At 73.2% G+C, this 111,092-nt stretch carries 105 protein-coding genes and 1 pseudogene (1 of these 106 running past the window's edge); 62 read left to right on the forward strand and 44 right to left on the reverse strand.

Annotated elements, in window-relative coordinates; genetic code table 11:
• Positions 1 to 47: 47 nt before the first annotated feature.
• Both ABZ318_RS01710 and ABZ318_RS01715 read right to left on the reverse strand, forming a co-directional pair.
• Positions 48 to 449: a VOC family protein gene (locus ABZ318_RS01710; protein ID WP_356900488.1), complete on the reverse strand. Its 402-nt coding sequence runs from the start codon at positions 447 to 449 to the stop codon at positions 48 to 50.
• The gene (locus ABZ318_RS01715) at positions 446 to 2,497 is read right to left on the reverse strand and encodes a UvrD-helicase domain-containing protein (protein ID WP_356900489.1); all 2,052 of its coding nucleotides are present in this window, start codon (positions 2,495 to 2,497) and stop codon (positions 446 to 448) included. The genes ABZ318_RS01710 and ABZ318_RS01715 overlap by 4 nt, the downstream gene beginning before the upstream one ends.
• Before the next feature lie 247 nt (positions 2,498 to 2,744).
• Between ABZ318_RS01715 and ABZ318_RS01720 the strand changes: the two genes are divergently transcribed.
• Together ABZ318_RS01720 and ABZ318_RS01725 are read left to right on the forward strand one after the other, a co-directional pair.
• Positions 2,745 to 2,927 carry a hypothetical protein gene (locus ABZ318_RS01720; protein ID WP_356900490.1) on the forward strand — a complete coding sequence of 61 codons (183 nt, stop codon included), beginning with the start codon at positions 2,745 to 2,747 and terminating at the stop codon, positions 2,925 to 2,927.
• A gap of 48 nt (positions 2,928 to 2,975) precedes the next feature.
• Positions 2,976 to 3,320, forward strand: coding sequence for a hypothetical protein (locus ABZ318_RS01725; RefSeq protein ID WP_356900491.1), 345 nt, complete (start codon positions 2,976 to 2,978; stop codon positions 3,318 to 3,320).
• 4 nt (positions 3,321 to 3,324) lie between these two features.
• On the opposite strand, the gene ABZ318_RS01730 is transcribed toward ABZ318_RS01725, so the two are convergent.
• A complete protein-coding gene (locus ABZ318_RS01730) occupies positions 3,325 to 4,965 on the reverse strand; it encodes a DNA repair helicase XPB (RefSeq protein WP_356900492.1) in 1,641 nt (546 codons plus the stop codon).
• Positions 4,966 to 5,156: 191 nt separating this feature from the next.
• Here ABZ318_RS01730 and ABZ318_RS01735 point away from each other — a divergent pair, with 191 nt between their 5' ends.
• A complete protein-coding gene (locus tag ABZ318_RS01735) occupies positions 5,157 to 5,480 on the forward strand; it encodes a hypothetical protein (protein WP_356900493.1) in 324 nt (107 codons plus the stop codon).
• Between the two features lie 9 nt (positions 5,481 to 5,489).
• On the opposite strand, the gene ABZ318_RS01740 is transcribed toward ABZ318_RS01735, so the two are convergent.
• Entirely contained in the window at positions 5,490 to 8,069 is a 2,580-nt protein-coding gene (locus ABZ318_RS01740) for a helicase C-terminal domain-containing protein (RefSeq protein ID WP_356900494.1), read from the reverse strand.
• A 72-nt stretch (positions 8,070 to 8,141) separates the two neighbouring features.
• On the opposite strand from ABZ318_RS01740, the gene ABZ318_RS01745 reads away from it, so the two are divergent.
• Positions 8,142 to 9,167 carry a hypothetical protein gene (locus tag ABZ318_RS01745; protein ID WP_356900495.1) on the forward strand — a complete coding sequence of 342 codons (1,026 nt, stop codon included), beginning with the start codon at positions 8,142 to 8,144 and terminating at the stop codon, positions 9,165 to 9,167.
• Between the two features lie 373 nt (positions 9,168 to 9,540).
• On the opposite strand, the gene ABZ318_RS01750 is transcribed toward ABZ318_RS01745, so the two are convergent.
• The 3 genes from ABZ318_RS01750 to ABZ318_RS01760 form a co-directional block, all read right to left on the reverse strand.
• The gene (locus tag ABZ318_RS01750) at positions 9,541 to 10,347 is read right to left on the reverse strand and encodes an ABC transporter ATP-binding protein (RefSeq protein WP_356900496.1); all 807 of its coding nucleotides are present in this window, start codon (positions 10,345 to 10,347) and stop codon (positions 9,541 to 9,543) included.
• Entirely contained in the window at positions 10,344 to 11,435 is a 1,092-nt protein-coding gene (locus tag ABZ318_RS01755) for an iron chelate uptake ABC transporter family permease subunit (protein WP_356900497.1), read from the reverse strand. The genes ABZ318_RS01750 and ABZ318_RS01755 overlap by 4 nt, the downstream gene beginning before the upstream one ends.
• A gap of 61 nt (positions 11,436 to 11,496) precedes the next feature.
• A complete protein-coding gene (locus ABZ318_RS01760; protein WP_356900498.1) occupies positions 11,497 to 12,501 on the reverse strand; it encodes an iron ABC transporter permease in 1,005 nt (334 codons plus the stop codon).
• 100 nt (positions 12,502 to 12,601) lie between these two features.
• On the opposite strand from ABZ318_RS01760, the gene ABZ318_RS01765 reads away from it, so the two are divergent.
• Complete coding sequence (locus ABZ318_RS01765) at positions 12,602 to 13,225, forward strand: HAD family hydrolase (RefSeq protein ID WP_356900499.1); 624 nt, start codon at positions 12,602 to 12,604, stop codon at positions 13,223 to 13,225.
• On the opposite strand, the gene ABZ318_RS01770 is transcribed toward ABZ318_RS01765, so the two are convergent.
• Positions 13,213 to 13,491 carry a hypothetical protein gene (locus ABZ318_RS01770; protein WP_356900500.1) on the reverse strand — a complete coding sequence of 93 codons (279 nt, stop codon included), beginning with the start codon at positions 13,489 to 13,491 and terminating at the stop codon, positions 13,213 to 13,215. The two genes, ABZ318_RS01765 and ABZ318_RS01770, sit on opposite strands and share 13 nt — an antisense overlap.
• 143 nt (positions 13,492 to 13,634) lie before the next feature.
• Between ABZ318_RS01770 and ABZ318_RS01775 the strand changes: the two genes are divergently transcribed.
• Positions 13,635 to 14,018: a cold-shock protein gene (locus ABZ318_RS01775; RefSeq protein ID WP_062753125.1), complete on the forward strand. Its 384-nt coding sequence runs from the start codon at positions 13,635 to 13,637 to the stop codon at positions 14,016 to 14,018.
• A 7-nt stretch (positions 14,019 to 14,025) separates the two neighbouring features.
• Here the strand turns inward: ABZ318_RS01775 and ABZ318_RS01780 are convergent, their stop codons facing one another.
• The 4 genes from ABZ318_RS01780 to ABZ318_RS01795 form a co-directional block, all read right to left on the reverse strand.
• Positions 14,026 to 14,874 (reverse strand): 1,4-dihydroxy-6-naphthoate synthase, encoded by an 849-nt coding sequence (locus ABZ318_RS01780; protein WP_356900501.1) that lies wholly within the window; start codon positions 14,872 to 14,874, stop codon positions 14,026 to 14,028.
• Positions 14,871 to 15,602 (reverse strand): futalosine hydrolase, encoded by a 732-nt coding sequence (locus ABZ318_RS01785; RefSeq protein ID WP_356900502.1) that lies wholly within the window; start codon positions 15,600 to 15,602, stop codon positions 14,871 to 14,873. The genes ABZ318_RS01780 and ABZ318_RS01785 overlap by 4 nt, the downstream gene beginning before the upstream one ends.
• Positions 15,603 to 15,609: 7 nt before the next feature.
• Positions 15,610 to 16,089: a DUF2771 domain-containing protein gene (locus tag ABZ318_RS01790; RefSeq protein ID WP_356900503.1), complete on the reverse strand. Its 480-nt coding sequence runs from the start codon at positions 16,087 to 16,089 to the stop codon at positions 15,610 to 15,612.
• A 168-nt stretch (positions 16,090 to 16,257) separates the two neighbouring features.
• Positions 16,258 to 17,637 carry an MFS transporter gene (locus ABZ318_RS01795; RefSeq protein ID WP_356900504.1) on the reverse strand — a complete coding sequence of 460 codons (1,380 nt, stop codon included), beginning with the start codon at positions 17,635 to 17,637 and terminating at the stop codon, positions 16,258 to 16,260.
• A 399-nt stretch (positions 17,638 to 18,036) separates the two neighbouring features.
• Here ABZ318_RS01795 and ABZ318_RS01800 point away from each other — a divergent pair, with 399 nt between their 5' ends.
• On the forward strand, positions 18,037 to 18,966 hold the full coding sequence (locus ABZ318_RS01800; RefSeq protein WP_356900505.1) for a DUF3027 domain-containing protein: 930 nt from the start codon (positions 18,037 to 18,039) through the stop codon (positions 18,964 to 18,966).
• 126 nt (positions 18,967 to 19,092) lie between these two features.
• Positions 19,093 to 22,263: a molecular chaperone Hsp90 gene (locus ABZ318_RS01805; protein WP_356900506.1), complete on the forward strand. Its 3,171-nt coding sequence runs from the start codon at positions 19,093 to 19,095 to the stop codon at positions 22,261 to 22,263.
• Positions 22,264 to 22,299: 36 nt separating this feature from the next.
• Here the strand turns inward: ABZ318_RS01805 and ABZ318_RS01810 are convergent, their stop codons facing one another.
• From ABZ318_RS01810 to ABZ318_RS01820, 3 genes are all read right to left on the reverse strand, one after another.
• A complete protein-coding gene (locus tag ABZ318_RS01810) occupies positions 22,300 to 22,713 on the reverse strand; it encodes a hypothetical protein (protein ID WP_356900507.1) in 414 nt (137 codons plus the stop codon).
• A gap of 117 nt (positions 22,714 to 22,830) precedes the next feature.
• Positions 22,831 to 25,257: a cation-translocating P-type ATPase gene (locus tag ABZ318_RS01815; protein WP_356900508.1), complete on the reverse strand. Its 2,427-nt coding sequence runs from the start codon at positions 25,255 to 25,257 to the stop codon at positions 22,831 to 22,833.
• A 57-nt stretch (positions 25,258 to 25,314) separates the two neighbouring features.
• Positions 25,315 to 25,623, reverse strand: a complete 309-nt coding sequence (locus tag ABZ318_RS01820) for a DUF2530 domain-containing protein (protein ID WP_356900509.1) — start codon at positions 25,621 to 25,623, stop codon at positions 25,315 to 25,317.
• Between the two features lie 163 nt (positions 25,624 to 25,786).
• Here ABZ318_RS01820 and ABZ318_RS01825 point away from each other — a divergent pair, with 163 nt between their 5' ends.
• On the forward strand, positions 25,787 to 27,232 hold the full coding sequence (locus ABZ318_RS01825; RefSeq protein WP_356900510.1) for an NCS2 family permease: 1,446 nt from the start codon (positions 25,787 to 25,789) through the stop codon (positions 27,230 to 27,232).
• On the opposite strand, the gene ABZ318_RS01830 is transcribed toward ABZ318_RS01825, so the two are convergent.
• Positions 27,202 to 27,429, reverse strand: a complete 228-nt coding sequence (locus ABZ318_RS01830) for a hypothetical protein (RefSeq protein WP_030693585.1) — start codon at positions 27,427 to 27,429, stop codon at positions 27,202 to 27,204. The genes ABZ318_RS01825 and ABZ318_RS01830 overlap by 31 nt on opposite strands.
• Before the next feature lie 198 nt (positions 27,430 to 27,627).
• Here ABZ318_RS01830 and ABZ318_RS01835 point away from each other — a divergent pair, with 198 nt between their 5' ends.
• Together ABZ318_RS01835 and ABZ318_RS01840 are read left to right on the forward strand one after the other, a co-directional pair.
• Positions 27,628 to 28,071, forward strand: coding sequence for a MarR family transcriptional regulator (locus ABZ318_RS01835; protein WP_030693586.1), 444 nt, complete (start codon positions 27,628 to 27,630; stop codon positions 28,069 to 28,071).
• Positions 28,072 to 28,097: 26 nt separating this feature from the next.
• Positions 28,098 to 29,450: an MFS transporter gene (locus ABZ318_RS01840; RefSeq protein ID WP_356900511.1), complete on the forward strand. Its 1,353-nt coding sequence runs from the start codon at positions 28,098 to 28,100 to the stop codon at positions 29,448 to 29,450.
• Positions 29,451 to 29,655: 205 nt separating this feature from the next.
• Here the strand turns inward: ABZ318_RS01840 and ABZ318_RS01845 are convergent, their stop codons facing one another.
• Entirely contained in the window at positions 29,656 to 30,156 is a 501-nt protein-coding gene (locus tag ABZ318_RS01845) for a GNAT family N-acetyltransferase (RefSeq protein ID WP_356900512.1), read from the reverse strand.
• A 167-nt stretch (positions 30,157 to 30,323) separates the two neighbouring features.
• On the opposite strand from ABZ318_RS01845, the gene thpR reads away from it, so the two are divergent.
• Positions 30,324 to 30,914, forward strand: a complete 591-nt coding sequence (gene thpR, locus ABZ318_RS01850; RefSeq protein WP_356900513.1) for an RNA 2',3'-cyclic phosphodiesterase — start codon at positions 30,324 to 30,326, stop codon at positions 30,912 to 30,914.
• A gap of 149 nt (positions 30,915 to 31,063) precedes the next feature.
• Positions 31,064 to 32,053, forward strand: coding sequence for an aldo/keto reductase (locus ABZ318_RS01855; RefSeq protein WP_356900596.1), 990 nt, complete (start codon positions 31,064 to 31,066; stop codon positions 32,051 to 32,053).
• 11 nt (positions 32,054 to 32,064) lie between these two features.
• Here the strand turns inward: ABZ318_RS01855 and ABZ318_RS01860 are convergent, their stop codons facing one another.
• Positions 32,065 to 32,619 (reverse strand): MarR family winged helix-turn-helix transcriptional regulator, encoded by a 555-nt coding sequence (locus tag ABZ318_RS01860; RefSeq protein ID WP_356900514.1) that lies wholly within the window; start codon positions 32,617 to 32,619, stop codon positions 32,065 to 32,067.
• Between the two features lie 38 nt (positions 32,620 to 32,657).
• Here ABZ318_RS01860 and ABZ318_RS01865 point away from each other — a divergent pair, with 38 nt between their 5' ends.
• Positions 32,658 to 33,059, forward strand: a complete 402-nt coding sequence (locus ABZ318_RS01865; protein WP_356900597.1) for a carboxymuconolactone decarboxylase — start codon at positions 32,658 to 32,660, stop codon at positions 33,057 to 33,059.
• Positions 33,060 to 33,063: 4 nt separating this feature from the next.
• Here ABZ318_RS01865 and ABZ318_RS01870 read toward each other — a convergent pair whose 3' ends face one another.
• Positions 33,064 to 33,744, reverse strand: a complete 681-nt coding sequence (locus ABZ318_RS01870) for a GDSL-type esterase/lipase family protein (protein ID WP_356900515.1) — start codon at positions 33,742 to 33,744, stop codon at positions 33,064 to 33,066.
• Positions 33,745 to 34,000: 256 nt separating this feature from the next.
• Entirely contained in the window at positions 34,001 to 34,846 is an 846-nt protein-coding gene (locus tag ABZ318_RS01875; protein WP_356900516.1) for an alpha/beta hydrolase, read from the reverse strand.
• Positions 34,847 to 34,917: 71 nt separating this feature from the next.
• Between ABZ318_RS01875 and ABZ318_RS01880 the strand changes: the two genes are divergently transcribed.
• Both ABZ318_RS01880 and ABZ318_RS01885 read left to right on the forward strand, forming a co-directional pair.
• Positions 34,918 to 35,916 (forward strand): WD40 repeat domain-containing protein, encoded by a 999-nt coding sequence (locus ABZ318_RS01880; RefSeq protein WP_356900517.1) that lies wholly within the window; start codon positions 34,918 to 34,920, stop codon positions 35,914 to 35,916.
• A 75-nt stretch (positions 35,917 to 35,991) separates the two neighbouring features.
• Entirely contained in the window at positions 35,992 to 36,357 is a 366-nt protein-coding gene (locus tag ABZ318_RS01885; protein WP_356900518.1) for a hypothetical protein, read from the forward strand.
• A gap of 70 nt (positions 36,358 to 36,427) precedes the next feature.
• Here the strand turns inward: ABZ318_RS01885 and serC are convergent, their stop codons facing one another.
• Positions 36,428 to 37,546, reverse strand: coding sequence for a phosphoserine transaminase (gene serC, locus ABZ318_RS01890; protein ID WP_356900519.1), 1,119 nt, complete (start codon positions 37,544 to 37,546; stop codon positions 36,428 to 36,430).
• Between the two features lie 51 nt (positions 37,547 to 37,597).
• Here serC and ABZ318_RS01895 point away from each other — a divergent pair, with 51 nt between their 5' ends.
• Entirely contained in the window at positions 37,598 to 40,474 is a 2,877-nt protein-coding gene (locus ABZ318_RS01895; protein ID WP_356900520.1) for an FAD-binding and (Fe-S)-binding domain-containing protein, read from the forward strand.
• A 387-nt stretch (positions 40,475 to 40,861) separates the two neighbouring features.
• A complete protein-coding gene (locus tag ABZ318_RS01900; RefSeq protein ID WP_356900521.1) occupies positions 40,862 to 41,188 on the forward strand; it encodes a hypothetical protein in 327 nt (108 codons plus the stop codon).
• Here ABZ318_RS01900 and ABZ318_RS01905 read toward each other — a convergent pair.
• Positions 41,175 to 42,032 (reverse strand): LysR family transcriptional regulator, encoded by an 858-nt coding sequence (locus ABZ318_RS01905; RefSeq protein WP_356900522.1) that lies wholly within the window; start codon positions 42,030 to 42,032, stop codon positions 41,175 to 41,177. The two genes, ABZ318_RS01900 and ABZ318_RS01905, sit on opposite strands and share 14 nt — an antisense overlap.
• Before the next feature lie 248 nt (positions 42,033 to 42,280).
• On the opposite strand from ABZ318_RS01905, the gene ABZ318_RS01910 reads away from it, so the two are divergent.
• The 6 genes from ABZ318_RS01910 to ABZ318_RS01935 all read left to right on the forward strand — a co-directional run bounded on the left by ABZ318_RS01910 (position 42,281) and on the right by ABZ318_RS01935 (position 48,648).
• On the forward strand, positions 42,281 to 43,141 hold the full coding sequence (locus ABZ318_RS01910; RefSeq protein ID WP_356900598.1) for an EamA family transporter: 861 nt from the start codon (positions 42,281 to 42,283) through the stop codon (positions 43,139 to 43,141).
• A 215-nt stretch (positions 43,142 to 43,356) separates the two neighbouring features.
• Complete coding sequence (locus ABZ318_RS01915) at positions 43,357 to 43,539, forward strand: DUF1272 domain-containing protein (protein WP_356900523.1); 183 nt, start codon at positions 43,357 to 43,359, stop codon at positions 43,537 to 43,539.
• 28 nt (positions 43,540 to 43,567) lie between these two features.
• Complete coding sequence (locus tag ABZ318_RS01920; protein ID WP_356900524.1) at positions 43,568 to 43,918, forward strand: hypothetical protein; 351 nt, start codon at positions 43,568 to 43,570, stop codon at positions 43,916 to 43,918.
• A gap of 148 nt (positions 43,919 to 44,066) precedes the next feature.
• A complete protein-coding gene (locus ABZ318_RS01925) occupies positions 44,067 to 45,755 on the forward strand; it encodes an arginine decarboxylase (RefSeq protein ID WP_356900525.1) in 1,689 nt (562 codons plus the stop codon).
• 33 nt (positions 45,756 to 45,788) lie between these two features.
• Positions 45,789 to 47,387 carry a class I adenylate-forming enzyme family protein gene (locus ABZ318_RS01930; RefSeq protein ID WP_356900526.1) on the forward strand — a complete coding sequence of 533 codons (1,599 nt, stop codon included), beginning with the start codon at positions 45,789 to 45,791 and terminating at the stop codon, positions 47,385 to 47,387.
• A 175-nt stretch (positions 47,388 to 47,562) separates the two neighbouring features.
• On the forward strand, positions 47,563 to 48,648 hold the full coding sequence (locus tag ABZ318_RS01935; RefSeq protein ID WP_356900527.1) for a DMT family transporter: 1,086 nt from the start codon (positions 47,563 to 47,565) through the stop codon (positions 48,646 to 48,648).
• 94 nt (positions 48,649 to 48,742) lie between these two features.
• Here ABZ318_RS01935 and ABZ318_RS01940 read toward each other — a convergent pair whose 3' ends face one another.
• On the reverse strand, positions 48,743 to 49,447 hold the full coding sequence (locus tag ABZ318_RS01940; RefSeq protein ID WP_356900528.1) for a ScbR family autoregulator-binding transcription factor: 705 nt from the start codon (positions 49,445 to 49,447) through the stop codon (positions 48,743 to 48,745).
• 146 nt (positions 49,448 to 49,593) lie between these two features.
• On the opposite strand from ABZ318_RS01940, the gene ABZ318_RS01945 reads away from it, so the two are divergent.
• From ABZ318_RS01945 to ABZ318_RS01955, 3 genes are all read left to right on the forward strand, one after another.
• Positions 49,594 to 50,556, forward strand: coding sequence for a ScbA/BarX family gamma-butyrolactone biosynthesis protein (locus tag ABZ318_RS01945; RefSeq protein ID WP_356900529.1), 963 nt, complete (start codon positions 49,594 to 49,596; stop codon positions 50,554 to 50,556).
• Positions 50,557 to 50,633: 77 nt separating this feature from the next.
• The gene (locus ABZ318_RS01950) at positions 50,634 to 51,032 is read left to right on the forward strand and encodes a LysR family transcriptional regulator (protein WP_356900530.1); all 399 of its coding nucleotides are present in this window, start codon (positions 50,634 to 50,636) and stop codon (positions 51,030 to 51,032) included.
• A complete protein-coding gene (locus ABZ318_RS01955; protein ID WP_356900531.1) occupies positions 51,029 to 51,793 on the forward strand; it encodes an HAD family hydrolase in 765 nt (254 codons plus the stop codon). The genes ABZ318_RS01950 and ABZ318_RS01955 overlap by 4 nt, the downstream gene beginning before the upstream one ends.
• 415 nt (positions 51,794 to 52,208) lie before the next feature.
• Here ABZ318_RS01955 and ABZ318_RS01960 read toward each other — a convergent pair whose 3' ends face one another.
• Positions 52,209 to 52,787 (reverse strand): TetR family transcriptional regulator, encoded by a 579-nt coding sequence (locus ABZ318_RS01960; protein WP_356900532.1) that lies wholly within the window; start codon positions 52,785 to 52,787, stop codon positions 52,209 to 52,211.
• A gap of 159 nt (positions 52,788 to 52,946) precedes the next feature.
• Between ABZ318_RS01960 and ABZ318_RS01965 the strand changes: the two genes are divergently transcribed.
• The 11 genes from ABZ318_RS01965 (at position 52,947) to ABZ318_RS02015 (ending at position 65,794) form a co-directional block, all read left to right on the forward strand.
• Entirely contained in the window at positions 52,947 to 54,113 is a 1,167-nt protein-coding gene (locus ABZ318_RS01965; RefSeq protein ID WP_356900533.1) for an acyl-CoA dehydrogenase family protein, read from the forward strand.
• 136 nt (positions 54,114 to 54,249) lie between these two features.
• Positions 54,250 to 55,068: a TIGR03084 family metal-binding protein gene (locus ABZ318_RS01970; protein ID WP_356900534.1), complete on the forward strand. Its 819-nt coding sequence runs from the start codon at positions 54,250 to 54,252 to the stop codon at positions 55,066 to 55,068.
• Positions 55,065 to 56,825: an acyclic terpene utilization AtuA family protein gene (locus ABZ318_RS01975; protein ID WP_356900535.1), complete on the forward strand. Its 1,761-nt coding sequence runs from the start codon at positions 55,065 to 55,067 to the stop codon at positions 56,823 to 56,825. The genes ABZ318_RS01970 and ABZ318_RS01975 overlap by 4 nt, the downstream gene beginning before the upstream one ends.
• On the forward strand, positions 56,822 to 58,420 hold the full coding sequence (locus ABZ318_RS01980) for a carboxyl transferase domain-containing protein (protein ID WP_356900536.1): 1,599 nt from the start codon (positions 56,822 to 56,824) through the stop codon (positions 58,418 to 58,420). Before ABZ318_RS01975 ends, ABZ318_RS01980 begins: the two co-directional genes overlap by 4 nt.
• A 7-nt stretch (positions 58,421 to 58,427) precedes the next feature.
• Entirely contained in the window at positions 58,428 to 60,362 is a 1,935-nt protein-coding gene (locus tag ABZ318_RS01985; protein WP_356900537.1) for a biotin carboxylase N-terminal domain-containing protein, read from the forward strand.
• On the forward strand, positions 60,359 to 61,492 hold the full coding sequence (locus ABZ318_RS01990; protein ID WP_356900538.1) for an acyl-CoA dehydrogenase family protein: 1,134 nt from the start codon (positions 60,359 to 60,361) through the stop codon (positions 61,490 to 61,492). Before ABZ318_RS01985 ends, ABZ318_RS01990 begins: the two co-directional genes overlap by 4 nt.
• 126 nt (positions 61,493 to 61,618) lie before the next feature.
• Complete coding sequence (locus ABZ318_RS01995) at positions 61,619 to 62,068, forward strand: hypothetical protein (protein ID WP_356900539.1); 450 nt, start codon at positions 61,619 to 61,621, stop codon at positions 62,066 to 62,068.
• A gap of 85 nt (positions 62,069 to 62,153) precedes the next feature.
• Positions 62,154 to 62,765, forward strand: a complete 612-nt coding sequence (locus ABZ318_RS02000; RefSeq protein ID WP_356900540.1) for an excalibur calcium-binding domain-containing protein — start codon at positions 62,154 to 62,156, stop codon at positions 62,763 to 62,765.
• A 124-nt stretch (positions 62,766 to 62,889) separates the two neighbouring features.
• Positions 62,890 to 64,467, forward strand: coding sequence for a 4-coumarate--CoA ligase family protein (locus tag ABZ318_RS02005; protein ID WP_356900541.1), 1,578 nt, complete (start codon positions 62,890 to 62,892; stop codon positions 64,465 to 64,467).
• Positions 64,464 to 65,198, forward strand: a complete 735-nt coding sequence (locus tag ABZ318_RS02010) for an enoyl-CoA hydratase family protein (RefSeq protein ID WP_356900542.1) — start codon at positions 64,464 to 64,466, stop codon at positions 65,196 to 65,198. The genes ABZ318_RS02005 and ABZ318_RS02010 overlap by 4 nt, the downstream gene beginning before the upstream one ends.
• Positions 65,186 to 65,794, forward strand: coding sequence for a TetR/AcrR family transcriptional regulator (locus ABZ318_RS02015; protein WP_356900543.1), 609 nt, complete (start codon positions 65,186 to 65,188; stop codon positions 65,792 to 65,794). The genes ABZ318_RS02010 and ABZ318_RS02015 overlap by 13 nt, the downstream gene beginning before the upstream one ends.
• 37 nt (positions 65,795 to 65,831) lie before the next feature.
• Here the strand turns inward: ABZ318_RS02015 and ABZ318_RS02020 are convergent, their stop codons facing one another.
• Positions 65,832 to 66,872: a M4 family metallopeptidase gene (locus tag ABZ318_RS02020; protein ID WP_356900544.1), complete on the reverse strand. Its 1,041-nt coding sequence runs from the start codon at positions 66,870 to 66,872 to the stop codon at positions 65,832 to 65,834.
• Positions 66,873 to 67,245: 373 nt separating this feature from the next.
• Here ABZ318_RS02020 and ABZ318_RS02025 point away from each other — a divergent pair, with 373 nt between their 5' ends.
• On the forward strand, positions 67,246 to 68,286 hold the full coding sequence (locus ABZ318_RS02025) for a 2-oxoglutarate and iron-dependent oxygenase domain-containing protein (RefSeq protein ID WP_356900545.1): 1,041 nt from the start codon (positions 67,246 to 67,248) through the stop codon (positions 68,284 to 68,286).
• Between the two features lie 53 nt (positions 68,287 to 68,339).
• Here the strand turns inward: ABZ318_RS02025 and ABZ318_RS02030 are convergent, their stop codons facing one another.
• Positions 68,340 to 69,440, reverse strand: coding sequence for a citrate synthase 2 (locus ABZ318_RS02030; RefSeq protein WP_356900546.1), 1,101 nt, complete (start codon positions 69,438 to 69,440; stop codon positions 68,340 to 68,342).
• A 234-nt stretch (positions 69,441 to 69,674) separates the two neighbouring features.
• On the opposite strand from ABZ318_RS02030, the gene pdxH reads away from it, so the two are divergent.
• The 3 genes from pdxH to ABZ318_RS02045 all read left to right on the forward strand — a co-directional run bounded on the left by pdxH (position 69,675) and on the right by ABZ318_RS02045 (position 73,406).
• Positions 69,675 to 70,304, forward strand: a complete 630-nt coding sequence (gene pdxH, locus ABZ318_RS02035; RefSeq protein WP_356900599.1) for a pyridoxamine 5'-phosphate oxidase — start codon at positions 69,675 to 69,677, stop codon at positions 70,302 to 70,304.
• Between the two features lie 77 nt (positions 70,305 to 70,381).
• A complete protein-coding gene (locus ABZ318_RS02040) occupies positions 70,382 to 71,629 on the forward strand; it encodes an RNA-guided endonuclease TnpB family protein (protein WP_356900547.1) in 1,248 nt (415 codons plus the stop codon).
• 403 nt (positions 71,630 to 72,032) lie between these two features.
• Positions 72,033 to 73,406: a PAS domain-containing protein gene (locus tag ABZ318_RS02045; protein WP_356900548.1), complete on the forward strand. Its 1,374-nt coding sequence runs from the start codon at positions 72,033 to 72,035 to the stop codon at positions 73,404 to 73,406.
• 94 nt (positions 73,407 to 73,500) lie between these two features.
• Here the strand turns inward: ABZ318_RS02045 and ABZ318_RS02050 are convergent, their stop codons facing one another.
• A complete protein-coding gene (locus tag ABZ318_RS02050; protein ID WP_356900549.1) occupies positions 73,501 to 73,851 on the reverse strand; it encodes a helix-turn-helix domain-containing protein in 351 nt (116 codons plus the stop codon).
• A 60-nt stretch (positions 73,852 to 73,911) separates the two neighbouring features.
• Here ABZ318_RS02050 and ABZ318_RS02055 point away from each other — a divergent pair, with 60 nt between their 5' ends.
• The gene (locus ABZ318_RS02055) at positions 73,912 to 74,799 is read left to right on the forward strand and encodes an NAD(P)-binding domain-containing protein (protein WP_356900550.1); all 888 of its coding nucleotides are present in this window, start codon (positions 73,912 to 73,914) and stop codon (positions 74,797 to 74,799) included.
• 102 nt (positions 74,800 to 74,901) lie between these two features.
• The gene (locus ABZ318_RS02060; protein ID WP_356900551.1) at positions 74,902 to 75,234 is read left to right on the forward strand and encodes a hypothetical protein; all 333 of its coding nucleotides are present in this window, start codon (positions 74,902 to 74,904) and stop codon (positions 75,232 to 75,234) included.
• A 75-nt stretch (positions 75,235 to 75,309) separates the two neighbouring features.
• Here the strand turns inward: ABZ318_RS02060 and ABZ318_RS02065 are convergent, their stop codons facing one another.
• A complete protein-coding gene (locus tag ABZ318_RS02065) occupies positions 75,310 to 76,065 on the reverse strand; it encodes an SIS domain-containing protein (protein WP_356900552.1) in 756 nt (251 codons plus the stop codon).
• A gap of 184 nt (positions 76,066 to 76,249) precedes the next feature.
• Here ABZ318_RS02065 and ABZ318_RS02070 point away from each other — a divergent pair, with 184 nt between their 5' ends.
• The 3 genes from ABZ318_RS02070 (at position 76,250) to ABZ318_RS02080 (ending at position 79,713) form a co-directional block, all read left to right on the forward strand.
• Complete coding sequence (locus ABZ318_RS02070) at positions 76,250 to 76,939, forward strand: metal-dependent transcriptional regulator (RefSeq protein ID WP_356900553.1); 690 nt, start codon at positions 76,250 to 76,252, stop codon at positions 76,937 to 76,939.
• 512 nt (positions 76,940 to 77,451) lie between these two features.
• The gene (locus ABZ318_RS02075) at positions 77,452 to 78,408 is read left to right on the forward strand and encodes an alpha/beta hydrolase (RefSeq protein ID WP_356900554.1); all 957 of its coding nucleotides are present in this window, start codon (positions 77,452 to 77,454) and stop codon (positions 78,406 to 78,408) included.
• Positions 78,409 to 78,492: 84 nt separating this feature from the next.
• The gene (locus tag ABZ318_RS02080; RefSeq protein WP_356900555.1) at positions 78,493 to 79,713 is read left to right on the forward strand and encodes an FG-GAP-like repeat-containing protein; all 1,221 of its coding nucleotides are present in this window, start codon (positions 78,493 to 78,495) and stop codon (positions 79,711 to 79,713) included.
• A gap of 125 nt (positions 79,714 to 79,838) precedes the next feature.
• Here the strand turns inward: ABZ318_RS02080 and ABZ318_RS02085 are convergent, their stop codons facing one another.
• The 4 genes from ABZ318_RS02085 to ABZ318_RS02100 are packed head-to-tail and all read right to left on the reverse strand — an operon-like array spanning position 79,839 to position 81,950.
• The gene (locus tag ABZ318_RS02085) at positions 79,839 to 80,102 is read right to left on the reverse strand and encodes a hypothetical protein (protein WP_356900556.1); all 264 of its coding nucleotides are present in this window, start codon (positions 80,100 to 80,102) and stop codon (positions 79,839 to 79,841) included.
• A 13-nt stretch (positions 80,103 to 80,115) separates the two neighbouring features.
• Positions 80,116 to 80,652, reverse strand: coding sequence for a hypothetical protein (locus tag ABZ318_RS02090; protein WP_356900557.1), 537 nt, complete (start codon positions 80,650 to 80,652; stop codon positions 80,116 to 80,118).
• Between the two features lie 8 nt (positions 80,653 to 80,660).
• Positions 80,661 to 80,927: a hypothetical protein gene (locus ABZ318_RS02095; RefSeq protein WP_356900558.1), complete on the reverse strand. Its 267-nt coding sequence runs from the start codon at positions 80,925 to 80,927 to the stop codon at positions 80,661 to 80,663.
• A 9-nt stretch (positions 80,928 to 80,936) separates the two neighbouring features.
• Positions 80,937 to 81,950 carry a hypothetical protein gene (locus ABZ318_RS02100; protein ID WP_356900559.1) on the reverse strand — a complete coding sequence of 338 codons (1,014 nt, stop codon included), beginning with the start codon at positions 81,948 to 81,950 and terminating at the stop codon, positions 80,937 to 80,939.
• A 42-nt stretch (positions 81,951 to 81,992) separates the two neighbouring features.
• Here ABZ318_RS02100 and ABZ318_RS02105 point away from each other — a divergent pair.
• Positions 81,993 to 82,561 (forward strand): annotated as a pseudogene (locus tag ABZ318_RS02105) (phosphotransferase).
• A gap of 68 nt (positions 82,562 to 82,629) precedes the next feature.
• On the opposite strand, the gene ABZ318_RS02110 reads toward ABZ318_RS02105, so the two are convergent.
• The 3 genes from ABZ318_RS02110 to ABZ318_RS02120 form a co-directional block, all read right to left on the reverse strand.
• Positions 82,630 to 84,249, reverse strand: coding sequence for a transporter (locus ABZ318_RS02110; protein WP_356900560.1), 1,620 nt, complete (start codon positions 84,247 to 84,249; stop codon positions 82,630 to 82,632).
• Positions 84,249 to 85,106 carry an ABC transporter ATP-binding protein gene (locus ABZ318_RS02115; RefSeq protein WP_356900561.1) on the reverse strand — a complete coding sequence of 286 codons (858 nt, stop codon included), beginning with the start codon at positions 85,104 to 85,106 and terminating at the stop codon, positions 84,249 to 84,251. Before ABZ318_RS02115 ends, ABZ318_RS02110 begins: the two co-directional genes overlap by 1 nt.
• 76 nt (positions 85,107 to 85,182) lie before the next feature.
• Entirely contained in the window at positions 85,183 to 85,869 is a 687-nt protein-coding gene (locus tag ABZ318_RS02120; RefSeq protein ID WP_356900562.1) for a bifunctional DNA primase/polymerase, read from the reverse strand.
• Between the two features lie 269 nt (positions 85,870 to 86,138).
• On the opposite strand from ABZ318_RS02120, the gene ABZ318_RS02125 reads away from it, so the two are divergent.
• A complete protein-coding gene (locus ABZ318_RS02125; protein WP_356900563.1) occupies positions 86,139 to 87,521 on the forward strand; it encodes a transcriptional regulator in 1,383 nt (460 codons plus the stop codon).
• A 101-nt stretch (positions 87,522 to 87,622) separates the two neighbouring features.
• A complete protein-coding gene (locus tag ABZ318_RS02130; protein WP_356900564.1) occupies positions 87,623 to 88,990 on the forward strand; it encodes a hypothetical protein in 1,368 nt (455 codons plus the stop codon).
• Between the two features lie 15 nt (positions 88,991 to 89,005).
• Here the strand turns inward: ABZ318_RS02130 and ABZ318_RS02135 are convergent, their stop codons facing one another.
• A complete protein-coding gene (locus ABZ318_RS02135; protein ID WP_356900565.1) occupies positions 89,006 to 90,286 on the reverse strand; it encodes an ABC transporter substrate-binding protein in 1,281 nt (426 codons plus the stop codon).
• A 205-nt stretch (positions 90,287 to 90,491) separates the two neighbouring features.
• Between ABZ318_RS02135 and ABZ318_RS02140 the strand changes: the two genes are divergently transcribed.
• Positions 90,492 to 90,935 carry a hypothetical protein gene (locus tag ABZ318_RS02140; protein ID WP_356900600.1) on the forward strand — a complete coding sequence of 148 codons (444 nt, stop codon included), beginning with the start codon at positions 90,492 to 90,494 and terminating at the stop codon, positions 90,933 to 90,935.
• Positions 90,936 to 90,994: 59 nt separating this feature from the next.
• On the forward strand, positions 90,995 to 91,846 hold the full coding sequence (gene purU, locus ABZ318_RS02145) for a formyltetrahydrofolate deformylase (protein ID WP_356900566.1): 852 nt from the start codon (positions 90,995 to 90,997) through the stop codon (positions 91,844 to 91,846).
• A 30-nt stretch (positions 91,847 to 91,876) separates the two neighbouring features.
• On the opposite strand, the gene ABZ318_RS02150 is transcribed toward purU, so the two are convergent.
• Positions 91,877 to 93,145: an MDMPI N domain containing protein gene (locus ABZ318_RS02150; protein ID WP_356900567.1), complete on the reverse strand. Its 1,269-nt coding sequence runs from the start codon at positions 93,143 to 93,145 to the stop codon at positions 91,877 to 91,879.
• A complete protein-coding gene (locus ABZ318_RS02155; RefSeq protein WP_356900568.1) occupies positions 93,142 to 93,723 on the reverse strand; it encodes a sigma-70 family RNA polymerase sigma factor in 582 nt (193 codons plus the stop codon). The genes ABZ318_RS02150 and ABZ318_RS02155 overlap by 4 nt, the downstream gene beginning before the upstream one ends.
• A gap of 159 nt (positions 93,724 to 93,882) precedes the next feature.
• Between ABZ318_RS02155 and ABZ318_RS02160 the strand changes: the two genes are divergently transcribed.
• On the forward strand, positions 93,883 to 94,260 hold the full coding sequence (locus ABZ318_RS02160) for an STAS domain-containing protein (RefSeq protein WP_356900569.1): 378 nt from the start codon (positions 93,883 to 93,885) through the stop codon (positions 94,258 to 94,260).
• Here the strand turns inward: ABZ318_RS02160 and ABZ318_RS02165 are convergent.
• Complete coding sequence (locus tag ABZ318_RS02165; protein WP_356900570.1) at positions 94,232 to 95,740, reverse strand: AMP-binding protein; 1,509 nt, start codon at positions 95,738 to 95,740, stop codon at positions 94,232 to 94,234. The two genes, ABZ318_RS02160 and ABZ318_RS02165, sit on opposite strands and share 29 nt — an antisense overlap.
• Before the next feature lie 131 nt (positions 95,741 to 95,871).
• Here ABZ318_RS02165 and ABZ318_RS02170 point away from each other — a divergent pair, with 131 nt between their 5' ends.
• From ABZ318_RS02170 to ABZ318_RS02185, 4 genes are all read left to right on the forward strand, one after another.
• Complete coding sequence (locus tag ABZ318_RS02170) at positions 95,872 to 97,071, forward strand: amidohydrolase family protein (protein WP_356900571.1); 1,200 nt, start codon at positions 95,872 to 95,874, stop codon at positions 97,069 to 97,071.
• Positions 97,071 to 98,204, forward strand: coding sequence for an acyl-CoA dehydrogenase family protein (locus tag ABZ318_RS02175; protein WP_356900572.1), 1,134 nt, complete (start codon positions 97,071 to 97,073; stop codon positions 98,202 to 98,204). The genes ABZ318_RS02170 and ABZ318_RS02175 overlap by 1 nt, the downstream gene beginning before the upstream one ends.
• Before the next feature lie 5 nt (positions 98,205 to 98,209).
• Complete coding sequence (locus ABZ318_RS02180) at positions 98,210 to 99,106, forward strand: acyl-CoA dehydrogenase family protein (RefSeq protein ID WP_356900601.1); 897 nt, start codon at positions 98,210 to 98,212, stop codon at positions 99,104 to 99,106.
• Positions 99,107 to 99,461: 355 nt separating this feature from the next.
• On the forward strand, positions 99,462 to 99,899 hold the full coding sequence (locus ABZ318_RS02185; protein ID WP_356900573.1) for an ATP-binding protein: 438 nt from the start codon (positions 99,462 to 99,464) through the stop codon (positions 99,897 to 99,899).
• A gap of 162 nt (positions 99,900 to 100,061) precedes the next feature.
• On the opposite strand, the gene ABZ318_RS02190 is transcribed toward ABZ318_RS02185, so the two are convergent.
• Complete coding sequence (locus ABZ318_RS02190; RefSeq protein WP_356900574.1) at positions 100,062 to 100,988, reverse strand: cyclase family protein; 927 nt, start codon at positions 100,986 to 100,988, stop codon at positions 100,062 to 100,064.
• A gap of 101 nt (positions 100,989 to 101,089) precedes the next feature.
• On the opposite strand from ABZ318_RS02190, the gene ABZ318_RS02195 reads away from it, so the two are divergent.
• The gene (locus ABZ318_RS02195; RefSeq protein ID WP_356900575.1) at positions 101,090 to 102,040 is read left to right on the forward strand and encodes an SDR family oxidoreductase; all 951 of its coding nucleotides are present in this window, start codon (positions 101,090 to 101,092) and stop codon (positions 102,038 to 102,040) included.
• Positions 102,037 to 103,086 carry a Zn-dependent alcohol dehydrogenase gene (locus ABZ318_RS02200; RefSeq protein ID WP_356900576.1) on the forward strand — a complete coding sequence of 350 codons (1,050 nt, stop codon included), beginning with the start codon at positions 102,037 to 102,039 and terminating at the stop codon, positions 103,084 to 103,086. Before ABZ318_RS02195 ends, ABZ318_RS02200 begins: the two co-directional genes overlap by 4 nt.
• Before the next feature lie 47 nt (positions 103,087 to 103,133).
• On the opposite strand, the gene ABZ318_RS02205 is transcribed toward ABZ318_RS02200, so the two are convergent.
• Positions 103,134 to 104,114: a helix-turn-helix domain-containing protein gene (locus tag ABZ318_RS02205; RefSeq protein ID WP_356900577.1), complete on the reverse strand. Its 981-nt coding sequence runs from the start codon at positions 104,112 to 104,114 to the stop codon at positions 103,134 to 103,136.
• A gap of 57 nt (positions 104,115 to 104,171) precedes the next feature.
• Here ABZ318_RS02205 and ABZ318_RS02210 point away from each other — a divergent pair, with 57 nt between their 5' ends.
• From ABZ318_RS02210 to ABZ318_RS02220, 3 genes are all read left to right on the forward strand, one after another.
• Complete coding sequence (locus ABZ318_RS02210; protein ID WP_356900578.1) at positions 104,172 to 104,363, forward strand: hypothetical protein; 192 nt, start codon at positions 104,172 to 104,174, stop codon at positions 104,361 to 104,363.
• A gap of 79 nt (positions 104,364 to 104,442) precedes the next feature.
• The gene (locus ABZ318_RS02215; RefSeq protein WP_356900579.1) at positions 104,443 to 105,750 is read left to right on the forward strand and encodes an MFS transporter; all 1,308 of its coding nucleotides are present in this window, start codon (positions 104,443 to 104,445) and stop codon (positions 105,748 to 105,750) included.
• 23 nt (positions 105,751 to 105,773) lie between these two features.
• A complete protein-coding gene (locus ABZ318_RS02220; RefSeq protein WP_356900580.1) occupies positions 105,774 to 105,980 on the forward strand; it encodes a hypothetical protein in 207 nt (68 codons plus the stop codon).
• Positions 105,981 to 106,001: 21 nt separating this feature from the next.
• On the opposite strand, the gene ABZ318_RS02225 is transcribed toward ABZ318_RS02220, so the two are convergent.
• The 3 genes from ABZ318_RS02225 to ABZ318_RS02235 form a co-directional block, all read right to left on the reverse strand.
• The gene (locus ABZ318_RS02225; RefSeq protein ID WP_356900602.1) at positions 106,002 to 106,583 is read right to left on the reverse strand and encodes a flavin reductase family protein; all 582 of its coding nucleotides are present in this window, start codon (positions 106,581 to 106,583) and stop codon (positions 106,002 to 106,004) included.
• 84 nt (positions 106,584 to 106,667) lie between these two features.
• Entirely contained in the window at positions 106,668 to 110,267 is a 3,600-nt protein-coding gene (locus tag ABZ318_RS02230) for a hypothetical protein (RefSeq protein WP_356900581.1), read from the reverse strand.
• A 72-nt stretch (positions 110,268 to 110,339) separates the two neighbouring features.
• A protein-coding gene (locus ABZ318_RS02235) for an enoyl-CoA hydratase-related protein (RefSeq protein ID WP_356900582.1) crosses the window boundary here: on the reverse strand, positions 110,340 to 111,092 show its 3' portion. Its footprint extends 36 nt past the window's final position; the window shows 753 of its 789 coding nt (coding positions 37-789); the start codon falls outside the window, past its right edge; its stop codon occupies positions 110,340 to 110,342.

The following is a 111,092-nucleotide window of genomic DNA, read 5'->3' on the forward strand; positions in this document are numbered from 1 at the left end:
CGATCAGGCCGGGCGTCGCGAGCCCGGCCTGATCGGCAAGACACCCCCTAGGACGCCACCAGCTCCACCTCGAACCCGTCCTCGTCCTCCAGGTACGCCGCGTAGTGCCCCGCCCCGCCCGCGTACGGATGCCGGTCGGCGAACAGCAGGCGCCAGCCGTGCGTCGGTGCGTCGGCGGCGAGCCGGTCGACGGCGGACCGGTCGCCCGCGTGGAAGGCCAGGTGGTTCAGGCCCGGGCGGAGGCGGTCGTGGTGGTCCGACGTACGGGCCGGGGACTGCTCCACGACCACGTAACAGGAGCCGAGCGCCCAGCTGCGGCCGCCCTCCCAGGACTGGAAGGGCGCGTACCCGAGCGCCCCGAGCAGCCAGCCGAGGCTCCGCTCGGCCCGAGCCAGGTCGCCCACCCACAGCTCGACGTGGTGGAGCGACCCGACCCGCGCCGCCGTCACAGCTCGCCCAACTGCTCGGGAATCGGCGCCGAGTGGACGACCGTCAGGCCCGACACCGCACGCGTCAGCGCCACGTACAGCCGGCGCAGGCCCGTCCGCTCGTCCGGTTCGCCGTCGACGACGGCCGCCGGCTCGTCCAGGACCACGTAGTCGTACTCCAGACCCTTCGCGAGCGAGGCCGGGACCAGCGTGAGGCGCGACTCGGCCGTCGTCTCCTCACCGGGGGAGAGGTACGCCAGACCGGCGGCCGCCAGCGCCTCCGCGAGCGGCGCGATCCGCGCGTCCGCGGCGATCAGGCCGATCGAGCCCTCGTGGGTCAGGGCCTCCACGCAGGCCGCGACCACCTCCGTGTCCAGCTCTTCGGCCGACCGGACGGAGAGGGACCCCGGGTTCTCCCGGACCGACTCCACCGCCGCGAGCCCCGGCGACATGTGCGGAAGGAGCCGCGAGGCGTACGCGATCACCTCGCGCGGCACGCGGAAACCGGCCGTCAGCTCCTCCACCACCGCCTCCGGCTTCCCCAGGTGCCCGAGCGCCTGCGCCCAGCTCTCCGTCGCCCACGGCGTCGTGCCCTGCGCCAGGTCGCCCAGGACCGTCGCCGAGCCGGTCGTGCAGCGGCGGCCCACCGCCCGGTACTGCATGGGGGACAGGTCCTGCGCCTCGTCGAGGACCACGTGCCCGAGCGAGTGCGTCCGCTCCACCAGGTCCTTCGCCTCGTCGATGAGGACGGCGTCCGCCGCCGACCACTTCGCCGTCTTCACGCTCCGCGCCGGCTTCGCCCACAGCAGCAGCTTCTGCTCGTCCTCGGTGAGCAGCCCCTCGGCGTGCTCGGCGAGGAAGTCGGCGTCGCCCAGCAGTCGCAGGACCAGCTTCGCGGGCTCGACGAGCGGCCAGCACTCCTTCACGACGGCCTTCACCGCCGTGTTCCGCGCGACCGCGTTCTGCACGCGGTCGTCGGGCGCCTCGCCGGCCTCCTCCATCCGGACCAGGACGGCGTGCGCGATGCGCTGCGGGAGGGCCTCGCGGGCGGCGCCGTACCGGATGTCACGGTCGAGCAACTCCCTTACGATCTCCTCAAGTTCGTACGCGGGGACCCGCCAGCGCCGCGAACCGCGCACCACCATCAGGGGCTCCTTCGGCAGCGTCACGTGCGAGCGGACCGCCCGCCGCAGCACCTCCGCCATCCGGGCGTCGCCCTTCACGACCGCCGTCGCCGCCTCGTCCGCGCCCCGCACCTCGACGTGCGCGACGAGGTCGTCGACCGTCGCCTGCTGGACCTCCAACTCGCCGAGCGCGGGCAGGACCTGCTCGATGTAGTGGAGGAAGGAACGGTTCGGCCCGATGACCAGGGTGCCGGTGCGGGCGAGCCGCTCCCGGTGCGCGTACAGCAGATAGGCGACACGGTGCAGACCGACGGCCGTCTTTCCCGTCCCCGGGCCTCCCTGCACGCACACCGTCCCCGACAGGTCGGAGCGGACGATCCCGTCCTGCTCCGGCTGGATGGTGGCGACGATGTCGCGCATGGGGCCGACGCGGGGCCGCTCGATCTCGGCCTGGAGCAGCCGGCTCGTCCGCTCCAGCTCGCCCGGGTCGGAGAGGTGCTCGTCCTCGTACGCGGTGAGCTCGCCGCCCGTGTAGCCGAAGCGGCGCCGCAGGCCCACGTCCTGCGGGTCCTTCTTCGACGCCTGGTAGTACGGCTGCGAGACCGGCGCGCGCCAGTCGATCACCATCGGGTCGCCGTCGGCGTCGTGGACGTGCCGCCGCCCGATGTAGAAGCGCTGCCCCTCCTGCGTGGTGTGCAGGTAGTCGAGCCGCCCGAAGAAGAGCGGGGTGTCGGCGAGGTCCGCGAGTGCCTTGATCCGGTCCTCGATCTGCCGCCCGAGCACCAGGGAGTTGACCCAGTTCGCGGTGACGTCCTTGATGTCGAGCGCCTCGACGTCCTCGCGCATCGCGCGCAGCGCGGCGCGGGACGAGGTCAGATGGGCGCGCTCGCGCGCGAGCGGGTCGTCGAGCGCACCGGGAACGTCGGATGCGGCGGATGCGGACACGGTGAAGCCTCCGGGCAGGTGGATACGCGGACACGACAGAGTGGCCGCCGGTTTCCGACCGGGCGGCGGCGCTCCACGGGGGGAGGCGGGGGAAGCGGGCAAGTGTAGCTCCGGGCACGCGGCGGGGCGAACCGTTTTCACCCCTAGGGGGCGTCTCGCCCCCTAGGGGCGTCATCCGACGCGAGGCGGACCCGGATTCCGTCCCCAGGCCGATGTATCCGCAATGTCCGGATTCCATCATGGAGGCATGACCGCGACGACCTTCCCCCTCATGACCACCGTCCCCCGCCCCCGCCGCCTCACCACCGCCCTCCGCGCGATACGCGCCTTCGGCGGCGCGGCGGCCGCGGTAGCCCTCCTGGGCGACTACGGCCCGCCGGAGGCGGGGGTCCGCAACCCCCGGCCCGAGTACGCGTCAGGCCCCGACTGAGTACGGGAACGCCTGGGCGGGCCGGCCGCGCCCTGATGGGATCGAGCCATGACGACAACGCCCGCGACGTCCGCCACGCCGGCGCCCCCCGTGGCCGACGACATCGCCCGCACCACCCGGCGCCTGCGCCTCACGGCCCTCGGTGGCTTCGCCGTCCTCCTCGCGCTCTTCGCCTTCACCGTGGTGCTGGTGCTCGGCGACGCCATCGACGGGGACGGCGCCGCCGGAGCCTTCACCGACGCCGCGTTCTGGACGTTCCGCGTCGCCGCCGTGAGCGGCCTGGTCGCCCTCGCCGCCCCTCGGAACCTGCTGGCGACCACGCCTCGCCGGGCCTTCGTCATCGCCCAGTACGCCCTCGGGCTCGTCGGAGTCGTCCTCCAGCTCGTGGACTGAGCCCCTACGGCGCCAGCAGCTCGTCCGCGTCCACGATCCGGTACGCGTAGCCCTGCTCCGCCAGGAACCGCTGCCGGTGCGCCGCGAAGTCCTGGTCGATCGTGTCCCGCGCCACCACCGAGTAGAAGTGCGCCTGGTGACCGTCCGCCTTCGGCCGCAGCACCCGGCCCAGGCGCTGCGCCTCCTCCTGGCGGGACCCGAAGGTGCCCGACACCTGGATCGCGACCGTCGCCTCCGGCAGGTCGATCGAGAAGTTCGCGACCTTCGACACGACGAGCACGTTGATCTCGCCGTTGCGGAACGCGTCGAAGAGCTTCTCCCGCTGCGCGTTCGACGTCTCGCCCTTGATCACCGGCGCGTCCAGGTGCTCGCCGAGCTCGTCCAGCTGGTCGATGTACTGCCCGATGACGAGGATCTGCTGCCCGGCGAACTTCTTCACCAGGGCCTCCGTCACCTTCCGCTTCGTCGCCGTCGTCGCACAGAAGCGGTACTTCTCCTCCGCCTCGGCCGTCGCGTACGCGAGCCGCTCCGCGTCGGTCAGGTTCACCCGCACCTCGACGCAGTCGGCGGGCGCGATGTACCCCTGCGCCTCGATCTCCTTCCACGGCGCGTCGAACCGCTTCGGCCCGATCAGCGAGAACACGTCGGACTCCCGCCCGTCCTCCCGCACGAGCGTCGCGGTCAGCCCGAGCCGCCGCCGCGCCTGCAGGTCGGCGGTGAACTTGAAGACCGGCGCGGGCAGCAGGTGCACCTCGTCGTAGACGATGAGGCCCCAGTCCCGGGAGTCGAAGAGCTCCAGGTGCGGGTAGATCCCCTTCCGCTTGGTCGTGAGCACCTGGTACGTGGCGATGGTGACCGGCCGGATCTCCTTGCGCGTGCCGCTGTACTCGCCGATCTCGTCCTCGGTCAGCGAGGTCCGCTTCACCAGCTCGTGCTTCCACTGCCGCGCGGAGACCGTGTTCGTGACGAGGATCAGCGTCGTCGCCTTCGCCTGGGCCATCGCCCCGGCCCCGACCAGCGTCTTGCCCGCCCCGCAGGGCAGCACGACGACGCCGGAGCCGCCGTGCCAGAAACCGTCGACGGCCTGCTTCTGGTACGGGCGCAGTGACCAGCCGTCCTCGGCGAGGTCGATCCGGTGCGCCTCCCCGTCGACGTACCCGGCGAGGTCCTCGGCCGGCCAGCCCAGCTTCAGCAGCGTCTGCTTGATCTGCCCGCGCTCGGAGGGGTGCACGACCACGGTGTCCGCGTCGATCCGCTCCCCGACCAGCGGCTGCACCTTCCTCGACCGGAGGATCTCCTCCAGTACGGGCCGGTCGGTCGTGGTCAGCACGAGCCCGTGCGTGGGGTGCTTGGAGAGCGTGAGCCGCCCGTACCGGGCCATGGTCTCGGCGATGTCGACGAGCAGGGCGTGCGGCACGGGATACCGCGAGTGCTCGACGAGCGCGTCGACGACCTGCTCGGCGTCGTGCCCGGCGGCCCGCGCGTTCCACAGCCCCAGCGGCGTCACCCGGTAGGTGTGGATGTGCTCCGGCGCCCGCTCCAGCTCCGCGAACGGCGCGATGGCCCGACGGCAGGCCTCGGCGAGCTCGTGGTCGACCTCCAGGAGCAGCGTCTTGTCGCTCTGGACGATGAGTGGCCCATTCACGTGAGAATCAGGTCCTTCCCGGGCCGCTCCGACGACGGCCAATCCTCCAGTCTGCCCGATCCGGGGCCGGTACGGGACGGTCGTCGACGCGGTGTGCGCCGCCACGGCCTCCCGGCATGAGCATCCGGCACATGCCGGATGAGTAGGTGTACGGATGGACGGGCCCGGCCGGCGGCGGTGGGATGAGGGGCATGCCACCGATCCCCGGGGCCGGGGACCGGTCCGCGTCCGCCTCCTCCGCGCACGACCCCAACTGGTGGGCGGCGATGCTGACCGGGGCCTTGGGCGGACCGCTGCTCGCGCTGCTCGTCGGGAGCAGGCTCGGCCTGCTGCCGGCGCACCCGGTCGTGATCGCCGCCTGTCTGCTGCTGCCGGTGACGGTGGCGGTCCCCATCTGGTTCCTCGCGCGCACCCTGCGCCGGCGGCCGCTCAGGCGGGTCCTCGCCGGGCTCGCGTGCGCCGTCGGCCTCGCCTGTCCCGCGCTGGCCCGCCTCGTCGAGGGCGTGCTCCCCTGAGGAGCGGGATCACACCTGGTCGTCCGCCAGTTCCGCCACGCCCGTGATCCGGTGCAGGGGGTACGTGCGGACCTCGTCGGCCGTGTGGTCGTAGCCCGTCACGAAGCCGCCCTCCACGCGGACCGGGGCGATGACGCGCTGGCTCGCCGCGCCCTCCGCGTTGACGTAGCCGATCCAGACGGCCGAACCCGTCATCGCCGCCGCCTGGACCGTCGCCAGGGTCTCGGCGGCCGAGGTGCGGGGGAGGCCGCCCGCCGACGCCACGGGCGCCGCCGGTTCCTTCCGCACCGCCGTCGCCGCCCGGTCGCCCGCCCGGATCGCCTTCACCGCCGCGCCGAGGAGCGTCGTGTCGGGGACCGGCGGGCCGTCCGGGACGGGCACCGGGGCCGTACGGGCGGGCGTGCGGTACGCGTCGGCGCGGGTGACCAGGACGTCGCCCTCGGCGGACTCGGCGGCCGGGGCGTACCCCATCGACCGCAGCCCGTCCAGCAGCGACGCCGGGTCCGTCTGCGCGGCGAGCACCGTCGGCGCGAGGCGGCGCAGGCCCAGGGCGGCGGAGCGCCGGTCGGCCAGGATCTCGCCGAGCACGGTGTCGTCGTCGCAGCGCACGTACGCGGAGGCCGCGCCGATCCGCAGATGGCCGTGCCTCCTGGCCACGTCGTCGATCAGATACGCCAGCGGCTGAGGCACCGGCGTCCGGGAGTGCGCGGCCAGGAAGTCGTGCAGGTCGGAGGCCGACCGCCCGGAGTCGAGGGCGCGCCGCACGGAACCGGGCGTGAACCGGTACACCGTCGCGCCACCCTTCGATTCCACGTCCGCCAGGACCGCGAGCGCGTCGGCCAGCGGCCGCCGCAGCGGCCCGGGCGCGACGGCCGTCAGGTCGGCCTGGAGCAGCACGTGGTCGACGGCCTCGGGAAGCAGTGGCGCGAGCAGGGTCGCCGCCCGCCCGGCGGCCACCGACAGCTCGACCCGGCCCCCGTGGTCGGTGGGCGTCGCCGCCTCCGCGAGCGGCAGGTTGAGCAGCGCCCGGGCGGGGGACGCGAGCGCGCCCCGGCCCGTGATCCCCAGCAGCTCGGCCTCGGCGAGCGTCCACCGCGCGAGCCGGGACCGCAGGTCGTCGTGGACCTCGGGACCGGTGGCCCCGTCGGTGTCGGCCGTCGCCTGCGGCGCGCGCGGCGGCGCCGGCTGCGCGGCGCCCCGCGGCGGCCGCTCCCAGCGCAGCCGGGCGAACACCGTCCCGGGGTCGGCCGCCGCGCCCGGCGGCAGGGTCGCGAGGAGCTCCAGGACCCGGTGGCGGACCTCCGGCGCGGCCGCGCGGTCCAGGTCCGGGCCGAGGACGGCGAGCGTGCGGCCCTTCGCGTCCTGGCCGCCCACCAGGCCCGGGGTGCGGGTCGCCGTGAGCCAGGGCGCGACGAGCCGCGCCCAGCGCTCGGCGGGCGGCAGGTCGAGCCAGTCGTCGTACGCGGGCGTCGGCGCGTACCGCTCGTCCGCCTCCCCGTCCGAGGCGAGCAGCCCCGCCCCGAAGCACAGCTCCAGCCAGAACGCGGCGACCTGCTCCGTCACGTCCAGCGCCACCGCCGTCCGCTTGAGGTCCCGCACGGACATCCCGCCCGCCCGCAGCACCTGGGGGCCGCCCTGGTCCCAGGACTTCAGCAGCTCCTCGACGGTCGCGAGCGTCGCGTACGCCTGCCCGGCGGCGGCGCTGTCCACCACCTGGGGACGGTAGTCGCGCACCGCCTCCACCACCGGCGCCACCGGCTCCGGCGCCCGGTGCGCCCGCCCGCCCCGCAGATGCAGCGCCACCTCGCGGGGCAGCACCATCGTCCGCGCCGACACCGGCAGCAGCAGCCCCCGGTCGCGCAGCCAGCGCACCGGAGGCGCCGGATTCGCCGTCACCTCGCCGTACGGCGGACCCCACACCAGCCGGTCCAGGACGGAGAGGGCCTCCGGGGACGCCTCGTCGAGCAGCGCGCCCATCCGCGCCCGGTCGGTGAACAGCTCCGTGAGGGCCGCCACCGCCGACACCGGATCGTGCGTCGCGGGTAGCCCGGCCGTCGCGATGATCTCCTGCACCCGGCCCGGCGACATCCCCGCCGTCGCCTCCGCGACCGTCGGCCCGAGCCCGGTCGGCGACGGATGCTGCGGCGAGGGCGCGAGCAGCTCCCGCGCGGTCCGCACCAGCCGCAGCCGGTCGTCCTCGCCCCACACGAGGGCCTGCTCGCGCAGCAGCGCCACCGCGCCCGGCAGCGCCGCCTCGATCGCCGGATCGCCCTCGTCACCGGTGAGCAGCGCGAGCAGCACGGGGTACGGGGCGGGGTCCGGGGCGACGGCCAGCGCTTCGGCCGTCTGGAGGGCGAACCGGTCGAGCCGGTCGAGCGCCCGCACCACCGAACCCCGCGTGCCCGCGCGGGTCGCCAGCTGCGTCAGGTCGTTCGGTACGGGGTTCAGCAGGTCCGGCCGGGCGCGCAGCAGCGCGGCGAGCCCTTCGTCGCCCCGCGCGCGAAGCGCCTCCGCGAGCGTGCGCGGCGCCGCGCCGACGCTGGTTACCTCGGGCACGTGCGCCTCCCGGTCGAGCTCACCGATCCCCATCCGGACCACGTTAGCCGCTGTCCAGGCGCTAACGTCGGGCCGTACCGGGTGGACCGGCCGTGGAGGGGCGCCGTGGGGATCGAGAGCGACCAGTTGGTCTACGACTATCTGAGCCGGGTCGGCGATCTGGCCCAGCAGCGACAACTGCCCGCGAGCGACCGGATGAAGCTCGTGTCCGGGCTGCGCAGCGAGATCGACCGCCGCCGCGCCACGCACGGCGAGGAGAGCCCGGCGGCGGTACGGGGCATCCTCGGCGCCCTGGGCACCCCGGACGAGGTCGTGGACCGGGCGGGGCCCTCGGGTGGGCGGCCGAAGCCGGTGCCGAAGCCGCGGGCGGGGACGGGGACGGGGTCGGGGTCGGGGCCGGAGTCGGGGTCGGGGTCGGGGTCGGCGGAGGACGGCGGGGGCGCGCCCGAGGCCCCCGGAAACCCGCGCGCGGCTTCCGGCGCGTCGGGCCCCGCGATCCCCGCCCAGGACCGCCAGGGCCCCGACGGGGCGGTGGACTGGTGGCGTACGGACGACGCCACCGACCTCGCCGACGCCGACGGCGGGTTCCTGGGCTTCGTCGGCGGCATCGAGCGCCCCGACCTCTTCGCGCCGCCCGCGCCGGCGGAGGACGAGGACGACGGGGCCGAGGAGCCCGCACCGGGGAAGGGCCGCCGCCTGGCGCGTCTCCTCCGGCTCCGCAAGGCCCCGGCACCGGCCGCGGTCGCTGAGGGGCCGGCGGCCGGGGCGGAACCGGCGGTGGCGTCCCGCGCCCGCCTCGCGAACCCCTTCGTCCTGCTCGCCGCGCTGCTCCTGCTCGGCGGCGCCGTCTTCGGCTCGCTGATCGCCCTCGCGGCGGGCTGGCTCCTCGCGTACGCCTCCCGCCGGCTGACCCCGGTCGAGATCAAGATCGCCGTCCTGGTGATCCCCGGCCTCGCCGCCGCCGGCGGGATCGCCTGGATCTGGGGCCGCGTCCAGGGCCGCTGGGGCGAGGCGGTGGCGCCGGGCGGGGAGGCGATGGGGGCGGCGATCTCCGAGACCTGGCCCTGGACCCTCCGGGGCGCGGCGATCGCCTCGTCCCTGTTCCTCCTCTGGCGATCCCGCCGCCACTGAACCCCGCGCCCCCGTTGTGGGCAATCGTTCCGCCGGGGCGGAACGGGTGGGCACAACGGAACGGCGCCCTTGCCGGCGCCAGAGGCTCCCGAGCCTGGACCCGCACCGGATGCGCGCCGCACTGTCGGTGCGGGTCCAGGCCCGGAAGGCGGAGCGCGCCCGCAGAGGCGCCGTCCCGTGTGCCCACCCGTCCCGCCCAGCGGGACGATTGCCCACACGGGGGTGGGCGGGGGCACCGCCCCGCAGACGCGCGCCCACACGGGGGTGGGCGGGGGCACCGTCCCGCAGGCGCGCGCCCGCACGGGCGTGGGCGCGGACCCACACGGGGGTGGGCGGGGGCTCGGAAGCGTGTCCCGGGCCCCGCCGTTCCGGCTCAGCCGAGGGCGGGGTCCTCCTCGTGCCACGGCGCCCCCGGCACCACCAGGGGTGACCCCGTCACCGGGTCGGGGACGACGACCGACGCGAGCCCGAAGACGTCCCGTACGAGGGACTCCGTGACGACCTCCGACGGCGGCCCCGAAGCCACCACCCGCCCCGCCTTCATGGCGACGAGGTGGTCGGCGTACCGGGCGGCCTGGTTCAGGTCGTGGAGGACGAGGACGACGGTCCGGCCGCGCAGCCGGTTGAGGCGGCGGACCAGGTCGAGGACCTCCACCTGGTGGGAGATGTCCAGGTAGGTGGTGGGTTCGTCGAGGAGGAGCAGGTCGGTCTCCTGGGCGAGGGCCATCGCGATCCACACCCGCTGCCGCTGCCCGCCCGACAGCGCGTCGACGGAGCGGTCGGCGAGCGCGGCGACGTCCGTGCGTTCCATGGCGTCGGCGACGGCCCGCTCGTCCTCCTCCGACCACTGCTTCCACCAGGCCTGGTGCGGCTGGCGGCCCCGGGAGACCAGGTCGGCGACGGTGATGGCCTCGGGCGCGACGGGGGTCTGCGGCAGCAGGCCGATCGAGCGGGCGATCCGCTTGGTCGGCAGCTTCGCCAGCGACTCGCCGTCGAGGAGGACGGCGCCGCCCGCCGGCTTCAGCAGCCGCCCGAGCGCCCGCAGCGTCGTGGACTTGCCGCAGGCGTTGGGGCCGACGATCACGGTCACCTTGCCGTCGGGGACGGCGAGGTCGAGTTCCTCGACGACGGTCCGGTCCTCGTAGGCGAGCGTCAGCTCACGGGCCTGCAGTCTGGTCACGAAGCACCTCCAACGGCTCGGCTCCGGACGATGAGCCAGATCAGGTACGGGGCGCCGACCGCCGCCGTGAGGACACCCACGGGCAGCTCGACGGGGGAGAACAGCCGTCGGCCGAGCAGGTCGGCGACGACCACGATCACCGCGCCCGTGAGCGCGGAGCAGAGCAGCGGGATCTGCGCCGTCCGGGTGGTGCGGCGGGCGATCTGCGGGGCGAGCAGGGCGACGAAGTCGACCGGTCCGGCGACGCCCGTCGCCACCGACGCGAGGACGACGCCGACGGCGACGAGCCCGAGCCGGACCCCGCCGAGCCGGGCGCCGAGCGCGGTCGCCGTGTCGTCGTCGAGGGAGACGGTCCGCTGGGCGCGGGCCGCCCACAGCACGGCGGGCAGCAGGAGGAGCAGCGTCCAGCGGATCGGCGCGGACTCGTCCCAGCCGCGGCCGTTGAGGGAGCCGGTCATCCAGATCTGGGCCTGCTGGGCGACGAGGTAGTCGCCCTTCGTCATGAAGAGCGTGATGAGGGACCGCAGGGCGATCGCGATGCCGATGCCGATGAGCACGAAGCGGGTCGCGTGCAGTCCGCCGCGCCAGGCGAAGGCGTACACGAGGGCGGCGGCGAGGATGCCGCCCCCGATGGAGACGTACGGCAGGACGGTGTACGAGGTGAGGCCGAAGGTCATCGCGGCGACGGTGACGGCTCCGGCGCCCTGGCTGATGCCGATGACGTCGGGGCTGGCGAGCGGGTTGCGGGCGACGGTCTGGACGAGGCCGCCCGCGATGCCGAAGGCGGCGCCGACGGCGAGGGCGACGACGAGCCGCGGCTCGCGCAGCTCCTCGACGACGAACGCGGACGGCGACGGCCGGCCGAGGAGGATCCGTACGACCTCGCCGGGGGCGACGAACCGCTCGCCGACGCAGAGGTACGCGACGCAGGCGGCGGCCAGGAGGACCAGGAGGCCCGTGGCGACGAGGGCGGAGCGGCGGTGGACGAGGAAGGACGCCCGCCCGGCGCGCAGAAGCCCGTATCCGGCGGGCCGGGCTCCGGCGGGGGCCGCGCCCTTCGCCGGCCGGTCCCGGAGTGTCGTGCTCACGCGGGCACCGCCTTCCGGCGTACGGAGGGAGCCGGGGACGGTACGCCGATCGGGGTCGGGTTCACGCCGCCACCGCCTTCCGTCGTACCAGCGTCACCAGGAACGGCACTCCGATCAGGGCGGTCATCACCCCGGCGGGGACCTCGCCCGGCGGGAAGACGATCCGGCCGGCGACGTCGGCGACGAGCAGCATCACCGGGCCGACGAGCGCGGCCATCGGCAGGACCCAGCGGTGGTCGGAGCCGACGATCGCGCGGGCGATGTGGGGGACGGCGAGGCCGACGAAGGCGACGGGTCCTGCGGCGGCGACGGCCGCGCCGGTGAGGACGGTCGCGCCGAGGCCGCCCACGATCCGTACGGTCGCGACGCGCTGCCCGAGCCCCCTGGCGACGTCCTCGCCGAGGGCGAGCGCGTCGAGCCCGCGGGCCACGGAGACGACGAGGACGGCGCCGAGCAGCAGGAAGGGCCAGATGCGGGCGACGATCTCGGTGTCGCGTCCGTCGAGGGAGCCGATCTGCCAGAACCGGAACTCGTCGAGGGCGGAGGCCCTGGTCGTGAGGACGCCGGTGGTGACGGAGAGCAGCAGCGCGTTGATCGCGGCCCCGCCGAGCGCCAGCTTCACGGGTGTGGCGCCGCCGCGCCCGCCGGAGGCGATCGCATGGACGGCGACGGAGGCGAGGGCGGCGCCGGCGAAGGCGAACCACACGTACCCGCTGAGCTCGTGCACGCCGAGGAAGGCGATGGCGAGGACGACGGCGACGGAGGAGCCCTGGCTGATGCCGAGGATGCCGGGGTCGGCGATCGGGTTGCGGGTGATGCCCTGGAGGGCGGTGCCGGCGAGGGCGAGGGCGGCGCCGACCATCAGCCCGATGAGGGTGCGGGGGACGCGGAGCTGCCGGACGACCTCGGCGTCGTCGCCCGTGGCGCCGTGCAGCAGGGCGTCGAGGACGGTGGAGGGCGCGACGGGGCGGGCGCCGACGGCGAGGCTGAGGAGGACGGCGAGGAGCAGGGCGACGAGGGCCGCCGAGGTCGCGAGGACCCGTCTGGTTCGGAAAGCGGCTGGCATCGGGCCCCATCGGCGGAGTGCAGGTTTGGTTAGGCTCACCTCAGTGTAAGCAGCACTCATATTCGAACACCCGGCCCCCGGGGCCAGCGAGAATGAGCCCATGACGACCCCGCCCACGAACCCGCTCACCGTCGGCTTCGACCTCGACCTGACCCTGCTCGACACCCGCCCGGGCATCAAGGCGGCCTTCGTCGCCTTCTCCGTCGAGACGGGCGTCCCGATCGACGCCGACCTCGTCGTGAGCCGCCTCGGGCCGCCGCTGGAGCAGGAGATGGCGCACTGGTTCCCGGCGGAGCACGTCACGGAGATGACCGCCCGCTACCGGGCGCTCTACCCCTCGTACGCTATCGAGCCCACCGTCCCGATGCCGGGCGCCCGGGACGCGATCGAGGCCGTGCGCGAGGCGGGCGGCCGCACGATCGTCGTCACCGCGAAGAACGGCCCGCACGCCGAGCTGCACCTCGCCCACCTCGGCATCGAGCCCGACGCGGTCGCCGGCGGCCTGTGGGCCGAGGGCAAGGCGGAGGCCCTGCGCGCGCACGGCGCCGGGGTGTACGTCGGCGACCACGTGGGCGACGTCCGGGGCGCCGCCACCGCGGGCGCGTACTCGGTGGCCGTCGCGACCGGCCCCTGCCCCGCCGAGGAGCTGGCCGCGGCCGGCGCGGACGTGGTCCTGCCGGACCTGACGGACTTCCGCCCCTGGTGGGAGGGCTACCGCGGCTGAGCCGAAACGGCCGAAGTCCGCCGGGCCTGCCGCCGCTGGGCCGCGACCGACCGCAGGAGCCCGGCGGCGGCGACGAGGAATCCGACCCCCATCAGCATCGACACGAGGTACGCGGCGGTGGGGAACGGGTCCGTCCCGAGGAACAGCGGGGCCACGGTGACCAGCGTCGCGATCGCGCCGACCGCGAACAGGATCACACCGGCCTTGACCAGGCCGTCACCCGGGGCACTGTCGTCCACCGGCACGGCGGGGGTTTCACTGCGCATTCGGTCAGGGTAGTTCCCAGGCCGGAGGAACACGTCGGCGGCGTCTTGTCACCGGCCCTCCGACCATTAGCCTGGTGCCGGCGGGTCGGTCGACGACCCGCCGTTTGCCATCCCCATCGACGAGGACGAGGACGAGGACAGACGTGCCTACCGGCAAGGTCAAATGGTTCAACAGCGAGAAGGGCTTCGGCTTTCTCTCCCGCGACGACGGCGGCGACGTCTTCGTGCACTCGTCGGTGCTCCCCGCCGGAGTCGAGGCGCTGAAGCCGGGACAGAGGGTGGAGTTCGGGGTCGTCGCCGGTCAGCGCGGCGACCAGGCGCTGTCCGTCACGATCCTCGACCCGACCCCGTCCGTCGCCGCGGCGCAGCGCCGCAAGCCCGACGAGCTGGCGTCCATCGTGCAGGACCTGACGACGCTCCTGGAGAACATCACGCCGATGCTGGAGCGCGGCCGCTACCCGGAGAAGGCGGCGGGCAAGAAGATCGCCGGCCTGCTGCGGGCGGTCGCCGACCAGCTGGACGTGTAAGCCCCTTCTACGGGAACCGCAGCGCGTCCGGGCCGAGGGGCGGTACGAGCCCCTCGGCCGCGGCGCGCGTGAGCAGCCCGCGGACCGCCGCGTAGCCGTGCTCGCCGAGGTCGGCCGTGAACTCGTTGACGTAGAGACCGATGTGCTGGTCGGCGACCTTCGGGTCCATCTCCTGGGCGTGCTCCAGGACGTACGGCCGGGAGGCCACGGGATCGTCCCAGGCCATCCGCACCGACGCGCGGGCGGACTCGGCGAGCAGCCGAAGGGTCTCGGCGCCCAGCGAGCGGCGGGCGACGATCGCGCCCAGCGGGATCGGGAGCCCGGTCGTGGACTCCCAGTGCTCGCCCATGTCGGCGAGGCAGTGCAGCCCGTAGTTCTTGTACGTGAAGCGGGCCTCGTGGATGACGAGCCCCGCGTCGACCTTCCCGTCCCGGACGGCGGGCATGATCTCGTGGAACGGCATCACGACGACCTCGCCGACGCCGCCGGGCACCGTCTCGGCCGCCCACAGCCGGAACAGCAGGTACGCGGTGGAGCGCTCGCTCGGCACCGCGACGGTCCTCCCCGTGAGGTCCGTGTCCGCGTCCCGCGTCAGGACCAGCGGGCCGCAGCCGCGGCCCAGGGCGCCGCCGCAGGGCAGCAGGGCGTACTCGTCGAGGATCCACGGCAGGACGGCGTACGACACCTTCAGGACGTCGTGCGCGTCGGTGCCGCCCTCCGCCCAGCCGTTGGTGACGTCGATGTCCGCGAACGTCACGTCGAGCCGGGGCGCGCCCGGGACCCGGCCGTGCGCCCAGGCGTCGAAGACGAAGGTGTCGTTCGGGCAGGGCGAGTAGGCGATCTTCAGCTTGGTCACGACGGCTCCCACGACTCCACGAAGACGGTTCTGCTGAGCAGCTCGAAGGTGTCCCTGAGGGCGCCCAGGGCCTCGCCGATGCGCCAGGCGGCGCGGTCGCGCGGACCGACGGCGTTCGACACGGCCCGGATCTCGACGACCGGCACGCCGTGTGCGGCGGCGGCCTCGGCGACGCCGAAGCCCTCCATGGCCTCGGCGGCGGCCTCCGGGTGGCGCTCCGCGAGCTCTGCGGCGCGCTGGGCGGTGCCGGTGACGGTGGAGACGGTGAGGACGGGCGCGAGGGCGTGCGGCGGGCCGCCGGCGTCCAGGGCGGCGGCGATCCGCTGGGTGAGCGCCTCGGGCGCGGGGTGGACGGAGCGGCCGAAGCCGAGCTCCTCGACGGCGAGGTATCCGTCCGGGGTCTCGGCCCCGAGGTCGGCGGCGACGATCGCCGAGGACACGACGACGGACCCGACCGGCGCCGCGGGCAGGAACCCGCCGGCGATCCCGGCGGAGACGACGAGGCCGTAGCCGCCCCCGGCCAGGGTCTCGCACGCGAGGGCCGTCCCCGTCGCGGCGGCGACGGCCGCGGGGCCGACCCCGCCGACGAGGACGTCGACGCGGTCGTGGCGGCGCAGGGTGAAGCCCCCCGGCAGCGGGAGGAGGCCGTCACCGCCGGGGCCGAGGCCGGCGGTGACGGAGTCCGCCTCCGCCGCCACGGCCGTCACGATCAGGATCCGGTGGACCACCGGAGGATCAGGAGTCCTTCTTCAGCTGGAAGTGCCAGATGCCGGTCAGCTTCTTGCCGGTGTTCTCGACGATGGTCACCTGGGTCTTGTCGGTGGCCTCGCCGGGCTGGCTGGAGAAGAAGGCGCTGGCCGGGATGGTCCGGTACGTCTTCTTGTACGGCTCGGGCTCGGCCTGCTGGCCGCCGAGGAAGATCGTCCAGCCGTGGTCCGCGATCTCCGGGTCCACGCCGAAGCGGATCTTGTCGTCCGTGGAGACCGTGATGGTCTTCTCGGCCTTCTTGTTGAGGCACTGCTGGATCTGCGACTCCTTGATGGCGTCGCCGTCGTTGTAGCAGGCGGCCTCGGAGTTCACCGAGTCGGTCCCGACCGTCAGGGTCGCGAGCGGAGTCGGCTTGTCGCAGGCGGAGAGTACGAGGAGCCCGGCGGAGACGGCCCCGAGGGCGACGGCGGCCCGGCGGCGCGAGCCGGAGAAGAACGCAACGGTCATGAGCCGAAGGCTATCGGGCCGCCGCGCCCGCGCCACGCGGGGGTACGGCGTGCCGCCACGGCGTACCACTTCGTACGGAGTGTCCCGGGCCTGTACGGGGTGCCTCCGGGCCTGTACGGGGTGCCCCCGGGCTTCGTGCGGGGCGCCCCCGGGCCCGTACGGGCCGTCTTAGGGCACTTTCGCCCTGGGGCGGCCCTTGGGGCCCAGGCGGCGGCGGGCCTCCGCCAGGAGGCCGCGGACGGCGAGGAGCGCGCCCAGGCCCAGGATCCCGGCGGCGACGGACATGCCGAGCGTGCCGTTCAGGGGCAGGGCGATGCCGATCCCGCCGCCCACCACCCACGCCATCTGCAGGGCCGTCTCGGAACGGGCGAACGCCGAGGTCCGCACCAGCTCCGGCACGTCCCGCTGGATCAGCGCGTCCAGCGACAGCTTCGACAGGGCCTGGGTGAGCCCCGCGACCGCGCCGAGGACGGCGACCATGAGGCCGCCGAAGAAGACGGCCGTACAGACCGCCGTACCGAACACCACCGTGATCATCGTGGCGATGATCACCTCGGGCCCGTGGCCCCGGTCCCGCAGCAGCGAGCCGACGGCCGTACCGCAGGCGTTCCCGACGCCCGCCGCCACGCCCACGATCCCCAGGGAGACGGCGGCGCTCTGCCCCGACAGCGGGTGCTCGCGCAGCAGGAACGCCAGGAAGAAGATCAGGAAACCGGAGAGCATGCGCTGCGCCGCGTTCGCCTCCAGGCCGTGCAGCACCGACGGGCCCACCGTCCGCAGGCTCGGCTTCTTCTCGCCGTGGGTCAGCAGGTGCGCCCGCCGCTCGCCCTTCGCGGAGTCCACCTTGTGGGGCATCCGCAGCGCCCAGAACGTCCCGAGCAGGAACAGGGCGCACGCCCCGTACAGCGGCCAGCCCGAACCGATCATCTGCAGCCCCGCCCCCACGGGCGCGGCGATGCCGGTGGCGAGCAGCCCGGCGAGGGTGACCCGGGAGTTCGCCTTCACGAGCGAGAAGCCCGGTGGGAGGAGCCGGGGCACGACGGCGCTGCGGACCACCCCGTACGCCTTGGAGGCCACGAGGACGCCGAGCGCCGCGGGGTACAGCTCCAGACCGCCCGTCGCCACCGCCCCCGACATCATGATCGCGAGGACCGCGCGGGTCAGCATCGCGCCCGCCATCGCCGCGCGCCGCCCGTGCGGGATCCGGTCCAGCAGGGGACCGATCACGGGGGCGAGGAGGGTGAAGGGGGCCATCGTGACGGCCAGGTAGAGCGCGACGCGGCCGCGGGCCTCGTCGGTCGGCACGGAGAAGAAGACCGTGGAGGCGAGGGCGACGGTGATCATGACGTCGCCGGCGCCGTTCACGGCGTGCAGCTCGATCAGCTTCCCGAGCCCCGACTCGCCCGCGCCGTGCGCGTGAGTGGCCTTCCGGATGCCCTTCGCGGTCCCGGTGAACGGCAGGTGCAGGGCACGCCCGACCTTCCGGCCCGCTCGGCGGAGCGGCCCGGCGGGATCATGCGATCGTACGGGGGACCGTGCGGCTGCCACTCCGTCATAGTGCCCCACGGGCGCGCCCGACGAACCGTGGCGCGGCGGGGACCGCCGCGAGAGGGCCTGTCGCGGGCGGTCGTTCCGCGGGACGACCGCCCGCACGGCGGCGCCCCGGGCACTTCCGGCGCCCGCGATCCCGGCCACTTGGGACGGGCAGGTGGGCGGAGGCCCGCGAACGGGGTAGCGTGCATAGCGCGTCACCGGCGGAAGCTCTCGGCCGCGCGCCTCTTCGGCATCCCGCAGAATGGATGGCGATAGGTGTGCCCGAGACGCACGAGACAAGTCGGGTGCGGACGTCGATGCGGCCCCCTGGTCCGCTCCGCCCGCCGCCCGTGGCTTCGCTCCCGCCCCTCGGCCGGCGCACCCGTGAGACGGCGTAGGAGAGAAGCGAGACCTGTGAGTGCTGCGACGACGCGAAGCGGTACCCCGCGTACCCCGCGAGCCACGCGTACCCCCGACCGCCTGTGCGCGGAGGCCGTAGACCTCGCGCGGGAGGCCGCCGAGGAGGCGGCCGCGCCAGGGATCGTGGGCGCGCACGTCGAGGTCGTCGCGGAGGGCGACCGGGTCGTCACGCACTTCTTCGAGTCCAAGGAGCCCGGCTACCGGGGCTGGCGCTGGGCGGTGACCGTCACCCGCGCCTCCCGCGCCAAGAACGTCACGCTTGACGAAACCGTCCTGCTGCCCGGCGCCGACGCGCTCCTCGCCCCCGAATGGGTGCCGTGGAGCGAGCGGCTGCGGCCCGGCGACATGGGCCCCGGCGACCTCCTCCCCACGGAGCAGGACGACCTGCGCCTGGAGCCCGGCTACTCCGGCGAGGACACGCCGCCGCCGAACTCCGTCGTCTCGGAGGAGATGGAGGAGCACCTCGACGAGGAGGACGCGGAGCTGACGTCGCGCACCCCGTCGCGGGGCGCCATCGCCGCGGTCGCGGAGGAGCTCGGCATGCGCCGGGCGAGGGTCCTCTCCCGCTACGGCCTGCACGTGGCCGCGGACCGGTGGGACGAGGCGTTCGGCGCGAAGACGCCGATGGCCCAGGCGGCGCCCGCCTCCTGCGAGTCCTGCGCGTTCCTGGTGCCGCTGGCCGGCTCCCTGAAGCAGGCCTTCGGCATCTGCGCCAACGAGTTCTCCCCGGCGGACGGCCGGGTCGTGTCCCTCGCGTACGGCTGCGGGGGGCACTCGGAGGCCGCCGTCATGCCGAAGCCGCCGCGGCCGGCGCTGCCGGTCCTGGACTCCATGGCCGCGGACGAGTTCCCCCTCCGCCCGGCGAAGGACTCGGGCTCCACGACGGAACCGGACGCGGCGTCGGAGGACCTGGGCCACTCGTAAGGCCCGGGCCGCTCGTCCACCCGCGCCCCACGAGCCCCAGGAGTGCGCCCCCCGCGCGCCCCTGGGCCGTACGCGCCCCGTCGGCCGGGGTGGGGCGAGGCGCGGTACCTTCGGGCCCCGGACCCAATGGTCCGGGACCGACCGCCCCGCAGAGTGGAGTCAGACGTGAGCGTCAGCGTCCGGACGACGACCGACGGAACCGACCCCTTCGGCACCGCACGGCTGCGGCGGGGCGTGCTCGACGCCTGGGGAGCCAGTCCCGCCCGGTTCCGCGAGGACGCCAACGCCGAGGAGGACCTCGCGCTCGGCGGCTACCGCGACCGCCTCGTCGTCGAGCTGGCCCAGAACGCCGCCGACGCCGCCCACCGCGCCGGCGTCACGGGCCGCCTCCGGCTGACCCTGCACCCCGCGGACCACGAGGGCCCCGCCGTCCTCGCCGCGGCGAACACCGGCGCCCCGCTGGACGCCGCCGGCACCGAGTCGCTGTCCACCCTCCGCGCCTCCGCCAAGCGCGAGCAGGCCCACGGCGCCGTCGGCCGCTTCGGCGTCGGCTTCGCCGCCGTCCTCGCCGTCACCGACGAGCCCGCCGTCCTGGGCCGTCACGGCGGCGTCCGCTGGTCCCTCGCCGAGGCGCGGGAACTGGCCGCCGAGGCCGCCCGCTACAGCCCGGGCCTCGGCGACGAACTGCGCCGCCGCGACGGCCACGTACCGCTGCTGCGCCTGCCGCTGCCCGCCGAGGGCACCGCTCCCGAGGGCTACGACACCGTCGTCGTCCTCCCGATGCGCGACACCGCCGCCGAGGACCTGGCCGAGCGCCTCCTCGCCTCCGTCGACGACGCCCTGCTGCTCACCCTTCCGGGTCTCGCGGAGATCGTCGTGGAGACGGCCGAAGGGGTACGGACCCTCCGCCGCTCCGAGGACGACGGCTACGTCCGCGTCGACGACTCCTCGACCGGCGGTCACCGCTGGCGGACCGTCACCCACGGCGGCCCGATCGAGCCCGAGCTCCTCAGGGACCGGCCGGTCGAGGAGCGCCTGCGCCCGCACTGGTCCGTCACCTGGGCCGTGCCCGTGGACGCCGAGGGCGCCCCGAAGTACCCCCGCACCACGCCCGTCGTGCACGCCCCCACCCCCACCGACGAGCCGCTCGGCATCCCGGCGCTCCTCATCGCGTCCCTCCCGCTGGACACCGCCCGCCGGCACCCGGCGCCCGGGCCGCTCACCGACTTCCTGGTGCAGCGCGCGGCCGACGCGTACGCCGAACTGCTCTCCGACTGGCAGCCGGTGACGACCGCGGCCCTCGACCTCGTGCCCGGACCGCTCGGCAAGGGCCCGCTCGACGGGGCACTGCGCGAGGCGATCCTGGACCGGCTGCCGAGGGTGGCGTTCCTGGCGCCCGCCGCGCCGTCCGAGGAGCTGCCCGCGCTCCGCCCGATCGAGGCGGAGGTCGTGGAGGGCGCGGGCGCGGAGACCGTCGAGGTCCTCGCCGAGGTGTTCCCGACGCTCCTCCCGGCCGGCCTGGAGCGGCGTCCCGAGCTCCGCACCCTCGGCATCGGCCGCGTGCCGCTCACGGAGGCGATCGACCGCCTGGCGGGCGTGGACCGGGCGCCGACGTGGTGGTGGCGGCTGTACGACTCGCTCGCCGGCGTCGACCCGGACCGTCTGACGGGCCTCCCGGTGCCGCTGGCGTCCGGCTCCGACGAGGAACGCGTCCGCACGACGATCGGCCCCCGCCAGGTCCTCCTCCCGCAGGACCGCACCCCCGCCGAGCTGACCCGGCTCGGTCTGAAGGTGGCGCACCCGGAGGCGGCGCACCCGCTCCTGGAGAAGCTGGGCGCCCTGCCCGCCACGCCCCGCGCGGTCCTGACGACCCCGCAGGTGCGGGCGGCGGTCGCGGCCTCCCTCGACGCGGGGGAGATCTGGGACGAGGACGCCGACGCCCTCGACGCGGAGGAACTGGCCGAGACGGTCCTCGCCCTCGTCAGGGACGCGGAGCTCGACCCGGGCGACGAGCCCTGGCTCGGCGCGCTCGCCCTCCCCGACGAGGACGGCGAACTCTCCCCGGCGGGCGAGCTCGTCCTGCCGGGCTCGCCCTTCGCGGCCGTGATGCGCGAGGACGAACTCGCCTTCGTCGACGGCGACCTGGCCGCCCGCTGGGGCGAGCAGCCGCTCGCCGCGTGCGGGGTGCTCGCGAACTTCGCCCTGATCCGCGCGACCGACCTGGTCCTCGACCCGGACGAGGTCGAGCCGCGCGAGGGCGACTATCCGGAGCCGGACGACGCGGGCCTCCTCGACGCGGTCGACGTCTGGTGCGAGGACGTCCTGGACCGCCTCCCGGCGACCCCCGTGCCCCCGGTGGCGACGGAGATCGTGGCCGTACGGGACCTGGACCTGGTCGACGACGACTGCTGGCCGCAGGCGCTCGCCCTCCTCGCGCAGCCGCCGCTCCGGGACGCCCTGACCCAGCCCGTACGGGTCCTCCTCCCGGACGGCACGACGGAGACCGTCCGCTCGTACACCGCCTGGTGGCTGCGCGACCACCCGGTCCTGGACGGCCGCCACCCGGCGGGCCTCCGCGCGGAGGGTTCGGACCCGCTCCTCGCCGGGTTGTACGACTCCGCCGACGCGACCGGCTTCGAGGACGAGCAGGTCCTCCGCGCCCTGGGCGTCCGCACCTCGGTCGCGGCCCTCCTCGACGAGCCGGGCGGCGCGGCGGAGCTCCTGGCCCGCCTCGCGGACCCGACGAGGGAGGTGACGACGGTCCAGCTCCACGCCCTCTACACGGCCCTGGCGGACCTGGACCCCGACCAGGTGACGCTCCCCGACGAGCTGCGGGCGGTCGTGGACGGCAGCCTGGTCGTGGTCGACGCGTCGGAGGCGCTGGTGGCGGACGCCCCCGACCTGCTCCCGCTGGCCGGCGACCTCCCCCTCCTCCCGGTCTCCCCGTCCCGCGCCGCGGACCTGGCCGACCTGTTCCAGGTCCGCCGTCTGAGCGAGGCCGTCGAGGCCGAGGTGACGACGGTCGGCGAGGAGCACGAGGTCCCGCCCTCGGTCCACGCCCTCCTGGGCCCGGCCACCCCCGCCTCGTACATCGAGCATGAGGAACTCCACGCCGGCGGCACCGAACTCGACTGGCGCCGCACCCCCGACGGCGTCGTCCACGCCGCCACCCTGGAGGGCGTGGCCGCCGGCCTCGCCTGGGCGGCCGGCCAGTGGCCCCGCCGCTTCGAGGTGGCGGCCCTCCTGGAGGACCCGTCGAGGACGACGGAACTGGCCCGGGACCGCTGGTTCGACTGACGACGGGCCCTGGACGATTTCGACTGACGACGCCCCCTAGGCGATCCAGAGCCCGCCGTGCCGGTGGCGGGCCGGAAGGACGTCGACGGCATCCGCGGCATCGAGGTCGAGGGCGTCGCCGGGGGAGTTCACGAGGCGCAGCAGCGTGCCCGTCTGACGGCGAAGCCGCTGCCGGGCCCGCCGCTCCTCCAGGGCGGCCCAGTGCGCGACGGTGGGGTCGCTCTGGTGCCGGGGGAACGCGTACACCTCCACGGTGCGCCGGACCAGGCGTGGGCGGGGCCGCCGGGACTCCCGTACGGCGTCGGCGAGGTCCCGTGCGCCGTACCTGAGGTCGTGCAGGAGCACGGCATGCCAGGGCCGTCCCGTGAGCATGTCGGCGGGGCCGCGCCTGCGGGCGCGGGAAGGGTGATGGGCGGTGCGTGCCACGGCGACTCCGTAGGTAGCGACCACCAGGTGTCTCCTGGCGGGCTACCTGAAGCCCCGGGGCCCTCTCGCACGCGCGTTCCTCATACCGGCACGGTAGCCGAGTCGTCCGCCCCGGCCCCCGCGTTCGCGCGGATCCGAGCCCTACGTCGGGAACCTCCGGTCCACCCACCGCCACGCCAGTTCCAGCAGGACGCAGCCCGCCGCCGCGATCGCCACCGCCGTCCACGGCATCGTCACGCCCACCAGTCTCAGGGCGAAGAACTTCTGGAGCCAGGGGACGGCGAGGACCAGGAGGAAGGCTCCGCCCATGGCGGCGACCAGGGTGAGGCGCCACCAGGTGTAGGGGCGGGCGATGATCACGAGGACCCCCATGGAGACCAGGAAGAGGGTCAGGGTGGCCGCGCTGGTCTCGGCGCCCAGGGCATCCGGGCCCGTGTAGTGGTGGCGGGCCAGGAGGTATGTGGTGAAGGTGGCCGCCGCCGCGATGACGCCGCCGGGAATCGCGTACCGCATGACCCGCCGTACGAAGTTCGGCCGCGCGCGTTCCTTGTTGGGGGCCAGCGCGAGGAAGAAGGCCGGCACGCCGATCGTGAGGGTGGAGAGCAGGGTCAGGTGGCGCGGGAGGAAGGGGTACTCCACCTGCGAGACGACCACCAGGATCGCCAGGAGCACCGAGTAGACCGTCTTCGTCAGGAAGAGGGTCGCCACGCGCGTGATGTTGCCGATGACCCGGCGGCCTTCCGCCACCACCGAGGGGAGTGTGGCGAAGGAGTTGTTCAGGAGGACGATCTGGGCGACCGCCCTCGTCGCCTCCGAGCCCGAGCCCATCGAGACGCCGATGTCGGCGTCCTTCAGCGCGAGGACGTCGTTCACGCCGTCGCCGGTCATCGCCACCGTGTGGCCGCGGGACTGCAGCGCCCCCACCATGTCCCGTTTCTGCCGAGGGGTGACCCGGCCGAAGACCGCGTTCTCGTCCAGGACCTCCGCCATGTCCTCCCGCCCGGCGGGGAGGGTGCGGGCGTCCACCGTGTGCTCCGCGCCCGGCATGTCGAGCTTCGCGGCCACCGCGCCCACGGAGACCGCGTTGTCGCCGGAGACGACCTTGGTGGCGACCTGCTGGTCGGCGAAGTAGGCGAGGGTGTCGGCGGCGTCGGGACGCAGTCGCTGTTCCAGGACGACGAGGGCGGTGGGGTGGGCGCCGGTGGCGACCTCGGGGGAGTCGAGTTCGTGGACCGTACGGGCGAGGAGGAGGACCCGCAGGCCCTGTTCGTTGAGATGGTCGATCTCCGTGAGGGCCGGGTCGTCCGGGGGCAGCAGGACGTCGGGGGCGCCCAGCAGCCAGGTCGAGTTCTCGCCGTCGCCCTCGCTGAACGACGCGCCGCTGTACTTGCGGGCCGAGGAGAACGGCAGGCTCTCCGTGCAGCGCCACTCCACGGTGTCCGGGTAGGCGTCCTTGATGGCCTGGAGGGAGGCGTTCGGACGCGGGTCGGACTCACCGAGGGCGCCCAGTGCCTTCCGCACGTGTCCCTCGTCGCTGCCGTTCAGCGGGCGGAGGTCCGTGACGTCCATGCCGCCCTCGGTGAGCGTGCCCGTCTTGTCGAGGCAGACGACGTCGACCCGGGCCAGGCCCTCGATCGCGGGCAGCTCCTGGACGAGGCACTGCCTGCGGCCGAGCCGGATCACCCCGACCGCGAAGGCGACCGAGGTGAGCAGGACGAGGCCCTCGGGGATCATCGGGACGATGCCGCCGACCGTGCGGGCGACGGCCCCCTTGAAGTCGTTGTCCTTGACGACGAGCTGGCTGATGACGAGCCCGATCGCGGTCGGGACCATCATCCACGTCACGTACTTGAGGATCGTGGAGACGCCCGTGCGCAGCTCCGAGTGGACGAGGGTGAAGCGGGACGCCTCCTCGGCGAGCTGGGCGGCGTACGCCTCGCGGCCGACCTTGGTGGCGGTGAAGGCGCCGCCGCCCGCGACCACGAACGAGCCGGACATCATCCGGTCGCCGGGTCTCTTCACCACCGGGTCGGCCTCGCCCGTCAGCAGCGACTCGTCGATCTCCAGGCTGTCGGCCTCCGCCACCTCGCCGTCGACGACGACCTTGTCGCCCGGTCCGAGTTCGATGAGGTCGCCGAGGACGATCTCGGAGGTGGGGATCTCGGTGGTGGCGCCGTCGCGCCGGACGGTGGGTTTCGCCTCGCCGATGACCGCGAGCCCGTCGAGGGTCTTCTTGGCGCGGAACTCCTGGATGATGCCGATGCCGGTGTTGGCGACGATCACGAAGCCGAAGAGGCTGTCCTGGATCGGCGCGACGATCAGCATGATCACCCACAGCACGCCGATGATCGCGTTGAAGCGGGTGAAGACGTTCGCGCGGACGATGTCGGCGGTCGAGCGGGAGCTTCGTACGGGTACGTCGTTGATCTCGCCCCGCGCGACGCGCTCGGCCACCTCGGCGGAGGTCAGTCCGGCGGCGCGGTGCACGACGGGCGGTTCCGCCGGCGTGGTCCCGGCGGTCCCGGCAGGGGGCCCGCCGTCCGTGTCGATCTTCGCCCGCTGAGTCATGTTTTCGACGGTACGACCGGTTCCGGTCGTTCACCTGCCGAGCGGGGCGAACCGGCGTCAGGCGCCGGGCCGGGCCTCCGGGGGCTCCGCCGCCCGTGTCGCCGGGTGCGCCGCCGTCTGCGCCGCCGCGTGCCGCTTGATCGCCGCGTCCCGCTTCCGCACGTACCAGATGCCGATCAGGCCGAGTCCGGCGCCGGCCAGGCAGGTCCACACCCACCAGGTGAGGTCCCGGTCGTCGAACCAGCCGTAGAAGGGGACCTGGACGACGAAGAGGACGAACCAGAGGATCGTTCCGCCGGTGATGGTGGCGACGACGGGCCCTTCGAGGGGCTCGGGTGCCTCGTGCTTCGGTGTCCACTTCGCCATGGGGTTCAGTTTAGGCGGCGCGTTCTCGTGTTCTCGTACGGTCTACGCGCGGAGATGGACGCTCGCTCGCTCATGTGTTCATACTGAAACGGTTTGCCTCTGGCGGGTTCCCCTCGTATGAACCGCCAAAAAAGGACTTTCTGAACCTCCGAAGAGGAACCCCATGAGCTCGACGGCCACCGCCAAGGCCACGCCCCCGGAGACCCCCGAAAAGCCCGTCTCCGGCCTCGACCGCTACTTCCGGATCTCCGAGCGGGGCTCCACCGTCGCCCGCGAGGTCCGCGGCGGCTTCGCCACCTTCTTCGCGATGGCCTACATCATCGTGCTGAACCCGATCATCCTCGGCAGCGCCAAGGACATGTACGGGCACCAGCTCGACGGCGGCCAGCTCGTCACCGCCACCGTCCTCACGGCGGCGTTCACGACCCTCCTCATGGGCGTCATCGGCAACGTCCCGATCGCCCTCGCCGCCGGCCTCGGCGTCAACACGGTCGTCGCGCTCCAGCTCGCGCCCAAGATGTCCTGGCCGGACGCCATGGGCATGGTCGTCCTCGCCGGCATCGTCGTGATGCTGCTCGTCGCGACCGGCCTGCGCGAGCGCGTCATGAACGCCGTCCCGGTCGGCCTGCGCAAGGGCATCGCGATCGGCATCGGCCTCTTCATCATGCTGATCGGCCTCGTCGACTCGGGCTTCGTCTCCCGCATCCCCGACGCCGCCCACACCACCGTCCCGCTCCAGCTCGGCGGCGGCGGTCACCTCACCGGCTGGCCGGTCCTCGTCTTCATCCTGGGCACGCTGCTCACCCTCGCCCTGATCATCCGCAAGGTGCCGGGCGCGATCCTGATCTCGATCGTCGTGATGACGCTCGTGGCCATGGTGATCAACGCGGTCGCCACCGTCCCCTCCTGGGGTCTGACCACCCCGCAGTGGCCCGGCAACCCCGTCGCCTCGCCCGACTTCGGCCTGGTCGGCAAGGTCAGCCTCTTCGGCGGCTTCGACAAGGTCGGCGTCCTGACCGGCGTCCTCTTCGTCTTCACCGTCCTGCTGTCCTGCTTCTTCGACGCGATGGGCACGATCCTCGGCGTCGGCGACGAGGCCAAGCTGATCGACAAGGACGGCAACTTCCCCGGCATCAACAAGGTCCTGCTCGTCGACGGCCTGGCCGTCGCCTCCGGCGGCGCGACCTCCTCCTCGGCCACCACCTGCTTCGTGGAGTCCACCGCCGGTGTCGGCGAGGGGGCCAGGACCGGTCTCGCGTCCGTCGTGACCGGCGGTCTGTTCTCGGTGGCGCTGTTCCTCACGCCGCTCGCCACGATGGTCCCGTCGCAGGCGGCGACCCCCGCGCTGCTCGCGGTGGGCTTCCTGATCCTGGCCGGGTCGATCAAGGACATCGACTGGAGCGACTTCACCATCGCGGTGCCGGCGTTCCTGGCCATGGTGATGATGCCGTTCACGTACTCGATCACGAACGGCATCGGCATCGGCTTCGTCGCGTTCAGCGTGCTGCGGCTCGCGGCCGGCCGGGGCCGCGAGGTCCCGGTGGCCATGTACGCCGTGTCGGCGGTCTTCGTCTTCTACTACGCGATGCCGGCACTCGGCCTCACGTGATCACCGGTTCCGGCTCCGGGTGAGCCGTAGAACTTCTCCGTCTCGTCGACCGCGGTCTTGAACCGCTCGTCGAAATCCTCGCGAATGAGCGTCCGGGCCACGTAGTCCTGGACGCTCATTCCTCTTTTCGCGGCGTGACTTCTGAGCCGGTCGAGCAGCTCACCGTCGATGCGCAGGCTGAGCACTGTCGATCCCATGTCGTTCAGGGTCGGGGCAGCCGGGGCTCCTTTGCGTCACTTTCTGGATCTGACTCACTCATTTGGGTGATACATGGATGCCGAAGCGTGATCTGGCGTGTGCTGTGCTGCCACTTCCGGGCCTCGCGGGTGTGATGCGTGCGACGTCGGGGCACTCCCGTTGGTATTTAGACAGAGTAATGAGTTAGCCTAATGAACATGCCTGACCTGTCCCACGGCACCGCCGACGACGCCGCGGCCGTGAACGCGCTCCGCTCCTCCGTCATGCGACTGGGCCGACGCCTCAAGCACCAGCGCGTCGACGAGTCGCTGAGCCCCACCGAGATGTCGGTGCTCGGCACCCTGTCGCTCTGCGGCTCCGCCACCCCCGGTGAGCTGGCCCGCAAGGAGCACGTCCAGCCGCCGTCGATGACCCGCATCGTCGCGCTGCTCGAAGCCAAGGGACTGGTCCGGCTCGAGCCGCACCCCGACGACCGCCGGCAGAAGGTGGTCAGCCAGACCGAGCAGGCCGAAGCCATGCTCGAGGAGTCCCGCCGCAAGCGGAACGCCTGGCTGGCCTCCCTCGCCGAGGGTCTGGACGAGGACGAGTGGGCCAAGCTGCGCGCGGCCGCCCCGGTCCTGGAGAAGCTCGCCCACCTGTAACCGAGGCGCCAAGGAGGCGACGCACTTTGAGTACGGGACCCGGAGCAGACTCCGCACCCGTCCATAAACCCACCCTCGACACCCGCGGGCGGGGAGGAAGACTCTTCGGAGACACCTTCTCCTCGCTCGGGATCCGGAACTACCGGCTGTTCTTCACCGGAGCGATCGTCTCCAACACCGGTACGTGGATGGCCCGGATCACCCAGGACTGGCTGGTCCTGAGCCTCACCGGCTCGGCCGCCGCCGTCGGCATCACGACGGCCCTCCAGTTCCTGCCGATGCTGCTCTTCGGGCTGTACGGCGGTGTCATCGCCGACCGCTACCCGAAGCGGCGCCTGCTCCTCGTCAGCCAGGCCGCCCTCGGGCTGTGCGGGCTCGCGCTCGCCGCCCTCACCCTCTCCGGCCACATCCAGGTCTGGCACGTCTACCTGATCGCCTTCCTGCTCGGCATGGTGACCGTCGTCGACAACCCCGCCCGGCAGACCTTCGTCTCCGAGATGGTCGGCCCCGGACAGCTCCGCAACGCCGTCTCCCTGAACTCGGCGAACTTCCAGTCCGCCCGGCTCATCGGGCCCGCCGTCGCCGGTGTCCTCATCGCCGGGATCGGCAGTGGATGGGCCTTCCTGCTGAACGGCCTGTCCTTCCTCGCCCCGCTGGTCAGCCTCCTGCTCATGCGGACGAGCGAGCTCCACAAGGTGGAGCGCGCCCCGCGCGGCAAGGGACAGCTGAGAGAGGGGCTGCGGTACGTGGCCGGGCGGCCCGATCTGATCTGGCCGATCGTCCTGGTCGGCTTCGTCGGGACCTTCGGGTTCAACTTCCCGATCTGGCTCACCGCCTTCTCCGGCGACGTCTTCCACGTCGGCGCCGGATCGTACGGCTTCCTCAACACCCTGATGGCGGCCGGCTCCCTCGTGGGCGCCCTCGCCGCGGCCCGCCGCGGCTCGACCCGGCTGCGGATGCTGGTCGTCGCGGCGGGCGTCTTCGGCGTCCTGGAGATCGCGGCGGCCCTGTCGCCCGCGTTCTGGCTGTTCGCGCTGCTGCTCGTGCCGATCGGCCTGCTCGGCCTCACGGTGAACATCACCGCGAACTCGGCCGTCCAGATGGCCACCGACCCCGCCATGCGGGGACGGGTCCTGAGCCTCTACATGATGGTCTTCGCCGGCGGCACGCCGATCGGGGCCCCGCTGCTCGGCTGGGTCACCGACACGTACGGCGCCCGCGTCGGCTTCGCCACGGGCGGCGCGATCTCGCTCGCCGCGGCGGTCCTCGTGGGGCTGGTCCTGGCCCGGGTCGGCGGCCTCAAGGTCGCGATGGGCTGGCACCGGGGTCACCCGCAGGTGCGGTTCGTTTCGCGGGAGCGGCTGGCGACGGCTGCGTAGCCCTTGGGCGGGCGGCGGCCTCGGTTCGGGTGCGGCTTCGGTTCGGGTGGGGCTTCGGTTCGGGTGGGGCGCCCCGACCGGGGCCGGGGCCTCCGCGGGGGAGGTGGTGTCCGGACTGCGTCTCACCGCGCTTCGCGCGAGTTCAAGACGCTCTTACGTCCGGACACCACCTCCCCCGCTCCGGCCCCGTCCCCTCCCGTCGTCGTCAGACCCGCCGTTCCAGGACCTGGCCCGGCCAGTCGCCGACCTCGAACGTTGTGGTGCGGGTGAAGCCCTGGCCCTCGTAGTACTCGACCAGGCGGCCCTCGCTGCCTGCGAAGCAGTCCACGCGGAGGAGCGATACTCCTCGGCGCCGGGTTTCGTCCGTCGCGTGAGCCAGGAGTGCCGCTCCTACCCCGTGGCCGTGGAAGTTCGCGTCCGTCGCCAGGAGGCGTACGTACACCTCCGGCTCGTCGGCCGGTTCGATGTACTGGCCGGGGTGCGGCGTCAGCGTCATCGTGCCCGCCGGGACGCCGTCGATCTCCACGATCCACGGGTCGCCCTCGGACATCGTCCGCGCGACCTGTTCCACGGCCTTGGGGCGCTCGGAGAACGACTCCGTCCCCCACTGGGCGGTGATCCCCTTGCCGTTGAGCCAGACCACGGCGCTGTCGAGTATCGCGAGTACCGCGGGGAGGTCCTCCGCCCCGCCCTTCCGGATCTTCATGCCGGAGAGGCTAGTCGTACGACATGGCCACCGGCGCCGCACCCTCGACGTGACGCGGACGGCGCAGGGCGCGGCGTACTTCTACGCCGGTACGGGGCTGGCCGGGGGGCCGTACCGGCAGGTTTCCTGACGCGGCCGCCGGCCCTGTCTCCTGCCAGACTTCCCCCATGAGGCTTTTCGCCGCCGTCGTGCCCCCGTCGGCGCAGCTGGACGAGCTCGGGCGGGTCGTCGACCGGCTGCGCCGGCTGCCCGGTGCGGACGGGCTCCGCTGGACCCCGCGGCCGGGGTGGCACTTCACCCTGGCCTTCATGGGGGAGGTCGACGAGGAGCTGCTGCCCGAGCTGCGGGCGCGGCTCGCGCGGGCCGCGCACCGGACGCCGCCGTTCCCGCTGCGGCTGCACGGCGGCGGGCACTTCGGGCGGCGGGCGCTGTGGGCCGGTGCCGCCGGGGACCTGGACGAGCTGCGGCTGCTCGCCGAGCGCGCCGACGCGGCCGCCCGCCGCGCCGGGGTCCCGATGGAGGAGCACCGCCGCTACCAGGCCCATCTGACGGTCGCCCGGGCGCGCGCGGAAGGGGCGGGCCTGCGTCCCTTCCTCGACGAGCTCGCCGGGTTCGAGGGCAGCCGCTGGCAGGTCGGCGAGCTGGTCCTGGTTCGGTCGAACCTGCCGGTGAGCGGGGTGCCGGGGGAGCAGCCCCGGTACGAGACGGTGGACCGCCGGCCCCTGGCCGGGGGAGGGGGCGGGGAGGGAGCGGGTTAACCTCGACGGGTGGATCCGAAGACTCGAAACCTGATCATGGCCGGCGCTCTCGTCCTGATGTTCGCGATCATCGCGGTGTCGTCGCTGGTCGGGAAGTGAAGCGGTAGGCCCTTGCTTCGAGTGCGCTCGAAGCAGTTGGCTTGACGACCATGGAGTACACGCAGCTCGGACGCACCGGACTCAAGGTCAGCCGACTCGTCCTCGGGACGATGAACTTCGGACCGCAGACGGACGAAGCCACCAGTCACGCCATCATGGACACCGCCCTCGACGCGGGGCTCAACTTCTTCGACACCGCGAACGTCTACGGGTGGGCGGAGAACAAGGGGCGGACGGAGTCGATCATCGGCTCCTGGTTCGCCAAGGGCGACGGCCGCCGTGACCGTACGGTCCTCGCCACCAAGGTCTACGGGAACATGGGCCCCGACGGCGAGGCCTGGCCCAACCACGACAAGCTCTCGGCGCTCAACATCCGCCGGGCCGTGGAGGCCAGTCTCAAGCGGCTCGGGACCGACTACATCGACGTCTACCAGTTCCACCACGTCGACCGCGCGACTCCCTTCGAGGAGATCTGGCAGGCCGTCGACGTGCTGATCCAGCAGGGCAAGGTGCTGTACGCGGGCTCCTCGAACTTCCCCGGGTACAAGATCGCCCAGGCCAACGAGACGGCCGCCCGGCGGGGCTCGGTCGGGCTCGTCAGCGAGCAGTGCCTCTACAACCTCTTCGAGCGGCGCGCCGAGATGGAGGTGATCCCGGCCGCGCAGGAGTACGGCCTCGGGGTCATCCCCTGGTCGCCGCTGCACGGCGGTCTGCTCGGCGGGGTCCTGAAGAAGGAGACCGAGGGCAAGCGGCGTACGGAGGGGCGCGCGGCGGCCACGCTGGCCGACCCGGTGGTGCGGGCGCAGCTCCAGGCGTACGAGGACCTGCTCGACAAGCACGGCCTCGCGCCCGGTGAGGCGGCCCTCGCGTGGCTGCTCACGCGCCCGGGCGTGACGGGTCCGATCGTCGGCCCGCGCACACCCGAGCAGCTGGCGGGCGCGCTGCGCGCCCTGGAGGTGGAGCTGAGCGAGGAGGTCCTCGCCGGACTCGACGAGATCTTCCCGGGCCCCGGGCCCTCCCCGGAGGCCTTCGCCTGGTGATCCCGTAGGGGTCAGGGGGCGCCCAGCCAGCTCGTGGCGTCCAGGCGGAACGCCGTCTCGGCGGGGACGACGTTCCGCAGGGCCGCCTCCATGTCCCGGACGCGGTCCGCGCCGAGGGCGGCGGCCCACTCCGCGCGCAGGTCGTCGAAGATCGCGGCGGAGCGGGCGAGGGCGTCGTACCCGCGCGGGGTGAGCCGGACGAGCTTGCGGCGCGCGTCGGCGGGGTCGTCGGCGCGTTCCGCGTAGCCGGCGGCGAGCAGGCGGTCGACGGTCTTGCCGGCGGCCTGCTTGGAGACGCCGAGGCGGCGCCCGATGTCGCTGGCGGTGGCGCCGTGGACCCCGATGGCCTGCATGGCGAAGCCGTGGGCGGGGCGCATGTCGGGGTGGCCCTCGTCGGCGAGGCGGGCGTGCAGCCGGTCGATGAGGGTGCGGAAGCCGCCGAAGAGGAGCAGGGGGAGCTCGTACCCCGGGGTGTCGCGCACGGGCGCTTCCACGGGACCCCCCTTGCCCTTATCGACAACCTGGTTTACGTTTTCTCCAGCGACATGGTCAACCATGTTGTCCATTCTAGTCAGGGGGAACCGCCTTGTCCGCACCGCTCGACATGTCCGCCCGCACCGCCGCCGCCGTCGCCCTCCTCAAGGAGTCCCCGGAGACCCTCGACGGCTTCCTCAAGCTCAGCGCGATCTTCGAGTCCACCACCCTCGACCCGCACTCCCGCGAGACGGTCATCCTGACCGTCGCCGAACGCAACCAGTGCCACCTCTGCGTGGACATGCACGAGGCGAAGATGGCCGCCCTCGGACCGGCCCCCGACGCCGAACGCCTCGCCGCCGTCCGGACGTTCACCCTCCGGGCCCTCGCCTCCTCCGGCGCGGTGAGCGACGAGGACCTCGCCGCCTTCGAGAAGGCCGGCTACACCCGCCGCAACGCCCTGGAGGTCGTCCTCGGCATCGGCACGTACACGGTGTCGACCTTCGCCAACCGCCTCACCCGCGCCGCCTGACCCCTCAGGAGCCGTACGGGCCGCCCAGACCCCACGCCTGGTGCATCGCGTCGGCGAAGGCGGCCGCCAGCTTGCGCTCGCCGCTCGGGCCGGGGTGGGTGCCGTCGTACGTGTCGGCCCCGAGGTCGTACGACTCCGGAACCGTCGCGAGCAGCAGCGGCGAGGCGGCCGTGTCCAGGTCGGCGACCGCCTTCGCGAGGAGCTCGTTGAAGCGGGCGCACTCGGCGGCGAACGGCGCGTCGTACCCGGCGCGGACGTTGGGGATGACCGGCAGGAGGACGGCCCGGACACGCGGGTTCGCGGCCCGCGCCGCCGCCACGAACGCCCGGACGTTCTCCTCCGTCTGGTCGCTGTTCGTGTAGAAGCCCAGGTCGATCAGGCCCAGGGAGATCAGCAGCACGTCCGCCCCCATGGCCGCGACCGTCTCGCCGATCACGGGCGCCATGTGCAGCCAGCCCTCGCCCCAGCCCGCCAGATGACGCCGGGCGTCAGCGGGGAACGCGGGATCGGGATACGCCTCCGACGACGGGGCGTCGGCGGCGGGGTCGTACAGACCGGAGCGCGGCCCGACGATCTCGTACCCGCCGGGGAGCGTCGCCTCCAGGTGCTCCCACATGCGGTAACGCCAGGTCCAGTCGCCGGCGCGTCCGATGGTCATGCTGTCGCCGACGAACAGAAAACGCATGGTCATATCATCGCGGACCGTGTCCTGGACCTGCGACGTGATCCGGGACACGGGATGTTGGATCCGGGACGTTGGATCCGGGATACAAGATCCGGGATGTTGGATCCGGGATACAAGATCCGGGATGTTGGATCCGGGATACAAGATCCGGGATGTTGGATCCGGCGGATTGGATCCTGGATGTTGGATCCGGCGGATTGGATCCTGGATCCGGGATTCTCCTGGATATTGGATCCCGGATCCTGAATCCAGGCGCCTACCCCAGGAAGCCGTCGAGGGTCCCCGCGACCCACTCCGCGTCGTCGTGCCACGGGAAGTGCCCCGCCCCCGCCAGGACCGCGAGCTCCGCCTTCGGGAACAGCTCCGCGTACGCGGCGGCCGTCGGCACCGGGGTGTTCGCGTCCCCCTCCCCGGCCACGACGAGCACCGGACGGCCGAACTCCGCGAACACCGCACGCGTGGCCTCCGGTTCGAAGGCGCCCTCGCTCGCGTAGACCCCCGCGGCCTCCCCGTTCCGCTGCCGCACCATGGCCGCGTTCCGCTCCCGCGCCGCCTCGTCCCACGTCCCGTGGAAGAACGGCGCGACCGCCTTGAACGTCTCCGCCGAACCCCGGCCCGCCGCCAGCTCCTCCAGGGCCGCGTACGCCGGACCGAACCACGGCTCCTCCTCGCGCCAGGGCTGCCGCGCCGCCGCGAGCCGCTCCTCCCCGCCCGTGTCGAGCCCGACGGCCGCCGTGCCCGGCGTGAGGAGGACGAGCCGGGCCACCCGCTGCGGGTACCGGGCCGTGTACAGCGCCGCCAGGTTCGCGCCCGCCGAGTGCCCGAGGAGGTCGATCGTGTCGAGCCCGAGGTGCGCGCGCAGCGCCTCGATGTCCTCGACCTGCCGGTCGCAGCGGTACGAGGCCGGGTCCTCCGGCACCGCCGAGGCGCCGGTGCCCCGCAGGTCGAGCCGGATCAGGGTGCGGTGGGCGTCGAGCCCGCCGAGGTCGCCCAGATAGGCGGAGTCCTGCATCGGGCCGCCGGGCAGACAGACCAGCGGGGCGCCGGAACCGGACGCGTGGTACGCGAGCAGGGTGCCGTCGGGAGCGGGGAAAGTAGGCATGGGTGCGACCGTGGCAGTGGCTCCGATGCTGGTCAAGCCGGTTTCCGTGCCGTCATGGCACGCTTGGTCCCATGCGATCTGCTCTGTGCGCCCTCGGCGCGGCCGCCGCCCTCGCGCTGCTCCCGGCCGGCCATGCCCGTGCCCAAGGGCAGGAACCCGACCGGGACTTCACGATCGAGGACGCCCGGATCACCGAGTCCAGCGGCCTCGCCGCGAGCCGGGCCCATCCCGGGATCTACTGGACGCACAACGACCAGGACGCGCCCCTGGTCTACGGCATCGACTCCCGTACGGGAAAGACCGTCGCCACCCTCACCATGGCCGGCGTCGGCACCCCCCGCGACATGGAGGCGATCGCCGTCGGCCCGGACGGCGACATCTACGTCGGCGACATCGGCGACAACCTCGACGGCTCCTGGGACCACGTCTGGATCTACCGCTTCCCCGAGCCGAAGACCCTGGGGGACCAGACCGTCCGGGCGAAGCAGTACGTCGTGAAGTACGCCGACGGGGCCCGCAACGCCGAGGCCCTGATGGTCCATCCGAAGACGGGCCGGGTGTACATCGCGAGCAAGAACGAGGACGGCGGCGGCCTGTACGCGGGCCCCGAGCGGCTCTCCCCGTCCGGGACGAACGTCTTCCGGCGCGTCGGCGAGGTGCCCTGGGTGACGGACGGCGCCTTCTCCCCGGACGGCGACCGGCTCGTCCTGCGCGGCTACTTCACGGCCAAGGAGTACGCCTGGAAGGACGGCCGCCTCGGCGACGAGGGCACGGCGGTCGGGGCCCCCTTCCAGGGCCAGGCCGAGTCGGTGACGTACACCCCGGACGGCTCGGCCTTCATGTTCGGCTCCGAGGGCAGGGGCAGCCGGGTGGTGCGCGTCGAGCGGGCGGGCTCGTCCGGGCCCTCGGGCAGCCCCTCGGGCCCGCCGGCCCCGCGGACGCCGGGAGCGCCGAAGTCCCCGACGGCGCAGGGGGAGGGCGGCCAGGGCAGCGCGACCACCGGCTTCCTCGTCCTCGCCGGCGCCACGGTCCTCGTCCTCGGCGCCAAGCGTCTGCTGCGCCGCGGCTGATCAGGGCCGAGACTGGAAGGAGACCGGGGAGACCGAGGCCCGGACCGGCAGGCCGACACGAGACGTGGAGGAACCATGACGGGATTCACGCGCGAGGACACCCCCGTCGCCATGGAAGGCGGCGGCGTGGACTTCCGCAAGCAGGAGGCCGGCGGCGGTCTGAGTGTCTCCTTCATCCACCTCCCCAAGGGCACCGACATGGCACCGGCGCTCAAGGGCCTGGAAGGCGACCTGTGCCAGTGCCCCCACTGGGGGTACCTCCTGAACGGCCGCATCAGGATGCGGACCGCCTCAGGCGAGGAGACCTACGAGGCCGGACAGGCCTACTACTGGGGGCCGGGCCACGCCCCCGAGGCACTGGAGGACACCGATGTCGTGGAGTTCTCGCCGACCGCCGAGTTCGACGCCGTGATCGACCACGTGAAGGCGCAGTCGGGCTGAGCCCGGCCGGGAACGCCGAAGGGCCCGGCGTCGGTCGCGTCCGATGCCGGGCCCTTCGTACGACCAGAGGTCAGAGCTTCTCGATCACGTAGTCGATGCAGGCCGTCAGGGCCCGCACGTCCGCCGGGTCGACCGCCGGGAACATCGCGATCCGCAGCTGGTTGCGGCCCAGCTTGCGGTACGGCTCGGTGTCCACGATGCCGTTGGCGCGCAGCACCTTCGCGACGGCCGCCGCGTCGATCTCGTCCGCGAAGTCGATCGTGCCGATGACCTGCGAGCGCTTCGCCGGGTCGGTGACGAACGGGGTCGCGTGCTTCGACTCCTCGGCCCAGGTGTAGAGGGCGTCCGAGGACTCCTTCGTACGGGCCACCGCCCAGTCCAGACCGCCCTGGCCGTTGATCCACTTCAGCTGCTCGTTGAGCAGGAAGAGGGTCGAAAGGGCAGGGGTGTTGTACGTCTGGTTCTTCAGCGAGTTGTCGATCGCCGTCGGGAGGGAGAAGAACTCGGGGACGTGCCGGCCCGAGCCGTGGATCTTCTGCGCCCGCTCCAGGGCGGCCGGGGAGAAGGCCGCGAGCCACAGGCCGCCCTCGGCGGCGAAGGACTTCTGCGGGGCGAAGTAGTAGACGTCCGTCTCGGTGATGTCGACCGGGAGGCCGCCCGCGCCCGAGGTCGCGTCGACCAGGACGAGCGCGCCCTCGTCGGCGCCCGCGACCCGCTTGATCGGGGCGGCGACACCGGTGGAGGTCTCGTTGTGGGTGTACGCGTAGACGTCGACGCCCGCCTCGGCCACCGGCTCCGGGTGGGTGCCCGGGTCGGAGGAGATCACGGTCGGCTCGGCAAGCCAGGGAGCCAGCTTGGCGGCCTTCGCGAACTTGGAGGAGAACTCGCCGAAGGTGAGGTGCTGCGACTTGTTCTCGATGAGGCCGTGGGTCGCGACGTCCCAGAAGGCGGTGGAGCCGCCGTTGCCCAGGATCACCTCGTAGCCCTCGGGCAGTGAGAAGAGGTCGGAGATGCCGGCACGTACCTCGCCGACCAGGTTCTTGACCGGAGCCTGGCGGTGGGACGTGCCGAGGAGGGAGGTGCCGGTGGCGGCCAGGGCGTCCAGCGCCTCCGTACGCACCTTGGAGGGGCCCGCGCCGAAACGGCCGTCGGCGGGCTTGATGTCAGCGGGAATCTGGATCTCAGCCACGAGGCGGAGAGTATCGGGTCGGAACGGGGCCGGTCGCCGGATGTCCGCCCGATGAGACGAGGACTGAGACATCCTGGGCTTGTGGGAACACACGATCATGACCCGTCCGGACTCGCCGCCGACCTGCGCACCGCCGTCGCCGGAGAGGTCGACTTCTCCGCCACCGCCAGGGCCCTGGCGACGATGGACGCCTCCAACTACCGCCGCGTTCCCGCCGGTACGGTCGCGCCGCGCGACGCCGCCGACGTCGCGGCCGCCCTGGAGGCGTGTCGGGCGCACGGCACCACACCGGTCGTCGCACGGGGTGCCGGGACCTCGATCGGAGGCCAGGCGACCGGCGCCGGCGTCGTGCTCGACCTCACACGGCACATGGGCGGGATCGTCTCGCTGGACCCCGAGGAGCGGACGGCCGTCGTCCGGCCGGGGCTCGTCCTCGACCGGCTGCGGGCCGCGGCCCGCCCGTACGGGCTGACCTTCGGCCCCGACCCGTCCACGCACAGCCGCTGCACCCTCGGCGGCATGATCGGCAACAACGCGTGCGGGGCGCACTCGGTCGCCTGGGGGACCACGGCGGACAACGTGCGCTCGCTCGAAGTGGTGACGTACCGGGGTGAGAAGTTGACATTGGGGAGGGGTGGGCGGGGTGCGCCCGCCGGACTCCTCGACCTCGTCGACCGCCACCTCGCCCTCCTCCGCACCGGCTACCCGGCCGGTCTGCCCCGCCGGATCTCCGGCTACGCCCTCGACGCGCTGCTCCCCGAGCGGGGCGTGGACGTGGCCCGCTCCTTCTGCGGCAGCGAGGGCACGCTCGGGGTGGTGACCGAGGCGACGGTGGCGCTCGTCCCGCTGCCCGCCGAGCCGGTCCTCGTCGTCCTCGGCTACGCGGACGAGAGCGCGGCGGCGGACGCGGCGGCCGGGCTGCTTCCGTACCGGCCCCTGACGGTGGAGGGCATGGCGGCCGATCTCGTACGGGGGGCGAGCGGGCTGCCTCGCGGTGGGGCCTGGCTGTTCTGCGAGGTGGACGGTGCTCAGGCCGCCACGGATCTGGTCCGGGCGGCGGACGCCGTCGACGCGGCCGTGGTGCGGGAGGCGGCCGGGCAGCGGGCGCTGTGGCGGATCCGGGAGGACGCGGCGGGGACGGCGACCCGGATGCCGGGCGGCGGGGACGCCTGGCCGGGCTGGGAGGACTGCGCGGTGCCGCCGGCGCGGCTCGGCGCGTACCTCCGTGAGTTCCGCGCCCTGCTGGCGGACTTCGGCCTCCGGGGAGTCCCGTACGGGCACTTCGGGGACGGGTGCGTGCACGTGCGGATCGACTTCGACCTGTGGACGGGGAAGGGCGTACGGGACTTCCGCCGGTTCTCGGAGGCGGTCGCCGACCTCGTGGTCGCCCACGGCGGCTCGCTCTCCGGCGAGCACGGCGACGGGCAGGCGCGGGCCGAACTGCTGCCGAGGATGTACGGCGAGGAGCTGGTCGGCCTCTTCGGCGCGGTCAAGGACGTGTGGGACCCGGACGGGGGCCTCAACCCGGGGATGCTGGTGCGGCCCCGCCGGCTCGACGAGGGGCTGCGCTTCGAGGGGCTGCCGGTGGTGGGGGTGGGGCGGGCCGCCGCCCGGTGCGTGGGAGTGGCCAGGTGCCGGGTGGACGGGCCGAGCACGGGACCGGGCGTGATGTGCCCCTCGTACCGGGCGACGGGAGAGGAGAAGCACTCCACCCGGGGCCGGGCGCGGCTCCTGCACGAGATGGCGCTCGGCGAGGTGATCACCGACGGCTGGCGCTCGGAGGAGGTCCGGGAGGCGCTGGACCTGTGCCTGTCCTGCAAGGGCTGCCGCAGTGACTGCCCGGTGGGCGTGGACATGGCCGCGTACAAGGCGGAGTTCCTCGACCGGCACTACGCGGGCCCCGGCGGCCTGCTGCGCCGGCCGCGCTCGCACTGGACGATGGGCCGCCTGCCGGGGTGGCTGGCGCACTTCGGGAGGGGGCTGAACGCGGTGACGGGGCTGCCGTTCGCGGCGAGGCTCGCGGGGGTGACGCCGGAGCGGACGATGCCGAGGGTGGCGGAACGGTCCTTCGCGTACTGGTTCGCCCAGCGGGCCTCGACCCGCCCGCCGTCCCTCACCCTGTGGCCGGACACCTTCACGAACCACCTGGCGCCCCGGGTCGGCGAGGCCGCCGTCCGCGTCCTGGAGGACGCGGGCCTGGGGGTGGACCTGCCGCCGGGCCGGGTCTGCTGCGGGCTGACCTACGTGTCGACGGGGCAGCTGGGAGCGGCGCGGAAGGTGATGCGGCGGACGCTGGACGTGATGGGGGAGGGGGAGGGGGACAGTGGTGCTGGTGGTGCTGGTGGTGCTGGTGGTGCTGGTGGTGCTGGTGGTCCCGGTGGTCCCGGTGGTCCCGTCCGCCCCGTCGTCGTCCTCGAACCCTCCTGCGCGGCGACCCTCCGCACCGACCTGCCGGAGCTCCTGCCGGACGACCCGCGCGCGGCGCGGCTGGCGGGGGCGGTCCGCACCTTCGCGGAGGCCCTGGAGGAGCTGGCCCCCGACTGGGCCCCGCCCCGCCTCGACCGGCCGGTCACCGGCCAGAACCACTGCCACCAGCACGCCGTCCTGGGCGACGCGGCGGACCGCCGCCTCCGCTCCCGCGCCGGTCTCACGGGTGACCTGGTGGGCGGCTGCTGCGGCCTGGCGGGCAACTTCGGCTTCGAACCGGGCCACTACGAGGTCTCGGTGGCGTGCGCGGAGGACCAGCTCCTTCCGGCGCTGAGGGCCGCCGCTCCGGATGCGGTGGTCGTGGCGGACGGCTTCTCGTGCAGGACCCAGATCGGGGACCTGACGGACGCGCGGGGGCGGCATCTGGCGGAGGTACTGGCGGAGGGACTGGACGAGGCGCCGGGGGAAGGGGCCGGGAAGCCCCCGAATCCCTTTGACTAGCGCTGACTTGGGGGACGGGCGGTGCGAGGCGAGTCGTAGGTGCCGGGCCGAATCGACAGGCGCGGGGGCCGCGGGAGGAGGGAGGGAGCCGAGGTCTTTCGGGGCTGCTGCGGAGGGGTGGCAGTCGTGCGAGGGCGGGCCGTGGACGGTCTCGCCGCTCAGGGACCTCCTCAGCGGACGGGCTCCTCGGGGTCGATCCGGCAGCGTGTTGTCGAGACGCGTGTGCCCGTGTCCCGCTATGACCATCAGTGCATTCATCCTCTCGGTCTCCTGCCCGCTTGTCCGGGCCCGTTACTGAAAGGAAGAAAAGCGAACGGACACATCCGCGCGGCCGTTCTGGCCCCGCTGACGATTTCGTCGCTGCTGCTCGGCTCCGCGGCGTTCACCATGAACGCGGCGCAGGCGGTGCCCTCCGCCACGTGTTCGGTGAAGCAGAGCACGACGGTCGGCAAGTTCGACGTCGAGGGCAAGGGCTTCAGGCCGGGCGTGACCGTCTTCTTCGAGAGCAACAACACCCACACCGCGACCGGGAAGGCGGACGCCAAGGGCGAGATCTCGTTCCTGGGCTTCTTCCCCGCGGGCACGATCACGGCACCCCAGCCCGGCACCCCCGAGGTCACCTGCGGCACGGTCAAGCAGGCCGAGCAGAAGGACGCCCAGGAGCAGTACCGCATGGGCTACCGGCAGGGTGCCGCAGCGGTCACCTCCCGCTGACGATTTCCCGGGCCATCGCCACCAGCGCCTCCGTCGCCGGGTGCGGGAAGGCGTCCCGCCAGGCGAGGAGCACCGGCAGCGGGGGTGCGTCGGGGAGCGGGCGGTAGGTGACGCCCGGATGGGGGTGGAGGGCCGCCGTGGAGGCGGAGGAGACGCCGATGCCCCGGCCTGCGGCGATCGCCGTGAGCCAGTCGTCGGTGTTGGCGACGGTGAGGGCGGCCGTCGGGCGGGCGGCGGGGGGCCAGAGCGCGAGGGTGGTCGCGCCCGAGACGGTGTTGAGGACGACCGTCTCGCCCGCGAGGTCGTCGAGGGCGAGCCGGGGGCGGTCCGCGAGCGGACTGTCGGCGGGCAGCGCGACCACCCGCTCCTCGGTCGTGAGCTCCGCCGTGACCAGGCCGGGTGCCTCCACGGCCCCGCGCAGCAGCGCCGCGTCGACCTCGCCGCGGGCGAGGCCGGCGGTGCGGTCGTCGATGCGGAGGAGTTCGAGCGGGGTCTCGGGGTGGGCGCGCTGCCAGCGCCGGAGCAGGGGCGTGGTGTACGGGCCGAAGGCCGACCAGGCGTGCCCGAGGCGCAGCGGGCGGTGGCGCAGTCGCGCGGGGTCGACGGCGGCTTCGAAGGCGGCGAGGGCGGCGGCCGCCCGGTCCCGGAACGCGCGGCCTTCGGCGGTGAGCGCGAGGTGGTGCGTGGAGCGGTCGACCAGTCGGGCGCCGAGGTGCTGCTCCAGGGCGGCGAGCGTGCGGGAGACGGCGGGCTGGGTGAGGTGGAGCCGGGCGGCCGCCCTGGTGAGGCTGGATTCCTCGGCGATGGCGAGGAAGCAGCGGAGGTGGCGCAGCTCGATGCTCATGCGTCCGGAGCATAACCGCAGCGCAATCGGCATTTCCGGTGCGGCGCGGAGGCTCGTAGCGTGGGAGGGGAATTCAGGGTGTGGGCCGGACGGGGGGTGCACTACTCTGGACTTGTGGTCCAGTTCAGTGGACTGGCGTGTGCGTGGTGAAGGAGTCTTCGGTGGACGGTCCCGTCAAGGAGGTGGCCCCGGCGGCGACGCCCGCGGGGGTCTCGGCCGCAGTACCCGGGGCGGGGGCGCCCCGGTCCGTGGCGGGGCGTCGGCTCGGGCCCGTCGCGCTCGTCGTCGCCGGCGGGCTGTCCGTGCAGTTCGGCTCCGCCGTCGCCGTCCTGCTCATGCCCCGCGCGGGCGCGCTCGGCGTCGTCACCCTGCGGCTCGTGCTCGCCGCCGCCGTCCTGCTGATCGTCTGCCGACCCAAGGTCCGCGGCTACGGCCGCGCCGACTGGGGCACGGTCCTCGCCTTCGGCACCGCCATGGCCGGCATGAACATCCTCTTCTACCAGGCCGCCGACCGGATTCCCCTGGGCGCCGCCGTGACCCTGGAGGTCCTCGGCCCGCTGATCCTCTCCGTGGCCGCCTCCCGCCGGCTGATGAACCTCCTGTGGGCGGGGCTCGCCCTCGGCGGCGTCGTCCTCCTCGGGGGCGGCGGCTTCGACCGTCTCGACCCGCTCGGCGCGGCCTTCGCGCTCGCGGCGGGCGCCATGTGGGCCACGTACATCGTCTTCAGCGCGCGTACGGGCCGCCGCTTCCCGCAGGCCGACGGGCTCGCGCTCGCCATGGCCTTCGGCGCCGTCCTCAGCCTGCCGCTCGGCATCGCGGAGGCGGGCGACAAGCTCCTCGTGCCGTCGACGATCGGCCTGGGCCTCGCCGTCGCGCTGATGTCCTCGGTCCTCCCGTACACCCTGGAACTCCTCGCGCTGCGCCGGCTGCCCGCGCCCACCTTCGCCATCCTGATGAGCCTGGAACCGGCCATCGCCGCGACGGCCGGCTTCCTCGTCCTCGACCAGGCCCTGTCCGGCACCGACGCCCTCGCGATCGCCCTCGTCATCGCGGCGAGCATGGGCGCGGTCCGCACCCAGTCCCGAAGGGCCCGGCGGGAGTCCCGCTAGGCACCGTCCGACAAAGGATCCTGGGTGGGTTCGCGGATCCGGCGGGTGTACGCGGAGCCGGCGGGGCGTCCGTTCTGCCTGGTCGGGCACTGATCCGTCGGGTCCCGGACGGCTGACCCGAATCCGTCGATCTTTGGCCGCCCGCCTGTTGAGGGGGCCTGAGGCGGCGTCGATCATGGAGGGGTCGTCAGTCGTACGAGGAGGGGGAGCCGGTCATGGCCCTGGAGATGCGTGAACGGTGCGAGCGCTGCGAGACCGAGGCCCTGGCGCCGGACGGACCCGCCCGGATCTGCTCGTTCGAGTGCAGCTTCTGCGTCCCGTGCGCCGACGCCATGGACGACGTCTGCCCCAACTGCGGCGGCGAGCTGGTGCCGCGCCCGCGGCGAGTCCGCGGCTAGGGGGCACGTCGTGCGGAGGGGGAGTCGGGTGCTGACCGCGATGGTCGCGGCCGTCCTGCTGGGCGGTTGCTCGTCGTCCGGCGCCGAGGAGACGAAGGCGTACTGGCAGGACTACTGCACCCGGCTGGGCACCTGGCAGGAGGCGAGGAACTCCGTGGACGCCTTCCCGGAGAAGTCCGGTGACGCGGACGGCACCACCGGGGTGCTCGCCCAGGCCGTGGTCTCCGCCGCCGAGGTGCTCGACCGGAAGGGGCACGGCGAGGACAGTGCCCGCGTCCTCGACGACACCGTCGCGGCGGTCACGGGCGCGGATCTGGTGGCCGAGGGGCGCGTCGTGTCCTCCTGCGACCGGGCCGGTTTCGAGACCCTCATGAGATAGGCGCGCCCGGGCGCTCGCCGGAGCGTCGGGATCCGCATCGGCGGGTGTTCCGGCGCTCGCGCAGGTCGGAGGGGGTGGTGCCGGCGGGGCCCATCAGCGTCGCTGATGATAGTTGATACCTTCGCGAAGGTTTTTATTTCATGGGTCCATGACCGCATCCACCAGCTCCACTCCGGAGCCGGCGACACTGCCGGCTCGTTCCGGGGCCTACCCGGACGGCAGGACCCCCCTCGCTGACGCCGTGCTCGCAGTGGCCCGACGTGACATCGCCACGTTCCACGCGCTGCCGCTCTCGCACGGCCGGTCTATCCGCGACTCCCACATGCGGGAGACCTACGAGGCGCTCTTCGGCGTCGCGCAGCTCGCGGCCGACGTGTCCTACAGCGGCACGATGCTCGACTCCTTCTTCCGGCCCCGGGGCCCGCTCCGCGAGGCCCAGCGCCTCGCGGCCCGCAGCTTCGGCGCCGACGCCACCTTCTTCCTCTCGGCCGGCACCAGCACCGCCAACCGGGTCGCCCTGACCGCGCTGACCCAGCCCGGCTCCCGCGTCCTCGCGGACCGCTCCTGCCACCAGTCGGTGCACTTCGCCCTCAACTCGCTCGGCGTCCAGGTCGCGTACGCCCCCATGCAGCGCTGCTGCGACGGCTGCCCCCGGACGTACGCGGACCTGCCCCGGCTCCTGGAGATGTTCCGCGCCGCCGCGGCCGAGGGCCGGCCCTTCGACACCGTCGTCCTCTCCGCCGTCTCCTACGACGGCGTCCGGTACGACCTGCCGACCGTCCTCGCCGAGCTCGCCGCCGTCCACCCCACCGTCTCCGTCCTCGTCGACGAGGCCTGGGGCGCGGCGCACCGCTTCCACCCCCGGCTGCGCCCGCTCACCGCGCTGCACGCCGTCGAGGCGCTCCGCGCCGCCGACCCGCGCCTCGCCATGAACGTGGCCGTCACCCACTCCGCGCACAAGTCGATGTCCGCGCTCCGCCAGGGCTCGTACCTGCACCTCATCGGCGACGGAGAGGCCCAGGAGCGCACCGCGCAGGCCCTCTTCCAGCACCACACCACCTCGCCCAGCTGGCCCGTGCTCGCCAGCCTGGACCTGGCCCGGCTCCAGGCCGAGACCGAGGGCGAGTCGCTCCTCGGCCGCTCCCTCGGGCTCGCCCGCACCCTGCGCGTCGAGCTCGCCACGGACCCGAGGCTCTCCGCGTACCGCCCGCTCGGACCCGACGGCCACCTCACCGACGCCGCGCAGCTCGTCAGCGACGACCCCACCCGGGTCCTCGTCGACATCAGCGCCCTCGGCATCACGGCGGCCGACTTCCGCCGGATGCTCTTCGACGAGTACGCGCTGTACGTGGCCCGGGAGAGCGGCGACGCCGTCCTCTTCCACATCCACATCGGGGTGGACGAGGCGACCCTGCTGCGGCTCCTCGACGCCCTGCGCACCATCCAGCGCACCTACCGGAGCGCCTCCGCGGCCCTGGCCACGGGCACCTCCGAGCACTTCATCATCGCCTACCCGCCCGGCATCCCGATCACGGTGCCCGGCGAGAAGCTCTGCGAGCGGACGCTCAGCCAGATCGACGAACTGCGCTCCAGCGGCTGCGAGATCTACACGCTGCGGAACCCCACCGTCTCCGCCCGCGAGCTCGCCGTCCAGGCCGCCACCGGTTCCGTGCCGGCCGCCGTCGACCACCTGACCGTCGAGCGCCTCGGCACCGAACAGCTCACCACCGAGCGCCTCAGTACCCAACAGCTCGCCGGTGCCGCGGCCGCCGTCTCGGCCGCCGGCACCACCGCGGCCACCGTCACGGCCGCCGCGACCGCCGTCGCCACCAGCTGATCCGCCACCCCCGACTCCGAGGAGAACACCTCCATGATCAAGATCGCGGACATCCGCAAGCACGCCGCCCGCTGGCCCCAGCGCGTCGCCGTCGTCGACGGCGAGACCCGCATGACCTGGGCGAGCTTCGCCGACAAGGTCAGCCGCGTGGCCTGCGCCATCCAGGACCTGCTGCCCGAGGCCCGGCCCGCCCGCGCGGTCTTCCTCGCCGAGAACAGCTGGGAGCTGGTGGTCTCCATGGCCGCCGTCAGCTCCCTCGGCATCCCCTGCGTCGGCCTCGACTACACCGCCGGGCCCGTCGCGACGAGCGCCGCGCTCGACCAGCTGGAGCCGACCGTCGTCATCACCTCCAAGGCCCACCGGGGCCTCGTCGAGGAGTGCGGCTGGCCGGGCGGCAGGGACATACTCGACGTGTTCATCGACAGCGAGCCCGCGGGCCTGCCCGACGGCCGGACCGTCTCCGTCAGCTTCACCGACCTCCTCGTGTCGGCCCCCGGCGAACCGCAGCCGGTGGAGCAGCCCTTCGAAGCCTTCTCCTTCACCTCCGGCACCAGCGGCGTCCCCAAGATGGTCGTCCGGCGCACCTCCTTCGAGGCCCGCCGCTTCGCCGACCTCGTCGACCAGTACGCCTTCGACGAAGAGGACGTCCACCTCGTCACGGTGCCGCTCTACCACGCCTCCGGGCCGGGCTGGGCGCGCATCTTCCTCACCCTGGGCGGCACCGTCGTCCTCGGCCCCCACGACGACGCCGAGGAGCTCATCCGCATCATCCAGGAGGAGGGCGTCTCCACCACCCTCATGGTGCCGCCCGTCCTGGCCCGGGTCGTCGCCCACCCGAACTCCGAGCACCTGCACAAGACCTCCCGCCTGCACTTCGTCCTCTCCGGCGGCCGGCACCTCAACCGGTGGGTCATCAACAACGCCTGGGACCGGCTCGGTCCGGTGCTCCACCTCTACTACGGCACGACCGAGACCGGCGTGAACGTCATGATCGGCCCCGAGGAGCTGCACGTGGCCCCCTGCCGCTCCGGCCGCCCCATGCCCGGCAACACCGTCGTCGTCCTCGACGCCGACAACAAGCCGCTCCCCAAGGGCAGCCGGGGCCGGGTCGCCATCGCCAGCTACCAGCTGATGGACAGTTACGCGACGAGCGAGCCCGACTTCATGACCCTCGACTACGGCGGCCGTACGCAGCGCTTCCTGCTCACCGGCGACAGCGGGCTCGTCGATGAGGCGGGCCGGCTCGAACTCACCGGCCGCAACGACGGCGTGGCCAAGGCCGAGGCGGGCAAGCCGCTCGACGTCAACATCTTCGGCCTCGAAGCCGACCTCATGGACCTCCCCTGCGTCCGCGAGACGGCCGTCCTGCGCACCAGCCTCCCCGGCGTGGGCGAGGCGCTCGTCGTGCCCTTCACCCCGGTCGCCCCCGAGCGCCAGGAGAGCGGCTACCGGGCGGTCAGCGCCGCCTGCGCCCGCCGGGTGCCGTGCCTCCCGGCGTACGTGGTCCCCGTCGACGCCATCCCGTACAGCCCGACCGGCAAGGTCCGGGCCGCCCAGCTCCTGGAGTCGGTCCTGCCGCTGCTCGACATCCGCCCCGCGGAGTCCCGCGAGCCGGAGCCGGCGGGGGTCTGACCCGCCCCCGTACGACCCGCCCCGTACGGCCGTCCCCACACGTGGCCGGGTCCCGGAGCCCGTACCCCCTCCTCCGGATCCGGGGCCCGGCCGCCCCTCCCTCCGCACCGCCCTTCCCCGAACTTCCCTGAACTCCCCTCAACTCCCATCCGGCTCAGGCCCGACAGGAAGACTCATGAACAGTCAGAACACGTACACGCGAGGCGTTCTCCTCTGCCTCCTGGCCACGGTGTCCTGGGGCGCGATGTTCCCCCTCATGGACTCCACCCTGAAGCACATCGACCCCTTCACCTTCACCGTGATGCGCTACACCATCGCCGGTGCGATGTTCCTGGTCTTCCTCCGGATCCGCGAGGGCGGGGCGGGGCTCCGCCTCAAGGGCGAACGCATCGGTCTGGCCTGGCTGTTCGGCACGGCCGGCTTCGCGGGCTTCCAGTTCCTGGTCTTCTTCGGCCAGGACCTCATCGGCGAGCGGGGCGCCCTGAACGCCTCGATCATGATGGCCACCATGCCCATGATGGGCTTCCTGGTGAACTGGGTGCTGAAGAAGGTCGTCCCGCCGAAGTTCTCGCTCGTCTTCATCGCGATGTCCTTCGTCGGCACCATCCTCGTCGTCTCCGACGGTGACATCGGCTCGCTGATCGCCTCCCCGAAGACGGCCGGCGCCGACGCCCTGCTGCTCTTCGCCGCGCTGTGCTGGGTCGTCTACACCTCGGGCGCGAGCTACTTCCCGACCTGGTCCCCGATCAAGTACACGGCGATCACCACGGTCCTCGGCCTCGCCAGCGCCGCCGTGATCACGGCGGTCATCCTGGCCGCCGGCGGCGTCCCGGTCCCGACGGCCGGTGCCGTGGGCTCGATCCTTCCCCAGCTCGCCTACATGAGCGTCATCGCCGGCTTCGTCGGCGTCCTCGGCTGGAACTTCGGCAACCGCTACCTCGGCCCGCTCAACGGCGTCCTCTTCATGGACGTCGTGCCGATCACGGCCTTCGTGATCTCCGCCCTGACCGGTGTCGTCCCGGCCGGCATGCAGATCGTGGGCGCCTCGCTCACGGCGGCGGCGCTGGTCTTCAACAACCTGTACCTGCGCCGGGTCGCCGCCAAGGCCGCCGCGGCCGCCCCGGCCCCGGCTCCGGTCTCTGTCGTGGCTTCCGGTTCCGGTACGGGTACGGCTTCCGGTTCCGGTACGGCTTCCGGTACGGGCTCCGCTTCGGGTTCCGCCTCGGCCCAGGCGCCGGTCGCCTCGGGCAGCAGGTCCTGACCGGCACCGACCCGCTGAACGCGTACGGCGTGGCCTCCCACATCCGTGGGGGGCCACGCCGTTTCCCGGCTTCTCACGGCGGCCACGCGGCCGATCAGCCGCGCAGCCCTTCGAGGAGGACGGTCCGCAGCTCCTCGTGCCGCTCGGTGAGGTCCCGGCGGCGGCTGAGGACGTCCGAGATGTGCTGCATGCCGAAGAAGGCGGAGACCAGGACGCGGGCCGCCGCGCGTGGTTCCACTCCGGCCCGCAGTTGTCCCGCGTCCCGGACCTCGGCGATCAGCCGGGTGAGGTAGTCCTCCCAGCCGACGTACGGCTCGGGGAGCTCGGCGTCGATGAGGGCCCGCTCGATCTGGAGCCGCGCGCCGGCCTGGACGACGATGTCCCGCGCGAACGCCCGGGTGACCGCGTCGAGGACGGCGACGAGCGTGTCGAACGGCTCCTCGTGGTCACCCTCGGCGCCCTTGAGGATCTCGGGCCAGCGCGCGTAGTGCTCCTGCACGACCGCGACCGCCAGGGCCTCCTTGTTCGTGTAGTGGAAGTACACCGCCCCCTTGGTCATCTCCGCGCGCTCGGCCACGTCCTGCAGGGTGACGGTCGCGTAGCCGCGCTCGGCGAAGAGCTCGGCCGCCGACTGGAGGATGTGCACCTTCGTGCGCCGGGCGCGCTCCTGCTTCGGTTCGCTCCGGGGCTTGGTCTCGGCGCTTCGCTGCTTCGGCTCGGCGCTTCGCTGCCTGGGCTCGGTGCTCCGTTGTCGGGGTTCGGTGGTCCGTGGCCCGGGTTCGCTTCGTGGTGTCGCCATGTCCGTCCGCCTCTCTCGTTCCTATGCCTTGCAATATACATTCTCGAAGGTATATTTCTTGCTGTCGAGGGGCCGCCGAGGTCCCTCGTCGCCACGGTGCTTCACCTTGAGGGGGATTAAGGATGTCCATCAGTGTGCTGCAGAGCGTGTTACCCGTCGAAACGCTCGCGCACGTCGGGTCCCTGGAGTCACTCATCCGGGAGGCCAAGGAGGGCCTGAGCTTCGACCGCACGATCTCCCGCCGGTTCGTGCACCGTGCCTCGGTGACGGAGGTCTTCCTCACCGACGCGGTCGTCGCCGGGGCCGACCGCTTCCTGGTCGGTGCGCAACTGCCCCGGAACCACGCGCTGTACCGCCCGGAGACCACCGGGCAGTGCGACTTCATGCTGCTGGTCGAGACCGTACGACAGGCCGGCATCTTCCTGAGCCACCGGTACCACGACGTGCCGCTCGGCCACCACTTCATCTTCAAGGCGCTGTCGCTGCGCATCAGCGACCCGGCCGCCCTCCGGGTCGGCTGCGGGCCCCTCCCGGTGGTCCTCGACGTGAAGGTCGTGACGCCCGCCGGCGGACGCAACCCGCGCCGCTTCGACGCCCGCTTCGACATGGTGATCGAGGTCGGCGGCCGGGAGTGCGCCCGCGCCTCCGCCGGAGTCGTCGTGATCGACGGCACTCGGTACGGGCGGCTCCGACAGCGCGGCCGGGCCGCGGAGACCGCACCCGTGGAGCCCGTGACCTCCGCGTACGGGACGGCCGCGGGTGCCGACGACGACCGGTACGTCCTGCGCCCCGTACCCGCCGCGGAGGAGCGGACCCGGCCGGCCGGCGCCCGGGAATGGCGGCTGCACGTCGACCCCGCGCACCCCGGCTACTTCGAGCACCCCTCGGACCACGTGCCCGGGATGCTGCTCCTGGAGGCCTTCCGGCAGGCCGCCCGAGAGACGACGGGAGGCGCCGCGCTGACCTCGCTGGACGCCGACTTCGCCGTCTTCGGCGAGCTGGCCGAGGCCGTGGCCGTCGAGGCCGCGCCGACGGAGGACGGCCGGGTGCGCCTCTCCGCCACCCAGGGCGGCCGCGTCCTCGCCACCGCCGTGGCCCGCTGCGCGTGACGGCACCGCACCACGTGCGGCCGCACGTCCCGCCGCGCGTTCAAGGCAAGAACGGACGAGCGTAGAAAGGCAGAAGGATGGAACTCCAGCACTTACGGGCCTTCCGCGAAGTGGCCCGGGAACTCAGCTTCACCCGCGCGGCCCACAACCTGCACTACTCCCAGCCCGCCGTGACCGCGCAGATCAAGGGCCTGGAAGAGGACATGGGGGCCTCGCTCTTCCAGCGGCGCGGCAACCGCTCCGTGGAACTCACCCCGGCCGGCGCGCGCCTGCGCCCGCTGGCGGAGCGGATCCTCGAACTCGTCGAGACGGCGCAGTACGAGATCGCCGACCCCGCACCCTCCGTGGTGGACCGCCGGACGGCCCCGCCGGCCGGCATGACCGGCCGCTTCACCGAGAGCCGTCCCGCCGAGAGCCGTCTTGCCGAGAGCCGTCTCGCCGACCGCCGTCTCGTCGACAGAGGGGGCAGAGCATGAGCATCGCCCCGGCCCGGGCCGCGTTCTTCGACGTGGACGAGACCCTGATCACCTGCAAGAGCATGGGCTGCGTCCTCGCCCGGTACTGGGGACGCGGAGAGATGGCCGCCCGCAGGCTCGCCGCGGCGCGCGCCTCCCTCCAGCGCCAGATCCGCGAGGGCGTGCCCCGCGAGCAGGTGAACCGCTCCTTCTTCCGCTTCCTCACCGGCAGTCACCTCGACGACCTGGAGACCAGCGGCCGGGAGTGGTACGAGAAGGCCCGCGCCGGCGGCCTGCTCCACCGCCCCGTGTACGAGGCGCTGCGCCGCCACCGGGACGCCGGCGACCTGGTCGTCCTCGTCTCCGGAGCCTTCTCCGCCTGCCTCGACCCGCTGGCCCGGGAGGTCGGAGCCGACCTCGTGGTGTGCACCGTGCCCGAGGTGACCTCGGAGGGCCTGCTCACCGGGGAGCTGTCCGGCCCGCCCATGATCGGCGAGGCCAAGGCCGAGGCCGCCCGGCGGGTCATGTCGGCCTTCGGCATCGCCGCCGAGGAGTGCTTCGTCTACGCCGACGACGAGAGCGACCTGCCGCTGCTGCGCTCCGTCGGCCATCCGGTCCTGGTCGGCGACGGGCCGATCTCCGCCCCGCCGTCCGAGACGGCGGCCTGGTCCTGGCTGCCGGGCCCGGCACCGGTGACCCCACCCGCCCCGTCGGCCGGATCCCCGACCGGTCTCCCGGCGGCCGCGCGCCCCGCGCGCACCCCGGCGGCGCAGGCGGCCTGAGGCTCCGTACCGGGGCGCGGATCCCTCCGCCGTCGCAGCCCACCACGGAAGCCCCGCCCAGAGCCCCGATCCCCACGGAAGCCCCGCCCGTACGAGAGCCCCGCCGCCACGGCGACTCCGAGGGCCCGGGACGCACCCGTCACTCGCGTGACTTCCGTACCCCCACGGACTCTTGCGCATCCCCCACAGGCGCAAGCCCCACCCGTGCAGTCCCACCTGCGCGATCCTGCTCGTGCGAACTCCGCCGCGCGGCCCCTCCTGCGCGAGTCCCACCGCGCAGCCCCACTTGCGCGAGTCCCACCCGCGCAGCCCCACTTGCGCGAGTTCCACCGCGCAGCCCCACCTGTGCAAGCTCCGCCACGCAGCCCCACCTGTGCAAGCCCCGCCCCGCCGCGCAGCCCCGCCCCGCCCCGGCTCAGCCGCCGCGGGAGCCCGACAGCGCGGGCTCCAGGATGTCCCAGACCTCGCTCACCAGCTCGGCGGGACCCGTCGCGTCCGTCGCCGTCACCACGGCAGGCGCACCGACGAGGAGGGCGACGACGAGCCGGGCCAACAGGTCGGCCGGATGGGCGGTGCGGACCGAGCCCTCTCCCTGGCCCTTGCGGATCAGGCGCGTCACGATGTCGCAGAGCCCGCCGATGGAGGCGGGTGTGGTTCCTTCGGCGCGGGCGGCGTCCATGACCAGGCGCAGCCCGGCGGCGAAGGGCAGGTCCTCGTGCACCTTGCGGGCGAGGTCGAGGAGCAGTCTCCGCAGGGTGGGCAGTGCCGCGCCGCTCTCCTCCGCCTCGCCGGCGGCGGTGGCGAGGGCATCGGCCCAGGCCGACTCGAAGGAGCGGGTCAGTTCACCGGCGAGGTCGGCTTTCGAGGAGAAATGTCCGTAGAGAGCTCCCTTGGTCAGTCCGGTGCGGGCCGTGATGTCGGCCAGGTTCGTCCCCGCGAATCCATGCAGGGCGAACTCGGCCGCTGCCGCGCCGAGCACCAGGTCATAGGTCATGCGGGCCCTGTCCTGTTGCCTCACCGAGCGTCCGCCTCCCTTCCGCTGTGGCGGCCTCCATGTCTCTCATGACGGCCTCTCAGAAAATACCTTCCAGGCAGAATCTTTTTCTACTCGCATCAGTACCACCACTGAACCTCCACGCAAGGAGTACGAGTCATGACTGTCGTCGACGCCCCGGTCTCCCTCGCCGCCGCCTCCTCCCTCTCTCCCGCCCCCCTCGCCGCCGGCCGGCTCCGGGCCGCCGCCGCGCGGCACGCCGAGGAGGCGGAGCGGACCGGCCGGCTCCACCCCGAGGCCGTCGAGGCGATGACCGCCGCCGGCCTCGCCCGGCACTTCGTGCCCCGCCGGTGGGGCGGCAGAGCCGGGGGCTTCGCCGAACTGCTCGACGCCGTCGCCGAAACCGGCACGGCCTGCGCCTCCACCGCCTGGTGCGCGGTGCTGCTCGCCGCCCACGGCCGTCTCGCCGCGCACCTGCCGGCCGAGGGGCAGCGCGAGCTGTGGGGCGACTCGCCCGACGTGCGCGTCGCGGCGGCGATCGTGCCCCCCGCCGGCCGGCTCGCCCGGGTGCCCGGCGGCTGGACCCTGACGGGGGAGTGGGCCTTCGCCAGCGGGATCGAACACGCCGACTGGGTCCTCCTCGCCTGCCTCGACCACTCGGGGGACGGCGCCCCGGCGTACCGGGTCCTCGCGGTGCCGCGCGAGCGGGTCGGGATCCGGGAGACCTGGGACGCGGTCGGGCTCCGCGCCACCGGCAGCCACGGCGTCACGGTCGACGGGGTCTTCGTGCCCGAGCACCGCACCTTCCTCCGCGAGACCCTGGTGGCCGGCGTCGCCGACACCGACGCGGCCCCCTGCCACCGGGTGCCGTACCAGCTGGTCGCCGCGCTCCTCTTCGCCGCACCCGCGCTCGGCGCGGCGCGCGGGGCCTTGGAGGCCTGGACCCTGCTCGTCGGCATGCGCCGCCTGCCCGACGGGCGGCCGCTCACCGACGACCCGACGGTCCAGCAGACCCTGGCCCGCTGCTCCGCCGAGATCGACGCGGCCCGCCTGCTCCTGGAGGCGGCCGCGGCCCGCGCCGACGGCCCGGCTCCGTGCGGCCCGGCCGCCGCCGCCCTCAACCAGCGCGACTCGGCCCTCGCCGTCGACCTCCTCACCGGCGTGGTGGAACGCCTCGTGCGCACCGGCGGCGCCCGTGGTCTCGTCGCGGGCGGCGATCTGGCGCGCGCCTGGCGGGACATCCACGCGATCGCCGCCCACGCCGCCCTCCAGCCCGCCCCGGCGGCCGCGGCCTACGCGGCGACGGTCTTCCCGCCGGGGGCCTGAGGCCCGTCGTCGGCGGGCGGCCGGGTCCCGCCGTCCGGCTCAGAAACTAAAGCAAGCACGCTTGATTGTTTCTGGTCCCGCTGGCATGCTCCTCCGCGAAGGCCCGTGACCGCCCGTCCCCCGAGGGGAGCGCACCGTGTCCGACCCCGTCGTCGTCCTCGACGACCTGCGCGACGAGAGCGATGAACTCGACCGTCTCGTCGGAGAGTTGAGCGAGGAGCGGTGGGCCGCGTCCACCCCCGCCCCCGGCTGGACGATCGCCCACCAGATCGCCCACCTCGCCTGGACCGACCGCGCCGCCCTCCTCGCCGCCACCGACGCCGACGCCTTCGCCGCCGAGACCGAGAAGGCCCTCGCCGCCCCCGACCGCTTCGTCGACGAGGGCGCGGAGGAGGGCGCGAAGCTGCCGCCCGCCGAGCTCCTCGCCCGCTGGCGCACCGGCCGCGAGCAGCTCCAGGAGGCCCTGCGCGCGGTCCCGCCCGGAGCCAGGTTCCCCTGGTACGGGCCGCCGATGAGCGCCTCCGCCATGGCCACCGCCCGGCTGATGGAGACCTGGGCGCACGGCCAGGACGTCGCCGACGCCCTCGGGGTGGTCCGGGCGCCCACGGCCCGGCTCCGGCACGTCGCCTGGATCGGCCACCGGGCCCGCGACTACGCCTTCCTGGTACGGGGCGTCCCGGCGCCCGCCGAGCCGTTCCGGGTCGAACTGGTAGCGCCGGACGGCACGTCGTGGACGTACGGGCCCGAGGACGCCGCCCAGCGGGTCACCGGCCCCGCCCTCGACTTCTGCCTGCTCGTCACCCAGCGCCTCCACCGCGACGACACCGCCCTGGTCGCCGTCGGCGAGGACGCCGAGCGGTGGCTCGGCATCGCCCAGGCCTTCGCGGGCCCGGCGGGCGGTGGCCGCGCACCGCACGGGGCCCCCACCAAAACCCCCACCGAGGGGACCGCATGACGGGCGTCCTGCGCGTCGGGAACGCCTCCGGCTTCTACGGCGACCGCTTCGACGCCGTCCGCGAGATGCTGACGGGCGGCGGACTCGACGTCCTCACCGGCGACTACCTCGCCGAACTGACCATGCTCATCCTCGGCCGCGACCAGCTCAAGGACCCGTCCGCCGGCTACGCGAAGACCTTTCTGCGCCAGATGGAGGAGGGCCTCGGTCTCGCCCACGAGCGCGGGGTCCGGATCGTCGCCAACGCGGGCGGCCTCAACCCGGCCGGTCTCGCCGACGCCCTGCGCGCTCTCGCCGCGAAGCTCGGCCTGCCCACCCGCGTCGCCCACGTCGAGGGCGACCTGCTGCCGCCGCGCCACGGAGCGCTGACCGCCAACGCCTACCTCGGCGGCGCGGGCATCGCAGCCTGCCTGGCCGCCGGCGCCGACGTCGTCGTCACCGGCCGCGTCACCGACGCGGCCCTCGTCACCGGCCCCGCGCAGTGGCACTTCGGCTGGGGCCCGGAGGCGTACGACGAGCTGGCGGGCGCGGTCGTCGCCGGGCACGTCCTGGAGTGCGGCACCCAGGCCACCGGCGGCAACTACGCCTTCTTCCGGGGCCACGACGTGCGCCGCCCCGGCTTCCCGGTCGCCGAGCTCCACGCCGACGGCAGCGCGGTCATCACCAAGCACCCCGGCACCGGCGGCCTCGTCGACACCGGCACGGTCACCGCCCAGCTCCTCTACGAGACGGCCGGCTCCCGCTACCCCGGCCCCGACGTGACGGCCCGGCTCGACACCGTCCGCCTCGTCCAGGAGGGCCCCGACCGGGTCCGGATCTCGGGCGTACGGGGAGAGGCCCCGCCCCCGACGCTCAAGGTGGGGCTCAGCAGGCTCGGCGGCTTCCGCAACGAGGTCGTCTTCGTCCTCACCGGCCTCGACGTCGAGGCCAAGGCGGCCCTCCTCCGGGAGCAGCTCCACGACGCCCTGGCGAAGAACCCGCCCGCCGAGGTCCGCTGGGAACTGGCCCGCACCGACCGCCCCGACGCCCCCACCGAGGAGACCGCGAGCGCCCTGCTCCGCCTCGTCGTCCGCGACCGGGACCCCGACAGGGTCGGCCGCGCCGTCACCGGCGCCGCCGTCGAACTGGCCCTCGCGAGCTACCCCGGCTTCCACGTCACCGCCCCGCCCGGCAAGGGCGCCCCCTACGGGGTCTTCGAGACCGCGTACGTGCCGGCCGCCGAGGTCCCGCACACGGCCGTGCTCCCCGACGGGACCCGCCGGGAGGTCCCCGTACCTCCGAGGACCCGGGAGCTGGAACCCGTACCCGACCCGGACCTTCCGCCGCCCCTCCCCGAGGGGCCCACCCGGAGGGCACCCCTCGGCCGGGTCGCGGGAGCGCGCAGCGGCGACAAGGGCGGCGACGCGAACGTCGGGGTCTGGGTCCGTACGGACGAGGAGTGGCGCTGGCTCGCCCACACCCTCACGGTCGACCTCTTCCGCGAACTGCTCCCGGAAACGGCGGAGCTGCCCGTCACCCGGCACCTCCTCCCCAACCTCCGCGCGCTCAACTTCACCGTCGCCGGGATCCTCGGCGAAGGCGTCGCCTCCCAGGCCCGCTTCGACCCCCAGGCCAAGGCCCTCGGCGAATGGCTCCGCTCCCGCCACGTGGACGTACCGGCCGCGCTCCTGCCCGACACCCCGGCCGCGCTCCTGCCCGACACCTCGCCCGACACCCCGGCCGCCCTCCCGCCCGACGTACCGGAGGAACTCCTTTGACCGTCCTCGCCTCCGCCCTCGACACCGGCGGACCCGACTACGCGGCCCACCGCGCCGCCATGCTCGACAAGCTCGCCGCCCTCGACACCGAGCACGCCAAGGCCCTCGCCGGGGGCGGCGAGAAGTACACCGCCCGCCACAGGAAGCGCGGCAAGCTCCTCGCCCGCGAGCGGATCGAACTGCTCGTCGACCCCGACAGCCCCTTCCTGGAGCTGTCACCGCTCGCCGCCTGGGGCAGCGACTACACCGTGGGGGCTTCCCTGGTGACCGGCATCGGGGTCGTCGAGGGCGTGGAGTGCCTGATCACCGCCAACGACCCGACCGTGCGCGGCGGCGCCTCCAACCCGTGGACGCTGAAGAAGGCCCTGCGGGCCAACGAGATCGCGTACGCCAACCGGCTGCCCGTCGTCTCGCTCGTCGAGTCCGGCGGCGCCGACCTGCCCTCCCAGAAGGAGATCTTCATCCCGGGCGGGGCGCTCTTCCGCGACCTCACCCGCCTCTCCGCCGCCGGCATCCCGACCGTCGCCGTCGTCTTCGGGAACTCCACGGCGGGCGGTGCGTACGTCCCCGGCATGTCCGACCACGCCGTGATGATCAGGGAGCGGTCGAAGGTGTTCCTCGGCGGACCGCCGCTGGTGAAGATGGCGACGGGCGAGGAGAGCGACGACGAGTCCCTCGGCGGGGCCGAGATGCACGCGCGCACGAGCGGCCTCGCCGACCACTACGCCGTCGACGAGGCCGACGCGATCCGCCAGGCCCGCCGGATCGTCGCCCGCCTCAACCACCGCAAACACCACGGGGACCCCGGACCGGCCGAACCCCCGAAGTACGACCCCGAGGAGCTCCTCGGGATCGTCCCCGGCGACCTCAAGACGCCGTTCGACCCGCGCGAGGTGATCGCCCGGATCGTCGACGGCTCGGACTTCGACGAGTTCAAGCCGCTGTACGGGGCCAGCCTCGTCACCGGCTGGGCGCGGCTGCACGGCTACCCGGTGGGCATGATCGCCAACGCGCAGGGCGTCCTCTTCTCCGCCGAGTCGCAGAAGGCCGCGCAGTTCATCCAGCTCGCCAACCAGCGCGACATCCCGCTCGTCTTCCTCCACAACACCACCGGCTACATGGTCGGCAAGGAGTACGAGCAGGGCGGCATCATCAAGCACGGCGCCATGATGATCAACGCCGTGGCGAACTCCCGCGTGCCCCACCTCTCCGTCCTCATGGGGGCGTCGTACGGCGCCGGGCACTACGGCATGTGCGGCCGGGCCTACGACCCGCGCTTCCTCTTCGCCTGGCCGAGCGCGAAGTCCGCCGTCATGGGCCCGCAGCAGCTCGCCGGCGTCCTGTCCATCGTGGCGCGGGCCTCCGCCGCCGCGAAGGGGCAGCCGTACGACGACGAGGCCGACGCCGGACTGCGGGCCCTCGTCGAGGCGCAGATCGAGTCCGAGTCGCTGCCGATGTTCCTCTCCGGGCGGCTCTACGACGACGGGGTCATCGACCCCCGCGACACCCGCACGGTCCTCGGGCTGTGCCTCTCCGCGATCCACACGGCACCGGTCGAGGGCGCGCGCGGCGGCTTCGGCGTCTTCCGAATGTGAGGCACTGATGATTTCGACCGTACTGGTCGCGAACCGGGGCGAGATCGCCTGCCGGGTCTTCCGTACCTGCCGTGAGCTGGGCATCTCCACCGTCGCCGTGTACTCCGACGCGGACGCCGACGCCCTGCACGTCCGGGAGGCCGACGCGGCGGTGCGGCTGCCGGGAGCCGCGCCCTCGGAGACGTATCTGCGCGGCGACCTCGTCGTCGCGGCGGCGCTCGCGGCGGGCGCCGACGCCGTCCACCCCGGCTACGGCTTCCTCTCCGAGAACGCCGACTTCGCACGGGCGGTCACCGACGCGGGCCTGGTGTGGATCGGGCCGCCGCCCGAGGCGATCGAGGCGATGGCGTCGAAGACCCGCGCGAAGGAACTCCTGGGGATCGAGCCCCTGGGCGAGGTGACGGAGGCCGACCTGCCCGTCCTGGTGAAGGCGGCGGCGGGCGGCGGCGGCCGGGGCATGCGGATCGTACGGGAACTGGCGTCTCTCGAGGGGGAGTTGCGGGCGGCGTCGGCGGAGGCGGCGAGTGCCTTCGGGGACGGCGAGGTGTTCGTCGAGCCGTACGTGGAGAACGGCCGGCACGTCGAGGTGCAGCTCCTCTGCGACGCCCACGGCACGGTCTGGGCGCTCGGCACCCGCGACTGCTCCCTCCAGCGCCGGCACCAGAAGGTCGTCGAGGAGGCCCCGGCGCCCGGCCTGCCCGCCGCCCTGGAGGCCTCCCTCCTCGACACCGCCGTACGGGCCGCCAAGGCCGTCGGCTACGTCGGCGCGGGCACCGTCGAGTTCCTGGTCGCCGGCGTCCCCCAAGCTCTCGGCTCCGCTCGAGCAGGGGGGACCCCCAAGGCGCACTTCCTGGAGATGAACACCCGCCTCCAGGTCGAGCACCCGGTCACCGAGGAGGTGTACGGCGTCGACCTCGTCGCCCTCCAGCTCGCCGTCGCCGAGGGCCGCGCCCTGCCCGCCGAGCCGCCCGCCCCCCGCGGCCACGCCGTCGAGGCCCGGCTCTACGCCGAGGACCCGGCGAGGGGGTGGGCCCCACAGACCGGTGTTCTGCACAGCTTCGACGTCCCCGGAGACGTGCGCGTCGACACCGGCTATGCCTCCGGGGACGCGATCGGCGTCCACTACGACCCGATGCTCGCCAAGGTGATCGCCCACGCCCCGACCCGGGAGCAGGCGCTCCGGAAGCTCGCCCACGCCCTGGAACGGGCCCGCGTGCACGGTCCCGTCACCAACCGGGACCTGCTCGTGGCGTCCCTCCGCCACCCGGAGTACGCCGACCCGGCCGCCCTCGACACCGGCTTCTACGAGCGGAACCTCGACGCCCTGACCGCGCCTCCGCCGGGCGGGGAGTACGCGGCCGTGGCCGCCGCCCTGGCCTCGGCGGCCTCCCGCGAGGGCCGCTTCGGCGGCGGCTGGCGCAACGTCCGCTCGCAGGACGAGGTCCGGGCCTACGGCGACCACGAGATCCGCTACCGGCCGACCCGGGCCGGCGGCTACGAGGTAGTGTCCCCGGAGGGCGTACGGGTGCTGTCGGCGGCCCCGGACTCCGTACGGCTCGAAGTGGCGGGCGTGGCGAGGACCTTCGAGGTCACGGCCTACGAGGACACCGTCCACGCCGGCCGCCACCGCCTCACCGCCCGCCCCCGCTTCACCGACCCCGCCGACCTGCGGGAACCCGGCTCCCTGCTCGCCCCCATGCCCGGCACCGTCGTCCGGGTCGCGGACGGCCTCACCGTCGGCGACCGGGTCGCCGCCGGGCAGCCCCTGCTCTGGCTGGAGGCCATGAAGATGGAGCACCGCGTCTTTGCCCCCGCCTCCGGCACGCTCACCGCGCTCCACGCCGTCCCCGGCCGCCAGGTCGAGGTCGGTGCCCTGCTCGCCGTCGTACAGACCGATGCACACGTCGTACAGACCGATGCACAGGAGGAAGACCCCGTATGAGCACCGACATCGAGCCGCAGGAACACACCGCGCTCCGGGCCGCCGTCTCCGCCCTCGGCCACCGCCACGGCCCCGGCTTCGACCGCGCCGAGCTCTGGGCCGAGGCGGGCAAGCTCGGCTATCTGGGCGTGAACCTGCCCGAGGAGTACGGCGGCGGGGGCGGCGGCATGGCCGAGCTGTCCATCGTCCTGGAGGAGGCGGGCGCGGCCGGGGCCCCGATGCTGATGATGGTCGTCTCGCCCGCCATCTGCGGCACGGTCATCGCCCGCTTCGGCACCGAGGAGCAGAAGCGGACCTGGCTCCCCGGCCTCGCGGACGGGTCGAGGACGATGGCCTTCGGCATCACCGAGCCCGACGCGGGCTCCAACTCCCACCGCATCACGACGACGGCGACCCGCACGGAGGAAGGCTGGGTCCTGAACGGCCGCAAGGTCTTCGTCTCGGGCGTCGACATCGCCGACGCGACCCTGATCGTGGGCCGTACCTCCGACGCCCGCACGGGGAACCTGAAGCCCTGCCTGTTCATCGTCCCGCGCGACGCACCCGGCTTCGGGCGCCGGCACATCGAGATGGAACTGGACGCGGACGAGAAGCAGTTCGAGCTGACCCTGGACGAGGTGCACCTCCCCTTCGAGGCGCTCGTCGGCGACGAGGACGCGGGTCTCCTCCAGCTCTTCGCGGGCCTCAACCCCGAGCGGATCATGACGGCGGCGTTCGCGATCGGCATGGGCCGGTACGCCCTCGCGCAGGCGGTGAAGTACGCGAAGGAACGCCAGGTCTGGAAGGCCCCGATCGGCGCCCACCAGGCCATCGCCCACCCGCTCGCCCAGGCGCACATCGAGCTCGAACTGGCCCGGCTGATGATGCAGAAGGCGGCGCGGCTGTACGACGCGGGCGACGACACGGGGGCGGGCGAGGCCGCGAACATGGCGAAGTACGCGGCGGCCGAGGCGTGCGTGAAGGCCGTGGACACGTCCGTCCACACCCTCGGCGGCAACGGCCTCACCAAGGAGTTCGGCCTGGCCCGCCTGGTCACGGCCGCCCGCGTGGCGAGGATCGCCCCGGTCAGCCGGGAGATGATCCTGAACTACGTCTCCCACCAGACGCTGGGGCTGCCCAAGTCGTACTGACGTCCCGCCGGGCCGCGGGGGTGGCACCTGGGTATGACACGGCGGTTGGCTCCGGGGTGTGACGACGGGGGCGGCGAGGGGGCGCGAGGGTACGGGCATCCGCCGCACGAGCCGAGGAGCCCGTCGATGTCCGCGCCGATGACCCTGGTCCGCCGAACCCTCCACACCGCCGCCCGCGCGTTCCTGGCACTGCCGGCCGGCCTCGCGGCGGTCGTGCTGACCCTGACCGGGCAGCCGGGCCGGGCCGCCCGCCTGCGGGCCCGGCTCGCCGGCGGCGACGGCTGGACCGGCCGCCGGGTCCTCGGCCGGGCCGTGCTCGGGCTGCCGCTGGACGCGGTGGCCTTCGTCCTCGTCGGATACGCGCTGTTCAACTCGGTCCGGAACTTCGGCTATCCGCTCTGGTACCTGGACACCGACTACCACCAGGCCTGGGGCGGCCCGACGATGGCCGGCGTCTGGGCGGTCCACGCCGGCGGCTGGCTCCTGTGCCTCGCCGTCCTCCTCCACTGGCCGGTCCGCTGGCTCGCCGGGGGCCAGCGGGCCCTGGACCGGCGCCTGACGTCTCGACTCGGTTGATTCCGCCTCCGGTTGTGAAGACCGCGTGTAGGATCCCTGCATTTCGCTCACGTCCGAGCGTCATGAGCCCCCGGGAGAGACGCGCGTGTACCAGAACACCCACCAGTACCAGCCCCCGCCGCCGTGGACGCCGCCCCGCCGCTGGTGGCAGCACCCCGCCCTGGTCGTCACCCTGCTGGTGATCTTCCCGCCGGGCGGCATAGCCCTGGCCTGGCTGAGCCGCTGGACCACCCGGACCAAGATCGTGGCCACGGTCCTGTCGGCCCTGTGGTTCGTCATCGCCCTCGCCGTCGACGACCCGAAGCAGGACGGCACGGACGCCCCGAAGCCCGCCGCGACGGCGACGGCCCCCGCGACCCCGACGCCCACCACGCAGAGCCCCACCCCGGAGCCGGCCCCGACCACCGAGGCACCCACCCCGTCGGCGACGCCCACCACCGTCGCGCCGACCCCGGAGCCGACCACCGCCCCGCCCCGGACCTCCGCCCCGAAGCCCGCCCGCACCCGCACCCCGGCGCCGGAGCCCACCACCGAGGAGCCGGAGCCCGCGCAGACCACGGAGGAGGCCCCCTCCGACGTCTACTACGCCAACTGCTCCGCCGTCCGCGCCGCCGGCGCCGCCCCCATCCACCGGGGAGAGCCCGGCTACGACAGCCACCTCGACCGCGACGGCGACGGAGTGGCCTGCGAACGCTGACCCACCGGCCACAAACCATGCAGGCACGCTTGATTGTTTTTCGGAGGGCTGACAGGGTCTCCCCAAGTCCCGCCCGCAGCAGCGATCCTGGCGACCACCTTCCACCTCTCCAGGGGGCCGACGCATGGTGTTCCACAGCGAGTACGAGGCCGTTCCCACCCTCTCCCTGCCCATCCACGACGCCGTCCTCGGACGCGCCGCCGCGTACGGGGACACCCCGGCCCTCATCGACGGGGCCGGGGAGCTGACGCTCACGTACGGGCAGGTCGACGCCTTCCACCGGCGGGTGGCCGCCGGGCTCGCGGAGGCCGGGGTGCGCAAGGGGGACGTCCTCGCCCTGCACAGCCCCAACACCGTCCTGTTCCCGGTCGCGTTCTACGCCGCCACACGCGCGGGCGCGTCCGTCACCACCGTGCACCCGCTGGCCACACCGGAGGAGTTCGCCAAGCAGCTCCGCGACTCCTCCGCGCGGTGGATCGTGACGGTCTCCCCGCTGCTCGCCTCCGCCCGCGCCGCCGCCGAACTCGCGGGCGGCATCGAGGAGATCCTCGTCTGCGACCGGGCCCCGGCGGGTGGGGGAGTCCGCTCGCTCCAGGAGTTCCTCGCCTCCACCGGGCCCGTCCCCGAGATCGCCGTCGACCCCGACGAGGACGTCGCCGCCCTCCCGTACTCCTCCGGCACCACCGGCGTCCCCAAGGGCGTCATGCTCACCCACACCTCCATCGCCACCAACCTGGCGCAGCTGGAGCCGCTGATCCCGATGGGCCCGGGCGACCGCATCCTCGCCGTCCTGCCCTTCTTCCACATCTACGGCCTCACCGCCCTCATGAACGCGCCCCTCCGCCGGGGCGCCACCGTCGTCGTCCTGCCCCGCTTCGAGCTCGACACCTTCCTCAGCGCCATCCAGAAGCACCGCATCAACGGCCTGTACGTCGCCCCGCCGATCGTCCTCGCCCTCGCCAAGCACCCGGCCGTCGCCGACTACGACCTGTCCTCCCTGGAGTACGTCGTCAGCGCCGCCGCCCCCCTCGACGCCGCCCTCGCCGAAGCCTGCTCCACCCGCCTCGGCCTGCCGCCCGTCCGGCAGGCGTACGGCATGACCGAGCTGTCCCCGGGCACCCACGTCACTCCGCTCGACGCCGCCACGCCCCCGCCCGGCACCGTCGGCCGGCTGCTGCCCTCCACCGAGATGCGGATCCTCTCCCTCGACGACCCCGCGAAGGACGCCGCACCCGGCGAGGAGGGCGAGATCGCCATCCGCGGCCCCCAGGTCATGAAGGGCTACCTGGGCCGCCCCGACGCCACCGCCGCCATGATCGACGCCGACGGCTGGGTGCACACCGGCGACATCGGCCGCGTCGACGCCGACGGCTGGCTCTTCGTCGTCGACCGCGTGAAGGAGCTGATCAAGTACAAGGGCTTCCAGGTCGCCCCCGCCGAACTCGAAGCGCTGCTCCTCACCCACGAGGGCGTCGCCGACGCCGCCGTCATCGGCGTCACCGACCCGGACGGCACCGAGATCCCCAAGGCCTTCGTCGTCCGCCACCCCACCGCACCCGGCCTCACCGCCGACGAGGTCACCGCATACGTCGCCGCAAGGGTCTCCCCCTACAAGAAGGTCCGCGCCGTGGAGTTCATCGACACCGTCCCCCGGGCAGCGTCCGGAAAAATCCTCCGAAGGGAACTGAGGGAACGCGCATGACCCTGCCCCTGATCGACGTCACCGAGGAGCGGGGCATCACCACCCTCGCCCTGAACTCCCCGGCCACCCGCAACGCCCTCTCCGCCCCGCTCGTCACCGAGCTCGCCGACGCGCTCACCGCCTGCGGCAAGGACCCGGCGATCCGGGCGGTCGTCCTCACCCACACCGGCTCCACCTTCAGCGCGGGCGCCGACCTGAAGGCGCCGCCCAGCCCGTACGCCTTCGTGGACCTGCTCCGGCAGGTCGTCGAGCTGCCGAAACCGGTCGTCGTCCACGTCACCCCCGGCAGCCACACCCGCGCCGGCGGCCTCGGCCTGCTCGGCGCGGCCGACATCGTCCTCGCGGGGGAAGGGGCGGACTTCGCGCTCACCGAGGTACGGATCGGGGTCGCGCCCGCCGTCATCTCCCTCACCCTCCTGCCGCGCCTCGAACCGCGCGCGGCCGCCCGGCACTACCTGACCGGCGAGCGGTTCGGCGTCCCCGAGGCGATCGGCATGGGCCTCGTGACCGCCGGCGACCAGGAGCTCCCCGGCATCCTCGACGCGCTGCGCGCCGGCTCCCCGCAGGGCCTGCGGGAGGCGAAACGACTGGTCACCGCTAGAGTCCTGGAGACCTTCGAACGCGACGCGGAGGACCTGGTGCGGCGATCGGCCACGCTCTTCGCCTCCGCCGAGGCGCGCGAGGGGATGACGGCCTTCCTCGAACGACGGGACCCCGCATGGCGGCTCTGACCGCGCCCAGACCGGACCGGAGCGACCGGAACCCCAAGCAGGACAGGAGCCGCGCCACCCGGCAGCGGCTCCTGGAGGCCGCCGTGTCCTGCCTGGCCGAGCACGGCTGGGCGGGCTCCACGGTCGCCGTCGTCGCCGAACGGGCCGGCGTCTCCCGGGGCGCCGCCCAGCACCACTTCCCGACCCGCGAGGACCTCTTCACGGCCGCCGTCGAGTACGTCGCGGAGGAGCGCTCGCAGGCCCTGCGGGCGGTCCGCACGGACGACCGCGAACAGGCCGTCGCCGCCCTCGTCGGCCTCTACACCGGGCCCCTCTTCCGGGCCGCGCTCCACCTGTGGGTCGCCGCCTCCGGCGAGGAGCAGCTCCGCGAGCGGGTCACCGAGCTTGAGGCCCGCGTCGGGCGCGAGTCCCACCGCGTCGCCGTCGAGGTCCTGGGCGCCGACGAGACCCGGCCCGGCGTCCGCGAGACCGTCCAGGGCCTCCTGGACATGGCCCGCGGCCTGGGCCTCGCCACCCTCCTCACGGACGACCGCGCCCGCCGGGAACGGGTGGTGTCCCAGTGGGCGCGGCTGGTGAGCGAGGCGCTGAGCCCGTAAACCGGTCAGGCGGTCAGACGCCCGGGACCCTGAGCGACTAGACGCCCGGGATCGCGCGCGCCCGGAAGGCGTCGCGCACGGCCGTCGCGGCCTGCGTGCCGTACATCTTCTGCGCGGTCGCGACCGTCGTCAGGGCCGCGTCCTTGAAGCTGGTGTCGGCGGCGAAGCCGAACTGCGCGTTCACGATGATCCGGTCGGCCGTGCGGGCGCCGAGCTCGTTCCGGATGTCGAAGAGCGCCCGGGACCAGATCTCGCCGTCCGCGTGGACCTCGCCCACGCGGTCCGCGTAGGTCTTGGTGCCGTCGATGCGGCGCAGGCAGTGCGGGGCCGCGCTGTAGCCGGTCGAGTCCCAGTCGGCGACGCAGGCCAGGTCGGCCTTCATCGGCCAGCCGTACCTGGCGTCCGCGTTCGCGCCGACCTCCACGGCCAGGTAGTCGCCGAAGGCCTCGCCGATCGCGCCGGCCTCCGGGGAGGTGCCGAAGCCGGGCACCTGGGCGTTGTGCACGGCGTGGCCGTACTCGTGGACGATGACCTCGGCGTCCTCGGCGTCGTCCACGCCGCCCTTGCCGAAGCGGATCTCGGCCTTCTTGTCGGTGAAGAAGGAGTTGTCGGCGCCCCACTGGTTGAGGCGGACCGGCTGCACCCGGTCGTTCGCCCCGCGCAGCTCGGAGCCGAAGCCGAGGCCCTGGAGGTACTCCTGCGCCTCGTTGACCCAGAAGTACGCCATGACCTGCTCGAACTCGTCGTCGGAGCGGTCGTACGAGGCGGCGTCGGCGGCCTTCGCGGGGTTGCCGGTCTCGGAGCGGACGGCGGCCCACCTGCCGGACAGGCCGCCGCTCGCGTCGAGGTTGCGGAGCGCGGCGGTGGCGTACGCGGAGGCGGGGACGTCGCTCACCGCGTCCTTGTGGTCGGTGAGGGTCTGGTCGCCCGAGGACTGGACCGGGTTCACCATGAAGACGCGGGCCTGCGGCGCGGCGGTGGCGGCGGAGGCTCCCGCGGACGGGAGCAGCGCCGCGGTGGCGGCGGCCACGGTGACGGCGGCCGCGGCGGCCAGGCCACGAGAGGTGCGGCGGGTCATGGACATCCTCCTGCGATGGGATGCGACGACGGGAAGCTTGGCGTGTACTCAACACGCAATGGCGGCGATCTTCGCGCAAGCCCGCCACTTTGAACAGACTTTGAGCCATCGCGGCACAGGACGTGACGGGGACCACAGTGGCCCGCCCGCCACCGCAGTACGCTGACTCCATGCCTCTGCTCGTACGCCGTCGCCACGTGGACTACGTCCGCGTCACGAGCATGGGCTGTCGCCGCTCCGCCTGACCTTCCGGGGTACCACTCCACACCCCTGCGGGTCCCTCGTCCGAGCACCAAGCCGACCGGCACCCGTGGCCCCCGCCCCACCCTTCGCGGCCGCCCCGGGCACCCGTACACCCCGCGGATGCATACACATGACGAACAGCTCGTACCCCTCGCAGCTCCCCATCGTCGACCTCTCGGCGGCCGACAAAGACCCCCAGGCACGGAAGCTGCTCCACGCGCAGCTCCACTCGGCCGCCCACGACGTGGGCTTCTTCCAGCTCATCGGGCACGGCATCACCGAGGCCGAGACCCAGGCCCTCACCTCGGCCATGCACGCCTTCTTCGCCCTGCCCGAGGCCAACCGGCTCGCCCTCGACAACATCAACTCGCCGCACTTCCGCGGCTACACCCGCATCGGCGACGAGCGCACCGGCGGCGCCCGCGACTGGCGCGACCAGCTCGACATCGGCGCCGAGCGCCCCGCGCGCGAACCCGGCCCCTGGGAAGCCCCGTACTGGTGGCTCGAAGGCCCCAACCAGTGGCCCGCCGCCCTCCCCGAGCTCCGCACGGCCGCCCTGCACTGGATCGACCGCCTCAGCGGCGTCGCCGAGCGGCTCCTCCACGAGCTGCTCGCCTCCATCGGAGCGCCCCAGGACTTCTACGACGACATCTTCGGCCCGCACGCCCACCCGCACCTCAAGCTGGTGCGCTACCCGGGCAGCAGCGGCGAGGGCGACGACCAGGGCGTCGGCGCGCACAAGGACTACGGCTTCCTCACCCTGCTGCTCCAGGACCACGTCGGCGGACTCCAGGTGCAGCGCGAGGACGGGATGTTCCACGACGTGCCGCCGCTCCCGGGCGCCTTCGTCGTCAACCTGGGCGAGCTCCTGGAGGTCGCCACGAACGGCTACCTGATCGCGACGAACCACCGGGTGGTCTCGCCGCCCGGGGCGACGGAACGATTCTCCGTGCCGTTCTTCTACAACCCGCGCCTCGACGCCCGGATCACGCCGCTCCAGTTCCCCTTCGCGGACCGCGCCCCCGGCGTCACGGCCGACCCGGCGAACCCGCTGTTCGCCGAGTACGGACGCAACGAACTGAAGGGCAAGCTCCGCGCCCACCCGCTGACCACGGCCCGCCACCACGCGGACCTGCTGCTCTCGCAGGAGCAGCCGGCCCAGCTGGTCTGACCCGGGGCGTCCGGCCGGGCCGACGGGCACCCGGCCGGACCGACCGGTCCGGCTCAGCCGGTGATGTCGCCGTACCCCTCGACCTCGCGCGGGTCCCGCTGGCCGGGGCCCGTGTAGCGGGCCGAGGGACGCACGAGGCGGCCGGTGCGCTTCTGCTCCAGGATGTGCGCCGACCAGCCGGCCGTACGCGCGCACGTGAACATCGACGTGAACATGTGCGCCGGGACCTCGGCGAAGTCGAGCACGATCGCGGCCCAGAACTCCACGTTCGTCGCCAGCACCCGGTCGGGGCGGCGGTTGTGCAGCTCCTCCAGGGCGGCCTTCTCCAGGGCCTCGGCGACCTCGAAGCGCGGCGCCGCCAGCTCCTTGGCCGTACGACGGAGCACGCGCGCGCGGGGGTCCTCGGCGCGGTAGACGCGGTGGCCGAAGCCCATGAGGCGCTCGCCCTTGTCGAGAGCCTGCTTCACGTACGCGGTGGCGTCGCCGGTCCGCTCGATCTCCTCGATCATGCCGAGGACGCGGGAGGGCGCGCCGCCGTGCAGCGGACCGGACATGGCGCCGACGGCACCGGAGAGCGAGGCGGCGACATCGGCACCGGTGGAGGCGATCACCCGCGCGGTGAACGTGGAGGCGTTCATGCCGTGCTCGGCGGCGGAGGTCCAGTAGGCGTCGACGGCCTTCACGTGCTTCGGGTCGGGCTCGCCGCGCCAGCGGATCATGAAGCGCTCGACGATGGACTCCGCCTTGTCGATCTCGCTCTGCGGGACCATCGGCAGGCCCTGGCCGCGCGCCGACTGCGCGACGTACGAGAGGGCCATGACGGCCGCGCGGGCGAGGTCGTCGCGGGCCTGCTCGGCGGAGATGTCGAGGAGCGGTTTGAGACCCCACACGGGCGCGAGCATCGCGAGCGCGGACTGCACGTCGACGCGGATGTCACCGGAGTGCACGGGGATCGGGAACGGCTCGGCGGCCGGCAGGCCCGGGTTGAACGCGCCGTCGACGAGCAGGCCCCAGACGTTCCCGAAGGAGACGTGGCCGACGAGGTCCTCGATGTCGACCCCGCGGTAGCGGAGGGCGCCGCCCTCCTTGTCGGGTTCGGCGATCTCCGTCTCGAACGCGACGACTCCCTCGAGCCCGGGTACGAAGTCGGACATCAGGCAGCTCCTCTATCGATGATCGATCAACCGTGTTGGTCGATGGTGGGGAATCAACAGTCATCCAGCGGAAGAGTCTGTACGGTTCCGATGATGCGGGGAAGCGTGACATCCGGCACACTGCGCCGATCCGGCGAGAGAGGATTAACGCCCCGTGGTGCCGGGCACACTGGGGCGCTGCGGCAGGATGGCCCTGTGACCGATCCCGTGACCGACGCCCTGGATCCCGCCGACATGCGCGAGCAGTACCGCACCACGGAGCTGTCCGCGGCCGACCTCGCCCCCGAACCGATCGGGCAGTTCGCCCGCTGGTTCAAGGAGACCGCCGCGAACCCGGCGATCCACGAACCGAACGCGATGATCGTCTCGACGGCGACCCCCGACGGCCGCCCGTCGTCCCGCACGGTCCTCCTCAAGCACTACGACGAGGCCGGCTTCGTCTTCTTCACCAACTACGAGTCCCGCAAGGGAAGGGAGCTCTCGGCGAACCCGTACGCCTCCCTCCTCTTCCCCTGGCACCCGCTGGCCCGCCAGGTCATCGTCACCGGCCGCGCGACCCGCGTCGGCCGCGACGAGACCGTCGCCTACTTCCGCACCCGCCCCCACGGCTCCCAGCTCGGCGCCTGGGCCAGCCCCCAGTCCACGGTGATCCCGTCCCGCGCGGACCTCCTCGCCCGCTACGAGGAACTGGCCGCCCGCTACCCCGACCACGAACAGGTCCCGGTCCCCCCGTCCTGGGGCGGCATCCGCGTCGTCCCCGAGGCGGTCGAGTTCTGGCAGGGCCACGAGAACCGCCTCCACGACCGCCTCCGCTACGTCCACGAGACGGACGGGACGTGGCGGGTGGAACGCCTGGCGCCCTGACGGTCGGCATGTGGCGAGCGTCACGATGAACGTTTCTGCGAGGTGGAGAGGGCGTCGCTGTTCCATACAGTCGGTGCATGCAGTTGCGATACAACTACCGCGTGTATCCGAGCTCTGCTCAGCGCGCGGCGCTGGCCAAGGCGTTCGGATGCGCGCGTGTGGTGTTCAACGACGGCCTTCGGGTACGGCAGGAGGCACACGCCGCAGGACTGCCGTATGTGAAGGACGCCGAGCTGCAGAAGCAGGTGATCACCGCAGCGAAGCGCACCGAAGGACGCACGTGGCTCGGTGAGGTGTCATCGGTGGTTCTCGTGCAGTCCCTGCGTGACTTGCACACGGCCTACCGGAACTTCTTCTCCTCCCTCACCTGTAAGCGCCGGGGACCGAAGGTGGCCGCACCCCGGCTCAAGTCCAAGAGGGATCGCCGTCAGTCGATCCGGCTGACGGCGAACGGATTCAGCCTCCGGGGCAACGGCCGGTTGTACGTGGCGAAGGTCGGCGAGCTGCGGGTGCGCTGGTCGCGACCGCTGCCGGCACCGCCGACCTCGGTGACCATCACGTCGGACGCGGCGGAGCGCTACTGGGCCTCGTTCGTCGTCGAAGTCGCTCCGGAGGCCCTTTCCGAGGTCGGGGCCGACACCGGCATCGATCTCGGGCTGCGGCACTTCGCCGTGCTGAGCGACGGCTCCAAGATCGACAGCCCTCGCTTCTTCAGGAGGGCGGAGAAGAAGCTCAAGCGCATGCGGAAGTCCCTGGGCCGAAAGGTCCAGGGCAGCCGCAACCGGGCCAAGGCGCGGAAGCGGATCGCACGGCAACACGCGCGCGTGGCCAATCAGCGGCGGGACTGGCACCACAAGCTCTCCACCCGGATCATCCGCGAGAACCAAGCGGTGTACGTGGAGACGCTCCCTGTCGGAGGCATGGGGCGCACGTGGCTCGCCAAGTCCGTGTACGACGCCGGATGGGCCGCGTTCGTCGGCATGCTGGAGTACAAGGCGGCGAAGCACGGCCGGACGTTCGTGAAGGTCGACCGGACCTTCCCCTCCTCGCAGCTGTGCTCGGTGTGCGGTCACCGGGACGGGCCCAAGCCGCTCCATGTCCGGGAGTGGACGTGCGGGCGATGTGGATCCGTGCACGACCGTGATCACAACGCTGGAAGGAACGTCCTGTTCGAAGGACGCCGTATCGTCGCCGCTGGACAGGCGGAGACGCGAAACGCCTTGCCGAGCGTCGGTAAGACCAGAGCGAAAGCTGTGGCGCAGCGCGGTGAAGCAGGAAGCCGCCGGAAGGGTCCGAGGACTCAGGCCGGAGTCCTTGCCCCATAAGGGGCGGGAGCGTGTCAATGCGTTGGTCTCGGCAGTGCGACGTACACGGGGACGCCGGCATGCAGGCGCCCCGTGGGCCTTGGTCCCGTCCGCTCGCGAGTTCGGACGAGAGCCGGCCGGACTTACCGGCGGCCCACGGGGCGGGTGACTGCTGGATGTTCGGCAGAAGGCCTGCCGAGGTGCACAGAGTGCGACTGTCAGGCCTTAGCCCGCAGCCACCTCACGAGTCCGAAAAGAAACCATTTTTTCGGATCACCTCCTTTCGCGTGTACCCACACCCTACGAACCGTCCGTCCCCCGCTCAAGCGATTTATTCAGGTGATTCGAAACGAATGATTCAGGCGAAGGTGATGTGCTCTGGGTCACGTTCCAGTTGAATGGTCCCAGCATGGGGGGTGCCTGGATGAGCGCATTCACAGAGGCCGCGAGCGGCGCCGTGTCCGTTCCGGGGGCGGGGGCCGATCTGCTGGCCGCGTTGCTCGACGGGATGGACGCCGCGCTCTGCGCGTTCGACGCCGACGGGACGATCACGCACTGGAACCGGGAGGCCGAGCGGATCCTCGGCTGGTCCGCCGCCGAGGCGGTCGGGCGCCGCGGGTTCGAGGGGTGGGCGGCGCGGAGCGCGGACGCCGAGGAGACCCTGGGCCGGCTGATGAGAGCCATGAAGGGCCCCGGGCGCCAGGTCCACGAGTTCGTACTGCTGCGCAAGGACGGCGGGCGCGTCCTCGTACGGAGCCAGGCCGCGGGCGTGCGCGGCGCGGACGGCAGCCCGGCGGGCGTGTACTGCGCGTTCAGCGAGGTCCACGTCCAGCTCGACCTGGAGCGGTCCGTGGCCCTCAGCGAGGCCCTGTTCGACGACGCCTCCTGGGGCGTCGTCCTCGTCGACGCCGACCTGCGCCCCGCCATGGTCAACGCCCACGCGGCCCGCGCCTTCGGGACCGGCCGCACGGCCCTGCTCGGGCGGCCCCTCGGCGACGTCGTCGTGCACGGCGCGGAGGAGCTGGAGGCCGCCCTCCAGCACGTCCTGGCCGAGGGCACGCCGTCCGCCCCCGCCGAGGTGTGGGTGACGCTGCGGACCGGCTCGGAGGAGCGGCGCCGGTGCTGGCGCAGCGGTTTCCTGCTGCTGTCCTCGCCGATGGCCGAGGAGCCGGTGCCGCTGGGCGTGGCCTGGCTGTTCCAGGACGTCACGGAGGAGCGCCTCGCGGCCCGCGAGGCCGACCGGCTGCGGTTCCGGTGGAGCCAGCTGCACCGGGCGGGCGCGGCGGCCGCGGAGTGCGAGGACCCGGCCGAGGCGGCGACGGTCCTGCTCGACTTCGCCCTGGCCGGGTTCGCCGACCACGCCCTCGTGGACCGTCCCGCGGGGGAGCGGCGCCTCACGCGGACCCTGGCCACCCCGGCGGGCGCCGCCCCCGGCCCGTCCTCGCCCGTCGTGGGCGGCGGCATCCCGCTGCGGTACGGGCCCCGGCACCCGGCGCTCCAGGCCTGGGACCGGGCGGGCACGGTGCGGGCGAGCGCGGGGCGGACCGCGGAGGTGTGGGCGGAGGCCCACCAGTGGCCGGGGGACGCGGCCCACGCCCTGTGCGTGGTCCTGCGCTCCCGGGGCCGCACCCTCGGCGTCCTGACGTTCCTGCGGGCCGCCTGCCGCGCGCCCTTCGAGCGCGAGGACGCGGTCTACGGCGAGGCGGTGGCGTCCCGGGTGGCGACGTCCCTGGACCTGCTGGACCTCGTCGACAGGCCCCAGGGCCTGTCCGGCGGATCAGGGTCAGACAGACCCTAGCCCTCCCGTACACCCACTTTTTTGTGGGTACTTGTCGGAGCCGGGTGCCCGGGAGAACCTGGTGGCGGCCCGGAAGGAGAGGGGAGCGCGGGCCTCAGGAGGCGGCGGCCGCCTCCGTCATCCGGTCCAGCCGGCGATGGCCCCAGTCCGACAACGGGCCGAGCAGTTCGGACAGTTCGCGCCCGAACTCCGTCAGCGAGTAGACGGTCTTCGGCGGCAGCACGTCGTGCACCTCGCGGTGCACGAGACCGTCCGTCTCCATCTCCCGCAGCGCCTGTGTCAGCACCTTCTCGCTGATCTCGGGGAGCCTGCGGCGCAGTTCGCCGGGCCGGTGCGGCCCCGACTCCAGCAGCCACAGCAGCGACGTCTTCCACTTGCCGTCGATCACGGCGATCGCGGCCGTCACACCGCAGACGTTCGTGTCCCGGGCCCTGAGCCGTGTCATCCGCGTCCCTCTCCTTCTCCGGCCTTCTCGTCACCCACGTATGTGCAAGGGAGTTCAGCCATGTCTTCTTCCCGTCAGCCCTCCTCCGTCACCGTTCTCGGTCTCGGCCCGATGGGCCGGGCCCTCGCCGGCGCGTTCCTGGACGCCGGGGTGCGGACCACCGTGTGGAACCGCACCCCGGGCAGGGAGGGCGACCTCGGCGCGCGCGGCGCGGTCCTGGCGGCGAGTGCCGAGGAGGCGGTCGCCGCGAGCGCGCTCACGGTGATCTGCCTGGTCAACTACGACGCCACGGACTCCGTCCTGCGGCAGTCGGCCGTCACGGACGCGCTCAAGGGCCGGACCGTCGTCAACCTGAGCGCCGACACCCCCGAGCGGGCCCGGGACACCGGCCGCTGGGCGGCGGAGCACGGCATCGGCTACCTGGACGGCGCGATCATGACGCCGACGCCGACCATCGGGACGTCCGCCGGGGTGTTCCTGCACAGCGGACCCGAGCCGCTGTACCGCGAGCACCGGGCGGTGCTCGACGCGCTGGGCGGTTCCCACACCCACCTCGGCGAGGACATCGGCCGGGCCGCCGCGTACGACGTGGCGCTGCTCGACATCTTCTGGACGTCGATGACGGGGTACGTGCACGCCCTCGCGGTGGCCCGCGCGGAGGGGATCTCGGCGCGGGAGCTCGCGCCGTTCGCCCAGGGCATCGGGGCGATCCTGCCGCCGCTGTTCCAGGAGTGGGCCGAGGACGTGGACGGCGGCTCGTACTCGGGCGAGGGCAATCCGCTCACCTCGGCCGTGTCGACGATGGGCCACGTCGTGCACGCCGCCGAGGCGCACGGCATCGACGCGAGCGTCATGCGCGCGGCGGAGGCCCTGGCGCTCCGGGCGGTGGACCGGGGCCACGGCGCGGACGGCTTCACGCGGGTGACGCAGGTCATGGACCGCGGCTGACGGCAGCGAAGAGGGTTCCGACACTGCCGGGTTCCGGCATGGCCGGCCCGGGCGTGGCGGGACGACGATGGGCTCACGTTCGGGAACTCTGTGGGGGCCGTCATGATGGCGTGGATCATGGGCGCGATGGCGCCTCTGGGCGTGGTGGCGATCGCGATGGGCGCGGCCGCGTTCCGTACGGGCTGGATGATCGCTCCGGCGCGCCGGAGCGTCCGGCGGCCCCGGGTCTACGGGGTCGGCGTCACGCTGGTGGGCACGGGCCTGCTCGTCTCGGTGGCCGCTTATGTCCTCCTGTCCCGGTACTGGTCCGACGAGGCGATGAGCCACCCGTGGCTCGTCTTCCTCGGGAACGCCGTGGAGCTCGTCGGCATCACCTTCATCGCGGCGAGCCGACGGAGCCCGCGGCACGTGCGGGCCTCGCACCCGGCCGCGTAGCCCGTACGGGATCCGGTGGCCCGGTCCGTACGGGATCCGGTGGCCCGGCCTGTGCGGGGCCGGGCCGTACCGGCCTCAGTGCCGGAAGAAGATCCGGTCGCCGTACTCGTTCATCACGCGCCCGTTCCACTCGTGCCCGCCGTCGACGTTGCCGGAGCGCAGCAGCGGCGGCTCGATGCCGAGGCGTACGAGCTCCTCGGCGGCGGCGGCCATCGTGGCCTGCATGAGGGCGCAGGTGACGACGGTGGAGGCGGGGGCGAAGGGCGCCTCGATGCCCTCGTGGGTGAGCTCCGCGTCCCCGACGGCGATCCTCGAGTCGAGGACGATGTCGCAGTGGTCCTTGAGGTACGTCCCCGACAGGTGCCGTGACTTCGTCTCCGTCGCGTACGCCACCGAGGTGACGCCGATGACGGTGAGGCCGAGCGCGCGGGCGTTCATGGCCATCTCCACGGGCAGGGCGTTGCGCCCGGAGAGGGAGATGATGATCAGGACGTCGCCGGCCTTGACGGGGGAGGAGTCGAGGACCGCTCCGGCGAGGCCGTCGACGCGCTCCAGGGCGGAGCCGAGGGTGGCGGGCATGACGTCGACGCCGACGACGCCGGGGACGGCGAGCAGGTTCATCAGGGCGAGGCCGCCGGCCCGGTAGACGACGTCCTGTGCGGCGAGCGAGGAGTGCCCGGCGCCGAAGGCGAAGAGCCGGTTGCCGTTCGCGACGGCCGCGGCGATCGCGGCTCCGGCGGCGGAGATCTCGGCGGAGTCCCCGTCGCGCACCTCCTTGAGCAGGCCGATCGCGGCGTCGAAGAACTGTCCGGCCAGCTTGCTCTCGCCCATCGCGGCGGCTCCCTCTCGTCGTGGCGGTCCTCGGCCCCCGTGGTGCGTTCTCGCCGAGGCCGCGGATCACGGTGCGGTCTGGACCATTGCTGTGTCAATACCGTCTTACCCGACGTGGCCCGGTTGTCGGCCCGATGCGCAACAATTGCGGCAGGGCCAGCGCACGACTCATCGAGGGGCACGTATGTCCGGACTGATCGACACGACGGAGATGTATCTCCGCACCATCCTCGAGCTCGAGGAAGAAGGTGTGGTCCCGATGCGCGCCCGGATCGCGGAGAGGCTCGACCAAAGCGGTCCGACGGTGAGCCAGACGGTGGCCCGGATGGAGCGCGACGGTCTGGTGGCCGTGGCGAGTGACCGCCACCTGGAGCTCACGGACGAGGGCCGCCGCCTCGCCACCCGGGTGATGCGCAAGCACCGCCTGGCCGAGTGCCTGCTCGTCGACGTGATCGGCCTGGAGTGGGAGCAGGTCCACGCCGAGGCCTGTCGCTGGGAGCACGTGATGAGCGAGGCCGTGGAGCGGCGGGTCCTGGAGCTGCTGCGTCACCCGACGGAGTCGCCGTACGGGAACCCGATCCCGGGCCTGGAGGAGTTGGGCGAGAAGGCGGAGGCCGAGGCCTTCCTCGACGACTCGATGGTGTCGCTCGCCGACCTGGACGCGAGCGAGGGCAAGACGGTGGTCGTCCGCCGGATCGGCGAGCCGATCCAGACGGACGCCCAGTTGATGTACACGCTGCGGAGGGCGGGCGTGCAGCCCGGCTCGGTGGTGTCGGTGTCGGAGTCGCCGGGCGGTGTCCTGGTGGGCAGCAGCGGCGAGGCCGCGGAGCTGGGCGCGGACATCGCGGCGCACGTGTTCGTCGCGAAGCGCTGAGTTCTTCCCGTACGGAGTCGCTGAGTTCTTCCCGTACGGAGTGAGGGGCGCCCTGCCGGTCGTCGAGAGGACCGGCGGGGCGCCCTTCGTCGTGCTGCCCCTGCCGTGCCGCCGTCGCCCCGCTCGTCGGCCGGACGGTCTGGTGTGCGCCCCGTTTTACGCCGGAATCGCCACGCCCGCGCCCTTGTCGTGCCACGCTGGTACGAGCGGGGCGATGAGCGGGTGCGGGGGTGGGGCATGAGGGCTACGGACGACAGAGGGCCCCGGCGCCTTCCGGCGCCGGGGCCTGTCCTCCCCTGTGCTGACCTGGAGCCCCGAGCTCTCAAGGTCATTCCCCTCGGACCGTTTTTCCCCGAGCGGTCCGCCTCCCGCTCAAGATCTCCCCTCGGCAGTGCGGATCAATCCTTGAGCCCTGTCACTCGAACGAGGGGTGTTGCGCGGCAGGAGCGCATTTTCGAATGCGAGTTCGATAGTCTGGCGAGGTTCGACGGAAAAGAGGGGGTGCCGGATCCATGGCGCGACGACTCGACGTCACCGGGGCCGACGGCGTCCGGCTGGCAGCCTGGGACTACACGGCCCCGGCCCACGCGACGCCGACCCACGCGGTCCCGACCCACACGGCCCCGGACCGCACGGTCCCCCGCCCCGCGCGGGCCCCGCGGGTCCCGGCGGCACCGGCGCGGCGGGCGCCGGGGGTTCCCGCTCCCGGGGTGTTACTCCTCCACGGACTGATGGGCCACGCCGGCCACTGGGCCCCCGCCGTCCGCCGGTTCACCGGCGGCCACCGGGTCGTCGCCCTGGACCAGCGCGGCCACGGCGCGAGCGAGAAGCCGGCCGGAGGCCCCTTCACGCGCGAGGCGTACGTGGCGGACGCCGTCGCCGTCGTCGAGCAGCTCGGCCTCGGCCCGGTCACCCTCGTCGGCCACTCCATGGGCGCCCTGACCGCCTGGCAGCTGGCCGCCGAGCGTCCCGACCTCGTCCGCGCCCTCGTCATCTGCGACATGCGGGCCTCGGCCCTCGGCGCGGCCTCGCAGCGCGCCTGGCAGGACTGGTTCCGCGGCTGGCCCGCCCCCTTCCCGTCGCTGGAGGCCGTGCACCGCTGGTTCGGCGACGAGGACCCGTGGGTGGAGACCCCGAACCCGGCGCGGGGCGCCTTCTTCGCCGAGGTGATGGCCGAGCACCCCGACGGCTGGCGCCCGGTGTTCGACCCGGAGCAGATGCTGACCTCCCGCGAGACCTGGGTCCACGACGCCCACTGGGACTCCCTCGCCCAGGTCCGCTGCCCCGCCCTCGTCGTCCGCGGCCTGGACGGCGAGCTGGGCCGCGCGGAGGCCCAGGAGATGGTCCGGGTCCTGCCCCACGGGGCGTACGCGGAGATCCCCGACGCGGGCCACCTCCTCCACTACACCCACCCGGAGGCCTGGAGCGAGGCCGTGGAGCCTTTCGTGAACGGAGTACTGACCCCCTGACGGCGCCCGCCGGAACGGCGCACGGTACGGTCCCTCCCACGGCGCGTCGAGCAGTGCGTCTCCGCGCCGGTTGGAGGGAACTCGATGCGCAATTCCATGCTGCGGCGCGTGGCCACGGTGGCCACGACGCTGGGGCTCACCTCGCTCGGCCTCTTCGGCGCGGGCGCGGCGCCGGCGCAGGCCGCGATCAGCGACTGCCCGTCCGGCTACTTCTGTGCCTGGAAGTCCGACAACGGCACCGGCACGATGTACAAGACGAACGTGAACCGGGCGACGCTCGGGACGTGGGACAACACGTTCAAGTCGGTCGTCAACCACACGAACAAGTTCGCCTGCCTGTACGACGCCCCGAACTACGACGTCAACGGCGGCACTTCCGTCTGGGCCCCGGACCCGCGGGGCACGGAGTGGGGCTACCCGGGAAGCAGCGTCAGCTCGATCAAGCTCGTCCCGACCGAGCGCGAGTGCGTCCTGCCCCCGTACCCGGAGTGGGGCGCCTACCCCTCTCCCACGAAGCCGGTCTTCGGCGACATGAACGCCGACAACAAGTCGGACGTCATCGTCCGCGACAAGGCCGGCCGCCTCTGGTACCTGCCCGGCGACGACACCGGACGCCTGATCGGCACCGGTGGCTGGAACGCCATGAACGCCCTCACCCGGCACGGCGACTTCACCGGCGACGGCCGCGAGGACGTCATCGCCCGCGAAGCCTCCACGGGCAAGCTGTGGCTGTACCCGGGCACGGGCACGGGCACCGTCGGCGCGCGGAAGCTGATCGGCTCCGGCGGCTGGAACGCCATGGACAGGATCACCGCCTTCGGCAACCTGACCGGCGACAGCCGCTCGGACCTCCTCGCCGTCGAGAAGTCCACGGGCAAGCTGTGGCTGTACCCGGGCACCAGCACCGGCCTCGGCGCGCGGAAGCTGCTCGGCACCGGCGGCTGGAACGCGATGAACGCCCTGGTCGGCGCCGGCGACATGAACGGCGACAACCGTCCCGACCTGATCGCCCGCGAGGCCTCCACGGGCAAGCTCTGGTTCTACCCGGGCACCTCGACCGGCGGCGTCGGCTCGCGCGTCCTGATCGGCAGCGGCGGCTGGAACGTCATGGCGTCGTTCCTCGCGGTCGGCGACTACAGCGGCGACGGCCGCAACGACCTGGCGACGATCACCACCAGCAGCTACGTCGGTGAAGGCTGCCGGGGCGTGGGCTGCCTGGTCCTCTACACGGGCAAGGGCACGGGCGCGCTGAACGCGGGCGCCCCGGAGGACGCCAACTGGATGGGCCTGAACGGCGCGTTCTGATCCGTACCGGACGAGTGTCCGCGAGGGCCTCCACCCCGACGGGGCGGAGGCCCTCGGCTCTCCTCGGCCGGGCCGTCCGGGAGGACCGGCTCGGCGCCGATCGGCGGGAGTCCAGCGGTCGTCGTTCAGCTCTCGCAGTCGATCGCCTCTCCCGCGGCCTCGCCGCTGTCCTCCCAGCACTCCGCGTCGATGCCCTCGTGCCCCCGGGGCTCGGTGGCTCCCTTCGGCGGTGTGTCGAGGAGGGCGATCGACCGGAGCTGCTCCACCCGCTCCTCGCTGCCCTCGCAGCTGCCGATGCCCATGACGGCCGTGAGCGACGAGCAGCCGGTGAGGCCGCCGGTCGTCAGGACGACCGCGAGCAGAAGGGCCGTTCTCGTACGGATCGGCAAGGCCGTCTCCTTGTCAGATCTTGCCCGCGAGCAGGCGGGTGCGGTGGCCGAGGACCTCGGTCAGTTCGGCGATGAACGCGGGGCGGAGCGGCGGGCCGTTCCAGTGCTCGACGCCGAGGTGGGCGAAGGCGAAGAAGTCGTTCTCCCACTCCCAGGCGGGCAGCGGCACGGTGCGGCCGCAGACCGGGCAGCGGACGTCGGCGAGGCCCGTCGCCCACCAGGCGTCCACGGCCGCGTGGAAGGCGCCGTCGTGAGGGACGTGGGCCGCGCAGTGCGGGCAGATCGGTGAGCCGCCGGTGCTCGGCGAGCCGAAGAACACCGTGCGTCCGGTGACGACGGCCAGCCCGTCCGTCCCCAAGGAGCGCCGCTCGTCCGTCACGTGTGACCAGCGCGGCCCCGGCAGGTACCAAGTCTTGTCGCGGTCGGAGGGCTCGGGCTCGGGGACCGCGATCCCCTCGGCGACCAGCCAGGCCCCCACCCGCTCCCCGAGCGCCCCGGCCTCCTCGGCCGTCGCCTCCAGGTCGGCGATCGTCTGGTACGTGCTCCCCACGGGCCCCGTCAGTCCTGTCCGCCGTGGAACGGCGCCGAGGCCGTCAGCCCCTCGACGAACGTCCGGAAGTCCCCGGCCGACGGCAGCTCGCACGCGTCCCACGCGTCCGCGACGACACCGCCGTCGCGGTCCCGCAGGAGTCCGAGCAGCGACGCCGGCAGGCGGACGCCGGGCCGGCGTCCGGCGTCCCGCACGGCCGCGTCGGTCAGCGGCGGCGCGTCCCCGTACGGATCTCCGCCCCAGAACGTCGCCCTCACCTCGTCGAAACGCGTCACTCGCGCATCCTAGGGATGCCCGTTCACCGACCCGGCCGCCAGCCCCGGTCCCCGCCGCTCTCCGCCCGTCCCCGCCGGTACGGGCGTCCGCAGACGGGCCAGGTCGATCAGGATGAAGACGACCGCCACGACGCACAGGATCGTCGACTGGAGGGAGGAGTCGAGCAGCTTGAGGGCGAGCAGCGTCTGCAGTGTGCCGGCGAAGAGCGAGCCGACCGCCACGTCCAGGACCGTGCCCTCGCCGCTCTTCAGGCTGCAGCCGCCCGCCGTGAGCGCCAGCAGGCAGACGATCATGAACTCCTTGCCCAACTCGCCCGGTACGGTCGCGCCGATGCGGGCCGTGTAGAGCAGCCCGACGAGCGCCGCGAGCAGGAACGACGGCAGGAAGAGGAAGACCGTGACCCGCGGCCACGACGGCTCCCGCGCCCCGAGCCGCGCCTCCTGCCGGGGCAGGTACCAGGCCGTCGCCAGGAACAGCGCGGCCGCGACCAGGGCGACGCCGGGGATCCGCAGGTCGTTGGAGGCGAGCGAGGTCAGGAGCGGCGCCCGGACCGGCACCATCTGCGGCGGGGCGATGTCGGTGACGAGCTGGTCCGCCCCGATGAGGACGGCGACCGCGGAGAACAGGGCGTGTCCCGTACGGACGTTGAGGGAGAGGAAACCGCTGAGGAAGGCGAACGGGACGGCGGCGAGGAGCGCGAGCAGCACCCCGAACAGCATCGCGCCGTTGCTCCCGCCGGTGCTGTTCACCCCGATGACGGCCGCGCCGAGCCCGGCGACGCCGATCGTCGCCGGCTCGATGCGGCCGCTGCGCAGCAGCAGGAGCTGGGAGAGGGCGAGGACGCCGGGTATCGCCGCCACCGTGACGATGTTCTGGAGCAGCCTCTCCGTCTCGCCGGCCTCCACGGCGCAGAGGCCGACGAGGACGAGCGTGGCGGCGCCCACGACGCCGAGCCAGACCCCCTGGCCCCGCCGGACCGGACTTGCCGTCGCGGGCGGGGTCGTCGTTGCGGTGTCCTCCATGGGTACGCTCCAAGCCGGTCGGCGATCGGACGGACAGCCATCATGGGGGACGGCGTGGAAATCGACGAGGGCCTCGTACGGGCGCTGCTCCGGGACCGGCACCCGGACCTGGCGGAGCTGCCGATCCGGCCGGTGCCGGGCGGCTGGGGCAACCAACTGTGGCGCGTGGGCGACGAGTTGGCCGTACGGATGCCCCGTACCGAACGGGCGCCCGACCTGCTGCGCAAGGAGCACCGCCGGCTGCCGGTCCTGGCGTCGCTGCTTCCGCTGCCCGTGCCCGTCCCCGTACGCACCGGGGAGCCGTCCGCGCGCTTCCCCCGGTTCTGGACGGTCGCCCGCTGGGTCCCGGGCGAGCCGAGGGACGCCGTGCCCGTCACGCGCGGCGACCACGCGGCCGGGCTCCTGGCGGGCTTCCTGCGGGCCCGCGCTTCTTCGAGGCGTACGGGCGCGTGGACGGGGCGACCGTCCGCCGCGCCCGGGGCTGGGCCCTCCTCCGGGCCGCCGGCCTCATCGCCATCGGCCGCGCCGGCGAACGCGGCCTCCCGGGTGGCAAGCCGACCTGGGGCCCGGCGGGCCGCGCCGCCCTCACCCGCGTACTGGACACCCCCTAGAGCCTCGTCACGCCGATGGCCCGCTCGGACGACGAGCGGGCCATCGGGGTGTACGGAAGGCCGTCGGTCTATCCCTTGCTGACCGCCGCCAGGATCTCCGGCAGGCGCCCCGCCGTGCGCGGGGCCGCCAGCTTGAGGCCCGCGAGGACGAGGAGCGCGCCGTAGAGCGGGCCGGCCGGGAGGAGGAGCCACAGCAGGGACCGCTGGTCGGAGACGTGGAGGTAGATCGTCGCGGCGATGAGCGGGGAGCTCAGGACCGCCGCCGTGATCATGCCGCCGAAGATCGAGATCCAGGCCAGTCCGGCCTGCCCCGGCGCCACGTTCTTGTAGCCGCTGTCCTGGGGGACCGAGTACGGGAAGCGCGCCGAGGTCACCGCGCCCGTCCCGACCATCGCGCCGAGCAGGCCGAACGCCAGGCCGAGGCCCTCGGGGAACTTCCCCCAGTCGCCGAGGACACCGGCCGTCACCGCCGTCACGAGCACCGTGTACGGCACCGTGATCGACAGCAGGGCCAGGGCCCGCGCCCGGAGTTCGGCGTACGCGTCGGCCGGCGTCGCGATGGTCTGCGCGACCATCCAGAACGCCGAGGTGTCCTGCCCGAACTGGTTGTACATCAGCATGCCGAGCATGCCGGAGGCGAAGCAGGCGAAGTAGATCGAGCCCGAGCCCTGGAAGGCGTTGAAGATCGGCACGATCAGGCCGATGGCGAGCGAGGTCACCCACGCCGCCTTCGTCTTCGGGTCCCGCCAGACGTACCGCAGGCTGCGCTCCATGACGGTGCCGGTGCGTCCGGCCGGAAGGATCCGGGCGAGCAGCCCCGTACCGCTCCTCCCGCCGGCTTTCGCGTCGGAGGCCGCGCCGATCGTGGAGCCGTCCGGCTCGACCATCAGCCGCACCAGGCTCCGGCGCCACCAGTACACGAGCGCCACGAGGACCGCCGCCGTGAGCAGCAGCCGGGCCGCCGCCACCGCGTGGTCGCCCCGGCTCGCGGAGTCGACGGCGCCGATCGCGGCGGCCGGCGGCAGCCAGCCGACGACGGCCGCCACCGGCTCCAGGGGGCCCAGGCCCCCGGCCCGGCCGAGCCGCTGGGCGCCGAAGTTCACGAACTGGATGCCGACCGCGATGACCAGACCGCTCAGCAGGGCCAGGTCCCGGCCCTTGCGGGAGGTGAGGAGCCGGATGTTCGCGGCGGCCACGGCCCGGGACAGCGCCACGCACGTCACGGTCGCGAGCGGCACGCCGAGGACGGCGACGACGGTGCCGGCCGCGCCGTGCGCGAGGGACAGGGCCGCACCGAGGGCCAGCACGAAGGTGAGGACGGGCCCGACGCCCACGAGGGAGGCCACGAGCAGCGCCCGCACCAGCGGCCGGGGCCGCAGCGGCAGCATCACGAGCCGCGAGGGGTCCAGGGTCTCGTCGCCGCTCGGGACGAACAGCGGCATGAACGCCCAGGACAGCGCGAGGACCCCGGTGACGAGGACCGCGACGGTGACGGCGGCCGCGTGGCCCCGCAGCAGGACGAAGGCCAGCACCGTGCCGCCGGCGAAGAGGACGCCGAAGACGATCGACGTGATGTACGCGGCGGTCCGCCCGCCGGACTGCCGCAGCCCGTTCCGCAGCAGCGACAGCTTGAGCCGTACGAAGACGGACGTGAGGGACGGCGCGGGGGCGGTGGTGGGGGCGCTCATCACCGGGCCCCGCCCGAACCCGCCCCGCCGCCCAGCCAGTCCAGCGAGTCCCCGGCCGCCTCGCGGCCGTTCGCGCCGACGAGCTCGAGGAAGGCCGCCTGGAGGGAGGGCGCGGAGCCCCGGACCTCGGCCAGCGGGCCCTGTGCCCGGATCTGGCCGGCCGCCATGACGGCGACCCAGTCGCAAAGGGACTCGACGAGCTCCATGACGTGGCTGGAGAAGACGACGGTCGCGCCGGAGGAGGTGTACCGCTCCAGGACGCCGCGGATGGTCTGCGCGGAGACCGGGTCGACGCCCTCGAAGGGCTCGTCGAGGAAGAGGACCTCGGGGTTGTGCAGGAGCGCGGCGGCGAGGCCGATCTTCTTCCGCATGCCGGTCGAGTAGTCGACGACCAGCTTGTTCTGCGAGCCGGTCAGGTCGAGGACGTCGAGGAGCTGCGCCGCCCGCTTGTCGACCTCGGCGCCGGGCAGACCGCGCAGCCGGCCGCTGTAGGCGAGGAGTTCACGGCCCGAGAGGCGCTCGAAGAGCCGCAGGCCCTCCGGCAGGATGCCGATGCGGGCCTTGACCCGGGCGACCGACTCCGGGTCGGCCCACACGTCGTGGCCGGCGACGAGGATCCGCCCCTGGTCGGGCCGCAGCAGGCCGGTGATCATGGAGAGGGTGGTGGTCTTGCCGGCCCCGTTGGGCCCCACGAGCCCGATGAAGCGGCCGGCGGGCAGGACGAGATCGATCCCGTTCACCGCGATCTGCTGCCCGAAGCGCTTCCCCAGCCCCTCGACACGCACGGCGGGCACCGCACCTTCCCCCGGTGCGGTGCCCGCTCTGTCGAACGTTCCGTCAAATGCCTGGTCAGGCATGGTCCGTCAACCCTTCGATGGTCCCCGTAGTACGTACGGGTCCCACCCTACAAACGCGGTCGACGGCACCCCAGGGTCACTGCGCGCGGCTCCGGGCCTCCGCCGCCTCCCGGCCGCAGGCGTACGCGAGGGCGCTGATCAGCTCCTCCGCGTCCGGCAGCCAGCGGTTCACCGGGGTGGGGCGCCGCGCCCACTGGACCGCGCCGAAGCCGCCGATCCGGGTGGGCGGGGCCGCCACGTAGTGGCCCTCGCCGCGGGTGACGAGGTCGATGGAGGCCGGGGCCCAGCCGAGCTTGCGGACGAGGTCCGGGACCTTGGCGGCGGCGCCGGGGAGCACGAAGAAGTACATGCGGCGGTCCGGGGTGCAGGTCACCGGGCCGAGCGTCAGCTCCATGCGCTCCATGCGGGCGAGGGCCAGGAAGCCGGCCGACTCGGACACCTCGATCGCGTCGAAGGTGCGGCCGGTCGGCAGCAGGATCGACGCCTTCGGCGTCTTCGACCACATCCGCCGCGCCCCGACCCCGCTTCCGGTCGCCTGGGTCGACCAGTCGGGCCTGACCGCGTGGGCGCCGGGCACGGCGCACGCGTCCGCGCCGCAGGAGCAGCGCTCCCTGCCTTCGACGGCTTCCAGCCAGGTCCCGGGAAACACGTCCCAGTGCCGCTCTTCCGCGTACCGCACGGCGCTGTCCAGCAGCTGCTCGCCCCGCTGCTTGGGGATCTGTGCGGCTTCCGTGACTCCCATGGTCTCTTCCACGCTGAGCACAACTTCCCACGTCACCTGGGGTTACGGGCGCGGCGGTCGGCGTGTTGACGCATCGATCCTGCACGCGGGGCGCATGGGTGCACTGGCGGGGGCGCGTGGCGGCCGGGGGAGCGGGGGTGGGTACGGACAGGTGGGGGCGCCGGCGGCGGGGGGTTTCATCCGCGTGGCCGACGTGTCCGGTTTCGCGTGTTCACATCGGCATTGACCGGATATCAACCGGGCAGTGATCTCTTCTCCGGATGATCACCGCACGGCCTCAGGGGGTACTCATGGCAGCCAGGCCACTCGTTCCGCGTCAGCTCAACGAACGGCTCCAGGCGCTCATCCAGGAAGCCGGCTGCTCCAACGCCGGCCTCGCCCGCAGGGTCAACATGGTCGGCGCCGAGCGCGGCCTCGACCTGCGCTACGACAAGACGTCGGTGGCGCGCTGGCTGCGCGGCCAGCAGCCCCGGGGTCGGGCGCCCGGGATCATCGCGGAGGCGCTGGGCCGCAAGCTGGGCCGCACGGTCTCGATCGACGAGGTCGGCATGGCCAACGGCCGGAACCTCGCCGCCGGGGTGGGCCTGCAGTTCGCGCCGACCGTGCCCGGCGCGATCGAGCAGGTCTGCGAGCTGTGGCGCAGCGACGTGGGGCGCCGGGACTTCCTGAACGGCTCGGCGGTCGCGGCCTCCGCCCTCGTCGAGCCCAGCAGGGACTGGCTGATCACGGGCCCCGACACGCACGTGGCCCGGACGACGGGGGCCCGCGTCGGGGTCGCGGACGTCGCGGCGGTGCGGGAGATGACGGCCGCGCTGGTCGACCTCGACCGGCGCTTCGGCAGCGGCCACGTGCGGCCGGTGGTGGTGCACTACCTCAACAGCGTGGTGTCGGGGATGCTGTCGGGCTCGTACCGGGAGGCGGTCGGACGGCAGCTCTTCGCGGCGGTCGCCCGACTGACCGAACTCGCCGGGTACATGGCGGTGGACACCGGCGAACCGGGTCTCGCGCAGCGGTACTACATCCAGGCGCTGCGGCTCGCGCAGGCGGCGGGGGACCGGGGGTACGGCGGCTATGTGCTCGCCGCCTCGATGAGCCACCTCGCCGCGCAGCTCGGCAACCCCCGGGAGATCGCCCAGTTGGCCCGGGCGGCGCAGGAGGGGGCGCGCGGGAAGGTGCCGCCGCGCGCGGAGGCGATGTTCCTCGCGGCGGAGGCGCGCGGGCACGCGCTGATGGGCGACGTGCGCGCCTTCGAGTCGGCGGCGGGCCGGGCCGCACGGGCGCTCGACCGGGCCGATCCGGAGGCGGGCGACGACCCGGCGTGGATCGCCCACTTCGACGCGGCCTACCTCGCGGACGAACTGGCGCACTGCCACCGGGACCTGGGACAGGCGGAGGCGGCGGCGCGGGCGGCCCAGGAGTCGATCGACGGGCATCCGGAGACGCGGGCGCGGCGGCGCGCGATCGGCCTGGCGCTCCTGGCCTCGGCGCAGGTCCAGCAGCGGGAGGTGGAGCAGGCCTGCCGGACGGGCACGCAGGCGCTCGAACTGCTCGGCACGCTGCGGTCGTCGCGGGGCGCGGAGTACCTGGACGATCTGAGGGAGCGCCTGGAGCCGTACGCGGGGGAGGCGGTGGTGCGGGAGTTCGGCGCGCGGATGGAGCTGTACGCGGCGTGACCGTGTCAACTGTGTAACCGGTCTCACACGTGTGTGCGGAGCCCTGTCGGCACCCGGTAGCGTGGGCCGACGATTCCGTAGGTTTATTGGTGGGAGTCCCGGTGACGCAGAACGGACAGGGTCCGGAGCATGGCGGCGGTCAGCCGTGGGGCGGCGCCTGGGGTCCCGCCGGCGGCCAGGCGGGCGGGCAGCAGGGCGGGCAGCCGCTGCCGCCCGCGCAGCCGCTGCCCCCGGAGGCGCCGCAGGGCGCCGCCGACATGCAGTCCACCCAGTACCTGGCGCCGATACCCCCGCAGCAGGGCCCGCCGCAGCCCGGCTACGGCTACCCGGGCCCGGGCGCTCCGGCCGCCGCCGACCTGCAGGCGACCCAGCACATCGCGCCGGTCCCGGGCGGGATGCCGCCGGTCCAGGGCGCGCCGCAGCCGGGGTACGGCTACCCGCCGCCGGCCGGCGCCTCGGACGCGACCCAGTACATCGCCCCGATGCCGCCGCAGCAGGGCGGGGGCTCCGACACCCAGTTCCTCGGCACGGGCCCCCTCGCCCACCAGGGGCCCGCCCCGGCCGGCGCCTCGGACGCGACCCAGTACATCGCCCCCGTACCGGCGCAGACGCCCGGTGAGCGGCAGCCGCCCGCCGAGTTCGACAGCCTCTTCCGTACGGAGGCCCCGCGGCCGCCCCAGCAGCCGCACGCGCCGCAGGGCTACCAGCAGCCGGGCCCGGCCCCGTACCAGCAGCAGACCCAGCACCACCACCAGCCGCCGCAGCCCCCGCAGCAGCAGCAGTACGCCTACCAGGACGCCTACTACGACGACGAGCCCGAGCCGCGCCGCAAGTCGCCGCTCGCGCTGATCGCCGCCGTCGTCGTCGGCTGCGCGGTCGTCGGCCTCGGCGCCGGGATGCTGCTCAGCGGCGGGGACGAGGACAAGGGCCCCGAGACCCCCGGGCAGAACGTGGCGGCGAGCTCCGCCGCGCCCTCCACCGGGGCGCCCGAGCCCACGGAGAAGCCGGCCGACCCGGCGGAGCCGCAGGCGCAGGAGCTCAGCAAACTGCTCGCGACCAGCAGCAGCAGCCGTCAGACGGTGATCGACTCGGTCGCGTCCATCAACCAGTGCAAGAACCTCGACAAGGCCGCGGCCGACCTGAAGGGCGCCGCCGAGCAGCGCCGCGGGCTGATCACCAAGCTCCAGTCGCTGTCGGTCGACAAGATCCCGGACAACGCGGCGCTGACGGCGGCGCTCACCAAGGCCTGGCAGGCCTCGGCCGCCGCCGACGACCACTACGCGGCCTGGGCCGGCCAGATGAAGGCCAAGAAGGCCTGCAAGGGCGGCCACGCCCGCTCGACCAGCCAGAAGGCCGCGGGCGACGCGAAGAGCGGCGAGGCCAGCGCCGCCAAGAAGACGGCGGCCGGGCTGTGGAACCCGACCGCCGCGAAGTACGGCCTGGAGAAGCGGAGCTGGACGCAGCTCTGATCCGCCGGACAGACGCTACGGGGCGCTGAGGACGGTCTCGCCGACGTCGACGAAGCCGGGCTTCTGCGCCACGAGCCGCCCCTGGCGGACCACCTGGAAGGTCACCTCGCGGTTGACGATCCGGGTGAAGCCGGGGGCGCCGAGCATGTCCTCGTACTTCCAGCGCAGGCTGGGGGTGAGGCCGCCGGTGTCGATCCGCTCGCCCCGGTCGAGGGCGTGGCTGATCTCCTCGGCCGTGATCGTGTCCTGCCGGAGGGACTCGATCACCTCCTTGAGGACCGTGTACGCGATCCAGGTGGTCTGGACGCCGGCGTCGGCCGGGTCGACCCGGTTGTCGGCGAAGGCGTACTCCTGGATGACCTTGCGCATCGGCGCCCAGCTCTTGTCGCCCGCCTCCGGGTACCAGCCGGTGACGAAGGCGCCCTCGAAGGGGCTGTGGGGGCCGCCGGTGCGGTCGATGACGGGCTGGTCGACGCTGCCGAGGACCGAGGAGATCCGGACGGCGCCCTTGTCCCGCTTCTCCTCCTGCTGCCCGGGGAGGCGGCGGAAGGAGTCGAAGAAGGTCTGGGTGCGCTCGCCGAGGACGGCGGTCACACAGCCCTTCTCGCCGCCCGCCCGGCTGCGGGCCCGGTCCGCCTGCCGGGTGTACTCGGCGGCGTCCTCCAGGGCCGGGATGTCGACGGCGCCCCGGTGACTCGCCTTGTGCAGGCCGGAGTCGAGGAGCTCGGGGAGCCTGTCCCCCGCGGTGGTGTCGGGGCGGACGAGGGAGACCCGGTCGCAGGAGCCGGCGAGCTGCATGCCGTGCCCGGCGACGAGGGAGGCCACCCCGCCGTTGACGGGGTAGGAGAGCGGGCTGGTGAACTCGTCCTCCGCGATGCCGTAGCCGCCGATGTACGGGATGCCCGCGGCTTCCAGCGGGGCCATGAAGGCGCGGCCGTTCTGGCTGTACGAGCCGACGACGGCCACCGCGTTCTCGCGCACGGCCCGACGGGCGCAGGCGGCGGCGCCCGCGGTGGTGTTCTGCTCGTTGCAGGTCAGGACGCGCAGCTCGTGCCCGTCGATGCCGCCCCGGGCGTTGACCCACCGGGCGTAGGTCTGCGCCATGGCGGGCATTCCGGGCATGTTGGTCGCTCGGGTCTGGTCGGGAGCCCAGGTCATCACCGTGACGGGCTCCCTGGAGCCCCCCGTGGCCCCAGGGAGCACGCCACACCCGGTGAGCAGCGACGCTCCGGTCGCCGCGGTCGTGACGTACGCGAGGAGTGAGGTCAGTCGCCTACCGGTCATGGGCATGCACATTTCCGCCTCATGGGTAACGCGGGAGTGAGCACGGTTCAACGGGGGGTGACGTGAAGGTGAATTGCGGGGGCGGGCGACCGGAGGGGGGAGGGGGCGAGTCCGCTTACCGGACAAGGGAACGTACGATCGAGCGGTGTCCAGTCCAGCCCCCACTCCGGTCCCCGGTTCGGTTAACTCTTCCCGTCGCGGCCGTCGCTCCTCCACCATGGGCGGCATGCCGCTCAACGACATGCCGTGGTGGCGCTGGCGCAGCAACGTGCGCTCGGCGCTGCACATGCTCTCCGACCCCGTGTTCCACGAGACCGTCTGGCTGGCCGGCCAGGAGGGGTACGGCGACGTCACCGACGCCGTCTACCGCCTCGTCGAGGACACCTGGCTCGACAACTGGTCCGCCGAGAAGTACGTCGGCGCGATCTTCCGGGACTCCGGCGAGGCCGCCCTCGTCGACGTCGCCGTCCTCCGGGTGCTGCGCATCATGCACCAGGTCGGACCGGACGCACCCGTCACCGCGTACGCCGCCCACCCCGGCTGGCCGGAAGCCGTACGGGCCGCCCGCGAGGCACACGTACGGCTGGCACAGGCCGACGGCGAGGACCCCGACACGCCCCCGCACTCCCTCGACGTGCTGCGTATCATGACCCGGTCCTGAACCGTTCCGCCTGGCGGACGCCCGCCTCCCGGCGGGGCGTCGTATGGCAGGCTGACGGGATGACCGACCAGTACGTCCTCACCCTCTCGTGCCCCGACAAGCAGGGCATCGTGCACGCCGTGTCGAGCTACCTCTTCATCACCGGGTGCAACATCGAGGACAGTCAGCAGTTCGGAGACCGTGACACGGGTCTCTTCTTCATGCGGGTCCACTTCTCCGCCGAGGCGCCGGTGACGGTCGAAAAACTCCGGGCGAGCTTCGCCGCCGTCGGCGACTCCTACGCCATGGACTGGCAGATCAACCGCGCCGACCAGCCCATGCGGGTCGTCCTCATGGTCTCCAAGTTCGGCCACTGCCTGAACGACCTCCTCTTCCGGTCGCGGATCGGGGCGCTGCCGGTGGAGATCGTCGCGGTCGTCTCCAACCACACGGACTTCGAGGAGCTGGTGGGCTCGTACGGGATCCCGTTCCGGCACATCCCGGTGACGAAGGAGAACAAGCCGGCGGCGGAGGCGGAACTCCTGGACCTCGTCCGCTCGGAGAACGTGGAGCTGGTCGTCCTCGCCCGCTACATGCAGGTCCTCTCCGACGACCTGTGCAAGCAGCTCTCCGGCCGGATCATCAACATCCACCACTCCTTCCTCCCCAGCTTCAAGGGCGCCAAGCCCTACCACCAGGCACACGCCCGCGGCGTGAAGCTCATCGGCGCCACCGCGCACTACGTGACGGCCGACCTCGACGAGGGCCCGATCATCGAGCAGGAGGTCGAGCGCGTCGGCCACGAGGTGACGCCGGACCAGCTGGTGGCGATCGGACGGGACGTGGAGTGCCAGGCGCTGGCGCGGGCGGTCAAGTGGCACGCGGAACGCCGGATCCTTCTGAACGGCCGCCGCACGGTCGTCTTCGGGTAACCTCCCGAACCCTCGCTCCAACGGGCGGGGCTACAGGCGGCTCAAGGACGCCGTTGCCGAGAGGACGTCTCTGATGGCCTCGCGGTCGCCGTCCTGCCCCGCCGCCGCCTCCTCCGGCGTGATGTGCCCCGCCACCAGCTGGCAGAACTCGACCCCGTCCATCGCCACCTGCGCCACCGCCCGCTCCGGCGAGCCGATCGCCGCGGGGGAGTCCAGGGAGATGTACCAGTGGCCGCCGCCCGCGCCCTCCACCTCCAGGTGGAGCGAGCGGCCCGGCGCGCCCGCCGCGACGAGCTCCTTGGCGGGGCCGGCCAGGCCGGTGCGGCGGCGGTTGGCGAGGGCTCCGGGGAGCAGCCGGGCCGCGAGGTCGATCATGCCGTGGAGGTGCGGCCCGCTGGGCGGCGCGTACGGGTAGGCGACCGCGGTCGCGATGTCGTCCGCGTGCAGCCAGCACTCGAAGGCCCGCTCCAGGAGCGAGTCCTGGAGGGGCAGGGCGAAGTCCTTGTAGGTGACGGTCAGGTCCGCCACTCCTCGCCCCGCGAAGGCGATGGTCCGGATCAGCGTGTGCGACTGGTCGCGCCACGGCCCCCGGATGGCCCGGTTCGGCGGCCGGTCGAGCGCCGTCCAGAACGCTTCCGTCCGTTCCGTCGGCGACAGCTCCGGCACGCCCGCGCCCAGCGGGTCGTCCAGGCCCAGTGCCGTCGTCACCAGGCCGTCCACGGCGAGGAGGTGGCCGATGACCCCCGCGACGGTGGCCTTGCGGCGCACGATGCGGTCCTCCTCGTACCACTTGAGCCGTACCGGCGCGTGCCATTCGGACTCGCCGATGTCCCTCAGGAGCGCGTCGAGCCGGGCGGTCTCCGCGTCGTACGGGGTGACCCAGTCGGGGACGGGGATGCGGGCGGGGCGGCGGCCCAGGCAGTTCTCCAGGACCCGGGAGCGGAGCAGCGGGTCGAGGTCCAGGTCGCGGTCCTCGTGGAGGAGCGTGACGGCGTCGCGGAGCCGGAGGGCCTCGTCGGCGCAGGGGGCGCACACGGTGAGGTGGTTCTCGACGGCCTTGGTCTCGCCGGCGGAGCACGCCGAAAGCGCCCAGGCCCCGAGGAGGGACTTGAGCACGTTGTGGCTGAGGTCCGGTACTTCCGGTTCCTCCGTTTCCCCCATGTCCGTTTCTTCCGCCTCCGCTCCTGGAGCCTCCGGCAGCCGCGTCGTCAGGTCCGCGTGGTCGTCGGCCGCACGGCGCGGTCCCGGTATCCAGGGGGCGCGTGCGACGTCGTCCGCGTCGTCGTCCGCCCCGGTCACAGCGGCCGTCCGTAGCCGGGCGGCGAGGACCCTTCGAGGGGGCGGGCGTGCGCGGAGGAGAGCAGCTGGAGTCCCAGCCGGAGGCGCCGGCGGGCCTCGTCCTCGGTGACGCCGAGGTCGGCGGCGGTCTGGCGGTAGTCGCGGCGCTGGAAGTACGCCAGTTCGAGCGCCTTCCGGAGCGGCGCCGGCATGGAGGTCACGATGTAGTCGGCGCGGGCGGCGACCGTGGCCCGGTGGACCTTCTGCTCCAGCTCCTCGGCGGAGCCGACCCCCGTCTCCGCGTATGCCAGGGCCTCGGCCTGCCGGAGCCGGTACACGGCCTGCCGCTGGGTCAGCTTGGCGACCCACGAGCGCATGTTGCCCTGCTTCGGGTCGTAGGAGTCGGGGTTCTCCCAGATGTAGCCGAAGACCTCGCGGGTGACCTGGTCGGCCGCCGCGTCGTCGTCGAGGACCCGGTGGGCGAGGCTGTGCACGAGGGCGGCGAACCGGTCGTAGAACTCGCCGAGGGCAGCGGCCTCTCCGCGCGCCAGCCGCTGCTGCATCCTGCGGTCCCAGCGCGGTGGTGTGTCCATCGCCATGCGGCCCTCCGTTCCGGTTCTCCTCCAAAGTAGTGGGCCGCTCCGACAACGCACTCCTGTTTGCCGCAAGTGCGCCCTTGACGCGGACGCGGATGGTAAGGAAAGCGTCATCCCTCACGCGGGGGGTTTCGACGTCTGCCCGTGGGGCAGGCGGCGTCCGTGACGACGATCGAGGTCGACGAGGACGAGCACGGCTCCTGGACGGTTTTCAGCGTCCGGGGGGAACTGGACCTGGTCACCTCCCCCCGGATACGCCGCCGCGTCCACGACGCCGTCGCGGGCGGCCGGCACGACCTGGTCATAGACCTGTCCGCCGTGCGGTTCTGCGATTCCAGCGGCGTCGGCGTGCTGATCGCGTCCCGCCGGCTGCTCCGCTCGTGCGGCGGCCGGCTCCGCCTGATCCTGCCGGAGCAGCGGGCGGACGGGGACGGCCATGTCGGCCGGGTGCTCTCCGCGCTGGGCGTGCACCGCCTCTTCGACGTGTACGAGGACGTGCCGGAAGCGACGTTCACCGAGCCGGGCCGAATCGCTCCCTGAGCTTGTACTTCAGCACTTTGCGCAGGGTCTCGTTGCGGGGGAGCGCGTCCACCACCTCCAGCTGTTCCGGCAGCTTGTGGACGGAGAGTCCGGCCTCCCGCAGGAAGGCCGTGACCTGCGGGAGGCCGAGCGGGGCGGCGCCGGGTGGCTGTTCGACGACGGCGCAGACGCGTTCGCCGCGCTCGGCGTCCGGGAGGCCTATGACGGCGGCGTCGCCCACGTCGGGGTGCCGGTGGAGGAGGTCCTCGATCTCCTTGGCCGAGATGTTCTCTCCCTTGCGGATGATGATGTCCTTGACCCGGCCCGTGAGCACCAGGTGGCCGGTGGGCGTGAGGTGCCCGACGTCGCCGGTGATGAGGAAGCCGTCCTCGTCGAAGGCGGCGGCCGTCTGCGCCGGGTCGAGATAGCCCCGGCAGACGGCCTCGCCGCGGAGCCGGACCTCGCCGTCGCCGGTGATCCGGATCTCCATGCCGGCGGGCGGACGGCCCTCGGTCGTGGCGAGGTTCTCGGCGGTGTCGTCGGGGGCGCCCATCGTGATCATGGGGACCTCGGTCATGCCGTACCCGTGGGTGAGCTGGCAGCCGAGCTCCTTCCGTACCGCGTGGTAGATCTCGGGCGGCTTGGGCGCGCCGCCGCCGGCGAGCAGGCGGAGGGTGGGGATGACGGGCTTCCCGGGCTGCTTGCGCTGCTCGGCGAGGAACATCGAGTAGAAGGCGGTGGAGCCGCCGGCGACGGTCACGCCGTGCCGGTTGTACGCGTCGAGGGCCTCCGGCAGCGCGAACTGTTCGAACATCACGGCCGGGAAGCCGTACAGCAGGAGCATCACCGTGTAGTCGGGCCCGGCGATGTGCGCGTACGGGAAGGCCATCGAGCCGACGTCCTCGGCCGTCAGGTGGAGGGCGTGGGCGAGGCAGGAGCCGCCGGCGAGCAGCGAGCGGTCGGTGTGCAGGACGCCCTTGGGGTCGGAGGTGGTGCCGGAGGTCCAGTAGATCCAGCGGACGTCGGTGCCGGAGGCGGGCGGCGGGGGCAGGACGGCCGGGTCGCCGTCCGGAAGCTCCCCGTACGCCTCGAAGATCCCGCGTGCGCCGAGCCTCCTCGCCATCTCCGCATGGTCGAATCCACGCCAGATTCCGGGGACCGCGAAGAACTCGGCCTTCGACTCGCGCAGCGCGAAGCCGACCTCCTTGTCCCGGTAGAAGGGGATCACCGGGGACTGCACGGCGCCGATGCGGGCGAGCGCGAAGGAGAGCACGGCGGTCTCGATGCGGGTGGGCAGCTGCCAGGCGACGACCGTGCCGGGGCGCACGCCCATCCCGTGCAGACCGGCGGCGCAGCGCTCGGCGCGCTCGCGGAGGCCGCCGAAGGTGAGGACGCGGTCGTCCTGGAGGAGGACGGGCCGGTCGGGGGTGAGGGCGGCGCGGCGCTCGACGAGCTCCCAGAGCGTGCGGGACCCGCCGAGCGAGTGTGCGGTCTCATTCATCCCGTACTCCTCATGGCTGACGTTCCGTCAGATGGTGCGGTGAGCGTAGAGGTCCGGCGCTTGTCGGTCCAGGGGTGCGGGGCTAGCCTGATGCCATCAGATCTGACGGGTCATCAGAAATGGGAGTCCTCATGAGCTCCGGCACGGAACTGCCCCGCATCATCAGCGTCGACGACCACGTGATCGAGCCCGCCCACCTCTTCGAGACCTGGCTCCCGAAGAAGTACCGCGACCGCGGGCCCCGTCCCCTCACCGCCGGCATCGGCGAGCTCGCCTACGTCGCCGGCAAGTACCAGATCACGATGGACCCCGAGGGCCCGCCCACCGACTGGTGGATCTACGAGGACCTCAAGTTCCCGTACAAGCGCAACATCGCCGCCGTCGGCTTCGACCGCGACGACATGACCCTGGAGGGGATCACCCGCGAGGAGATGCGGCGCGGCTGCTGGGACCCGAAGGCCCGCCTCGCCGACATGGACCTCAACCACGTCGAGGCCTCCCTCTGCTTCCCCACCTTCCCCCGCTTCTGCGGCCAGACCTTCGCAGAGGCCCAGGACAAGGAGGTCGCCCTCGCCTGCGTCCGCGCCTACAACGACTGGATGGTCGAGGAGTGGTGCGGGGACAGCGGCGGCCGGCTCATCCCGCTCTGCATCATCCCCTTGTGGGACATCGATCTGGCCGTGGCCGAGATCCGGCGCAACGCCGCCCGGGGCGTCAGGGCCGTCACCTTCTCCGAGATCCCCACCCACCTCGGTCTGCCGTCGATCCACTCCGGCTACTGGGACCCGTTCTTCGCCGTCTGCCAGGAGACCGGGACGGTGGTGAACATGCACATCGGATCCAGCAGCCAGATGCCGGCCGCCTCCCCCGACGCCCCGCCCGCCGTCCAGGCCAGCCTGAGCTTCAACAACGCGATGGCCTCGATGATGGACTTCCTCTTCAGCGGCGTCCTCGTCAAGTTCCCCCGGCTCAAGCTCGCCTACAGCGAGGGCCAGATGGGCTGGATCCCGTACGCCCTCGAACGCGCCGACGACGTCTGGGAGGAGCACCGCGCCTGGGGCGGCGTCCGCGACATCGTCCCCGAGCCGCCGTCCACGTACTACTACCGGCAGATCTTCTGCTGCTTCTTCCGCGACAAGCACGGCATCGCCTCGCTCGACGTCGTCGGCCGCGACAACGCCACCTTCGAGACCGACTACCCGCACGTCGACTCGACCTTCCCGCACACCAAGGAGGTCGCCCTCGACCACGTCCGGGGCCTCGACGACGAGACGGTCTACAAACTCATGCGCGGCAACGCCATCCGCATGCTGGATCTGGGAATCGTCTGATGGACCTCTCCTGCACCGAAGAGGAGGAGGCCTACCGCGCCCGCCTGCGGGAGTGGCTCGCCGCCACCCTGCCGGGACTCCCCGAACGCCCCGACCCGCTCGACTGGCCCGCCCGCCGCGCCTACGACTGCGGCTGGCAACGCCGCCTGTACGACGCCGGATACGCCGACACCCACTGGGACGCCTCCCCGACCCAGCGCCTCGTCTTCCTGGAGGAGACCGAACTCGCCGGGGCCCCCTACGTCGGCGCCAACTTCGTCGGCCTCCTCCACGCCGGGCCCACCATCGCCGCCGAGGGCACGGCCGCACAGCGCGAGCGGTGGCTGCCGCCGATCCTGCGCGGCGACGAGGTCTGGTGCCAGGGCTTCAGCGAACCCGACGCCGGATCCGACCTCGCCTCGCTCCGCACCAGGGCGGTACGGGACGGAGACGCGTACGTCGTCACCGGACAGAAGATCTGGACCTCGCACGCCGAGGTCGCCGACTGGTGCGAGCTGTTGGTACGGACGGACCCCGAGCTTCCCAAGCACCGGGGCATCACCTGGCTCGCCATGCCCATGGACGCCCCCGGCATCACCGTCCGGCCGCTGCGCACCCTCGCCGGGTCGACCGAGTTCGCCGAGGTCTTCCTCGACGGGGTACGGGTGCCCGTGGCCAACCGGGTGGGGGAGGAGAACGACGGCTGGCGGGTCACCATGGTCACGCTCTCCTTCGAACGCGGCACCGCCTTCGTCGGCGAGGTCGTCGCCTGCCGCCGCCTCCTCGGCGAACTCGCCCGCACGGCCCGGAAGAACGGCACCTGGGACGACCCCGTCCTGCGGCGCCGGCTCGGCAGGCTCTCCGCCGAGTTCCAGGCCCTGTGGCGGATCGTCCAGGCCAACGTCAGCGAGGCCCAGGCGACCGGCGGGGTCCCCGGCGCGGGCGGCTCCGTCTTCAAACTGCACTACTCGCACGCCCGCCAGGAGCTGTACGACGCGGCCGCCGCCGTGCTGGGCCCCGACGCGCTCGACCTCGGCCGCGACTGGAACCTCGACCGGCTGTCCTCGCTCTCGTACACGATCGCGGCCGGCACGTCCCAGATCCAGCGCGACATCGTCGCCGAGCGCATCCTCGGCCTCCCGAAGGGCCGGTGACCACCGTGGACTTCCGACTCACCGAGGACCAGCGGGCGCTGCGCAAGGGGGTACGGGAGCTGCTCGCGCGCCTCTTCGACCGGGGCGCGCTGCGGGCCGCCCTGGATTCCCCGTCGCTCGACCGGGAGCTGTGGCGGGAGCTCGGCGGCGCCGGGTTCTTCGCGCTGCGGCTCCCGGAGGAGGAGGGCGGGGTGGGGCTCGGGCTCCCCGAGGCGGTCCTCGTCTTCGAGGAGGCGGGGAGGGTGCTGCTGCCGGGGCCGTTGGTTTCCACGCACCTGGCGGCGGGGGTCGTGCCGGGCGCTTCGGAGGGGGCTGTCGTGGTGACCGATGCCTCGGAGGGGCTGGTTCCTTGGCTGGACGAGGCCGACGTGGTGCTCGGTGACGTGTCGGGCGCCGTTCCCGTGCGGTCGGTCGATCCGCTCACGCCCTTGCACCGGTTGCCCGGCACCGGGGGTTGTGCCCACCCGTTCCGCCCCGCGGAACGCCTGCCCACAACGGAACTGACGGCTGTCCTCCTCACCGCCGCCGAGCAGGTCGGCAGTGCGCAGGCCGCCCTCGACATGGCCGTTTCCCACGCCCGCACGCGGGAGCAGTTCGGGCAGGTCATCGGGGGGTTCCAGGCGGTGAAGCATCTGTGTGCCGGGATGCTCGTGCGGACGGAGCTCGCGCGGGCGGCCGTGTGGGCCGCGTCCGTCACCGGTGATCCCGTCGAGATCGCCGGGGCCAAGCTCCTCGCCGACGACGCGGCCGTCGGCAACGCGCGGGACTGTCTCCAGGTGCACGGCGGGATGGGCTTCACCTGGGAGGCGGACGTGCACCTGCACCTGAAGCGGGCCTGGGTGCGGGCCGAGCTGCGGATGCCCGCGGCGCGGGCGGAGGAGGAGGTGGCGGCGGGGCTGTAGCGCTGGGCGTCCGACGGGTCACGGAACGTCGATATCGGGTTGTGTCCTTCGGCGGGGCCGTCACGGCCCGGAGTCGGCCTCCGGCTCCGGTACGCTCCGTGGGATGCGAGTGCTCGTTGGCCCGGATCGTCCCGGTGTCGCCCCTGCGGCGGCTCCGCGCCCGGGAATGCCCGCCGCTCGCGCCCGACGTTCGACTACCCGCAGCGTGCGTCGCACAGTATGGACCATGCGTACTCCTTCGCGCTGGAATATGCCCGAAGCGCTTGTTGCGGTGACTGTACGTCAACCATGCTGTCCCACAAGGGAATCACGTTCCGTGAAGGTGTGTTGTCCGCCGGTTCGGATGGTGTGAGCGGTGCAGGTGCTTCAGGTTCAGTTGGTGGTCGGGCCGGACCCGGCAGAGGTGGGGCGAGCACGGAAGTGGGCCCGGTCGCGGCTCGCCGGGTCGGGCATAGGCGACGACGAGCCGCTCGCCGAGACGCTGGTGCTGCTCATCTCCGAACTCGTGACCAACGCCGTGGTGCACACCGGCTGTCCGGCCGTGCTGCGGATGCTGTTCGCCGCGGAGGGCGGGGTGCGGGTCGAGGTGGCCGACACGAGCGACCGGCCGCCGCGACCCCGGCACGCGGCGGGCGAGGACACCAACGGGCGCGGCCTGGAGTTGGTGGACGGTCTCGCGGACCGGTGGGGCTGGCAGCCGGAGGGCGCCGGCAAGAGCATCTGGTGCGAGGTGGACCGGGTTCCGTCCGTCTCCGCCGGGGTGCCCCTGGCGCCCGACAGGGTGCGCTGTTGACGATTCGTTCCGTTTTGCCCACTCTGGGGTGAGCGATTCGTGGCGAGGGGAGCCGAGGGCCGTGGCCCTCGGCGTGTGCGGGTCGCGGTCGGGCGGCGGCGGGTCCGTGCCGTGCTCGGGGCGCGTGCGAGCGCGCCGCCGCCCGCAGGCCCCTTTCGGGGTCTAGAGGATCGCGACCGGGGCCACCGGTGTGCCCGTGCCGCCGACGAAGGGCTCGGGCATCGCGGAGAGCAGGAAGGCGTACCGCCCTTCCTGTGCACAGGCTGTGGACAGGGCCTCCAGATTCCAGTTCTGCCCCTGGAGCATGCCCATCTCGACCAGGTCGAGGGCGTGTACGGGCAGCCAGAGGTCCTCGATCTCGGGCGGGAAGATCTCGAAGGTGAGCGTGTCGTTGGCGACGGCCGCGACGTCGTGGGCGTGGAACCACTCCGGCGTACGGATCGACAGGCCCGGTGACGGGAAGGCGTACCCGTGCCGGTCCCCGGCCAGGTACAGCCGGATCTGACCCGTCCGTACGAGCACGACGTCACCGGAGCGGACCGTGACCCCGCCGAACTCGGCCGCCTCGTCGAGGTCTTCCGGGGTGACCGCGTGGTCGCCCGGCAGCCGGTCGACGCCCTTCGCCGCCGCGACGTCGAGGAGCACCCCGCGCGAGACGAGGTGGCGGGCCGTGTGGATGCCGCTGAAAGCGGAGCGGCCGTGCGGGGTGATCGAGGCGGCGGGGCGGCCGTTGTAGATGCGGCCCGAGTGGGAGACGTGCGTCAGGGCGTCCCAGTGGGTGCCGGCCTGGAGGCCGAGGGTCACGGCGTCGTCGCTGGTGGCGACCGTGCCGGGGCCGAAGAGCTCCTGGTTGATCTGGACCATGACGTGGAGCGGGTTCACCCGGCCGGGGATCATGCCGGTCTGTACGCCGTCCTGCCTGAGGTCGACGGCGAGCGGGACGCGCCGGCCGGTGCGGACGGTGGCGACGGCCTCCCGTACGACCTCGTCGGTGACGAGGTTGAGCGTGCCGATCTCGTCGTCCTGGCCCCAACGGCCCCAGTTGTTGACGCGCTTGGCGATCTCGTGGAAGGCGGCGGGGAGGGACATCGGGGCCTCCGGGGTCTTGTTTTCCGGTATCTGACGGGCCGTAGAATCCTGACGACGAACGAATCTAACGGACCGTCAGAAAGCACGGGAAGGGGCCGGGCGTGGGGAACTTCTTGGCTGGCAAGGTCGTCGCCGTGACGGGAGCGGGGCGCGGCATCGGCCGCGCCGTCGCCCTCGCCTGCGCGGCGGAGGGCGCGAAGGTCGTCGTCAACGACTACGGGGTGTCGATCGAGGGCGGCGAGCCGACCTCGCAGATCGCGGCGGCGGTCGTGAAGGAGATCGCGGCGGCGGGCGGCACCGCGGTCGCCGTCGCGGACGACGTCTCCACGATGGCGGGCGGGGCGCGGATCGTCGAGACCGCCCTCACCGCGTACGGGCGCGTCGACGGCGTCGTGTGCGTCGCCGGCATCCTGCGCGAGCGGATGCTCTTCAACATGTCCGAGGAGGAGTGGGACCCGGTCGTCGCCACCCACCTGAAGGGCACCTTCACCGTCTTCCGGGCGGCCTCGGCGGTCATGCGCAAGCAGGGCACCGGGACCCTCATCGGCTTCACCAGCGGCAACCACCAGGGGTCCGTGGCGCAGGCCAACTACTCGGCGGCCAAGGGCGGGATCATCTCCCTCGTACGGAGCGCGGCCCTCGGCCTCCACAAGTACGGGGTCACCGCCAACGCGGTCGCGCCCGTGGCCCGCACCCGGATGTCCGCGAACGTCCCCATGGAGCTCAAGGAGATCGGCGAACCGGAGGACGTGGCCGCGCTCGTCGTCTACCTGCTGAGCGACCGGGCCCGGGAGGAGCGGATCACCGGCCAGGTGTACACCGTCGCCGGCCCCAAGATCGCGGTCTGGGCCCAGCCGAGGGAGTTGCGGGCGGCATACGCGGAGGCGGGCTCCTGGACCCCCGAGCGCATCGCGGACTTCCTGCCGGGGACGGTCGGGACGGACCCGATGCCGATGCTGGCGCGCCTGGAGGAGATGGCGAAGGCGGCGTCGGAGGGCGCGCGGCCCAACGCGGAGAAGGCCGACAAGGCCGGCGAGGGGGAGCGGTCATGAGAGGCGTCGTCTTCGACGGGAAGCAGGTCCAGGTCGTCGACGACCTGGAGGTGCGGGACCCCGGCCCCGGCGAGGTGCTCGTGGCGATCGCCGCCGCCGGGCTCTGCCACAGCGACCTGTCCGTCGTCGACGGGACCATCCCCTTCCCCGTGCCCGTCGTGCTCGGCCACGAGGGCGCCGGAGTCGTCGAGGCCGTCGGCCCGGGGGTCGTCCACGTCGCGCCCGGCGACCACGTCGCCCTGTCCACCCTTGCGAACTGCGGCGCCTGCGCCGACTGCGACCGGGGCCGGCCGACCATGTGCCGGAAGGCGATCGGGATGCCGGGGCGGCCGTTCTCGCGCGACGGGCAGCCGCTCCACCAGTTCGCCTCGAACTCGTCCTTCGCGGAGCGGACCGTCGTCAAGGCCGTGCAGGCCGTGAAGATCCCGCAGGACATCCCGCTGACCTCCGCCGCCCTCATGGGCTGCGGCGTCCTCACCGGCGTCGGAGCCGTACTGAACCGGGCGAAGGTCGACCGCGGCGACACCGTCGTCGTCATCGGCACCGGCGGCATCGGCCTCAACGTCCTCCAGGGCGCCCGGATCGCGGGGGCGCTGACGATCGTCGCCGTGGACACGAACCCGGAGAAGGAGGCGGTGGCCCGGCGGTTCGGGGCGACGCACTTCCTCGCCTCCACCGACGGCGTACGGGACGTCCTGCCCACCGGCGCCGACCACGTCTTCGAGTGCGTCGGCCACACCGGTCTCGTCAGGACCGCGATCGACCTCCTCGACCGGCACGGCCAGGCGGTGCTGCTCGGCATGACCGCGCCGAAGGCGGAGGCGAGCTTCCTGCCTGCGGCGATGTTCCTGGACAAGTCGATCCTGGGCTGCCGGTACGGCTCCTCCCGCCCCCAGAAGGACATCGCCCTCTACGCGGAGCTGTACCGCTCCGGCACCCTCCTCCTCGACGAACTGGTCACCCGCACCTATCCGGTGGAGGACTTCGCCCGGGCCGTCGAGGACGCGGAACGGGGGAAGGTGGCGCGGGGGGTGCTCACCTTCTGAGCGGTACGGAACGGGCGGCGGCGGCACGCCCCCGACGGGCCGGAGGTTCAGGCCGAGGGGGCGCCCGTGCGGAAGGTGCGCCGGTAGGACGTCGGGGTCACCCCGATCGCGCTCATCAGGTGCACCCGCAGCGACTGGGCCGTGCCGAAGCCGGCGTCCCGGGCGACCCGGTCGACCGGCAGGCCGGTGGACTCCAGGAGGTGCCGGGCGCGTTCGACGCGCTGCTGGGTGAGCCACTGGCCCGGGCTGATGCCGACCTCGTCGCGGAAGCGGCGGGTGAACGTCCGGACGCTCATCGCCTCCTTCTCCGCCAGGTCCCGCAGCTGGATCGGCTCGTGGAGGTGGGCGAGCGCCCAGGCCCGCGCGGTGGTCGTGGTGTGGGTGCCGGCCTCCGGCAGGGGCCGCTCGATGTACTGGGCCTGGCCGCCGTCCCGGTGGGGCGGCACGACGGTCCTGCGGGCGACGTCGTTGGCGACGGCCGTGCCGTGGTCGCGGCGCACGATGTGCAGGCACAGGTCGATCCCGGCCGCCACCCCCGCCGAGGTGAGGACGTCGCCGTCGTCGATGAAGAGGACGTCCGCGTCGACCCGCACGCTCGGGAAGAGGCGCTGGAAGTGCTCGGCGGACGCCCAGTGGGTGGTGGCCGGACGCCCGTCGAGGAAGCCGGCGGCGGCGAGCACGTACCCGCCGGTGCAGATGGAGACCAGCCGGGTGCCGGGCCGGATGCGGGCGAGCGCCGAGGCCAGCTCCTCGGGGAGCCTGCCCTCGTCGTAGACCGGTCCGAGCTCGTACGAGGCGGGCACGACGACCGTGTCGGCGGTCGCGAGGGCCTCCGGGCCGTGCTCGACGTGGATGGAGAAGTCGGCGTCCGTCTGCACCGGACCGGCCTTCGGCGCGCACGTCACGATCTCGTAGAGCGGCCGCCCCCCGGGGTCCTTCGCACGGCCGAAGATGCGGTGCGGGATGCCCAGCTCGAAGGGGAGGAGACCGGGCAGGGCGAGAACGGCGACGCGGTGCGGCGACGGCACGGGCAGCGCCCCCTTCGTACATCGATGGTGGTCCAGACCACCTGCTGATAGCTCTCCGTGTCCGTGACGGACAACACGTACAAGTCTGAGGCCACCGGGCGGATTCCCGCCCCGGTCGCCTTCCCCGCCGGACTCCTCGGCGGCGGCGGTCGGCACGGAGGAGGTGCTGCTCACGGGGGCGGGATCGCGGTGCTCGTGGTGGCGGCGCTCCTCGTGGTGCGCCCGATCAGGACGCTGTCGCGCGCATGAGGGTGCGTGTCCCGATCCTTTGGAAACCTGTCATTCGGGCCAATGGTGGGGGAGGCGCCGGCCCGCGATGCTCGGTGGCATGGCCCAGACAACCGAGACGACCGCCCGTACGCCGGCCGGTCAGCCGCTCCGTACCCCCCGCATCCACCGCGCCTGGTTCGTCGCGGCGGTCACCTTCGTCACGATCATCGGCGCCGCGGCCTTCGCCTCCCTGCCGGGCCTCCTGATCGAGCCGCTGCACGAGGAGCTCCACTGGTCGCGGGGCACGATCGGCTTCGCCGTCTCGGTGAACCTCGCGCTCTACGGCCTGACGGCGCCGTTCGCCGCCGCGCTGATGGACCGCTTCGGCATCCGCCGGGTCGTGGCCGTCGCCCTGACGATCATCTCCGTCGGCTCGCTGCTCACCGTCTGGATGACGGCGGCCTGGCAACTGGTCCTCTACTGGGGCGTCCTCGTCGGCCTCGGCAGCGGCTCCATGGCCCTGGCCTTCGCCGCGACGGTCACGAACCGCTGGTTCGTCGCACGGCGGGGACTGGTGACGGGCATTCTCACGGCGGCGGGCGCCTCGGGCCAACTGATCTTCCTGCCGCTGCTGAGCTGGCTGGTCGAACACCACGGCTGGCGTCCGGCCGCGGTGACGGTGGCCCTCGCGGCCCTCGCCGTCGTCCCCTTCGTGTGGCTGCTGCTCCGCGACCACCCGGCGGACGTCCGGCTCGCCCCGTACGGCGGGGAGTACGCCGACAAGCCCGTCCCCGTCCCGGGCGCGGCCCGCCGCGCGATCACCGTCCTCCTCAAGGCGGCCCGCACCGGCCCCTTCTGGCTCCTCGCCGGCTCCTTCGCGATCTGCGGCGCCTCGACGAACGGCCTCGTCAGGACCCACTTCGTGCCCTCCGCCCACGACCACGGCATGCCGGTGACGGCGGCGGCCGGACTGCTCGCCGTGATCGGCGTCTTCGACGTCCTCGGCACGGTCGCCTCGGGCTGGTTCACCGACCGCTTCTCGCCGCGCCGCCTGCTCGCCGTCTACTACGCCCTGCGCGGCGTCTCCCTGCTCTTCCTGCCGATGCTGTTCGCGCCCTCGGTGCACCCGCCGATGCTCTTCTTCATCGTCTTCTACGGCCTGGACTGGGTCGCCACCGTCCCGCCGACGATCGCCCTGTGCCGCGAGCACTACGGCGAGGACTCGGCGATCGTCTTCGGCTGGGTCCTCGCCTCCCACCAGGTCGGCGCGGCGGTCGTCGCCTTCGCGGCCGGCGTGGCCCGCGACGTCTTCGGCACGTACGACGTCGTCTGGTACGCCTCGGGCGCGCTGTGCGCGGCGGCGGCCCTGATGGCCCTGGTCATCAGCCGACCCCGGTCGGAGGCGGTGTCCCCGGCAGGAGCATGATGACGCTCAGGGGGTGATCGCCGATGAGCGATCGTACGGAGGGGCGGACCACCGCCCGGATGCTGAGGGTCTCGACGCTGGCGCTGTGCCTGGAGGCCGGGGTGGCCGTGGCGGCGCTCCTCACCCGGCCCGCGCGACGGGGGTACTTCGTCGCACTGCTGCTGTGGGGCACGCTCGCGGTGGTGAGCGCCTTCCTGCTCGGCGGGGTCGTCCTGTCCGTACAGGAGTGACGGGCCGCCGAGCCGTACGGGTCAGGAACTGAACCGCCCGAACCGCCCCCGGTGGAAGAGCAGCGGGTCCCCCTGGTCCGTCGCGTCCAGGCCCTCCACCCGCCCCACCACGATCAGATGGTCCCCGCCCGTGTGGACCGTGGTGATCGTGCAGTCGATCCAGGCGGGCGCGCCGGCCAGGCGCGGGGAGCCGGTGACCGGAGCCGCCTCCCACTCCACGCCCGCGAACTTGTCCGCACCGCTCACCGCGAACGACCGGCACAGTCCGCCCTGCCCGGCGCCGAGGACGTTGACGCAGAAGGTCCCGGCCGCCGCGATCCGGGGCCAGGTGGTCGAGGTCCGGGCGACCATGAAGGCCACGAGGGGCGGGTCGAGGGAGAGCGAGGCGAAGGACTGGCAGGCGAAGCCCGTCGGCCCGTCCGCGTCGAGGGCCGTCACGATCGTGACGCCGCTGGCGAAGTGCCCGAGGACGCGGCGGAATTCGGCCGGGTCGACGGGCGGGCGCTCGTCCTCCCGTACCGCGCGCAGGGCGGGCCGGGGCAGGGGTTCCACGGCCGTCGGCGAACCGGCCGCTCTCAGGTGTCGGACGACGGTGGCCGCCATCCCCGCGTGTCCCATCACACCGTCCATTGAAACTGACGGTTCGTCAGATGGGAACCCCTCGGGGACGACGGCCACGGTCTCCGGTCAGCCCGCGACGGCTCCCGTCGCCCGGGTCCACGCGACACCGGACGTGTGCCCGGTCCGGTAGGCCGTCACGCGGACGGTGATCTTCAACCCCCGCTGCGCCGACGTCAGCGTGAACGTCGTCCGCGTCGCCCCGCTGATCGCCCGCCCGTTCGCGTACCACTGGTACGCGTACGAGGTCGGCGCCGGCGTCCACGCACCCCGGTTCAGGGTGAGCGTCCGCCCGACGCGGACCGTGCCCGTGACGTACGGCGCGGCCGTCGCCTTCGGCGCGAGGCCCAGGGCGACGGTGTACCCGGCGGTCGTGTACGCCCCGCTCAGGTGCCCGGTCCGCAGCGCCGTCACGGTCACCGTGAGCTTCTTGCCGAGGACGGCCGGGACGGGCACGTACGAGGAACCGGTCGCGCCCGAGATCGCCACGCCGTTGGCCCGCCACTGGTAGGCGTACGAGGTCGGCGCCGGCGACCAGGCACCGACGACGGCCGTCACCCTGCTCCCGACCCGCGTGGCCCCGGAGATGTACGGCACCCTGGTCGGCTTGGGCGCGACGCCCTTCACCACCACGGCGGCACTCGTCGCGGTGACGACGGGATGCCCGGCCTTCCGCGCGGTCACGGCCACGGACAGCTGCTTGCCGAACAGCGTCGACGGCAGGGTGTACGTGGAGGCGGTGGCCCCGGCGATGGCGACGCCGTTCGCGCGCCACTGGTAGGCGTACGCCTCGGGCGCCGGCGTCCAGGTGCCCGTGCTCGCCGCGACCTTCCCGCCGACGACGGCGGTGCCGGTGACGGCGGGGGCGGTGGTGGTGCGGAGGGGGGCGACGACGGTGAACGTGCCCTTGGCGTACTCGTAGCCGTTGTGCGTGAACACGCTGAGGCTGCGGGTGCCGAGGCTCACGCCCGTCAGGTCGAGGGCCGCCGTCAGGCTGCGCCGGTCGGGAGCGACCGACACGGTCGTGGACCGGCGCCACTTGCCGTCCGTCCCGAGCACCGCCACCTGGTCGTTCTCGTGGAGCGCGGTACCGGTGAGCGTGACGGTGATCTTCCCGGCGCCACCCGTGGTGGGGCTCACGGCACCGATGCCCGGCTTCTCCATGCCGCAGATCGTGTCGGTGCACGCGAACGAGGCCTTCACGGCCGTGGACGCCTGCGCGGGCTGCTCCGGGACGGTGATGAGGAGCGTCGTCGGCGTGGATACCTGGGGGTACTCCCTCGTCACGGAGCAGGTGTACTTCTCACCCTCGTCCGTGTACGACCCGTGGCAGAGGTTCGGCGAGCCCGACTGCCGGTAGAGCCAGGGCCTCGGGGACTGCTCGAACGAGCCCGCCGGCGTGAACGTCAGGCCGAAGTCGTCGCCCGAGGCGGTGGGCAGCACCGCGCAGATCGCGGTGTGCTCCTCGCTCAGGGTGCCGACGAGCGGCCCGAAGCCGTAGCTGACGTTCGGGACCTTGACGCACTCGGGCGCGGGCCCGGCCGCCGTACCGATGCGCAGGGCGTCCAGGCGGTAGGCGGGCGTGGCCGTCGTGGCCTGGGGGGCCTCGAAGAGGACCTGGTAGCTGGTGGAGCCGTTCGGGGAGCAGCCCTTCGAGTAGTAGCCGCAGACGAACCCGCCGTTCGCGTCGTACGCCTCGAACCGTGCGTCGCCCTGCGCGTCGCGGATGTCGAGGTGCAGGGTGTCCCCGGCGTCCGCCGTCGTCACCTGGTGGCACAGGAGGGTGCCGGGCGGGGCCGTGACCCCGCTGATCGACGGCCCGCCGACGGCCTTGGCCGGGCTCGGGACGCAGCCGCGCGCGCTGGCGGTGACGTCGCGGCGGGACAGGGTGTGGGTGGCGCCCCAGGAGACGCCGGAGAGAAGGACCGTGTGCGCGAGCCCCGGCGTGAGGTCGCACGAGGCCCATCCGGCGGACTGCATGAAGCAGACCCGCTGCCCGGTCGAGTCGAAGACCGACATGGTCTTCGACCAGCCGGAGCCGTCGAACGCGAAGATCTCGCCGGTGGTGTGGTCGTCGGCGGGGACGGAGAGGCACTGGGCGAAGCCCCCCTCCCCGATCGTGACCCGTGCCCGGGGGCTGTCGGCCGTGAAGTCGCCCGCCGGCAGCACGGGACAGGCGCTCTCGGCGTCGGTGCGGTGGAAGGCGACGTGGTAGGTGCCCGTCATGGTCGGCGAGCCGATGAGGGTGCCGTACATGGTGACCAGGGCACGGTACGGAGCGGGGCCGGTCAGCTCGCACACCCCCGCTTCCACGGTGTCCGAGCCGCAGACGTCCTTGCCGGTCGCGTCGACGACCGTCACCTGGGGAGACGGCGCCGGGCGGCCGTACGACCGCAGCGCGGCCAGGTGAGCGCCCTCGGGCAGCGGCAGGGTGAGGCAGTCGATCTCGCCGACCGCGTCGAACGTGCCTTCCGTGGTCGCGCCGAGGGTGGCGGTGGTGCAGCCGGCGCCGGAGGAGCGGTCGAGGATCACGACCGGCTTCTCCGTGACGACGGTGTAGCGGGTGCCGGCCGTGAGGGAACAGGTCTCCGACCAGGCCTGGCAGACGGTGCTGCCGTCCGGCCGGTACACGGTGAGCCGCAGTGCCGAGGAGTCGTCGACGCCGAGGACGGTGTGCGGGGCCGTGGCGGTGGGAGCGAAGGTCGCGCACGCCGCTCCCGACGGCGTGGTGGGAACCGAACCGAAGTCGTGGACCGTCAGGGAGGCGCACCCCACGGGGTCGGAGAGCCGCCGGATCTTCTGCGTGTACGTGACGGGGAAGACGCCGGTGTCGTTCCCCACCGTGGTCAGAACCCGGTAGGGCCCGTGGCCGGGGAGTACGCAGCCGGTGCTGTCGTCCGAGTCGTACCGGGGGCAGATCCGTTCGCCGGTCTCGTCGGTGATCCAGGCACCCGCCCGGCCGCCTTCGGCCTTGGTCTCGACGGTGATCCGTTCGCCCGGCTGTCCGGTGAAGTTCTGGCAGAGGACGGCGAGCGGGCTGACCGCCCGGCCGGTCACGGGCTCCGCGTCGTAGCGGGTGCTCACCTCGGTGCCGCACGCTTCGGACGCTGCGAGGGACACGACCGCGAACGCGGCGGACACCTGGCTCGACCCGTTGTTGGTGACCCGCAGCGTGTGGGCGCCTGCCCGGGTCGGGCGGCACCGGTCGCGCGTGTAGGAGACGGGATCGAAGCAGTCCAGCCGGGTTTCGCCGTCGTAGAGCTCAAGGTCCACGTTGGAGCCCTGGAAACGGAGCTGGTGCGGGCCCGGCTTCTCCACGGTGACCGTGAAGCAGGCGGACTCGTTCGGCGCGAGGGTCGCGTGGCCGATCGCGTCACCCGGGTCGCCCAGTGGGGCGAGCGGCAGGGCGGGGCAGGAGACGCCGGCCGGAGCCGTCGGGTCCGGTGACGGCTCGACGGTCGGCGTGGGCTCCGGCGCCGGGTCCGTCGTGGCCGACGGCTCGGGCTCCGGCGCGGGTGCCGCGCTCGCGACCGGCACCGGCGGCGTCGCCGCCAGCGCCGTGCCCGTCGGGAGCAGAGGCCCGACGAGGGCCGTCAGCAGGGCGGGGATCAGGAAGAGCGATCTTCCGGATCTTCGGGATCTTGTGCGCGAGCGCGCGGAGTCGTGCATGGTTCCGTTCCCCCCGGAGCGGTGCGTGGCATGTGCACGGCACACCCTAGGGCCCCGGTACGACGGCCCCCGCTACCGCCCCTCGTACCGCGCCTCCCGCCGCTCCACGAAGCTCGCCACGCCCTCCTGGGCGTCCCTCGTCGTCATGTTGAGCTCCTGCGCCGTCGCCTCCGCCGCGAACGCGGTCGCACGGTCCACGTCCAGGGACGCGTTCACCAGCTGCTTGGTGAGGGCGAGGGCGCGGGTCGGGCCCCGGGCCAGGCGTTCGGCCCATTCGCGGGCCGTCTTCTCCAGGTCCTCCGCGGGGACCACCCGGTTCACCAGGCCCATGCCGAGTGCCTCCGCCGCCGGCACCGCGTCGCCGAAGAACATCAGCTCCTTCGCCCGCCGCGGCCCGATCAGCCGGGGCAGGAGGTACGCCCCACCCCCGTCGGGCACCAGCCCCCGCCGTACGAACACCTCGATGAACCGCGCCGAGTCCGCCGCGAGCACCAGGTCGCAGGCGAACGCGAGGTGCGCCCCGATCCCCGCCGCCGTGCCGTTCACCGCCGCGATCACCGGCTTCTCGCAGTCCATGACCGCGCCGATGAACCGCTGGGCGCCCTGCCGGATCATCCGCGCCACGTCCCCCGCGACCCGCTCGCCCGAGGCCGGCGGCGCGCCCCGCAGGTCCGCCCCCGCGCAGAAGCCGCGCCCGGTGGCCGTCACCACCACGCAGCGCACGTCCGGGGCGGCGGAGGCCTCGGCGAGCAGGGCGATGATCCGCTCCCGCTGGTCCCAGGTGACCGCGTTCATCACCTCGGGGCGGTTGAGCGTGATCCAGGA

Source organism: Streptomyces sp. NPDC006197, assembly GCF_040613865.1.
Taxonomy (GTDB): Bacteria; Actinomycetota; Actinomycetes; order Streptomycetales; family Streptomycetaceae; genus Streptomyces.

What these genes read in the sequence shown, in the direction of transcription:
- ABZ318_RS01720 (WP_356900490.1), top strand. Translation starts at nt 2,745, where the DNA reads ATGACCGCGACGACCTTCCCCCTCATGACCACCGTCCCCCGCCCCCGC.
- ABZ318_RS01725 (WP_356900491.1), top strand. Translation starts at nt 2,976, where the DNA reads ATGACGACAACGCCCGCGACGTCCGCCACGCCGGCGCCCCCCGTGGCC.
- ABZ318_RS01735 (WP_356900493.1), top strand. Translation starts at nt 5,157, where the DNA reads ATGCCACCGATCCCCGGGGCCGGGGACCGGTCCGCGTCCGCCTCCTCC.
- ABZ318_RS01740 (WP_356900494.1), bottom strand. Translation starts at nt 8,069, where the DNA reads ATGGGGATCGGTGAGCTCGACCGGGAGGCGCACGTGCCCGAGGTAACC.
- ABZ318_RS01760 (WP_356900498.1), bottom strand. Translation starts at nt 12,501, where the DNA reads ATGCCAGCCGCTTTCCGAACCAGACGGGTCCTCGCGACCTCGGCGGCC.
- ABZ318_RS01765 (WP_356900499.1), top strand. Translation starts at nt 12,602, where the DNA reads ATGACGACCCCGCCCACGAACCCGCTCACCGTCGGCTTCGACCTCGAC.
- ABZ318_RS01770 (WP_356900500.1), bottom strand. Translation starts at nt 13,491, where the DNA reads ATGCGCAGTGAAACCCCCGCCGTGCCGGTGGACGACAGTGCCCCGGGT.
- ABZ318_RS01790 (WP_356900503.1), bottom strand. Translation starts at nt 16,089, where the DNA reads ATGACCGTTGCGTTCTTCTCCGGCTCGCGCCGCCGGGCCGCCGTCGCC.
- ABZ318_RS01805 (WP_356900506.1), top strand. Translation starts at nt 19,093, where the DNA reads ATGGTCCGGGACCGACCGCCCCGCAGAGTGGAGTCAGACGTGAGCGTC.
- ABZ318_RS01815 (WP_356900508.1), bottom strand. Translation starts at nt 25,257, where the DNA reads ATGACTCAGCGGGCGAAGATCGACACGGACGGCGGGCCCCCTGCCGGG.
- ABZ318_RS01820 (WP_356900509.1), bottom strand. Translation starts at nt 25,623, where the DNA reads ATGGCGAAGTGGACACCGAAGCACGAGGCACCCGAGCCCCTCGAAGGG.
- ABZ318_RS01825 (WP_356900510.1), top strand. Translation starts at nt 25,787, where the DNA reads ATGAGCTCGACGGCCACCGCCAAGGCCACGCCCCCGGAGACCCCCGAA.
- ABZ318_RS01830 (WP_030693585.1), bottom strand. Translation starts at nt 27,429, where the DNA reads ATGGGATCGACAGTGCTCAGCCTGCGCATCGACGGTGAGCTGCTCGAC.
- ABZ318_RS01835 (WP_030693586.1), top strand. Translation starts at nt 27,628, where the DNA reads ATGCCTGACCTGTCCCACGGCACCGCCGACGACGCCGCGGCCGTGAAC.
- ABZ318_RS01845 (WP_356900512.1), bottom strand. Translation starts at nt 30,156, where the DNA reads ATGAAGATCCGGAAGGGCGGGGCGGAGGACCTCCCCGCGGTACTCGCG.
- thpR (WP_356900513.1), top strand. Translation starts at nt 30,324, where the DNA reads ATGAGGCTTTTCGCCGCCGTCGTGCCCCCGTCGGCGCAGCTGGACGAG.
- ABZ318_RS01855 (WP_356900596.1), top strand. Translation starts at nt 31,064, where the DNA reads ATGGAGTACACGCAGCTCGGACGCACCGGACTCAAGGTCAGCCGACTC.
- ABZ318_RS01860 (WP_356900514.1), bottom strand. Translation starts at nt 32,619, where the DNA reads ATGGACAACATGGTTGACCATGTCGCTGGAGAAAACGTAAACCAGGTT.
- ABZ318_RS01865 (WP_356900597.1), top strand. Translation starts at nt 32,658, where the DNA reads ATGTCCGCCCGCACCGCCGCCGCCGTCGCCCTCCTCAAGGAGTCCCCG.
- ABZ318_RS01870 (WP_356900515.1), bottom strand. Translation starts at nt 33,744, where the DNA reads ATGCGTTTTCTGTTCGTCGGCGACAGCATGACCATCGGACGCGCCGGC.
- ABZ318_RS01875 (WP_356900516.1), bottom strand. Translation starts at nt 34,846, where the DNA reads ATGCCTACTTTCCCCGCTCCCGACGGCACCCTGCTCGCGTACCACGCG.
- ABZ318_RS01880 (WP_356900517.1), top strand. Translation starts at nt 34,918, where the DNA reads ATGCGATCTGCTCTGTGCGCCCTCGGCGCGGCCGCCGCCCTCGCGCTG.
- ABZ318_RS01885 (WP_356900518.1), top strand. Translation starts at nt 35,992, where the DNA reads ATGACGGGATTCACGCGCGAGGACACCCCCGTCGCCATGGAAGGCGGC.
- ABZ318_RS01895 (WP_356900520.1), top strand. Translation starts at nt 37,598, where the DNA reads ATGAGACGAGGACTGAGACATCCTGGGCTTGTGGGAACACACGATCAT.
- ABZ318_RS01900 (WP_356900521.1), top strand. Translation starts at nt 40,862, where the DNA reads ATGAACGCGGCGCAGGCGGTGCCCTCCGCCACGTGTTCGGTGAAGCAG.
- ABZ318_RS01905 (WP_356900522.1), bottom strand. Translation starts at nt 42,032, where the DNA reads ATGAGCATCGAGCTGCGCCACCTCCGCTGCTTCCTCGCCATCGCCGAG.
- ABZ318_RS01915 (WP_356900523.1), top strand. Translation starts at nt 43,357, where the DNA reads ATGGCCCTGGAGATGCGTGAACGGTGCGAGCGCTGCGAGACCGAGGCC.
- ABZ318_RS01925 (WP_356900525.1), top strand. Translation starts at nt 44,067, where the DNA reads ATGACCGCATCCACCAGCTCCACTCCGGAGCCGGCGACACTGCCGGCT.
- ABZ318_RS01930 (WP_356900526.1), top strand. Translation starts at nt 45,789, where the DNA reads ATGATCAAGATCGCGGACATCCGCAAGCACGCCGCCCGCTGGCCCCAG.
- ABZ318_RS01935 (WP_356900527.1), top strand. Translation starts at nt 47,563, where the DNA reads ATGAACAGTCAGAACACGTACACGCGAGGCGTTCTCCTCTGCCTCCTG.
- ABZ318_RS01940 (WP_356900528.1), bottom strand. Translation starts at nt 49,447, where the DNA reads ATGGCGACACCACGAAGCGAACCCGGGCCACGGACCACCGAACCCCGA.
- ABZ318_RS01950 (WP_356900530.1), top strand. Translation starts at nt 50,634, where the DNA reads ATGGAACTCCAGCACTTACGGGCCTTCCGCGAAGTGGCCCGGGAACTC.
- ABZ318_RS01955 (WP_356900531.1), top strand. Translation starts at nt 51,029, where the DNA reads ATGAGCATCGCCCCGGCCCGGGCCGCGTTCTTCGACGTGGACGAGACC.
- ABZ318_RS01960 (WP_356900532.1), bottom strand. Translation starts at nt 52,787, where the DNA reads ATGACCTATGACCTGGTGCTCGGCGCGGCAGCGGCCGAGTTCGCCCTG.
- ABZ318_RS01965 (WP_356900533.1), top strand. Translation starts at nt 52,947, where the DNA reads ATGACTGTCGTCGACGCCCCGGTCTCCCTCGCCGCCGCCTCCTCCCTC.
- ABZ318_RS01975 (WP_356900535.1), top strand. Translation starts at nt 55,065, where the DNA reads ATGACGGGCGTCCTGCGCGTCGGGAACGCCTCCGGCTTCTACGGCGAC.
- ABZ318_RS01985 (WP_356900537.1), top strand. Translation starts at nt 58,428, where the DNA reads ATGATTTCGACCGTACTGGTCGCGAACCGGGGCGAGATCGCCTGCCGG.
- ABZ318_RS01990 (WP_356900538.1), top strand. Translation starts at nt 60,359, where the DNA reads ATGAGCACCGACATCGAGCCGCAGGAACACACCGCGCTCCGGGCCGCC.
- ABZ318_RS01995 (WP_356900539.1), top strand. Translation starts at nt 61,619, where the DNA reads ATGTCCGCGCCGATGACCCTGGTCCGCCGAACCCTCCACACCGCCGCC.
- ABZ318_RS02005 (WP_356900541.1), top strand. Translation starts at nt 62,890, where the DNA reads ATGGTGTTCCACAGCGAGTACGAGGCCGTTCCCACCCTCTCCCTGCCC.
- ABZ318_RS02010 (WP_356900542.1), top strand. Translation starts at nt 64,464, where the DNA reads ATGACCCTGCCCCTGATCGACGTCACCGAGGAGCGGGGCATCACCACC.
- ABZ318_RS02015 (WP_356900543.1), top strand. Translation starts at nt 65,186, where the DNA reads ATGGCGGCTCTGACCGCGCCCAGACCGGACCGGAGCGACCGGAACCCC.
- ABZ318_RS02020 (WP_356900544.1), bottom strand. Translation starts at nt 66,872, where the DNA reads ATGACCCGCCGCACCTCTCGTGGCCTGGCCGCCGCGGCCGCCGTCACC.
- ABZ318_RS02025 (WP_356900545.1), top strand. Translation starts at nt 67,246, where the DNA reads ATGACGAACAGCTCGTACCCCTCGCAGCTCCCCATCGTCGACCTCTCG.
- ABZ318_RS02030 (WP_356900546.1), bottom strand. Translation starts at nt 69,440, where the DNA reads ATGTCCGACTTCGTACCCGGGCTCGAGGGAGTCGTCGCGTTCGAGACG.
- pdxH (WP_356900599.1), top strand. Translation starts at nt 69,675, where the DNA reads ATGCGCGAGCAGTACCGCACCACGGAGCTGTCCGCGGCCGACCTCGCC.
- ABZ318_RS02040 (WP_356900547.1), top strand. Translation starts at nt 70,382, where the DNA reads ATGCAGTTGCGATACAACTACCGCGTGTATCCGAGCTCTGCTCAGCGC.
- ABZ318_RS02045 (WP_356900548.1), top strand. Translation starts at nt 72,033, where the DNA reads ATGAGCGCATTCACAGAGGCCGCGAGCGGCGCCGTGTCCGTTCCGGGG.
- ABZ318_RS02050 (WP_356900549.1), bottom strand. Translation starts at nt 73,851, where the DNA reads ATGACACGGCTCAGGGCCCGGGACACGAACGTCTGCGGTGTGACGGCC.
- ABZ318_RS02055 (WP_356900550.1), top strand. Translation starts at nt 73,912, where the DNA reads ATGTCTTCTTCCCGTCAGCCCTCCTCCGTCACCGTTCTCGGTCTCGGC.
- ABZ318_RS02060 (WP_356900551.1), top strand. Translation starts at nt 74,902, where the DNA reads ATGATGGCGTGGATCATGGGCGCGATGGCGCCTCTGGGCGTGGTGGCG.
- ABZ318_RS02065 (WP_356900552.1), bottom strand. Translation starts at nt 76,065, where the DNA reads ATGGGCGAGAGCAAGCTGGCCGGACAGTTCTTCGACGCCGCGATCGGC.
- ABZ318_RS02070 (WP_356900553.1), top strand. Translation starts at nt 76,250, where the DNA reads ATGTCCGGACTGATCGACACGACGGAGATGTATCTCCGCACCATCCTC.
- ABZ318_RS02075 (WP_356900554.1), top strand. Translation starts at nt 77,452, where the DNA reads ATGGCGCGACGACTCGACGTCACCGGGGCCGACGGCGTCCGGCTGGCA.
- ABZ318_RS02080 (WP_356900555.1), top strand. Translation starts at nt 78,493, where the DNA reads ATGCGCAATTCCATGCTGCGGCGCGTGGCCACGGTGGCCACGACGCTG.
- ABZ318_RS02100 (WP_356900559.1), bottom strand. Translation starts at nt 81,950, where the DNA reads ATGGAGGACACCGCAACGACGACCCCGCCCGCGACGGCAAGTCCGGTC.
- ABZ318_RS02110 (WP_356900560.1), bottom strand. Translation starts at nt 84,249, where the DNA reads ATGAGCGCCCCCACCACCGCCCCCGCGCCGTCCCTCACGTCCGTCTTC.
- ABZ318_RS02115 (WP_356900561.1), bottom strand. Translation starts at nt 85,106, where the DNA reads ATGCCTGACCAGGCATTTGACGGAACGTTCGACAGAGCGGGCACCGCA.
- ABZ318_RS02125 (WP_356900563.1), top strand. Translation starts at nt 86,139, where the DNA reads ATGGCAGCCAGGCCACTCGTTCCGCGTCAGCTCAACGAACGGCTCCAG.
- ABZ318_RS02135 (WP_356900565.1), bottom strand. Translation starts at nt 90,286, where the DNA reads ATGTGCATGCCCATGACCGGTAGGCGACTGACCTCACTCCTCGCGTAC.
- ABZ318_RS02140 (WP_356900600.1), top strand. Translation starts at nt 90,492, where the DNA reads ATGGGCGGCATGCCGCTCAACGACATGCCGTGGTGGCGCTGGCGCAGC.
- purU (WP_356900566.1), top strand. Translation starts at nt 90,995, where the DNA reads ATGACCGACCAGTACGTCCTCACCCTCTCGTGCCCCGACAAGCAGGGC.
- ABZ318_RS02155 (WP_356900568.1), bottom strand. Translation starts at nt 93,723, where the DNA reads ATGGCGATGGACACACCACCGCGCTGGGACCGCAGGATGCAGCAGCGG.
- ABZ318_RS02165 (WP_356900570.1), bottom strand. Translation starts at nt 95,740, where the DNA reads ATGAATGAGACCGCACACTCGCTCGGCGGGTCCCGCACGCTCTGGGAG.
- ABZ318_RS02170 (WP_356900571.1), top strand. Translation starts at nt 95,872, where the DNA reads ATGAGCTCCGGCACGGAACTGCCCCGCATCATCAGCGTCGACGACCAC.
- ABZ318_RS02175 (WP_356900572.1), top strand. Translation starts at nt 97,071, where the DNA reads ATGGACCTCTCCTGCACCGAAGAGGAGGAGGCCTACCGCGCCCGCCTG.
- ABZ318_RS02190 (WP_356900574.1), bottom strand. Translation starts at nt 100,988, where the DNA reads ATGTCCCTCCCCGCCGCCTTCCACGAGATCGCCAAGCGCGTCAACAAC.
- ABZ318_RS02200 (WP_356900576.1), top strand. Translation starts at nt 102,037, where the DNA reads ATGAGAGGCGTCGTCTTCGACGGGAAGCAGGTCCAGGTCGTCGACGAC.
- ABZ318_RS02215 (WP_356900579.1), top strand. Translation starts at nt 104,443, where the DNA reads ATGGCCCAGACAACCGAGACGACCGCCCGTACGCCGGCCGGTCAGCCG.
- ABZ318_RS02220 (WP_356900580.1), top strand. Translation starts at nt 105,774, where the DNA reads ATGAGCGATCGTACGGAGGGGCGGACCACCGCCCGGATGCTGAGGGTC.
- ABZ318_RS02225 (WP_356900602.1), bottom strand. Translation starts at nt 106,583, where the DNA reads ATGGCGGCCACCGTCGTCCGACACCTGAGAGCGGCCGGTTCGCCGACG.
- ABZ318_RS02230 (WP_356900581.1), bottom strand. Translation starts at nt 110,267, where the DNA reads ATGCACGACTCCGCGCGCTCGCGCACAAGATCCCGAAGATCCGGAAGA.